Consider the following 89,200-nt stretch of genomic DNA (forward strand, 5'->3'; position numbering starts at 1 on the left):
GGCCGGCGCTCAGCACGGTCGGTCCCCTGCTGGCGACCATCCGGGATTGCACCGGCCTCGGCGCGGGCGGGGCCGCGATCCTCACGACCCTGCCGGTCCTGTGTCTCGGCATTGCCTGCGCGCTGGCGGCACCGCTTATCCGACGGATCGGGGCCGATCTCGCGGTGCTCGCGGGCACTGCGATCCTGGCGGCTGGGTTGACCTTGCGCGGCCTCGGCGGCCTCGTCCCGCTCTTTGCCGGGACGGCGCTCGCCGCGATCGGCATCGGCCTCGACAACGTGCTGCTGCCCGCCCTGGTCAAGCGCGATTTCGCCGGCAACAGCGGCCTCATGACCGGGCTCTACACCATGACGCTCTGCCTCGGCGCGGCGGCGGGGGCGGGTGCGTCGGTGCCGGTCGAGCACGCGCTCGGGGGTGGCTGGCCGTCCGCCCTGGCGATCTGGTCGCTGCCGGCCCTCGCCGCTGGCCTGCTCTGGATCCCCTTCGCCCGGCGGCCGAGCGCGCGGTCAGCCCCCTCGGCCGGACGGCTGCTCCGCAATCCCCTGGCGTGGTGGGTGACGGGCTTCATGGGCCTGCAATCCTCGCTGGCCTACATCCTGTTCGGCTGGCTGCCGCTGCTGCTGCAGGGGCGTGGGCTGTCACTGTTGGATGCCGGCCTGTTCGCCTCGCTGACGACGCTGGTCCAGGCGCCCGGAGCCCTGATCACCGCCACGCTGGCAGCCCGCGCCCGCGATCAGCGCGCCTGGATCGTCGTGATTCCGGGCCTGACCGCGATCGCCTTCCTTGTGCTCGCCTTCGGGGCGGACGCGTTGCGCATTCCGGCTGCCTGCGCGCTGGGGTTCGGGATCGGCGGCTGCTTCGGCCTCGGGCTGGCCCTGATCGTGCTCCGGGCGGCGGATGCGGCGAGCGCCGCGGGCCTGTCGGCCATGGCGCAGGGCATCGGCTATGCGGGCGCGTGCCTTGGGCCCCTGGCGTTCGGGCTCGCCCACGAGGCGACCGGGGGATGGGGTATTCCCGGAACCCTGTTCGTCGGGATCACCGCCGCCGCAATTCTGATCGGCCTCGCGGCTGGCCGCGACCGGAAGGTCAGCGCGGCGGACCCGGATCCCCGTGGCCCGGTCGCTCAGCCGCCGCGCGTGCTCCAGCCCTCGAACCCGGCCAGCGGCTCCTGATCGTAGCGCAGCATCAGGTCTTCCATCGCTTCGGCATCCGAGAGGCGTTCGGCAGCGGCAAGATCCGCTAAGCTCTCGAAGAACCCTTCGCGGGCGAGCGCCGGCGTGAAGCTGAGGATGAACCGGACCGGCTGGTCGCTGCGGTTGGCGAAGGCGTGGGGCGTACCGGGCCGGACCAGCGCGAAATCACCGGGCCCGAGATCGAATTCCGCCCCGTCGAGGTGCAGGGCGAGGGTGCCGGCCTCCACCGCGAAGGTCTCGGTCAACCGGGCGTGCCGGTGCAGCCCCGCGCCCGGCGTACCGGGGTCCAACGTGAGCCGGTAGATCCCGAGGGCGTCCGTCGTCGCATCGCTGCGCGCGAGGTAGGTGACGCGTACGCCGCCGAACGCCACGTCGGGTTTCGCGTCGTGACGGATAAGCGCTGCCATGGCGTCCTCCAACCTGTTCGAGACTCAAGCCAGCCGAGACCGGCATCATGCGAGAAGGGGCTGACTGCCGCAATGTTTCGAGGCATTCTGGCGCCGGAAGGCCATGTCGTCCTCCTCGGTGAGACAATAAATCACCACGGGTGTTTCCAGATCCGATACTGCTATCGAATGACGGTACAATAGAATTGAAGATTTTCGAAAAATTATCTCTTCGGCGGCCGACATTCTGCAGCTGCATGGCCGCTGATGTCTTAAGCGTGCGGCGCCCTTGACTGAACACGAGACGCGCGCACGTTTATGCAGAGACTCATGGCAAGGGCCGGCCGGTGGGCGGCATCCGCGTCGGGTGATCAACATGGTACGCATCGATCGGGCAAGACGTCACCGCGTGTGCACCGCGCTGATCTTGCTGTCCCTGACCATGGCGGGGGCAGAGGCGCACGGGTTCGGTGGTTTCCATGGGGGGGCAGTCGGGCCGCGGGTTGGAGCCTGGGGGCGGCCGCTCGGACCGGTACGGCCCGGCATCGCGCCCGGCGGTTTTGTCCGACCCGGCTTCGTCGGGCGTCCTCCCTACACCGATCATCATCACCATTGGCACCGGGGCTACTGGGGCTATGGCTCCGGCTTGGGCGGTTTCGGGCTGGGCCTGGGCCTCGGCGGATTGCTCGGGACCTATGGCGATCCCTGGTATGACGACGGTTACGTCGATACGCCGCCGGTCGACATGGCGCCGGTGGAGGTTCCCGTCGAGGTAGAGGCGGAGACGAACGATCCGGTGGCCATCGCGGTCTGCGCGCGGCGCTTCAGGACCTACGATCCGCGGACACAGACCTATATCGGCAGGGGCTACGTGCGGCGCCCCTGTCCTTGGAGGCCCAGAGCGGCGCGTAGAAGTCGCTCGCCACGATCTCCGGACCGGCGCCACGCGTGACAGGTGTCGAGAGAACACTCATCCTACCCGTGGCCTCATCCGAAGGTGCCGAAGCGCAGCGATGGTCTCGAAGGAGGGCTCCAAATGGCCCTGCGATTCCTGAAGCTCCCCTTCGAAGCCCCTAGGCGGTCACCTCAAGGATGCGGTGACCGGGCTGGATTCCATCGCCCCGGCCGGTCCAACCCTCCGGGCCAGCAAAAAGGCCCCGCGAGCCAGCGCTCACGGGGCCTTCTGTCAGTCCGGTGCCGAGAAACTTACTCGGCGGCGACCCGGTGGGCCTGCGAGCCGTCCGTGTAGGTCTCGGTCTGCAGGCGCTTGCCCGGGGCGGCGCGGCCCGGAAGCGGCGGCAGGGCCTTGGCCTTCTCCAGATCGATGCCGGCTCCCTCGGCGACGCGGCGGCCGTAATCCTCGTCCGCATGCCAGAAGTGCCAGACCATCCGCAGCTGGATCGGCTCCGGGCACTGCTTCATGTCGCCGACCAAGTTAGCGATCAGGTCGTCGCGCTCCCAATCCGCGAACGAGCGGTAGCGGACGCCCGCCTGGGTGTAGTCGTCCTCGGTCCGCGAAGTCTGGTAGCGGCCGAGGTTGCCCTGCACCGGCTGGTGGTAATCCTTCGCCGGCTTCGGCGCCTCGCGCAGGCCCTCGGCCAGCGTCGACGGCTCGTAGTTGATGTGCTTGTTCGGACCGGTGCCGTCGACACCGTAGGTCATCTGGCCATCCCGCTGGTTCGAGTAGACCTTCACGCCGGGCTGCGGCGCGTTGATCGGCAGCTGGAGGTAGTTGGCGCCGACACGGTAACGCTGCGTGTCCGAGTAGGACAGCGTCCGGCCCTGCAGCATCTTGTCGTCCGAGAAGTCGATCCCGTCGACCAGCACGCCGGTGCCGAAGGCCGACTGCTCGACCTCAGCGAAGAAGTTGTCCGGCACCCGGTCGAGCACCATCCGGCCGCAGGGCAGCAGCGGGAACTGATCGACCGGCCACAGCTTCGTGTCGTCCAGCGGGTCGAACGAGAGATGGTCGTTCGGGCCGTCCGGCATGATCTGCACGGCGAATTCCCACTCGGGGAAGTTGCCGGCCTTGATGTTGTCGTACAGGTCGCGGGTCGCGTGGCCGACATCCTTGGCCTGGATCTCGGAGGCCTGGCTCGAGGTCAGATTCCGGACGCCCTGCTTCGGGATCCAGTGGAACTTGCAGAGCACCGCCTCGCCCTGGTCGTTGACCAGCTTGTAGGTGTTGACGCCCGAGCCCTCCATCTCACGGTAATTGGCCGGGATGCCCCAGGGCGACTTGAGGTGCGTCACCATGTGGATGGCTTCGGGGTGCTGGGCCACGAAGTCGAAGAAGCGCCACGCCTCCTGGCGGTTCGTCACCGGATCCGGCTTGAACGCGTGGATCATGTCGGGGAACTTGATCGCGTCGCGGATGAAGAAGACCTTGAGGTTGTTGCCCACGAGGTCCCAGTTGCCGTCGACGGTCTTGAACTTCACCGCGAAGCCGCGCGGGTCGCGCTCGGTCTCGGGGCTCTCCTTGGCACCGGCCACGGTGGAGAAGCGCACGAACATCGGCGTCTTCACGCCGGTCTCGTTCAGCACGCGGGCGCGGGTGTACTTGGAAGCCGGCTCGTTGCCGATCTTGCCATAAGCCTCAAAGTAGCCATGGGCGCCGGCGCCGCGGGCGTGGACGACACGCTCCGGGATCCGCTCGCGATCGAAATGCGTGATCTTCTCGATGAACTGGTAGTTCTCGAGCGTCGCGGGGCCGCGCTCACCGACCGTACGCATGCTCTGGTTGTCGCGGACCGGATGGCCCTGGCGGGTGGTCAGGATCGGGCGTTGATCGGTCATGCGTACCGTCTCTCCGTTTGCGAAGGCTTCCCCGGTGGGCAACGAGGCCAGCCTGGAACCGTTCTGGGAAAAGGTTATGACCCCAGCACGAGTTCGAGGCAAATGCATCGTCACAAACACTGTGATAGATGCAATCTATGAATCTGGCCGGTCTGTCCCTGCGGGATCTCGAATACGTCATCGCCATCGCCGACGAGGGGCATTTCGGCCGGGCGGCGGAGCGCTGCAACATCAGCCAGCCGACGCTGAGCGTGCAGGTCCGCAAGCTGGAAACAGCCCTCGGGGTGGTTTTGTTCGAACGGTCGAAGCGCCGCGTCCTCCTGACCGAGATCGGTCAGGTGATCGTGCGGCAGGCGCGCGTGGTTCTGGCGGAGGCGCAGCGCCTCCTGGCGCTGGCCAGTGAGGGGCGCGGCTCGCCGCTCACCGGACGCCTGATCCTCGCGGCGATCCAGACGCTCGGCCCCTACTTTTTCCCGCTGGTGCTGCGGCCGCTGCGCGAGGAGTACCCGCTGCTCTCGCTGTCCTTGCAGGAATCCCGGACCGCCGGGATCGTCGAAGGCCTGCGGGACGGGCGGATCGACGCCGCTCTGGTCTCCCTGCCGGTACCGCAGCACGGGCTGACGGTCGCGCCGCTCTTCGTCGAGCCCTTCTGGCTCGCCTGCCCGGCCGAACACGCCCTGGCCCGCGGCGGCGCCCTTTCGGCCACCGAGATCACCGGGCCGGACCTTTTGCTTTTGGACGAGGGCAACTGCCTGCGCGATCAGGCGATCGCGGCCTGCGGAGCCGGTTCCTCGGTCGGCCGTCATGCCACGAGCCTGGAGACCCTGCGTTCCATGGTGGCGGCCGGCGCCGGCTACACCCTGCTCCCCGCCCTCGCGGTGCCGGCCGGGCCCGATCCGAGTGGCCTGACCGTGACCCGGGCCTTCGATGTCGACGGCCCGGGCCGCACCATCGCGCTGGCGTGGCGGTCGAGCGATCCCCGTGTCCCAGGCCTGTCGCGCTTGGCGGCCTTCTTCCGGGCGCATGCGCCGCCCGGCACCGCAGCCTGTCGCGATGGGACGGCACAATCCTTCGAGCCCTGATATCGGCGCGAGGCTGCCGCGCCGAATCTTTGCCGTGACAGGGCCAATATTCCGGTGTAGCGCGCGGCCTAAGCCCGATCTCCCATGCGGGCACCGCCTCCCGCGATCGCCTTGCCGTCCTTGCGCACCCTCGGCCTCTGGGCCGCCCTCGCCGTCGTCTCGGCGGCCATCTCGTACGGCCTGATGCGCGCGCATTTTCCGGCGGCGCTGCTGCTCGGGCCGATGATCGGAGCGATCGCGTTCGGCGTCGGCGGGTCGCGGCTCCACGTCGCGCGACCTGCCTTCAACGCCGCCCAGGCGATGATCGGCTGCCTCGTAGCCCATGCGGTCACCGGGCAGATCGCCCAGACCCTGCTGGAGGACGGTCCGCTCATCGTCGCCGTCGTGCTCGTGACCGTGGCGGTCAGCGGCGTCGTGGGCTGGGTCCTCACCCGTCTGCGGGTGCTGCCCGGCACCACCGCCGCCTGGGGCTCCTCGCCGGGCGGCGCCTCCGCCATGGTGGCGATGGCCGAGGATTTCGGTGCGGATCCCCGGCTCGTCGCCTTCATGCAGTACGTGCGCGTCGCCGCGGTGGTGTTCTCGGCCTCCCTGGCCGCGCGGTTCCTGATGGAGAACCCGGCCGCCATGGGCCCTGCCGGCGGCGCCGAGACCATCGAGCCTCTCTCCCTCCTGGCGACCCTCGCGGTGGCCGTGGTCGGCGCCGGCGCGGCCCTCGCCCTGCGGGTGCCGGCGGGCGCCCAGGTCGGCCCGATGGTGCTGGGCAGCCTCCTCCACGCCACTGGGCTCGTCCGGATGGCCCTGCCGGTTCCGATCCTCGAACTCGCCTATGCCTGCATCGGCATCTATGTCGGGCTGCGCTTCACCCGCGAGACCCTACGGCTGACCGTCACGGCGCTCCCCGGCATCCTGGTGGCGACCTTCTCGGTGATCGCCCTCTGTGCCGCCTGGGGCTGGGGGCTGACCCTGCTGCTGCCGATCGACCTGCTCACCGCGGTGCTCGCCACGAGCCCGGGCGGGCTCGATTCGGTGGCGATCATCGCGGTCGGCTCCAAGGCGGACGTCTCCTTCGTGCTCGCGGTCCAGACCCTGCGCCTGTTCGTGGTTCTGCTCACAGGCCCGCTCCTGGCGAAGTGGATCAGCCGGTCCGTCCCCGAGGGGGCGGCGTGATGAACGCCCTCGTCCTCGCCTTCCTCAATTCCTGGCGCGGCCTGCGCCACGGGGCGCGCACCGAGCGGGCGGTGCGTCAGGAGCTGGTTCTGCTGGCGGTGGGCGTGCCGGTCGCGCTGCTGCTCGGCGCGACCCTGTGGGTGCGCGTGGCGCTGATGGTGAGCCTGTTGCTGATGCTGGCCGCCGAGTTCCTCAACACGGCCGTCGAGAAGCTCTGCGACCATGTACACCCGAGCCACCACCCGATGATCGGCCGGGTGAAGGATCTCGCCTCGGCCGGGACCTTCATGGCCCAGGTGGCGGCGCTGCTGGTGTGGGTGGCGGCGCTGGTCGAGCGGCTGGGCTGATCTGCCCTGCCCCCCGGGCGCTCGCTTCCGCGGCCGCGAGGGGCTATCTGCCGGGCGTAGCAAGTGCACCGCCTGAGATCACGCCCCGTGACGGACTACATCCGCAAGATCCTCACCGCCCGCGTCTACGACGTGGCGATCGAAAGCCCGCTCGATCCGATGCCGCGCCTCACGCAGCGCCTCGGCCGGCCGGTGCTGCTGAAGCGCGAGGATCTGCAGCCGGTCTTCTCGTTCAAGCTGCGCGGCGCCTACAACAAGATGTCGGGCTTGAGCCCGGACCAGATCGCCCGCGGCGTTGTCTGCGCCTCGGCGGGCAATCATGCCCAGGGCGTCGCGCTCGCCGCCGCCAAGCTCGGGGCGCGGGCCGTGATCGTGATGCCGCGCACCACCCCGTCGATCAAGGTCGATGCCTGCCGGGCCCGCGGCGCCGAAGTGCTGCTGCACGGTGACGCCTTCGACGAGGCGCTGGCCCAGGCGAAGATCCTGGAAGCCGAGCAGGGCCTGACCTTCCTGCACCCGTTCGACGATCCCGACGTCATCGCCGGCCAGGGTACGATCGGCAAGGAAATCCTGGAGCAGCATACCGGCCCGATCGAGGCGATCTTCGTCCCGGTGGGCGGGGGCGGCTTGGCGGCCGGCATCGCCACCTTCGTGAAGTACCTGCGGCCGGGCACCAAGGTGATCGGCGTCGAGCCGGAGGATGCCGCCTGTATGGCCGCGGCGCTCGCCGCCGACACCCGGGTCAGCCTGCCCTCGGTCGGCCTGTTCGCCGACGGCGTCGCGGTGCGGCAGGCCGGTGAGGAGACCTTCCGGCTCTGCCGCGAGCACCTCGACGGGGTCATCACGGTCGACACCGACGCCATGTGCGCGGCCGTCAAGGACATCTTCGACGATACCCGCGCGGTCTCCGAGCCCTCCGGCGCGCTGAGCCTCGCCGGCGCCAAGGTCTATGCCGAGCGCGAGGGCGGCGCCGGCACACTGATCGCGATCTCGTCGGGGGCCAATCTCAACTTCGATCGCCTGCGCCACATCGCCGAGCGGGCCGAGATCGGCGAGCAGCGTGAAGTCCTGATCGGCGTGACCATCCCGGAGCGGCCCGGTGCCTATCGCGCCTTCATCAACGCCCTGGGCCCGCGCGCCATCACCGAGTTCAATTACCGCCATGCCCCGGGCAGCGAGGCGCAGATCTTCGTCGGCATCAATCTCACCGGGGGCAAGCGCGAGAAGCAGGCGCTGATCGGCGCCCTGCGCGAGGCCGGCTACCGCGTCCTCGACATGAGCGATAACGAGATGGCCAAGGTCCATGTCCGCTACATGGTCGGCGGCCGGGCCGTGGGTGTCGCGCACGAGCGCCTGTTCCGATTCCAGTTCCCGGAGAGGCCCGGCGCGCTGATGAAGTTCCTCGACGCGCTGGGGCCAGGCTTCGACATCACGCTGTTCCACTACCGCAACCACGGCGCCGATTACGGCCGCGTGCTCGCAGGCATCGCGGTCCCGCCGGCCGAGCGCGCCCGGTTCGATGCGGTCATCGAGGCGCTGGGCTACCCGGCCACCGACGAGACCGAGAACCCGGCCTATCGCCTGTTCCTCGATGGCGAGATGGCCGGGGCTGCATAACCCCGGATCCCACCTACTCCGTCCCCTCCTCCACCGCCGTCACGTCCGGCATGGCCCGCAGCTTCTCGGCGATCGCCGCGACGCTCGTATGCGACAGACGCACGAAGGTAACGGTGACGTCATCGAAATCCGGGTTCGCGCTGGGGCGGACCGTGAAGCTCCGAACCCGGGAGGCGCGCTCGCCCGTCGCCGTGTGGAGCGTGTCGATCGACAGCGTCCCCGTGCGCGCGGTGAGCCGCAATGTCCGCACGCGCATCCGATCGCGCCAGCGTTCCTCGAACGGCTTCACCCCGGCCAGGATGCCCACGATGAGCGCCGTCGCGGCGATGGCCGGCACGTAGAGGCCGCTGCCGATCGCGAGACCGATCGCCGCCACACCCCAGAGGCTCGCCGCCGTGGTGAGGCCCTTCACCACCTCCCCGCGCAGCAGGATCGTGCCCGCACCGAGGAAGCCGATGCCCGAGACGACCTGGGCGGCGATACGGGACGGATCGAGCACGACGTGCTCCGTGCCCAGCACGTCGGCGAAGCCATAGGCCGAGACCAGCATGATCAGGCACGAGCCGACGCAGACCAGCATGTGGGTCCGCAGGCCCGCCGCCCAGAGCAGGCGCTCGCGTTCCAGACCGATCACGCTGCCGAACAGGGCCGCCAGCGCCAAACGCGCCACCATCTCGCCGTTGCCGATCACGCCCATCTCCGTTCGTCCGCGCATGGCGGACCCGGCCGATCCTGGACGATCATGAGCCGACTTATCAACTCAGGCCGAGGGCGGCCTTCTCGACCTCGTAGGCGGCCCGCACGGCGGCCATTCCGTAGGCCCGCTCCAGGCGCCGGACCGTGAAGTGGGCCCGCGCCGTCGTCTGGAAATGGTTCATGAAGGCAGTGTTGACAGCCGCACCGCCGAACGCCCCAAGGATCGGCACCGCCTGCGCGGCGACCTTCTGCGATACGACCAAACCGAATCGGGCCGCGATCTGCGCGGTGAAGCGGATCAGGGCCGGGGCCGACTGGTCGAGGAGGGTCTTGCTGCCGGCGTAGCGGGCGGCCTCGGCCAGGGTCTTGGCGAGAGCCGCACGGACCGCGAAATAGCCGCTCTCGGTGAGCGCTGCGCCGGCTTCGGTGGTCGCCGGTGCCCGGCCACCCAGGGCGAAGACCTGCACGCAGGCGAGCGCGCCCTCCGGCGTCTCGAGATCCTCGCCCTCCTCGCGCGCGATCTCGGCGATCGAGCGAAGCATCAGCGTGGTCGAGACCGGCAGTTCGACCGCCAGGGTCGAGAGGCCGAACGCCCCGCCGAGCGCGCCGGAGAGCGCCGCGAATGCCTTGTGCTTGGCGTCGCCCGAGCCGAGGAGCCGTGTGAGACGGCTCTCCGCCTTGGCGGTCGCGGGACCGAGGGCCTCGCCTGCCGTCACGGGCGCGAGGTCCGCGCGCGGCAGCGTCGCCAGGGCGACCCGCAGCGCACCGCGCATGGCCGCCTCGGTGCTCCGGCTCACCACCTCCGTCACCGGAGCAGGCAACGAGCGCCCGATGATGTCCAGGGGCGCCCCCGCGGCCGCGGAGAGGCGGGCGGCGAGGCTCGGACGCTCCAGCGCCTGAACGGCCCGGCGCAGGGCCGCGAGGTCCGCCTCAGTCAACGTTGCGTCGCGGGTCACCGCCGGCAGCGTTCCATCGGTGCGGGTGATGTCGGTCGTGGTCATCCCAGGATCCCTGGATTTGTGCCGGTCACGCGGCGCCTGGGGCGCGCGCCGTGGAAGGAAGTTCTGCGCCCACAGCGTGGTTCCCCGCCGTGTTCGGCACCCGCGCCGGGGCGGCCTCGGCGGCTGGCCTGCTGCCGCGACGGCCTACGGCGAGGCACAGCACGAGCACGGGAATGCCGACCAGCGATGTCAGCACGAAGAAGGCCGGGTAGCCGATCGCCGCCACGATGAAGCCCGAGGCGCCCGCGATGAGCTTGCCCGGCAGCGCGTAGAGCGACGAGAACAGGGCGTACTGCGTCGCCGCGTAGGCCGGGCTGGTGAGGCTCGACATGTAGGCGATCAGCACGATCCCCGCGAAGGAGCCGCAGAAATTCTCGATCGAGATGGCGACTGTCAGGCGCCAGATCTCGGGGGCGCCCGCCGACAGCCACGCGAAGGCGAGGTGCGAGGCGGCGGCCAGGAAGGCGCCCAGCAGCAGCGTCGGGAACAGCCCGAGCCGGGCCAGCGCCCATCCTCCGGCGAAGCCCCCCGCGATGCCGACCCAGATGCCGTAGAGCTTGGTAACGGTGGCGATCTCCTTGAGATCGAAGCCGAGCGCCCGGTAGAGTGGGCTCGCCATCACGCCGGACAGGAAGTCAGGCAGCCGAAACAGGGCGACGAGCAGCAGGATACCCCACAGGGCGGTCCCGAACCGCCCGTGCAGCTCGGTCAGCGGCTCCAGCACGGCGCGCCGCATCGACCAGAGCCGCGAGCGGCCCGGCGTCTCGGGGGCGGCCGCCCGGGGGGTGTCAAAGGCCGGCGCCAGCAGGGCGGCCACCATGCCGACAAGCATGAGTGCGGCCATGATCAGGTAGGCCAGCGTCCAGCCCCCGGAGGCGGCGATGAACAGCGCGCCGGCGCCCGCCGTGATGAGGCCGAGACGGTATCCGAGGTTCGAGGTCGCCGCCAGGATGCCCTGGAAATCGCTGCCCGCGGCGTCGATGCGCCAGCCGTCGACGACCACGTCCTGGCTCGCCGCGCAGAACGCCACCAGGAACGCACCGAGCCCGAGGAGCGCGAGGTTGGTCTTCGGGTCGGAGACCGCCATCAGCACGAGGCACAGAGCGACGGCCGCCTGCGTCGTGACCATCCAGGCGCGGCGCCGCCCGAGGCGTGCGCTGAGCAGCGGCACGTTGAGCCGGTCGATCGCCGGGGCCCAGAGGAACTTCAGCGAGTAGGGCAGCGCCACGTAGCTGAACAGCCCGATGGCGCGCACATCGATATCCGAGAAGGCGAGCCGCAGCGTGAAGGTCCCGAGCACCAGCAGGAGCGGCAGCCCGGAGGAGAATCCGAGCGCGAGCATGAGGGCGATGCGCCGGTCCTCCACGATGTCGCGGAGCCGGAAGCGGCGCAAAGCCTGTGGCTGGTTGCCCATGGCATGGAACTCCTGAGCCTTCTTGGCCTTGATCCCGCGAAATCGTGGCAACTGTGCGCCGGGAGCGTCTCGCCGGATTGTGATGCGGATGGCTCTGATTTGACCCAAGCTTGCTTAACGCACTGTCCACGCGCTGCGGAACGCAGCCAGACGGGAGCGTCGGATGAATGCGTCGCATCGCTGAGTGTGGAATGATGCGTTGAGTGCCCGATCCGTGCCCGCGCCGCCCCCGGCGACGCTGATCGATGCCTTCGCGCGCAGCCCGTCGCCGATGGTGATCACCGACGCGCGTGCGCCGGACAATCCGGTCGCCTGGGCCAACGCCGCCTTCCTGCGGGCCACGGGCTACGAAGCCGAGGAGATCGTCGGGCGCAACTGCCGCATGCTGCAAGGGCCGGATACGGACCAAGCGACCGTCGCGCGGATCCGGGCCGCCATCGCGGTGGCCGAGCCGATCTCCGTCGAGTTGCTGAATTACCGGAAGGATGGTTCGACCTTCTGGAACGCGATGACCATCACGCCGGTGAGCGACGCGGACGGGCTGGCTTTCTATTACGCCGCGCAGGCCGACATGACGCATGTCCACCAACTCGAAGTGACGATGCGCGGCACCAACGACGAGCTGGAGCGCCTGGTCGATGCCCGCACACACGCGCTGACCGCCGCGCTGGAGCAGAAGACCGCGCTGCTGCACGAGGTCGATCACCGGGTAAAGAACAACCTCCAGGTGATCTCATCGCTGATGCTGCTGAAGGCTCGCCGCACCCCGGAGGGCGAGGCGCGCGACGCGCTTCAGGGCATGGCGGAGCGGATCGGCGCACTCTCGACCGCGCACCGGCTGCTCTATTCCGAGGGCGACTGCGCGCATTTCAACCTCGGCGATTTTGCCTCCGAGTTCCTGGCCGACATGAATGCCGGCCTCGACCCGGAGCGGCATCGGATCGAGGCCGATGTCGAACCGATCGCGGTGGCGGCCGCGATGGCGGCGCCGCTGGCGCTGCTGATCCATGAGCTGACCGCCAATGCCTTGCGCCATGCCTTCCCGGACGCGCGCGAAGGCCGCGTTTTGATCTCAGCCCGGCGCACCGAGAGCGGGATGCACCTGACGATCCGGGACGACGGCATCGGCCTGTCGGCGGCCCCGCCCAATCCGGCGGGCTTTGGACGCAACCTCGTCGAGATGGTGGTGCGGCAGATGCGCGGGACCATCGCCTGGACGGAGGCCGGGCCGGGCACGACCGTCGAGATCGATATCCCGCTTCAGTTCGCATCTTGAGAATTCGCCGCGAACGCTTCACGCTCGCGGCCGCGTGAGCATCCATCACGCCGGGCTACGGAGATCGCATGGGGACCGGGACCGCGGACGCCACCTTGCGCATCCTTGTGGTCGAGGACGAGGCGCTGATCGCCCTGGAGCTCGAGTGCCTTCTGGACGATCTGGGCCACGTCACGGTCGGCATCGCCGGCACCTCGGCCGAGGCGATCGCGCTGGGCCGCGCGACGGCGCCTGACGTCGCTTTCGTGGACATCCACCTTGTGGACGGCCCGACCGGTATCGAGGTCGCCCGCGCGCTCTCGGAGGACCGGCGCATCACCGTGGTGTTCATGACCGCCAACGCGAAGCGCATCCCGCCGGATTTCGCGGGCGCCATCGGGGTGATCGCCAAGCCCTATTCCGAGCGGGTGGTGGCCAGCACCCTCCATTACGTGGCCGACCGGCGCGCCGGCGGCGGAGCAGCGGCCTGCCCGGACGGGTTTCTGGCTGCGCCGGGGTGAGGTTCCGGAGCCCGCAGCCTTCCCGTTCCCCTCTGCGGGGACGGGAGATGCGCGGGGCAGCCGGAGCTCCCTCGGGAACCGAACCTAACCCCGTCCCGCCCGCTCGCGCTTCAATCGATAGAGCGCGTCCAGCGCCTCCCGGGGCGTCAGCGCGTCAGGATCGATGGCGTCGAGCAGGGCGCCAAGCGGATCCTCGGGCGGCGGCTCCGGCGGTGACGGTGGCGCCAGGGCGGCAAAGAGCGGCAGATCATCGATCCGGGCGCGGGCCGGGCGGCCGCGCTCCGCCTTCTCCAGGCTCTTGAGGATCGCCCCGGCCCGCGTGACGACGCTGCCGGGCAGCCCGGCGAGCCGCGCCACCTGCAGCCCGTAGCTGCGCTCGGCGACCCCAGACACCACCTCGTGCAGGAACACGACGCCGTCCCGGTGCTCGGCCACCTTCAGGGTCGCGTTCTCCAACCGGGCGAGCCGGTCGCCCAAAGCGGTCAGCTCGTGGAAATGGGTGGCGAACAGAGCCCGGCAGGCATTCACCTCATGGAGATGTTCCAGAGAGGCCCAGGCGATGGAAAGGCCGTCGAAGGTCGCGGTGCCGCGGCCGATCTCGTCGAGGATCACCAGCGAGCGGCGGGTCGCCTGATTGAGGATCGCGGCGGTCTCGACCATCTCGACCATGAAGGTCGACTGCCCCCGGGCGAGGTCGTCGGCGGCGCCGACGCGGGAGAAGAGCCGGTCGACCCGCCCGATCCGCGCCTCTGCGGCCGGTACGAAGGCGCCCATCTGAGCGAGCACCGCAATCAGCGCGTTCTGGCGCAGGAAGGTCGACTTGCCGCCCATGTTGGGGCCGGTGATCAGCCGGATCCGCCCGCGCGTGTCGCCCGACAGATCGCAATCGTTGGCGATGAACGGCTCGCCGGCCCGGCGCAGAGCGGCCTCGACCACCGGATGGCGCCCCCCGACCACGACGAAGCTCAGGGAATCGTCCACCACCGGACGGCGCCAATCGAGTTCCACCGCGAGTTCGGCATGGCTCGCCGCCACGTCGAGACCGGCCAGCGCTTCCGCGACTTCGGCGATGCTGTCGGCCTGCGCGAGCACGCGGGCGGCAAGGTCGTCGAAAACCGCCGCTTCCAGGGCGAGCGCCCGGTCGGCGGCCCCCGAGATCTTGGACTCGAGCCCGCCCAGCTCGACGCTGGTGAAGCGCATGGCGTCCACCATGGTCTGGCGGTGGACGAACTCGCTCTGCAGGCCCTTGAGACAGGCTTCGCCGATGGATTGCGGCACCTCGATGAAATAGCCCAGCAGGTTGTTGTGCTTGATGCGCAGGGTCCGGCAGCCGGTCTGCTCCGCGTAGCGGGCCTGGAGGGCGGCGATGACCTTGCGGGAATCCTGACCGAGCGTTCGCGCCTCGTCGATTTCGGGATGATAGCCCGCTCGAACGAAGCCGCCGTCGCGCCGGCTCAGGGGGAGCTCGTCGGCGAGCGCCGCCCCCAGGGTCGCGATGAGCGCGGTATCGGCCGCCGCGAGATGGTCGGCGAGGCGGGTCAGGTCTTCCGGCAGGTCCGGCACAGCGGACAAGCGCGCACCGAGATCCGCCGCCACCGCGAGACCTTCCCGGATGGCAGCGAGGTCCCGCGGCCCGGCCCGGCCGAGGCCAGTGCGCGACAGGGCACGGGCGAGGTCGGGGGCTCGGGCGAGCGCATCGCGCAGGCCGGCCCGGAGCGGACCGTTCTCCGCGACGTGCGCCACCGCGGCGTGCCGTCGGGCGATGGCGTCGAGGTTGGTCAGCGGGCCCGCGAGGTGCTCGGCGAGGAGGCGCGCGCCGTTGGCCGTCACGGTGCGGTCGATCGTGGCGAGCAGGCTGCCCGTCCGCTCCCCCGACAGGGTGCGGGTGAGTTCCAGGTTGGCCCGGGTGGCCGCGTCGATGGCCAGCGTCGCCCCCGCATCCTCCCGCGTCGGGACCGCGAGCGTCGGCCGGGCCGCGAGTTGGGTGCGGGCGATGTAGAGAAGCGCTGCCCCGGCCGCCGCGATCTCGGCCCGGGTGAATTGTCCGAATCCCTCCAGGGTCGAGACGCCGTACTGCTCGCGGATGCGCCGCTCCGCCGCGGCGGGTTCCAATTCCGCCTGCGCCAGCGGGACAATCGCCGCCCGGCTTTCCTGCCAGATCCGCGCAAGCGCCGGATCGGCATGGATCGCCTCGGACAGGACGATCTCCCGCGGGGCGTGCCGGGCGATGGCGCCGGCAAGGTCGCCACCCGCGACTTCGCTGAGCGCGAAGCGGCCAGTCGAGATGTCGACCGCGGCGAGCCCGTAGGCGACCGCCCCCTCCCCGGTCTTGCGGCGGCCGATCGCCAGGAGGAGGTTGGCCTGGGCCGGATCGAGGAGCCGGTCCTCCGTAATTGTACCCGGCGTGACCAGCCGCACGACTTCCCGCCGCACCACCGATTTCGGCCCGCGCTTCTTGGCCTCGGCAGGGTCCTCGGTCTGCTCGCACACGGCGACCCGGTGGCCGAGGGCGATCAGGCGGTTGAGGTAGTCGTCAGAGCGCTCGACCGGCACGCCGCACATCGGGATCTCGGTCCCGGCGTGCCTGCCGCGTTTGGTCAGGACGATGCCCAGCGCCCTCGAGGCGATCTCGGCGTCCTCGAAGAACAGCTCGTAGAAATCGCCCATCCGGTAGAACAGCAGGCAATCCGGATTGGCGGCTTTGATCTCGATGTACTGCGCCATCATGGGCGTGGCGCCGACGGGATCGAGGCCCGGGGCGGGCGGCGGGTCGGCGGGGCGGACGGCGGTTCGGGCCATGAGGCGTCTTAGCAGAGCGCGGCCGTCGAATCAGGGCCGCGCGCCGCCGTGGCTGGGGAGAAGCCGCGGCGGCGGTGGATGGCACTCACTCTTTATTGGGACGCGCACTCGCGCCGAACCGCCGTCCGATCCTGCGGAGGGTGCTCAGTACCGGGGACCGCCCGTGGTGGTGCCGAGCTGCTGCTGATAGCCGGGCCGCGACGGGTTACGCGCGTTCGGGTTGCCGTGGCGCATCGTATTGAGGCGGCGCATCCGGCGCTGCTGGCGCGTGGTGTGGTGCCGATGCATCCGGTGATGGTGGTGATGCATCACGACGGTCTCGATCAGGCCGCTCCCGGCCAGGGTGGGCTGCGGCATCACGGGAGCAGCCTGGGCAACCGTCGAGCCGGCCACGAGGCCGCTGGCGAGCAAGCCAACGGTCAGCAGGGTACGAAAAGACATTATCAAGTATCTCCGATCATCTGAAGTGAGTTACCTCCCAAGCGGACGATGATCGGAAAGTTCCAGCGCGCAAACGAAATAAAAGTACAAATGGTCGTCGGGCGCGAGGATTAAAAGGCTATACGTTGCGTATGGGGGAAGGGCGTCCCGTCGACTTTCGATAACTTTAAAGCGAAGGTAATGGATCTATTCAATCGTGAGGAGATGGTGCCGCCGGCCGGCTCAGGTGAGAAAACTGATCAGATCCGCGTTAACCGCGTCCGGTTCTTCCTGCGCAAGCCAATGGCTGGCCCGGTCGTACCAGCGGATCCGACCATCGTTACAGACGGCGAGACTCGCTTCCGCCAAGCCCGCCTGCAGAGCGGTGTCCCGCCGACCCCAGAGGATCAGGGTTGGAACCTGGACGCGGGGCGGCTTCGCTCGGGGGAGCCGCACAAGCGCCCGGTACCAATTCAGCATACCGGTCATCGCGCCGGGCTGAAGCCAGGCCTCGACGTAGCGGTCGAGATCGGCGGCCGCGAAAGCGCCCGGCCGGCTGGTGCTGGTGAGGGCCCGCCGCAGGGCTCGGCACCGATCCGCGGTGAGGAGCCGTTCGGGCAGGCCCGGCAGCTGGAACAGGCCGACATAGGTGCTCCGCAGCATCTGACCCGGATGCGCGCGCATGTAGGCGCCGACGATGCCGGGATGCGGGGCGTTCAGAATGGCCAGCCGCTCGATCCGCTCCGGATAATGGCTCGCCACCCACCACGCGACAAGGCCGCCCCAATCATGCCCGACAAGCCGCACCTTGGCGAAGCCGTAAGCGTCGGCAAGCGCGATCACGTCGCCGGCCAAGCGGTCCAGGTGATAGGCGTCGAGGCCGTCGGGCTTGTCGCTGAGGCCGTAGCCACGTTGATCCGGCGCGATCACCCGCAGGCCTGAAGCGGCGAGCGGACCGATCTGGTGGCGCCAGCCGTACCAGAATTCCGGAAAGCCGTGCAGCAGAAGAGTCGGGCTGCCCGTATCGGGACCGGCCTCGGCGACGTGCAGGCCGAGATCCGGCAACGGAACACGCCGGAAGGACACACCCGCAACAGCCATCCGATCCTCCGTCCGGACACGTCTGCCCGTCAGAAGCCCAAGGTGGCGCAGGTGCCCGCTTCTGGCGAGAGCTGATCGCGCAGGCGGTCCGGGGTGGTGCGCGTCCACAGGCAGAGCAGGACGAAGGCTGCCCCCTGCACGAGCCCCCAGGTCGAGTCGGTGGCGGGCGAAGCCGGATGGGATACCAGAGGCGCGGAATGGTTCACGGTGATGAACTCCAGGGGCGATGCTACCGTGGAGATCGTTGCCGGATCGCAGGGGTTACAGGGGAACGCGCTGTCGTTGTGCGCTGCCGCACGCGGACATCTCAGCGCACCGGGTCCAGCCAGCGCGCCAGGGCGCCGGCCTCCAGGCTCGTGCAGGTCTCCCGGTAGCCGAGTTCGGCCGATTCGCGGAATCGCGACCACGCCCGCAGATCGATCCCGGAGAGCTGAGGCTTGAGCACCGCCGTGGCGTGGGTCGCCGCCATCAGGCTCTGGGCGTCGCTCGAGACCGTGGCGGCGCGCAGCAGCAGCGGCGCGAGGCCCGGCATCGCCAGCGGCGAGCCGATCAGCTTGCGCACGAGGCGGCCGGTCCAGCCGCGCGCGGGCATGTCCTGAAAGGCGCGGTCGCTGCCGACATCGACGGCGAGCACCGGCCCGCGCTCCAGATCGGCGGCAACATCGGCGGGGAGGTTGTTCATCATGCCGCCATCGACCAGCACACCCTCGTCGCAGAGCACCGGCGGCAGCAGGCCGGGAATCGCGATGCTGGCACGCAGGGCCTGGGTCAGATCGCCCGAGCGGTGGACCATCGTGTTCCCGGTGGTGAGGTTCGAGGAAACGCAGAAGAAGGGCAGCCACAGATCCTCGATGCGCGCGCCACCGTAGCGCGCGGCGAGGCCATCATCGACCTTCGCACCCCGGGTCAGGGCGTGGAGCGGCAGCGTGTAGTCGTTGATCGGGTTGCTGGTGGCGAAGAACGCCTCGATCTGCCCCTGGATCTCGGCGAGGCTCCAGCCCATGGCGAGGCTCGCCGCGATGATCGCCCCCATGCTGGTGCCGCCAACGAAATCGGGGGCGCATGACACCTCGTCGAGGGCCTTCAGGACGCCGAGATGGGCGAGGCCCCGCGCCCCGCCGCCGCCCAGCACGAGCCCCCGGGCCGCACCGCTTGCCAGCCGGGCCAGGCGATGCAGGTCCGCTTGCCCCCCGTCGCGGAGCTGGATCCGGAGGGAAGCGGGCAACGCGGCGATCGCCGGATGCACCGGCTTCGGACGCCGCGCGCCGGGATCCTGACGCACGACGAGGTCCATCCGGATCCAGTCGGAACGCACCCGCTCCAGGTATTCCGCCGCCCCCGGCCGCGGCGGGGCGCCGGGCTCGGCGAGCAGCAGCACGTGGTCGCCCCGGCGCTGGCTCTGCCGGCACCAGGGGCAATCGATCTGCCGGGCCGCGAAGATCGTGCGTGCGTGCCGCGCCTCGAACGCCTGGAACCACGCCTCATCGGCCCCGTCAGGCCAGTCCGTCAGGCAGCCGGTCTCGCCGGGCAGCAGCGCATCGAAGACGGTCGCGAGCCGGTGGGCCAGATGTGCCGGATCGGGCCCGTCCGTGACCGCCAGGATGGTGAAGATCCGCGGGGCATGATGCACCAAGTAGCCGTCGTAGATGTGGCGCAGGCGGTCGGCCAGCATGCGGGCGAAGTACAGGAGCGTCTGAGGATGCTCGGCGATCACCGCCTCGAAGGCCGCGCGGGTGAGCTGCAGCAGGTGTGCATCCCGCAGGGCGATCACGGTCGCCGCCCGGGGGGCATCGGACAGCAGCGCCATCTCCCCAAAGATTTCCGGCGGGCGCAGGCGTGCGATCCGAGTCGGCATGCCCATGTGGTCGCGGGCCGAGACGCCGACGACGCCGGACACGAGCGTGTAGAGCGCGTCCCCCGTGGCGCCCTGCTCGAACACGATTTTCCCCGCCGGCACCGCCACCGGCTGCATGCGGGCGCGTACCGCCTCGGCGGCCGCCGGATCGAGCCCGGCCAGGAACGGGATCTCGGGCGCGCTCAACCCTCCCCCGCGCGTTCGACTGCCCCAGGCCATCCTCGCATGTTCCCGCTCTCTCCCTCAATCGCCTTGGGTGTTCCGGTATCCGCTTTCCGGCGGGGGCGGCCGCCGCCGTTCGGGCTGGCAGCAGCGCGGCTCGAAACACGGAGCTTCGGCTGTGGTTCCGATGCGCAGCGCGCGTCGCCGCGGGGGGATCTGCTCCGTCATCACGTGACCGCGCGCCGCTTCTGACATGGTAAGTCTCTTCGCGCCGGCATCGCCATCCGGTACAGCCCGGGAAGACGAAAAGCGGGAGGCGTGCATGGCGGCGGATCGGATCGCGATCGTGACCGGGGCTGGGACGGGGGTCGGCCGGGCCGCCGCCCTGGCGCTCGCCGGGGCCGGGTGGCGCGTCGTGCTGTCGGGCCGGCGGCCGGGGCCGCTCGAAGACGTGGCGGCCGAGATCGGCGGCGACCGGTCGCTCGCGGTGCCCACCGACGTCACCGATCCCGATTCGATCGCCAACCTGTTCGCCCGGACCCGGGCGCAGTTCGGCCGCCTCGACCTGCTGTTCAACAACGCCGGGATCGGCGCACCACCGGTTCCTCTGGAGGATCTGCCGCTCGAGACCTGGCGTCAGGTGGTCGACACCAACCTCACCGCCCTGTTCCTGTGCACGCAGCACGCCTTCCGGATCATGCGTGACCAGGATCCCCGCGGCGGCCGGATCGTCAACAACGGCTCGATCTCAGCCCACGCCCCCCGACCGAACTCGATCGCCTACACGGCGACCAAGCATGCGGTGACCGGCCTGACCAAGGCGACCTCGCTGGATGGCCGCGCCTACGATATCGCCTGCGGGCAGATCGATATCGGCAATGCCGACACACCCATGGGCGGCAAGATGAAGGCCGGCGTGCCCCAGGCGGACGGCTCGCTGCGCGCCGAGGCGGTGATGGATCCCGCCCATGTCGGCCAGGCGGTGCTCACCATGGCCAGCCTGCCGCTCGACGCCAACGTGCAGTTCATGACGATCATGGCCACCAAGATGCCGTTCGTCGGCCGCGGCTGAGCGCGAGGCTGGTCCGCCCCGGCCGCATCGCCCCTCATTCATCGCTGTGCCTGCGTCGGATCGGTGCGGCCAGTCCGCGCACGCGCGATTGACGTCCCGGTCTATAACTCATACAAATTCTTCAACGACGAGCGGATTGGGCTGAACCTGATCCCACGCCGGGGGACGAGATTTCGTCGTCCTGGCACTGACTTCGCGGTCATTCCACCAGAGAATTCCGCGCATAATTCATAATGTTCAGTGCATTTTCGGTTGTATCGCGCCCATGCCTTAGTTTTGGGGCGAGTTTCTTCAAGCAACTGTCGTCCGTATCCTCGATATGCGGATGGTCACGTTGCGAATGATCTTCCGACGATGACGGAACGCGGTGGCGGTGGGCGTGAAGTCCTTTTGCTGCTGTACGATAAGATTAATGGGGGAATCATGTTCGCCAAGCAGATGTTAAGCAAGCTGATCCTCGGCGCCGCGCTGTGGGGTGGGGCCCTCTCGTCGGCGCAAGCTGCGAGTGGTGATCCGATCGGCGTGGCGATGCCGACGAAGTCGTCGCAGCGCTGGATCGACGATGGCAACAACATCGTGAAATTGCTCCAGGCCAAGGGCTACAAGCCGGACCTGCAATACGCCGATGACGACATCCCGACCCAGCTTGCCCAGATCGAGAACATGCTCACGAAGGGCGTGAAGCTTCTGGTGGTCGCCTCGATCGACGGCACGACCCTCGGGGATGTCCTGTCGAAGGCGGCAGCGAGTGGCGTGAAGGTCATTGCCTATGATCGCCTGATCAAGGGAACACCGAACGTCGATTATTACGCGACGTTCGACAACTTCAAGGTCGGCGTGCAGCAGGCGACCTCAATCGTCGATGCCCTGGGTCTCAAAGACGGCAAGGGCCCGTTCAGCATCGAGTTGTTCGGCGGCTCGCCCGACGACAATAACGCATACTTTTTCTACGACGGCGCGATGTCGGTGCTGAAGCCGTATATCGACGCGAAGAAGCTCGTGGTGCGCTCCGGCCAGTTCGGCATGGACAAGGTCTCGACCCTGCGCTGGGACCCGGCCACGGCCCAGGCCCGGATGGATAACCTGCTCTCGGCCTATTACGGCAACGCGCGGCTCGACGCGGTGCTCTCGCCCTACGACGGCATCTCCACCGCCATCATCTCGTCGGTGAAGAGCGTCGGCTACGGCTCCGGCAATCAGAAGCTGCCCGTGGTCAGCGGCCAGGATGCCGAGCTGCAATCGGTCAAGTCGATCATCGCGGGCGAGCAGACCGCGACGATCTTCAAGGACACCCGCGAACTCGCGAAGGTCACGGTGGCGATGATCGATGCCATCGAGTCCGGCAAGCAGCCGGAAGTCAACGACACCAAGACCTACAACAACGGCAAGAAGGTCGTCCCGTCCTACCTGCTGACGCCGATCATCGTCACCAAGGACAACTGGAAGCCGGTCCTCGTGGACTCGGGCTACTACACCCTCGATCAGCTGAAGTGAGCGTCGCGGGGCCGGCTGCCGGCCCCGCCGATCCCGCGTCGGCTCTTCGTCGGCGCGGGTCCCGTGAAGCAGACCGAGCCGGAAGGGGTCGCATGCAGCCCGTCCTCGAAATGCGGGGGATTTCCAAGTCGTTCCCCGGCGTCAAGGCCCTCAACGACGTCAACCTCACCGTCGCCCCCGCCGAGATCCACGCCCTGGTCGGCGAGAACGGCGCCGGCAAGTCGACGCTCATGAAGGTGCTGAGCGGCGTCTATCCGCACGGCTCCTACGAGGGTGAGATCGTCTACGAGGGCCGTCCTGGCCATTTCCGGGACATCTCCGACAGTGAGCGCCTCGGCATCGTGATCATCCACCAGGAGCTGGCTCTGGTGCCGTTCCTGTCGATCGCCGAGAACATCTTCCTCGGCAACGAGCCGGCCCGGTTCGGGATCATCGATCAGGACCGGGTCTACACCCGCGCGCGTGAGCTGCTGGCCACCGTGGGGCTCGACGAAAGCCCCGACACGCTGGTGACCCATCTGGGCGTCGGCAAGCAGCAGCTCGTCGAGATCGCTAAGGCGCTGTCCAAGAAGGTCAAGCTGCTCATCCTCGACGAGCCGACCGCGTCCTTGAGCGAGACCGACAGCGAGGCGCTGCTGCAGCTGCTGCTACGCTTCAAGGATCAGGGCATCGCGTCGATCCTGATCTCGCACAAGCTGAACGAGATCTCGAAGGTCGCCGACCGGATCACCGTCCTGCGTGACGGCACCACCGTCGAGACGCTCGATTGCCGGCGCGAGGCCGTGGACGAGGATCGCATCATCCGCGGCATGGTCGGGCGCACGCTGGCGAACCGCTATCCCACGCGTGAGCCGAAGATCGGCGACGTGCTGATGGAGGTGCGCGACTGGACGGTCCACCACCCGATCCATCCGGACCGGACGGTGGTGCGCGGGGTCAACCTCACCGTGCGCCGGGGCGAGATCGTCGGGATCGCCGGCCTGATGGGCTCGGGCCGGACCGAGCTGGCCATGAGCATCTTCGGGCGCTCCTACGGTCAGGGCATCGGCGGCACCGTGCGGATCGGCGGCGCCGAGGTCGATGTCTCGACGATCGACAAGGCGATCGCCGCGGGAATCGCCTACGTCACCGAGGACCGCAAGCAGCTCGGCCTCGTCCTGGGCGAGGACATCGCCAAGAACACGACGCTGGCCAACCTGCCGGGCGTCTCCACCGCGACGGTGATCGACCAGGACGCCGAGCACCGGGTCGCGAGCGGCGACCGGAGCAAGATGCGGATCCGCTCCTTCGGGGTGGCGCAGCAGACGGTGAACCTCTCGGGCGGCAATCAGCAGAAGGTCGTGCTCAGCAAGTGGCTGTTCACGGGCCCCAAGGTGCTGATCCTGGACGAGCCGACACGCGGCATCGATGTCGGCGCCAAGTACGAGATCTACAGCATCATCAACGAGTTGGCGGATGAGGGCCGGGGCGTGCTGGTGATCTCGTCCGAGATGCCCGAGCTGCTCGGCCTCTGCGACCGGATCTACGTGATGAACGAGGGGCGCTTCGTGGGCGAGTTCCAGCGCGAAGAGGCCAGCCAGGAAGCGATCATGCGCGCGATCATGCGCTCCAAGGACCTGAACGGATGAGTGATTTCCCCGCGAGCAAGCCCATGATCCCCGCGACCGAAGGACTGTCGAGTTCCATGTCTGCCCCTGCGCCGCGCGCCCGGCGCGGCTTCCTGCCGATGACGCATCTGCGCGACTACGGGCTGGTCGTCGCGCTGGCGGTCATCACCCTGTTCTTCGAATACACGACCGGCGGCGTGCTGTTCCAGCCGCTGAACCTCACCAACCTCATCCTGCAGAACAGCTACGTCGTGGTGATGGCGCTGGGGATGCTGCTCATCATCGTGGCGGGCCATATCGACCTGTCGATCGGCTCGGTGGTCGGCTTCGTCGGGGCGCTCGCGGCCCTGCTGATGGTGCGGTTCGGCATCGATCCGTTCACCGCCACGATCATCTGCCTCACGGTGGGCGCCGCGATCGGCGGGTTGCAGGGCTATTTCGTGGCCTATCTCGGCATCCCGAGCTTCATCGTCACCCTGGCCGGCATGCTGGTGTTCCGCGGCATGACGCTGGCCCTCCTCCAGGGCGCCTCGATCGGCCCGTTCCCGGAGGTGTTCCAGCTCCTCGCCAAGGGCTTCCTCATCAATTTCGCCGGCCCCTGGACCGCGCTGCTGATGGCGCTCGGCCTCGCCGCGACCTTCGTCGGCCTGAACTGCCGCCGCCGCGCCGCGCGGGTCCGCAACGGCGGCGCGGTGGAATCCTGGGCGTCATTCATTTTCCGCAACGGCGTGGCCACGATCGTGATCCTCGCCTTCGCCTACCAGATGAGCCATTACCGCGGCCTGCCGAACGTGCTGCTCGTGATGTTCGTGCTGGTGATGCTCTACAGCTTCGTCACGACCCGGACGACGATCGGTCGGCGGATCTACGCGCTCGGCGGCAACATCAAGGCGGCGCGACTCTCCGGCATCAAGACCGAGCGGCTGACCTTCCTGACCTTTGCCAACATGGGCGCGCTGGCCGGCCTCGCCGGCATGATCTTCGCCGCCCGGCTCAACACCGCGACCCCGAAGGCGGGCGTGGGCTTCGAACTTGACGTGATCGCGGCCTGCTTCATCGGGGGCGCCTCGGCCTCCGGCGGTATCGGCAAGGTCTCGGGCGTGGTGATCGGCGCCTTCATCATCGGGGTGATGAACAACGGCATGTCGATCATGGGCATCGGCGTCGATTACCAGCAGGTGATCAAGGGCGTGGTCCTGCTCGCCGCCGTCTGCCTCGACGTCTACAACAAGAACAAGGCTTGAGCCGGCGGGCGCCGTTCTCGTGACGAGTTCGGGTTTCCAAAGGGCTCAGCCCTTTGGCGGGTGCCCAGGGCAGAGCCCTGAGGTGGTCTCCAGGGCTCTGCCCTGGACCCGCGAAAGGTCTCGACCTTTCGAAGCCATATTCAGGTCTTGCGCGCCACCGTGAACCGGGCGGCGTCCCGCAGGATGCGGGCACCCTCCCCCCAAGCGCCGACCGCATCCTCGCAGACGCCAACGAGGCGGTCGCATTCGGTCCGCGCCCCATCGATGCCGAGGCGGTCGACCAGCGTGGCCTTGCCGGCATCCTTGTCCTTGCCGGTGGCCTTGCCCATGGCTTCGGGGGAGGCCTCCCGGTCGAGGATGTCGTCGGCGATCTGGAAGGCCTGGCCCAGGGCGAGGCCGTAGCGCAGCAGGGCCGCCCGCTGACCTTCGTCGGCGCCGCCGACGATCGCGCCGGCCTCCACCGAGAAGGCCAGGATCGCGCCGGTCTTCATCGCCTGCATTCGCAGGGTGTCGTCCACGTCCATGTTGGCCGCGCCGAACCGGCCCTCGGCGGTGAGGTCGAGGAGCTGGCCGCCCACCATGCCGCCGAGGCCCGAGGCCCGGGCGAGGCCGAGAACGAGGTCGGCGCGGATCCGCGCATCGGGCTGCCAGGTCGGATCGGCGACGATCTCGAAGGCCAGCGTCTGCAGGGCGTCGCCGACCAGGATCGCGGTGGCCTCGTCGTAGGCCTTGTGCACCGTCGGCTTGCCGCGGCGCATGTCGTCGTCGTCCATGGCGGGCAGGTCGTCGTGGACGAGGCTGTAGCAATGCACCAGCTCGACCCCGGCACCGGCGGCCAGCGCCGCCGCCTCGGAGCCCCCGAGCATCCGGGCGGTCTCGATGGCGAGGAACGGCCGCAGACGCTTGCCGCCGCCCAGCACCGCGTGCCGCATCGCCTCCATCAGGCGGGGCGGCCGGGCGATCTCGCCGGGGCCAACCTTAGGGCCGAGGCGCTCGACCAGGAAGGTCTCGACCGTCCCGGCGACCTCGGTCAACCTGTGGGTAAACTCCACGGCCGGCGTGCCAGCCTTGACCGAACCGGTCGGTGCCTGCGTTGAGGAGGTCGTGGTCATCGGGCGCTACGTCCGGTCCTGGCCTTGCGAAAACCAATCGCGTGTCAGTTGTACGGGAACGAAATCACCGTGAGCGGGGTGGGAAGCATGGGGGCGGCGGCGGAACGCAATCTCCCGCGCGCCCGCCCGCGGCGCCCCCGCCCGGTCCGGCGGATCGTGGGGACGCTGCTGCTGCTCCCCGCCCTCGGTTTCGTCCTCGTGCTGGGTCTGGCGCTCGTCTATAGCGCGGTGATGCCGCCGTCGACCCTGATGCTCGGCCGGTGGTTGACGCTTCAACCGGTGAGCCGCGATCCGGTGCCGCTCTCCGGCATCGCGCCGGCCCTGCCGCTGGCGGTGATCGCCTCGGAGGACCAGCGCTTCTGTCTCGATCACGGGGTTGATTTCGGCGCCATTCGCGAGGTGGTGGAGGATGAGGATTCGCCGAGCCGCGGCGCCTCGACCCTGGCGATGCAGACGGTGAAGAACGTCTTCCTGTGGCCCGGCCGCTCGTACATCCGCAAGGCGGTGGAGATCCCGCTGGCGCTCGCCCTCGATACGCTCTGGGGCAAGCGGCGCATGATGGAGATTTATCTGAACGTCGCCGAATGGGGCGATGGTATCTACGGCGCACAGGCCGCGAGCCGGCACTGGTTCGGCAAGGATGCGAGCCGGCTGACCCGCGGCGAAGCGGCTTTGCTCGCCGCCGTCCTGCCGAATCCGATCCTGCGCAGCGCAGGCCGCCCCTCCCCCGGCGTGCGCCGCCGTGCGGCGCGGATCCAGGCCATGATGGGGCAGGTCGAGGGGCTCACGGCTTGCCTGCGGCGGTAGGTGCGGCGTCGGGGCAGATCCGCGCTCGTCCTTTGCTATCCCGTGCGATCGACGCGAGCATGCGTCGGCGCGCGAGGCCGCTGACCGGTCGGATCAGCAGCCAGTAGGGCGTGAACCTGAGGCGCACGGACCGGTTGGGACACCACACCCGCGTCTCGGTCACCAGAAGAGTCCCGCCTTGTTCCGGCTGCGTCCGGAAGCCGAGGACCAGCTTGGCGGCGTCATCCGCGTCGAACGCCCGGAAGGCTGTACCATCGGCGATTGGTCTGAGGCCGTAGTCGGCGGTCCAGAACCGCCCGACGAGCCCGTAGACAATCTCGCTTTCGGTCTCTTCCAGCTTCGTGAAGGTGTGGATCCCGAAGGCCTGCCGCGGGGCGTCCCGGCGATCGCGCAGACGCGCGGGCCATTCGCGCACGGCATTCGCGATCCGGAAGAACGGGTCGCTGTCCGCCCGGTAGGCCGCCACGTTACTCAGGATCGACGCGGGCGCGGCGGTCACGCGTCGCGCATGGATCTCGCGGAACTGATAGGCCGCCATGTACCGGTCGATCAGGCGCATGGGTCGTCAGTCGTTGCGTCCCGCTGGCGCCGGAAGCCAATTCTCCACCCGTACACCCGGCATGCGGCTGAATTCCCGCATGTTGTTGGTGACCACGATCAGCCCCTCGCTGCGGGCGTGGCCGCCGATCTGCATATCGTGAATACCGCACGGGGTCCCGACCCGTTCGAGCTCGGCTCGGACCTGCCCGTAATGGGCCGCCGCCTTGTCGGTGAAGGGCAACACCTCCAAGCGCGCTACAAAACGCGTGACCGTCGTCAGATTCTCGGCGCGGCGGACCGATTTCTCCGCCCCGTAATACAATTCACCCAACGTGATGCTCGAAATGCAAAGCTGCTCCGCCAGTGCATTGAATTTTTCGCGAATAATGGGCGGATGTCTCTTGATAACGTAGATGCAGATGATTGTATCAAGCATGTACGTGAACATCAGAAGATCTCACGTGTCTCCGCTGCCGGCTGCACACGTTCGTTCATGAAATCTTCGCTCGCGCACGGTTCATTGAGAAAGAAATCGTCCCACCTCTGACCCTTCGGAACGATCACACGGCTGCGACCGATCTTCAAGACATCGACCTCATGCACGTCGGCAGGGAAAGCAACCGCCTTGGGCAGTCGCACGGCTTGGCTACGATTGCTGAGAAACACCGTAGAGCTGGCCATACGCGACCTTCTGAGACTGCTGTGAGACCGCGGCGGGATATTCAATTGGGATATACATACGGCCGACAGCGTGGAAGCACAAGGGCGTCTTGGGTGGTAGCAGCTCTCGAATCGGCTCTGTAAGAGAAGCGGTAGCGCCGATGGACCCGGGACTGAACACACGATGAGCGAAGCCGTCTACGACCTGACCCTGGAGCGCATCGCCCTGATCCGCCGGATGGTCGTGGCCTGGGGCGGCGCCGAGCCGGGTGCGCCGACCGTCCATCCGGACGCCCCCTACGGCAGCCTCGACCGGGACGGCGATATCGCCAACGTCACCGGCGACGACGAGGGGGCCGAGGAGGAGCACCGGTCCCTGGAGCAAGGACTGGCGATCTTCGCACAGAACGCGCAGCTGAAGCCGGGCCGCTACCAATATCACAACGGCTTGGCCAAGCTGGACCACGGCACGGTCGGCGACGTCTTCCGGGACGCGCAGACTGGTGAGACGCCCGAGCACATCACCTTCGCGGTGACGGCTGAGCACCTCGCGCTGATCCCGCATCTCGCCTACGGCTGGGATCCGGCCGCAAACGTCCCGCGGGTGGACCCGGTGCAGCCCTATGGCGGCACAGGCTCCTACACCGCCAATATGGGCCGCCTTCTCGCCGCCGTTCCCGAGGCGGCTGCCAACGACGACGAGGATGGTGAGACCCACCGGGTCCGGCTCCACCGCGAGATGCAGCCGGCCCTTCAGATTTTTTTACGGTATGCCGACCTCGGGCCGGGCGACTTCCAGCGCTCGGGCTCGTCCGGCGCCTGGGAGCCGGCCTGACGGCTCAGCCCCCGCGCTTCTTGCGCTGCGCCAGGGTCCGCAGTCGGAGTGCGTTGAGCTTGATGAAGCCCGCCGCGTCGCGGTGATCGTAGGCGACCGCGCCCTCCTCGAAGGTCACGAGATCCTGGTCGTAGAGGGAGTGCGGGCTCTCGCGGCCGATCACGTGGACGCCGCCCTTGTAGAGCTTCAGCCGCACCGTGCCGGTGACCTTCTCCTGGCTCTTGTCGATCAGCGCCTGGATCATCTCGCGCTCCGGCGAGAACCAGAAGCCGTTGTAGATCAGCTCCGCGTATTGCGGCATGAGCTGGTCCTTCAGGTGGGCGGCGCCCCGATCCAGGGTGATCGACTCGATGGCCCGGTGGGCCGGCAGCAGGATTGTGCCGCCGGGCGTCTCGTACATGCCGCGGCTCTTCATGCCGACGAAGCGGTTCTCCACCAGATCGAGCCGGCCGATGCCGTTGGCGTGGCCGAGTTCGTTGAGCTTGGCCAGAAGGCTCGCGGGCGAGAGCGTTTCGCCGTCGATCGAGACGGCGTCGCCCCGCTCGAAGCCGATCGTGATGACGGTCGGCTGGTCGGGTGCCTCCTCGGGGGAGAGCGTGCGTGAATAGACGTAGTCCGGCACCTCGACCGCCGGATCCTCCAGCACCTTGCCTTCGGATGAGGCATGCAGGAGGTTGGCATCCACCGAGAACGGGCTCTCGCCGCGCTTGTCCTTGGCGATCGGGATCTGGTGCTGCTCGGCGAAGGCGATGAGCTGCTCGCGGGAGCGCAGGTCCCATTCCCGCCAGGGGGCGATCACCGTCACGTCCGGCTTCAGGGCGTAGTAGCCGAGCTCGAACCGGACCTGATCGTTGCCCTTGCCGGTGGCGCCGTGGCAGACCGCATCGGCCCCGACGCGTTCGGCGATCTCGATCTGCTTCTTGGCGATCAGCGGCCGGGCGATCGAGGTGCCGAGGAGGTAGACGCCCTCGTAGACGGCGTTCGCCCGGAACATCGGGAAGACGTAGTCGCGGACGAACTCCTCGCGCAGATCCTCGATGTAGATGTTCTCGGGCTTGATGCCGAGCAGTTCCGCCTTGCGGCGCGCCGGCTCCAGCTCCTCGCCCTGGCCGAGATCGGCCGTGAAGGTCACGACCTCGCAGCCGTAGGTGGTCTGCAGCCACTTCAGGATGATCGATGTGTCGAGCCCGCCGGAATAGGCCAGCACGACCTTCTTCACGGGGCTTTTCGCGGGGACGGACATGCGGCTTCCGGAACTGGGAGAGGGCCTGAGCCGCTTATCGCGGGTGGGATTGGCCTGCAACCGGCGTGCCGCTTGGCGCGTAGCCTTTGCCGAAGGTTCGGCCGCCTTTCGCCTCACGGCGGCCTTGCGGACGTGCAAGAACCGGCGCGGGCATTGCCTGTGATCAGGCCCGAAAACGTGCATCGGAGAAGCGAAGTCTATGGCGCGCCAGCCGATTCTGGAGTTCTGGTACGAATTCGCTTCGACCTATTCGTATCTCGCGGCGATGCGCGTCGAGGTGGCGGCCGCGCAGGCCGATGTGGCGGTGCGGTGGCGCCCGTTCCTGGTCGGGCCCCTCTTCGCCTCCCAGGGCTGGACCACCTCGCCGTTCAACCTCTACGCGGCCAAGGGCAAGAACATGTGGCGCGACGTGGAGCGCGAGGCCGCGCATCTAGGCCTGCCGCCGCTGACCAAGCCTGCGCAATTCCCGCAGAACAGCCTCAGCGCCGTGCGGGTCGCCATCCTCGGTCAGGACCAGGACTGGCTGGTGCCGTTCTCCAAGGCGGTGTTCACCGCGAGCTTCGCCGAGGGCCGCTCGATCGCGGAGCCGGCGGCGGTCGCCGAGATCCTCGATTCGCTCGGCCTCGACGGGACGCAGACGGTGCGCGCCGCCGCCGCGGAGCCCAACAAGACCAAGCTGCGGGTCAGCGTCGAGGAGGCGCGCTCGCGCGGCATCTACGGCGCGCCGACCTTCCTGGCCGATGACGGCGAGCTGTTCTGGGGCAACGACCGGCTGGAGCAGGCCCTCGCCTGGGCGACCGGCGACCGGCCGAAGGGTCTGCGGTAGGGGTGCGTTCACGCCGATCGACCATCAATCCGACCTGTGCCCCTGGTTGCGCTCGGCCTCCGCTTCGGCGAGGCCTCGGCGGATCCGCGATGACCCGGACAGATCCCATGCCCGTTTCCCGCCGTCTTGTTCTCGCAGCCGCCGGCGTCGCGCTGGGTTCCGGTCTCGGCCGCGCGACCGCGCAATCCTACGGGCAGCGCGTCGCCGTCACCGGCGATGACGGGCGGGCGGTGGCCAATTCGATCCTGCCCGGCGAGATCACGGGTCAGATTCCGGCCCTGCGCGGCGTCACCTCTGTCGGGCCGCGGGACGCCGGCACCACCCTCTACGAATTCTTCGACTTTAACTGCCCCTTCTGCCGAAAGGCCGCCGCCGACGTGGTGGCTTTGCATGACAGCGATGGCGAATTGCGGATTGGCCTTGTCCACAACCCGATCCTGTCGCCGCAATCGGCGCAGGCCGCCAAGGTGATGCTGGCGGTCCAGCGCCGCCTGGGCTCGCAGGCCGCCTGGGGCTTCTATCAGACGCTGCTCGGCAAGCCCGGCCGGATCGATGGGCCCGGCGCTCTGACGGCCGCGTCCAGCTTCGGAATTCCCCAGGCGGAGATCGAGGAGATCGCCGACAGCGAGGAGGTGCGCCTGGCGCTCAAGAGCCAGATGCGCATGGCCGCCGATCTCGGGCTCTACGCCACACCGTCCTACGTACTCGGCAACAGCGGCATCCTCGGGCATCCGGGGGCCCGAGCCCTGGCCAGGATGATCGCCAGCGTCCGTCGTTGCGACCGGCTGGCCTGCTGAGGTCCGCGCTGCGTCACACTTCTGCCGTCCTATCGCGCAGCGGCGGTCCCGTCCGTGTTGCGTGCGGCCATGCTGACATGCTAGGCGGTCGCCGCGCCGATCGGACGGTTCTCGACCCTGTCCCACGTCGGTGCGATCCCACGTCCCGAACGGTCTCGCACCGCGCTCCTGCCGGAGCGTGCGGAACGGGCGGGCAACCAGAGAAGAGAGCGACGGGTGGCGCAGAACGGTTCCGAGGCTGGTCCCCTGGTCGCAGGCGTGGCGGGCCGGTACGCTTCCGCCCTGTTCGATCTCGCGCGCGACGAGCGCCAGGTCGACGCGGTCGCTGATTCCCTCAACCAATTCGATACGCTGCTGAAGGAGAGCGCGGATCTCCGCCGCCTCGTCCGCAGCCCGGTCTTCAGCGCCGAGGAGCAGGCGGCCGCCATCGGCGCCTTGCTCGACAAGGTGGGGATCGGTGGCCTTGCCGGTAACTTCATCCGCCTCGCGGCCTCGAACCGCCGGCTCTTCGCGCTGCCCGACATGATCGCCGCGTTCCGCGCCCTGGTGCAGGATTCGAAGGGCATCGTGCGCGCCGAGGTGCGGGTGGCCGAGAAGCCGTCCGACACCGTGATCGAGGAGATCAAGGCGTCGCTCCGTGACATCGCCAAGGCCGAGGTCGACGTCGACCTCGTGGTCGATCCGAGCCTGATCGGCGGCCTCATCGTGAAGATGGGCTCGCGCATGGTCGACGCCTCCCTCAGGACCAAGCTCAACGGTATCCGCCTCGCGATGCGGGCCGCGCCGTAAGCGCCCCCATCCGACCCGAAAACACATAAACGCATCAGCGACAGAGGCCCGAGTATGGACATCCGCGCCGCCGAGATCTCCGCGATCCTGAAAGAGCAGATCAAGAACTTCGGCGAAGAGGCCGAGGTCTCCGAGGTCGGGCAGGTCCTGTCCGTCGGTGACGGCATCGCCCGCGCCTACGGCCTCGACAACGTCCAGGCCGGCGAGATGGTCGAGTTCGAGTCGGGCGTGCGCGGCATGGCCCTGAACCTCGAGCAGGACAACGTCGGCATCGTGATCTTCGGCTCCGACCGCGAGATCAAGGAAGGCCAGACCGTCAAGCGGACGGGCGCCATCGTGGACGTGCCGGTCGGCAAGGGCCTGCTCGGCCGCGTGGTCGACGGCCTCGGCAACCCGATCGACGGCAAGGGCTCGATCGTTTCGACGGAGCGCCGCCGGGTCGACGTGAAGGCGCCGGGCATCATCCCGCGCAAGTCGGTGCACGAGCCGATGGCCACGGGCCTGAAGGCGATCGACGCCCTGATTCCGGTGGGCCGCGGCCAGCGCGAGCTGATCATCGGCGACCGTCAGACCGGCAAGACCGCCATCGCCCTCGACACGATCCTGAACCAGAAGCCCGGCCACACCGCTGGCGGTGACGAGAAGGCCAAGCTCTACTGCATCTACGTCGCCATCGGCCAGAAGCGCTCGACGGTTGCCCAGTTCGTGAAGGTGCTGGAGGACCAGGGCGCCCTGGAATACTCCATCGTCATCGCCGCCACGGCGTCTGATGCGGCCCCGATGCAGTTCATCGCGCCCTTCGCCGGGTGCGCCATGGGCGAGTATTTCCGCGACAACGGCATGCACGCCGTGATCGTGTATGACGATCTGTCCAAGCAGGCCGTGGCCTACCGCCAGATGTCGCTGCTGCTGCGCCGCCCGCCGGGCCGCGAGGCTTACCCGGGCGACGTGTTCTACCTCCACAGCCGCCTGCTGGAGCGCGCCGCCAAGATGGGCGACGCCGCCGGCAACGGCTCGCTGACCGCGCTTCCGGTCATCGAGACCCAGGCCAACGACGTCTCGGCCTATATCCCGACCAACGTGATCTCGATCACCGACGGCCAGATCTTCCTTGAGACCGACCTGTTCTACCAGGGTATCCGCCCGGCGGTGAACGTCGGCCTCTCGGTGTCGCGGGTGGGCTCCTCGGCCCAGACCAAGGCGATGAAGAAGGTCGCCGGCAAGATCAAGGGCGAGCTGGCGCAGTACCGCGAGATGGCGGCCTTCGCGCAGTTCGGCTCGGATCTCGACGCCTCGACCCAGCAGCTCCTGAACCGCGGCTCGCGGCTGACCGAGCTCCTGAAGCAGCCGCAATTCTCGCCGCTGAAGATGGAAGAGCAGGTCGCCGTGATCTACGCCGGCGTGAACGGCTACCTGGACAAGCTTCCGGTCGCCAAGATCCGCCCCTTCGAGGACAGCCTGCTCAGCACGCTGCGCACGAAGCACAAGGACCTGCTCGACGCCATCGCGACCTCCAAGGACCTGTCGGACGAGAACGCCGGCAAGCTGAAGAGCGTGGTCGAGGGCGTGGTCAAGTCGATCGCCTGATGTGAGGCCCCTCCCCCCTGGGGAGGGTTCTTGGGTGGTGCCCGGGAGGCTTCGGCCGCCCGCACCCCCCGAACTTCCGGCTCCTTCCCGCCGAGGGAAGGAGAGGCCCATAGAACGGACCTGGACCTCACCCGATGGCGAGTTTGAAGGACCTGCGCAACCGCATCACCTCGGTGAAGGCGACGCAGAAGATCACCAAGGCCATGCAGATGGTCGCCGCCGCCAAGCTGCGCCGGGCGCAGATGGCCGCAGAGGCCGGCCGTCCCTACGCTGAGAAGATGTCGGCGGTGCTCGGCAACTTGGCCGGCAACCTCGTGGGCGGTGTCGGGGCGCCGAAGCTGCTGTCGGGAACGGGCTCCGAGCAGACGCACTTGCTGGTGGTCTGTACGGGTGACCGCGGTCTGGCCGGCGCCTTCAACTCGTCGATCGTCCGCCTCGCGGTGCGGGAATATGCCCAGAAGCTCATCGCCGAGGGCAAGACCGTCAAGATCATGACGGTCGGCAAGAAGGGTCTCGACGCGCTGCGCCGGCAGTATCGCGATCAGATCGTCGAAAGCATGGACATCCGCGGCAACCGCCCGGTGGATTACCCCTTCGCGGCCGAGATCGCCGACAAGATCCTGGCCCGCTTCGAGGCCGGTGAGTTCGACGTCGCGACCTTGTTCTATTCCGAGTTCCGCTCGGTGATCTCCCAGATCCCGACCGCGCAGCGGCTGATCCCGGCCGAATTGCCCGCTGCCGACACGACCGCGAAGGCGACAGCCGGCAACGCCGCCCTGGAATTCGAGCCCTCCGAGGAGGCGATCCTGGAGACGCTGCTGCCGAAGAACCTGACGGTGCAGATCTACCGGGCGCTCCTGGAAAACGCCGCCTCCGAGCAGGGCGCGCGCATGAGCGCCATGGATTCGGCCACCCGCAACGCGGGCGAGATGATCAAGAAGCAGACGCTGATCTACAACCGCACGCGTCAGGCCATGATCACCAAGGAACTCATCGAGATCATCTCGGGTGCGGAAGCCCTCTAGGGCACCGCTTCCCGACCGCACAGCTTGAAGGGTAGGTACACGATGGCGAACACCGCACTCCCCGGCGCCGGCTCCAACAAGTCCGGCAAGATCACCCAGGTCATCGGCCCCGTGGTCGACGTGCAGTTCGAGGGCCACCTGCCCGAGATCCTGAACGCCCTGGAGACCAAGAACAACGGCGCCCGCCTCGTCCTCGAGGTCGCCCAGCAGCTCGGTGAGAGTACCGTCCGCTGCATCGCCATGGACACGTCCGAGGGCCTGACCCGCGGCCAGGAGTGCTTCGACACCGGCGAGCCGATCAAGGTTCCGGTCGGCATGAACACGCTCGGCCGCATCATGAACGTCATCGGCGAGCCGATCGACGAGGCCGGCCCGGTCCAGGCCACCACCTACCGCGCCATCCACCAGCCGGCCCCGTCCTACGCCGACCAGTCGACCGAGGCGCAGATCCTCGTCACCGGCATCAAGGTGGTGGACCTGCTCGCCCCCTACGCCAAGGGCGGCAAGATCGGCCTGTTCGGTGGCGCCGGCGTCGGCAAGACCGTGCTGATCATGGAGCTGATCAACAACATCGCCAAGGTGCACTCGGGCTACTCGGTCTTCGCCGGCGTGGGTGAGCGCACCCGCGAGGGCAACGATCTCTACCACGAGATGATCGAGTCCAAGGTCAACATGGACCCGAAGGAGAATGGCGGCTCGGCCGAGGGCTCCAAATGCGCCCTGGTCTACGGCCAGATGAACGAGTCGCCCGGCGCCCGCTCGCGGGTGGCGCTGACCGGCCTGACCATCGCCGAGCAGTTCCGTGACGACGGCCAGGACGTTCTGTTCTTCGTCGACAACATCTTCCGCTTCACCCAGGCGGGCTCCGAGGTGTCGGCGCTTCTCGGCCGCATCCCCTCGGCGGTGGGCTATCAGCCGACGCTCGCCACCGACATGGGCGCCCTGCAGGAGCGCATCACCACCACCAACAAGGGCTCGATCACCTCGGTGCAGGCCATCTACGTGCCGGCCGACGATCTGACCGACCCGGCGCCCGCCGCCTCCTTCGCCCACCTGGACGCCACGACCGTGCTGTCGCGCTCGATCGCCGAGAAGGGCATCTATCCGGCGGTGGATCCGCTGGACTCGACCTCGCGCATGCTGTCACCGGCGATCCTCGGTGAAGAGCATTACGACGTCGCCCGCCGTGTCCAGCAGACCCTGCAGCGCTACAAGGCGCTCCAGGACATCATCGCGATCCTGGGCATGGATGAGCTGTCCGAGGAGGACAAGCTGACCGTGGCCCGCGCCCGCAAGATCGAGCGCTTCTTCTCGCAGCCCTTCTCGGTCGCCGAGGTGTTCACCGGTTCGCCGGGCGTGCAGGTGCCGCTGGAGGACACCATCAAGGGCTTCAAGGGCTTGGTGAACGGCGATTACGACGACCTGCCCGAGGCCGCCTTCTACATGGTCGGCACGATCGAGCAGGCCCAGGAAAAGGCCAAGAAGCTCAAGGCGGCCTAAGGCTGCTCCCTCCCCTCCCCCTTGTGGGGAGGGGTCTGGGGTGGGGGAGTTTCAGGATCGCGCGCCGCGGTGCCCCCTGAACCGCTCCCACCTCCACCGCCTCCCCGCAAGGGGGAGGAGAGCCTGTTGCGGATCCGGGATCGTCCTGAGATGGCCACCTTCCACTTCGATTTCGTCGGCCCCGAGCGGACGCTGTATTCCGGCGAGGTGACCGCCGTTCAACTGCCCGGCACCGAGGGCGAGATGACCGTGATGCCGGGCCACGCGCCCGTGCTGACCTCGCTGCGGGTCGGCGTCATCGTGGTCACCGAGAGCCAGGGCAGCGGCAAGCGGATCTACGTCCGCGGCGGCTTCGCCGATATCGGCCCGACCGCCGTGACCGTGCTGGCCGAGCGCGCCGCGCCGATCGAGGAACTGACCCAGGAGTCCCTTGATCGGGACATCGAAGTAGTCGAGATTCAGCGCGATGCGACCGAGGATCTGCAGAAGCGCGAAGAGTTGAACGGCCAGATCGTTCAGCTCCGGGAAACCAAGGCGCTTCTGAAGCTCTGAACGCGTGTCTGACGGGGGCGTACGAGCTTCCGAGCCGCGTTGACGGATCAGGTTGAGGTTCACAAGGTCCTGGCTCAGCCCTTTCGACAAGTGGGGTTGAGGCCGGAGGCATAGGGTCGAGCCGACCTGCACGGACGCAATCCCCGGGCGCATGCAGCGACAGCGGAATGCGACCCGGGATCCAGCGCAGGACGTCGTGAAGCGTCGATCCGGATCGACTTGAACACCTTGCGCGGCACTTCCCGTGCTGGATCCCGGATCAGGGCTGCTGCGCTCCACCTGTCGGGGGACAGGGCGCGCGCATCATGGCCCGGAGGCGCCGATTGCGCCCCACAAGCTCGGCCCAACACCGTGAAAGGGCTGAAGCGTAACCTTTCGCGGGTCAGGGCAGAGCCTCGGAAAACATCCCGGTGCTTTGCCTCAGATCAGGCCAACGGGCTGAGCCCTCTGGAAACCCGGGATCGGCTGGTCACTCGAGTCCGTGAGCTCGATCCAGCGCATGTTTCAACAGCGTCGCTCGCTCCGCTTCGCCGGAGGGACAGCCGCGCTCGAGCCATAGGCGACGCGCCGCCGCCAGGGAACGACCTATCGCAGGCCCCGGGGGGATCCCTGCGGCGACCAGATCGGCTCCGGCGAGCGGGAAAGACGGCGGCCCGCCCTCCCCTGCCAAATCCAGCAACACCCGGTCTGTCCCATCCGTAAGGCGAGGCCGCGGCTCACCCGCTAGGATCGCCAGCGTCTCCATCAGCGGTGTCAAGCCGTGCTCGGCCGCCAGGGACCGGGCTGCAGACGGATCGATCTCCGCCCGACCGTGCAGGGCCGCTAGCGCGTTGGCATAGGCGGTGAGCCGGCCATGCTCTTGATTCGACAACCGAAGTCGGTCGCGCAGGCGATCCGCATCGGGCCGCGCACCAACCGCCAGGGCCGCGAGCCGCATCACGGAGGGCAGGTCCGCCCTGGCGGCCCGCTCCAGCCGTCCGAGTTCACCGACGCCTCCGGTGATCCGCTGGAGCAGGCCTGTCGCGCTCAAGGTAACGACCAGAGCGGGTCCGCCGCGAGCCATCAGAAGTTTCAGGAATTCGTCGCGAATCCGCTCCTGGGAGAGGCGGCGCAGGCTGTCCCGGGCGGCCACGCAGGCAGCCAGCGCTTCCGGGTCGGGTGCGTCACTGCCGAAGCGCGCATGGAAGCGGAAGAAGCGGAGAATCCGCAGCGCATCTTCCCGGATCCGGGTCGCGGGATCGCCGATGAAGCGGACCCGCCCGTTCTCCAAGTCCGTCAGACCGCCGACGGTGTCATGGAGGTGCCCGGCGTGATCGAGCGACAGGGCGTTGACCGTGAAGTCGCGGCGCTCCGCATCCCGGGTGAAATCGCTGCCGAACCGGACGACCGCGTGGCGGCCATCGGTCTCGACATCCTCGCGGAGCGTGGTGACCTCGATTGGTCCGTCCCCGGTGATCAGGGTGATCGTACCGTGCTCGACCCCGGTCGGCACAGCCTTGAGACCCGCCGCGCGGGCCCGCGCCAGGACGGTCTCCGGCAACAGCGTGGTGGCGAGGTCGATATCGGCGGCGGCGATCCCGAGCAGGGCATCGCGGACGCAGCCGCCGATCAGCCGCGTCTCCGCGCCCGGCTCGTCCAGGGCCGCGAACGCCAGGCGGACACCCGGGCGGTCGAGCAGCGCCGCGGGGCCGTCCTGATCCAGGTCCCGCCTCACCGGAAGCCGCCCGGGACGAGGTGACCGTTCTCCATGTGGGTCGGCACGTAGCCGCCGGGGCGGCGCTCGGAGAACAGGCCTTCATAGACGAGCGTGGCGATCACGATGGTCAGCCCAGCGAGCACGAGGCGGAAGAGATGCGCGTCCCAATGGATCCGGCGCAGCGGGTTCCGTCCCGCCAGCACGAGGTAGACGACAAACAGCGCGAAGGGGATGAGGAAGAGGCCGAACTCTTCGAGGACGCGACGCAGCATGGCGATTCGCCCTCATCCGGCCGAGCAGCGGATCCGGTCCGGATCGGAATCCGGATAGAGCCGTTCGCGGAGATTGTTCAGGATTCCGGCGGTGACGCCCCAGATCAGCCGTTCGCCGAAGGTCAGAGCGTAGAAGTAGCGGGTCCGTCCCTGCCAGGCCCGTGAGCGCAGGCGGTAGCGCTCCCGGTCCATCAGCACCGGCATCGGGACCTCGAACAGGTCGGCGACCTCGGCGGGGTTCGGCTGAAACGTCGCCTCCGGCGCCACGAGGCCGATGACCGGCGTGACCAGGAAGCCGGTCCCCGACAGGTAGGGATCGAGATAGCCGATGAGGCGCACCGAAGCCGGGTCGAGGCCGATCTCCTCCTCGGCCTCGCGCAGGGCCGCGGCGGCGGGACTCGGATCGGACGGGTCGATCTTGCCTCCGGGCAGTGCGATCTGGCCGGAATGGTCGCGCAGGTTCGCGGCCCGCTGCGTCAGGATCAGGCTCAGCCCTTCCGGGCGGAACACCACCGGCACCAGCACGGCAGCCCGCCGGTGCGGCGGCGGCGGGATCACCGCCGAACCGTCCGGATCGAGGCTGTGGTCGCCGCGCGGATTCGAGGTCGGATCGTCCGGCCCGGGCGGGCGCTCCGACAGGCCGGACGCGGCGCGGGCGAGGAAATCGTCGATGGCGTCGCTCACGCGGCGACGGCCGGCGCGATCGGATGGAACAGGCCGCCCGCCCAGAGACCCAGCCAGCGCTCGCCGTCGAGGGTGCCCTCCTCGGCCAGATCCACGAGGTCGTAGGTGAGCGCCCGGGTGACGAGCGCCCAGAGACCGCGCCGGACATGGAGATAGGGCTTCAGGGCGCCATCCGCCGCCTCCTCGAAGCGCAGGGTATGCTCGGCATCGACCGGGACGAGGTCGTCGACATTGGTCCGGAAGCTGATGCGCCTCTCCTGCCCGGACCCGTCGACCGCCATCTCGACCGCCACGAAGGGCGCGTCCTCCACGGTGATGCCGACGCATTCCACCGGTGTCACCAGCACGGTGCGCCCGTCCGGCTCGCGCCGCAGGATGCTGGAGAACAGCCGAACGAGCTTCGGCCGGCGGATCGGCGTGCCGTTGTGATGCCACGTCCCGTCTGCGGCGATGCGCATGTCGATCGCGCCGCAATAGGGCGGGTCCCAGCGCTCCACCGGCGGCGGCCCCCGGGTCGGCAGGTCCCCGAGGGCGGCGCTGAGGCGGTTCAGGGTCGGGTCGGCGGAATCCTCGCTCATGCCCGCTACAGATAGCGTCCCCGCGGCCCGACAGCCATGGCGAGCATTCGACCAACCCGCTGTGAATGTGCCGGCGGCCGTCGGAGCCTCAGGCGGGCCCGGCCCCCTGGGTGTTCACGGTCACGGCGTAGAGCGACTGGCTGGCGGCCATGAACAGACGGTTCCGCTTCGGGCCGCCGAAGGTGAGGTTGCCGCAGACCTCCGGCAGGCGGATCCGCCCGATCAGCTTGCCCGCGGGATTCCAGACCGTAACGCCGTTGTAGCCGACCGCCCGGCCCGCATTGCTCGACGCCCAGACGTTGCCGTCGACATCGGCCCGCAGGCCGTCCGGCCCGCACTTGATGCCGTCGATCACGCAATCGGCGAACAGGCGCCGATTCGAGAGCCCGCCGCCCTCCGCGACATCGAAGGCGTAGATCTCGCCCTTGCCGCCGGGGCCGGTATCGCCGGGGCCCTTGCCGGTCGAGCAGATGTAGAGGATCCGGTGATCGGGGGAGAAGCACAGGCCGTTCGGATCCGGCACCTGTTCGTCGGTGAGGATCCGGTCGATCCGGCCCGAGGGATCGATCCGGTAGACCGCGTTCGGCAGCGCCCGCCGCGCCGTCACGGTTCCGGCCGGCTGTCCGAGGCGCGGGTTGAGATGGCCCTTCGGGTTGGAGGGGCCGCCCGCCTCATCCGGCAGGCCTTCGTAGAGCTGGCCACCGTAGGGCGGATCGGTGAACCAGTACGAGCCGTCCGGATGCTGCACGACGTCGTTCGGCGAGTTGAACGGCTTGCCCTCGAACCGGTCGGCCAGCACCGTCGCCGAGCCGTCGAGCTCGTAGCGGACCACGCGCCGCGTGGCGTGCTCGCAGGAGAGCTGGCGCCCCTGCCAGTCGAAGCTGTTGCCGTTCGAATTGTTGCTGGGCGCACGGAAGGTGGAGACATGCCCGTCCTCCTCCAGCCAGCGCAGCTGGCGATTGTTGGGGATGTCGCTCCAGATCAGGAACCGGCCGATTGCGTTCCAGGCCGGGCCCTCGGCCCAGAGCGCCCCGGTCCAGAGGCGGCGGATCGCGCTGTTGGGCACGATATAGGCCTCGAAGGCCGGATCGACCGCGATCACGTCGGGATCGGTGAAATAGGTGGTGGGGGCCGCTCCTGGGCGGAAGTCGCGCGGCGGATTGGTGATCGTGCTGGGCGGCGCGGGCTCGGCGGCGGCCAGACCGGCCGAGCCGAGCATGATGCCCAACCCGGCGACGAATGAGCGGCGCGACGGCTTGGCGAATGCGCCCTGCCGATCCGTGGCCGCGTGAGATTTGATCCTTTCCTGCATGCGATCCCCCCGGTTCGCGCTCGCGCAGTCGGTGCTGCGCGATGTCCGATTTTGAGACCGTAGTCCTGTTCGCGTCAACTGGGTCGGCGCCGCAGGATCTTCCAGACCCCGTCCGCCGAGGCCAGCAGGCGGCCCCCCGCCCGCACATCGCCGCGCATGAACACGAGCGAGCCGGTCCGCTTGACCACAAGCGGGCCGATGCCGATCCAGTCGCCCAGACGGCCGACATCGATGAACTTCATCTCGAGCTGGATCGTCACGCAATTGGCGCCGTCGGCCGCCCGCATGGCGGTCTCGCCGAGGGCGCGGTCGGCGAAGCTCATCAGCATGCCGCCATGGACCACGCCGATCAGGTTGGCGTGCTTTTGCTCCGCCCGGAACGCGTAGGCCCCGTCGGAGGCACGCCGGTGCACCGGGCCGATATGGGCGATGAAGCCCGCATCTTCGATGGGCGCCCAGCCCGCGTCGTTCGGGTCGAAGGGATCGGTCTCGCAGGTCATCGTAGGGTCCGTCTCCATCGCGGCTCGGGAAACCGGCAGGGGCCGTCAGGTTCCCCGCGGCTTGGCCCGGCGCGTCGGCGCCTCGGCCAGGGGATCCTCCGGCCACGGGTGGCGGGGATAGCGCCCGCGCATCTCGGCGCGCACCGCCGCCCAGGAGCCACGCCAGAAGCCCGGAAGGTCGCGGGTGATCTGGATCGGCCGCTGGGCCGGCGAGAGCAGGTGCAGGACGAGCGGCCGGCCACCGGCCCGGGGATGCCGGTCGAGGCCGAACAGCTCCTGCACCCGCACCGAGAGGGCGGGTTCGTCGGCGCCGTAATCCACCGCGATGCGCGAACCGGTGGGCACCTCAACGTGGGTCGGCGCCTCGGCTTCGAGCCGGGTACGCAACTCCCAGGGCAGTAGCCCATGCAGGGCGCCGGCGAGATCGTCGGCGGTGACCGAAGCGAGGGACGTGCGCCCGACGAGGGAGGGGGCGAGCCACGTCGCCACGGTCTCAGCCAACGCCGCATCCGAGAGATCGGGCCAGGTTTCACCCTCCGCCGCGTGCAGGAAGCCCACGCGGGCGCGCCATTGTGACAAAGCGGGTGTCCAGGGCAGTCGGTCGAGCCCCAGGCCCGCGATGCCCCGGGCCAGGATCGTCGCGCTCTCCAGGTTGGCCGGGACCGGCAGGGGGCGCTCTCCCAGATTGACGGCGCCGAGCCGCCGGACCGCCCGCGCCCGGAGCGCGGCGGCCTGGGGATCGAAAGCGATCTCGGTGCGGGATTCGATCCTGTCGGGAAACAGCGCCTCGACGGCCGCGCCGTCGATCGCCGCCGCGGCCAGGATGCGGGCGTTGCCGGCCGAACCCACGAGCTCGGCGACGACCAGGAGGGGCTCCCGGGCGAGCGGGCTCGCCGGGTCGAGCCGGCCCGCCCGGCCGCTCGCCATCACGAACTCGCCGTCGCGGCCCCGCGCCCGCGCCACGCGGTCCGGATAGGCGAGCGCCAGGAGCCGGCCGGCCGGAACCGGTCCGGAACCCGGGCCGCCGCCCGCGATCCGCGCCCAGCCCTCGGCGAGCCGGCGCATATCCGCGGACCGTCCGCCCCGGTCACGGCGGAACCGCTCGACGCGCGTATCGAGATCGACATCGTCGCCCCCGAGACCGCGCTCGACCAGCACGGCCGCGAGGTCGGCGGCGGCCCGGGCCTCACCCGATTGGGCCGCGACCGTCACCATCCGGGCGAGCCGCGGCGGCAGCGGCAGGGCGCGCAGGCGGGCGCCCGTCTCCGTCAGCCGGCCATCCGGATCGAGGGCGCCCAGCTCGTTGAGCAGGGCACGGGCCTCCGCCAGAGCCGCGGCCGGCGGCGGATCCAGGAAGGCGAGGCTGCTCGGATCGGCGACGCCCCAGGCGGCGCAATCGAGGAGCAGGCCCGCCAGATCCGCCGACAGGATCTCGGGCCGCGAGAACGGTTCGAGGGCGTTGGTGGCGGCCTCGGACCAGAGCCGCCAGGACACGCCCGGCTCGGTTCGGCCGGCGCGGCCCCGCCGCTGATCCACCGAGGCCCGGGAGGCGCGCGCGGTCACGAGCCGCGTCAGGCCGAGGCCGGGCTCGTAGACCGGCACCCGGGCGAACCCGGAATCGACCACGATCCGGACGCCCTCGATGGTCAGCGAGGTCTCGGCGATGCTGGTGGCCAGCACCACCTTGCGGGTCCCGGGCGGCGCCGGGGCGACGGCCCGGTCCTGCTCCGCCGGCGGGAGGGCGCCGTAGAGGGGGGCGAGCACAACGCCAGGATCGTGGCGCTCCGCCAGCAGGTCCGCGGTCCGGCGGATCTCCGCCTGCCCGGGCAGGAACACCAGCACCGAGCCCGGATCCGCCCGCAGGGCGCGCAGCGTCACCTCGGCCACAGCCTCCTCGATCCGCCGGTTCGGATCGCGCTCGACGTGGCGGGTCTCCACCGGGAAGGCGCGGCCCTCTGACGCGATCACGGGCGCGTCGTTCATCAGCCGCGCGACCCGGGCGCCGTCGAGCGTCGCCGACATGACGAGGAGGCGCAGATCCTCGCGCAGGCCCCCCTGCGCGTCGAGCGCGAGGGCGAGGCCGAGATCGGCATCGAGGGAGCGTTCATGGAACTCGTCGAACAGCACCGCGCCGATGCCGGCGAGTTCCGGATCGTCGAGGATCATCCGCGTGAACACGCCCTCGGTCACCACCTCGATTCGGGTCCGGGCCGTGATCTTCGAGCCGAGCCGCACGCGCAGGCCGACCGTGCCGCCGACCGGCTCTCCCAGAATCTGCGCCATCCGGGCGGCGGCGGCCCGGGCCGCGAGCCGGCGCGGCTCCAGCAGGATGATTTTTCGGCCCTCGCGCCAGGGCGCATCGAGCAAGTCGAGCGGCACGCGGGTGGTCTTGCCCGCTCCCGGCGGCGCCACCAGCACGGCGGCGTTGCGCGCAGCGAGCGCGTCGCGCAGGGCGGGCAGTGCCGCCTCGATCGGCAATGCGGTCTGGGGATCGGGCATCGGCGCCGCTGATGGCGTGGAGCGGCGCCGCGCGCAACAGCCCCGGCCGTCCAGGCCGCTCACGGTGTTCGCCGACAGGTCCGATGCCATCGCGTCGCACCGGTCGTGGCACGGCCCCTTTCCCGGGCGCATGCAGCGCCAGCGGAATGCGACCCGGGAGCCGGAACACGACGGCGCGAAGCGTCCATCTGTTTCAAACTGTGCCGCTTCGCGGCGCTTCCTGTGCTGGGTCCCGGATCAGGTTCCGCTTTGCTGCACCGGCTCGGGAAAGGGTGCGCGTCGCGAGGCGGCAGGCGCCGATCCCCGGCTGACCCCTGGTTGAAGACCGTCAGAGGGTTGTCCTGCGGTGCCGTGACGGCGAGGGGTATTCGACACCAATCCAACCGCCAAGCGCTAGCCTCCGGATCCGTCAAACGCGAAGCTCAAGCGGATCAAAAATAATCGGGAGTGAAACGATGCGCTTTCGCCGGACCATCCTGGCCCTGGTCGCCCTGCCCCTCGCCACCCTGCCCCTCGCGCTCGGCGCCGCCCGGGCGCAGGACAGGCTGCCGACGATCCCGCCGCAGGATTACACGCCCGAGCAGAAGCAGGCGGCCGAATCCTTCGCGCAGGCCCGGGGCAAGCCGCCCTTCGGGCCGTTCGAGCCGCTGATGTACTCGCCCGAGGTCATGACGCTCGCGCGCTCCATGGGCGACTACCTGCGCTTCAAGCCCAAGATCGGCACGACCCTGTCGGAACTGGTGATCCTGATGACCGCAAGGCGCTGGACCCAGGATTACGAATGGTACGTCCACGCCCCGATCGCCGAGAAGGCGGGGATCTCAGCGGACATCATCGCAGCGATCCGCGACGGGCGTCGGCCGGCCCGGATGAGCGATGACGAGACCATCGTGTACGATTTCACGTCCGAACTGCAGGACACCAAGCGCGTCTCGGACACGACCTTCGCCCGCGCCGAAGCCCGGTTCGGCAAGCCGGCGATCGTCGATCTGGCGGCGATCTCCGGCTACTACACGCTCCTCGCCATGGAGTTGAATGCGGCGCGCTATCCGATTCCCAAGGACGGCCAGACGTTGCCCCGCTTGCCGGAATGAGCCGGCTTATCCACAGCCTCCGGGGAGGCAAAATCTCGTTGTCCACAGGCTTTGGCGGCCCTGGATGAGTCCGCCGCGGGCGCGCTGACGAAGCGTTAACCTTTATGGCTTGTTCTCTTTCCGTTCCCAGCGCGAGGAGGAGAACACGATGCGGGTTGCAGCCGAAGCCCTGCGCGACGATCACGCCTGTCCGGTCGAGGCGATCAGCAGCGCCTATCTCGGCTTCGCGGGCGGCGATGCCGGGATCGCGCTGCGCTGTGCGATCGCCGACGCGTTGTCCGACCTGATGGAAGCCGAGCGACGCACCCGGGAGCGCAGCCGCCTGATCTCCCGGGGTTATGTCCGTGAAGCGCCGCAGTCCGGGCACGGTCCGGCAAGCTGAACGGTTGCTGCAAACGCAGTTCAGGCTCGATGCAGCGCAACGGTGACAGGATCTGCTCCATGATCCGGGACGGTTCGAACCGCCCGCTTCATTCGGAGACAGGTCATGAAACGCTTCGCTTTGCTTTCGGCCGCCGCGCTGATCGGCGCGGGCACCCTGGCCTCTTCGGCCGCGGAGGCGCGCGGTGGTGGCGCCCTCGCGGCCGGGATCATCGGCGGACTGGCGGCCGGCGCCCTGATCGGCGCCGCCACCCAGGCCCACGCGGCGCCCGCCTACGGGTATGAGGGGGGCTATGGCGGATATGGCTACGCGCCCGCGCCCGTCGTGGTGCGGCCGGCACCGGCTTATCGCGTCTACGAGGAGGACGCCCCGGTCTACGCCACCCGCCGGACCGTGACCTACGAGCGCGTGCCGGTCGGATATGATAGCCGCCCCGTCCGCCACTGGCACCGCGGCTGGGACGACGGCTACGGCTGGTGATCGGCTTTTGATCCGGCTTCGGCGTCGAGTCGGGCGGCAGGCATGAACGACGTGTTCATGCCTGTACCGCTACGATCGCGAAGGTGTTTCGGGATCGTGCGCAGATGTCTTTGTCGTCCGGCCGTGCAGATGTAGACCCGTCCGGCGATGTTCGTCTGTCGGACATCCTCGCGGCGCTGAGCCACGCCCTGGATCTGACAGAGGGCCAACCGCCGGGCCATTGCGTGCGCGCCACGTTCATCGGCATGCATGTCGGTCGCGCGTTGGGGTTGGAAGCCCGCGCGCTCTGGGAGCTCTACTACACGATCATGCTGAAGGATCTGGGTTGCTCCAGCAACGCCGCCCGGATCTGCGCGCTCTACATGTCGGACGACATCGGCTTCAAGCGCGATTTCAAGACGGTGAGCGACAGCCTGCCGAAGGTCCTGGGCTTCGTCTTCTCCCATACCGGATTGAATGCCGGTCTCGCGGAGCGGTTCAGGGCCGTGCTGAATATCCTGCAGAATGGCGGCGCGATCGTCGACGACCTGATCCAGACCCGGTGCCAGCGCGGGGCCGAGATCGCCGCGCGCCTGCGCTTTCCCCCGGGCGTCTGCACGGCCATCCACGCGCTGGATGAGCACTGGAACGGCAAGGGGCGGCCGGATCACCTCGCCGGCCCGGCGATTCCCCTCTACGCCCGCATCGCCCTTCTGGCGCAGGTCGCGGACGTGTTCCACACCGCGGCAGGCCCCGCGGCCGCCCTGGCGGAGATCCGCAGCCGCACCGGCACATGGTTCGATCCCGAGATCGCCGCGTCCTTCGAGCGCGCCGCCGCCGCGCCCGGCTTCTGGGAGGTCGTGGGTTCCGATGCGGTCGAGGCGGCGGTCCTGGCGCTCGAACCGGCACAGAGCGCCATCGTGGTCGATGAATCCTATCTCGACGACATCGCCCGGGCCTTCGCCCAGGTGATCGACGCCAAGAGCCCGTTCACCTCCGGCCATTCCGAGCGGGTGGCGGTCTACGCCGACATGGTCGCGGCCGAGCTCGGCCTGGATGCCCGACGCCGCCGCTGGCTGAGGCGGGCGGCGCTGCTGCACGACGTCGGCAAGCTCGGCGTCTCGAACGCGATCCTCGACAAGAACGGCAAGCTCGACGACGACGAGTGGCGCGCCATGCGTGGCCATGCCCTCCTGTCCGAGACGATCCTGGCGCGCGTCCCGGCCTTCCACGACATGGCCCGGATCGGCGGGGGTCACCACGAGCGCCTGGACGGCCGCGGCTATCCCCGCGGCCTCAAGGCCGACGAGATCGCCCTGGAGACCCGGATCGTGTCGGTCGCCGACGTGTTCGACGCCCTCACGGCGGACCGGCCGTATCGGAAGGCCATGCCGATCGAGAAGGCGCTGGGCATCATGCGCGCCGATCTCGGCGCGGCCTTCGATCCGATCTGCTACGCCGCGCTGGAGCGCGCCCTGGCGGCGATCGAGGGTGACCTGGCCCGGGCGGCCTGATCCCGGCCGGAGCCCCTCTGCCGAATCGAGACCCCCATGCTGATCCACGAAGGCGTCGCGCGCACCCCTGAAGCCGACCGGAAGCTCGGCCTGTCCCTGGCGGCGGTGGCCGGTGCGCTGAACACCGCGGGGTTTTACGCGGTCGGCCTCTACGCCTCGAACATGACCGGGAACGTCTCGGCGATCTCCGACCGGACCGGCACGGGCGATTTCGCCCTGGCCGGGGAGGCGCTGCTGCTCGTCCTGCTGTTCGTGCTGGGGTCTGCGAGTTCGACGCTGCTGATCCGTTACCGCCGGCGCAGGTCCGTCCGGGGTTCCCACGCCTACAGCGTCTGCGCGGAGGCGATCTGTCTCGTCGTCCTCGGCCTCGTGGTACTGCCCCTCGACGAGGCGACCCGGGGCCACGCCCTCGTGCTCGGCCTGAGCTTCACGATGGGCCTGCAGAATGCCGCGGTGACCAAGATCTCCGAGGCGCGGGTGCGCACCACCCACGTCACCGGGATGATCACCGATATCGGCATCGAACTCGCGCGCTGGCTCGATCGCGGGGCGCCCGACCGGGTGCCGCTGAAGCCCCACGATCCGGTGCGGCTCCAGCTCCACCTGCTGACCGTCGGCTCCTTCCTCGCGGGTGGGCTGGTGGGCGTCGTCGCCTATCGCGCCGTGGGGGTCGCGCTGCTGTTCGCGGCGGCCGCGATCCTCGCCGCGCTGGCGCTGCCGGCGCTCAGGCGTTGATGTCGAGGAGCTGGCCGGTCATCCGGTCGGCCGTTCGCGCCACGGCGGCGTTCAGGGCGAAGGCGGATTTGGCGCCGAGGAGCTCGACTGCGGCACCGGACAGATCCACCTGCGCGGCGGGTTCCAGGGACGTGCCGGAGACGGGTGCTCCCGCGGACGCGATGGTCTGTGCGGCGGCGCCGAGGCGGTCGGTGGCGCGGGCCATGCCGGTGAAGGCGGTCTGAAGGGCGTCGATCATGCGGAACCTCCGAGCGCTGATCCTACAGGGATCATGCTGCGGACAGGTTGAGGCGATCGCTCAAATGCCACGGATCGCCGGCCTGCCGAGGGCCGCTGGTGCGGACGGCGGGACTCGAACCCGCACAGCCTTGCGGCCGCAAGATTTTAAGTCTCGTGCGTCTACCGGTTCCGCCACGTCCGCATCGGACCCTCGGTAGCGGGCGCCGCCCCCGCGATCAAGCCGGGGGCGTCCAGCCGTACAGCCAGGCGTAGCGGTCGCGCATGCCGTCCGGGCCGAGCCGGCCCATCACGGCGTTGCGGGCGAGCGCCACGAAGCCGCGCGCGTGATAGGTCCGGCCATTGGCGCGAGCCGCCTTCTGGACGCGCCGGACCCGGGCCGACCGCTCCCCCGCGTAGGCGGCGAGCGCCGCCGGCACGCTCGGCTGGGCGGCGAGCGCGTGCGTCAGCACCGCGGCATCCTCGATGGCGAGCGCCGACCCCTGCGCGAGATAGGGCAGGACCGGATGCGCCGCGTCGCCGAGCAGCGCGACCCGCCCGCGGGCGAGCGGTCGGGCCACCGCCCGGTCGGCGAGGGACCAGACCAGCCAGGAATCCGGCACGCTGAGAAGTTCGCGCAGCGGCTCGGCGCAGCTCCGGAAGAACTTCCGCAGCGCTGCGGGCTCCCCGAGTCGGCCCCAGCCCTCGTCGCCCACCGCCTCGGGCACCACCGCCACGACGTTGAGGAACTGGCCGTCCCGCACCGGGTAATGCACCACGTGCCGGTTCCGGCCGAGCCACAGGCCGGTCGCCGGCCCGCGCAAGGTCTCCGGCGTGGCATCGATCGGGATCAGGGCCCGCCACGCCGCCGCATGGCCCGATCGGAGCGGCGCCGGATCGAGAGGGCCGCGCAGGCGCGAGCGCAGCCCGTCGGCCCCGATCAGCAGATCGAAGCTCAACGCCTGCGTGCCGCTCGCTCCTTCGGCCGCGAGCTGGACCGTTGAGTCCGTCTCGGTGAAACCCGTGACGGTGCGGCCCATCATCAGGCGGATCGCCGGCCGGCCGCGCAGGGCGTCGAGCAGCAGGGTTTGCAGATCGGCCCGGTGGATCACGTAGTAGGGCGCGCCGAACCGTGCCTGCGCGTCGGCCCCAAGGGCGACGCCGCCGAGCCGGCGACCGCTGTCGAGGGCGCGCACCTCGACCCCCGGCGGTTCGCTCGCGGCCCGGCGCAGGGCCGCCGCGAGGCCGAGGGCGGCCAGCACGCGGCTGGCATTGGGCGAGATCTGGATCCCCGCCCCAACCTCGCTGAAGCCGGTGCGGCGCTCGATCACCGTGACGGCATGTCCGGAATCGGACAGGGCCAGAGCCGCCGTGAGGCCGCCGATCCCGGCCCCGACGATTCCGATTCGTAAAGATCGAGAGTCGGACGACACGGCCGGCGCCGCCTACTCCGCCGCGAGCTTGGCGTCGTCCTGCCAGACGCAGGCCTGCGGATCGGCCTGATCCGGCTTCAGGCCGGCGCGGTAGCGATAGAGCGTCGAGCAGTATTGGCAGATGATCTCGGTGTCGGCGCCCATGTCGAGGAAGACGTGCGGATGGTCGAACGGCGGCAGCGCGCCGATGCACATGAACTCCTTCACCCCCACGCCGACCACCGGGACGCCCGGCTCGTTGTGGAAGTGGGGTACCGCCTTGCCTGCCATCCGGCCCTCGCCTGACCCGCAACCGACCGCGCGGCGAATCTGCCCGCGCGCCCCCGGGCGCCTCGCGGCCGCTTATGCCGCCAGCCCCGCGGCCGGCGCAAGCCTCGCCCCGCAACGCGTGGGACGCCGCTTGGCCTGCCGCGCCGCGCACCGTACATAGACCGCACGCCCGATTGATGACGCCCGCGAAAAGTCACGCCATGCAGCAGGAACAGGCCACCGCGCAGGGAACGCGCCGCGCCCCCGAGCCCCCGATCCACGGCCCGGAGGGCTTCGAAGGCATGCGCCGCGCGGGGCGCCTCACCGCCGAGGCCCTCGATCTGCTCATGGAGGCGACGCAGCCCGGCGTCACCACCGAGGCGCTCGACAAGCTCGCCTACGAGTTCGCCATGGATCACGGCGCCTACCCGGCCTCGTTGCTCTATCGCGGTTATCCGAAGTCGATCTGCACCTCGATCAATCACGTGGTCTGCCACGGCATTCCGAACGACAAGCCGCTGCGCGAGGGTGACATCGTCAACCTCGACATCTGCCTGATCCTGGACGGCTGGCACGGCGATTCGAGCCGGATGGCCTATGTCGGCGAGGTGCCGCGCAAGGCGCAGCGCCTGTGCGAGATCACCTACGAGGCGCTGATGCGCGGCGTCGCGGCGGTGAAGCCCGGCGGCTCCACCAACGATATCGGCCGGGCGATCCAGGCTTACGCGGAGAGCGAGCGCTGCTCGGTGGTGCGGGATTTCTGCGGCCACGGCCTCGGGCGCACCTATCACGACGCGCCCACCATCCTGCACTATGTCGAGGCGAGCTACGACGTACCGTTCAAGCCGGGCCAGTTCTTCACGGTCGAGCCGATGATCAATCTCGGCCGTCCGGCCGTGAAGGTGCTGGGCGATGGCTGGACCGCAGTGACCCGCGATCGGTCCCTCTCGGCGCAGTTCGAGCACACGGTGGCGGTCACCGAGACGGGCGTGGAGATCTTCACGATCTCGCCGAAGGGGCTGCACCAGCCCGTCAACACCGCCGCCTGATCGCCCATGACGCGGCTGCCGGAGGACGCCGCGGCGGGGCTGTTCGCCGACAGCGCCGAGGCGGCCTCGCTCGGCAAGGACGCGCCGCACTATCACGGTCATCGCGACCGGCTGCGCGACAAGTTCGCGGCGGCGGGGGGCGATGCGCTGCCGGATTACGAATTGCTGGAACTGGTCCTGTTCCGGGCGATCCCCCGCCGGGACGTGAAGCCGCTCGCCAAGGCGCTGGTCGCCCGGTTCGGCAGCTTCGCCGAGGTCTTGAGTGCCGAGCCGGCCCGGCTGATGGAGGTGCCGGGCGTCAGCGCCGGCGTGGCCTCCGATCTCAAGTTGATCGAGGCGGCCGGGCGGCGCCTCGCCCGGGGGGCGATCCGCGAGCGGGAGCTCCTCAGTTCATGGGGGGCGCTGCATGAATACCTGCGTGCCACCATGGCCTTCGCGCCGCGGGAGGAGTTCCGCATCCTGTTCCTCGACAAGCGCAATCAGCTCATCGCCGACGAGGTACAGGGCCGCGGCACGATCGATCACACGCCGGTCTACCCCCGCGAGGTCGCCCGGCGGGCGCTGGAACTCTCGGCCACCGCCATCATCCTGGCCCACAATCATCCGTCCGGCGATCCAAGCCCCTCCTCGGCCGACGTGGCGATGACCCGGGAGGTCATCGCCGTCCTGACGCCGCTGAAGATCGTCGTGCACGATCATGTCATCCTGGGGCGAAACGGACATGCCAGCCTGAAAGGCCTGAAGCTGATCTGATCCTTCGGCCGCCTTGAGCGTTATCGCGCACGCCTATAGCCATGGCGGCATGGCGCGCCTCTTGCCTCAGAAGCGGGAGCGTAAGGGAGGAGTGGGATGGCGACGGCCTTCGACGAGATGAACGGGCTCGGCACCAGCGCCGATCCCGCCGCGATCCGCGACGCCTACGGCCAGCTCAAGGCGTGGCTCGACGCGACGCCGCCCGAGCATTTCAACACCCGCCGCAGCCAGGCCGAATTGCTGTTCCGCCGGATCGGCATCACCTTCGCGGTCTACGGCGACAACGAATCGACCGAGCGCCTGATCCCGTTCGACATCATTCCCCGGGTGATCACCAAGCCGGAATGGTCGTTCCTGGAGCGCGGGCTGAAGCAGCGTGTCACCGCCATCAATCTGTTCCTGAAGGACATCTACGGCGCGCAGGAATGCATCAAGGCCGGCATCATCCCGGCCGACCTCGTTTACCGGAACGCCCATTACCGCATGGAGATGCGCTCGTTCCGGGTGCCGCACGACCTCTACGTCCACATTGCCGGCATCGATATCGTGCGCACCGGCGAGAACGATTTCTTCGTGCTGGAGGACAATGCCCGGATCCCCTCCGGCGTCTCCTACATGCTGGAGAATCGGGAGGTGATGCTGCGCCTGTTCCCCGACTTGTTCTCCAAGCACCGGGTCGCCCCGGTGGAGAACTATCCCGACGCGCTGCTGGCGACCCTGCGCAGCCTCGCGCCGGGCTCGGCCACGCGGGATCCCACGGTCGTGCTGCTGACCCCCGGCCGCTACAACTCGGCCTTCTACGAGCACTCGTTCCTGGCCGACAAGCTCGGCGTCGAGCTGGTGGAGGCGTCCGACCTCTTCACCCGCGACGACGTGGTCTACATGCGCACCACCGAGGGCCCCCGGAAGGTCGACGTGATCTACCGCCGCCTCGACGACGATTTCCTGGATCCCCTGGTCTTCCGGCCGGACTCCGTCCTCGGCGTGCCGGGCCTGATGAACGCCTACGAGCGCGGCTCCGTCACCTTGGCCAACGCGGTCGGGACCGGCATCTCGGACGACAAGGCGGTCTACAGCTACATGCCGGAGATCGTGAAGTTCTTCACCGGCGAGGAGCCGATCCTGCACAACGTGCCCACCTACCGCTGCCGCGAGAAGGACGCCTTCGCGTACGTGATGGACAACCTCTCCCAGCTGGTCGTGAAGGAGGTCAACGGCTCGGGCGGCTACGGCATGCTGGTCGGGCCGCACGCCAGCAAGCGCGAGATCGACGACTTCGCCCGGAAGCTGAAGCACGCGCCCGACGGCTTCATCGCCCAGCCGACGCTCTCGCTCTCGACCTGCCCGACCTTCGTGGCCTCCGGGGTCGCGCCCCGGCACGTGGATCTGCGGCCCTTCGTGCTGTGCGGCGCCGATCAGATCCGCATCGTCCCGGGCGGCCTGACCCGGGTGGCGCTGAAGGAAGGCTCCCTGGTGGTCAATTCCAGCCAGGGCGGTGGTACGAAGGACACCTGGGTGCTCGACGCCTGAGCCCCACGCCATCCGGACGTTCCGAGGCGCGGACATCGTGGTCCGCACGACTTCGCTGAAACTTGGCTGAAGACAGATGCTCTCCAGGACCGCCGACAATCTCTTCTGGCTCTCGCGCTACGTCGAGCGGGCCGATTTCGTCGCCCGCATCCTCGACGCGGCGCACCGCTTCGCGTCGCTGCCGACGAGTTACGGCGGCGGCGAGGGCAATGAGTGGGACTCCGCCCTCGCCTCGGCCGGCGACCCGGAGGCCTTCAAGACGCATTACAGCGTGATCAATGCCGACACGGTCTGCGACTTCCTGGCCTTCAGCCCGCACAACCCGTCCTCGATCCGCTCCTGCATCGAGGCGGCCCGCGAGAATGCCCGCTCGGTGCGCACGGCGCTCACCAGCGAGATGTGGGACGCGATCAACGGCGCGTGGCTGGAACTGCGCAACTACGCCGGCAAGGATCTCAACCGCGACGAATTCGGCCGCTTCCTCGACTGGGTGAAGACCGTCTCGCTGACCTTCGACGGCTCGGCCTTCCGGACGATGCTGCGCAACGACGCGTTCTGGTTCACGCGGCTCGGCACCGCGATCGAGCGCGCCGACAACACCGCCCGCATCCTCGACGTGAAGTACCAGATCCTTCTGCCGCACGATGAAAAGGTTGGCGGCAGCCTCGACTACTTCCAGTGGACCACGATCCTGCGCGAGGTCTCGGCCTTCAACGCCTATCACTGGGTCTATCGCGAGAGCATCAAGCCGCTGCTGGTGGCCGACCTGCTGATGCTCAACAAGCAGATGCCGCGCTCCTTCGCCAATTGCTACGGCGTGATCGTCGAGTATCTCGACCTGATCGCCGACGCCTATGGCCGCCGGGGCCCGAGCCAGCGGCTCGCGGGCAACATGTTGGCCAAGCTCGAGGGCGAGGACATCAACCGGATCTTCGCCTCGGGCCTGCACGAATTCGTCGAGGCCTTCATCGCCGAGAACAACGGGGTGGGCGAGGCCATCGTCAAGCAGTATCTGGTCGGCTGAACGAGACGGACAGGACGGCGCATGCGCATCCGCGTGGTCCACGAGACCATCTACACCTACGAGCAGCCCGCCCGCGGGCTCGTGCAGGTCCTGCGCATGACGCCGCGGGACCATGACGGGCAGTATGTCCGGAACTGGCGGATCGACACCACGGTCGATGGCCGGCTGACCGCCCGGGAGGACGGGTTCGGCAACATCGTCCACTGGTTCACCCCGGACGAGCCGGCCGATGCCCTGATCATCAGGGTCACCGGCGCCGTCGATACGGAGGACACGCAGGGGGTCGTGCGTGGCACCATCGAGCGTCTGCCGGATGCGTTCTACCTGCGCGACACGGATCTCTGCGCGGCGAACCCGGACCTGCAGATCTTCGCCGAGCGCATCGCCACGGAGGGTGACGGCGCGCCGCTGGCGCTGCTTCATCGCCTCATGGAGACGATTCCGGAAGTGGTGGCCTTCGAGCCGGGGCCGGCCGCGAATGCCGTTCCGGCCGGCAAGGCCTTCACGGTGGGCCGCGGCATCTGCCAGGACCTGACCCATGTCTTCATCGCGGCGGCGCGGCATATCGGCATCCCGGCGCGCTACGTCGCGGGCTACCGCGCGCGCGACGACGGCGAGGCCACGGTCGAGGCGCCGCACGGCTGGGCCGAGGCGCTGGTGCCGGATCTCGGCTGGGTGGCGTTCGATCCGTGCTTCGGGATGAGCCCGTCCGACAGCTACATCCGCGTGGCCACGGGGCTCGACTATCTCGGCGCCGCGCCGATCCGCGGCAGCCGCACCGGCGGCGGTACCGAGACACTGGACGTGAAGCTCCGCGTCGAGCAAGGCAGAGCCGCCGTCCAGTCGTGACCCCCGCGACGCCGCCGTAACCGCATGAAAGCCCGAAGACGATGACCTACTGCGTCGGTGTCCTGGTCGAGGAGGGGCTCGTGATGGTCGCCGACACCCGCACCAATGCGGGGCTCGACGACATCTCGACCTATCGGAAGCTGCACCACTTCAACGTGCCGGGCGAGCGGGTGATGATGCTGGCCTCGGCCGGCAACCTGTCGATCACCCAATCGGTGCTGAGCCTGCTGCAGGAGGGCGTCCCCGGCGAGGGCGATGAGCCCACGCAGAAGCTCGTCGAGGCGCCGACCATGTTCCAGGCGGCGCAGCTCATCGGCCGCGCGATCCGCCGGGTCCGGACGATCGAGAAGGACGGGTTCGAGGCGGCCAACATCCGGTTCTCGATCTCGCTGCTGTTCGGCGGCCAGATCGGCACCGGCGATATGCGGCTGTACCTGATCTACTCGGCGGGCAATTTCATCGAGTGCAGCATGGACGCGCCGTTCCTCCAGATCGGCGAGCACAAATACGGCAAGCCGATCCTCGATCGGGCCGTGACGTACCGGACCGATCTCTACGACGCCCTGAAGGTGAGTCTGGTCTCGATGGATTCGACCATGCGGTCGAACCTGGGCGTGGGCCTGCCGATCGATATCGCGGTGGCCCGCCGGAACGCGCTCAACCCGGAGGTGAACCACCGGATCGAAGCCGGCGAGGGTTATTTCCACGATCTGCGCGAGCGCTGGTCGGCGGCTCTGCGGGCCGCGCATCGCGCGATCCCGCGGCCGCCCTATGGGCCCTCGGAGAAGTAGGCCCTGGCGTCGCCTCCGTCATCGCGCGCGCAGCGAAGCGACCCAGGGTACCGCGACAGTCTGGAGAACGTGGCGCTTTCCGGGATTGCTTCGCTGTGCCCGCAGAGACGACGGCATCGAGGCTGTTACCCGGAGACGACTTGCGCCGTAGGCCAAGCCTTCAGTAAGGCCTCCGTCGCTGTGGCCGGATCACTGGCCCGCATCAACGTGCCCATGATGGCGACGGCCGCCGCCCCAGCCATCCGGCACTGCGCGATCGAGTCAGGTCCGACTCCGCCGAGCGCCACCACCGGCAGGCCCGCCCTCCGCGCGGCGACGATGCCCTCGGGACCGAGGGCCGGCCCGTAACCCGGCTTGCTGGCAGTCGGAAAGATCGGGCTGAGCGTCGCGTAATCGGCGCCGGCCGCCGCCGCCTGGGCGACTTCCTGCGGTGTGTGGGCCGAAACGCCGATCAGCGCCCCCGGCCCCAGCGCGGCCCGCGCCGCCGCGATCGCCTGCGGCCCCGATCCGCCGCCGAGATGCACCCCATCGGCGCCGAGCATCCGGGCCAGGGCGACGTCACCCCCGACCGTAAGGAACCCACCCGCCCCTCGCACGCGATCTGCCACGACCTCGCCGAGGCGCCGCCGCGCCTCCGGTTCCAAGTCGCGGTCGCGGAACCAGATCCAGCGTCCGCCGCCGTCGAGAATAGCCTGCACGGTCTCGGCGAGTGGCCGCGTATGGCCGTGCCGGTCCGTCACCGCCAGGAGCGGCGACGGCAACGCCCTCATGAGCCCACGAGGCCGAGCTGCGGGCTCGACGGCTCAGCCCGGCCGCGGCGCGGGATGCGACCGGCGCGATAAGCATCGCGGCCGGCTTCCACGGCCCGACCCATGGCGCGGCCCATGCGCACCGGATCGTCGGCCTTGGCGATCGCCGTGTTGATCAGGCAGGCCGAGGCGCCGAGCTCCATGGCGATCACCGCGTCCGAGGCGGTGCCGATCCCGGCATCGACCACCACGGGCACCGTGGCCCGGCGGCAGATCAGCTCGAGGTTGGCCGGGTTCGCCACGCCCATCCCGGAGCCGATCAGCGAGCCCATCGGCATCACGGCCGCACAGCCGAGATCCTCCAGGCGCTGGCAGACGATCGGGTCGTCGTTGCAATAGGGCAGGACCACGAAGCCGTCGTCCACGAGGTGGCGGCAGGCTTCGATCAGCTCGGCGACGTCCGGGTAGAGGGTCTCCCGGTCCCCGATTACCTCGACCTTGATCCAGTTGGTGTCCAGAGCCTCGCGGGCGAGTTCCGCGGTCATGATCGCGTCGCGGGCCGTCTCACAGCCCGCCGTGTTCGGCAGGAACCGCTTGCCCTTCAGCAGCGTCACCGTGTCGGAGCCGTGGCCCTGGAGCGAGACCCGGCGGATCGAGGCGGTCACCACCTCGGCCCCGCTCGCCGCGACGGCGTCACGCATGATCGCCTGCGTCGGATAGCCGGCGGTGCCGATGAACAAGCGGGAGGACAGCGTCACTCCGGCGATGGTGAAGCTGTCGGCCCCCGTCTCGGGGCGCAGCGGCGTGATGGTAGGGTCCATGCTCAACCTCCCTGCATGGCGCGGACGATCTCGACCCGGTCGCCCTCCGCGACCGGGGTCGCGCCCCAGTCCCGGCGGCGCAGCACCCGACCGTTCAGCGCGATGGCGACCCCCTGCGGGCTCTCGATGCCCCTCTCCTCCGCCTCCTGGCGGAACAGGGCATCCACCGTCTCGGCGTCGCGCTCGCGTGGCTCACCGTTGATGAAGAGCTTCATGCCGAGGCCCTCCGGTGTTCTTCGGGCCGTGTGAACCGCGCCCGGGTGAAGGGCCGGGCCGCCTCCGGCAGCGCGCCGTCGGTCACGAGTTCGGCGACCGCATCGGCGGTGACGGGGGCGAGCAGGTAGCCGTTGCGGTGATGGCCCGTGGCGACCACGAGCCCGGGGGCCAGCGTGTCGATGATCGGCGCGTCGTCGTCGGAGGTCGGCCGGTAGCCGCTCCAGACGGAGGCGACCTCCATCTCCTCGATCCCGGGCAGCACCCGGCGCGCGCCTTCGAGCAGCGCGTAGAGGCCGCCCGCGGTGACGCCGGGGCGGAAGCCGCAATCCTCCACGGTGGCGCCGACGATGAGCTGGCCGTCGCTCTTCGGCGCCATGTGGACCTGCTCGGTCCAGACCATCCGGTTGAGCGTGCCGGTCCGGGCGGTGGTGCGCAGGGCGAGCGACTGGCCCTTCAGGGGGCGGACCGGCAGCGATAGGGTTTCCGGCAGCAGGCCGCCCTCCCCGCTCCAGGCGCCGGAGGCCAGGATCACGGTCTGTGCCCTGATGCTGTGCTCGCCGACGCGCAGGCCCGCGACGCGGCCCCCCGACCAGTCCAGGGCCGTCACCGGGGCGCGTTCGATCAAAGTGACGCCGGCGCGCCGGCAGGCCTCCGCCAGGGCGGCCATGACGCGGCACGGATCGACCTGATGATCCAGCGGGCAATGGATCCCGGCGGTGACGGAGGGGCGCAGGCCCGGCTCCAGGCGCCGGACCTCGCTGCCCGGCAGCCACGTCGCGTCGAGTCCGGAGCGGCGCTGGAGATCGTAGCGGAAGCGCAGGCGCTCGACCTCGTCGCGGCCGATCGCCAGGACCAGCGTGCCGTCCGGCCGGTAATCGATCGACAGGCCGGACTCGGACTCCAATGCATCGCGGAATGCCGGCCAGCGCCGGAGCGAGTCCAGGGCAAGTGGCAACAGCGGATCGGAGCCCGGCTCGTGCTCTGCGGCCGGCGCCAGCATGCCGGTGGCCGCGAGGCTCGCCCCCGCGCCGATCGTCTCGCGTTCCAGCACGGTGACGGAGCGGCCGGCACGGGCCACCCGCCACGCGATCGACAGGCCGATCAGCCCGCCGCCGACGATCGCGACGTCGGAGCATTCCGGAAGGTGCGCCTGCGCGATCGTCACCGCGGGACCGCGGCGTTGTCCGATCGGTGATAGGGGGCGGTCCAGGGACACGCGTCTCTCCACAGGGTTCCAACGGGGAGATCGGTCCAGGGGCTTCGGTGAGAAGCTGTGGCCTGCCCTACGGGCGACCGAGGTCCAATCCCTACGCCGGTATGAGCCGGATCAGGTTCGAAGGATTTCCGCGCCGCAGGTCCTGACGGACGTGCCAGCGGTTTCTCAGCCCCTTGCCGGGGATCTCCCTGGAACACAGACAGATTTGGTCGCCCGCGGGGCGCCGGTCAACCCCGGTTCGGGGCCATGACCGGCGTTCGCGGGAAAAGTGGCCGGTCTCAGTCACGGTCCGGACACCAAGCCCAGCGGAATGGGCGGGTTCAGGATGGTGTCATCGATCGCTACGCACGGTCCCTTCATGGGTCCCCGGTCTCATCAGCGCATCGGCGGCACCCCATTCGGGAACGGACCTGCGTGCGCACAATCCTGATCGTCTGCACGCTTGGATTCCTGGGTGCGACGGCCGTCCAGAAGATGCGTGAAGGCCTGCGACCGGCACCGGTCGCCCTGCTCATCGCGCCACAGGCGGAGCCGGCTTTCGCGGCCGGCGCGACCGCGGGCGTGGCGCTTCAGGCGGGCCGCAACGGCCACTTCTTCGTCAGTGCCCTGCTGGACGGCCGCTCGTTGTCGATGATGGTCGATACCGGGGCGAGCGCCTGCGCGTTTTCCGAGGAGGACGCCGCACGGATCGGGATCCGGGTCGGTCCGGCGGACTTCACGCGGGTCTGGAACACGGCCAACGGCCGGGTTCGGGTCGCACCGATCCGAATCGCGGTCGTGCAGATCGGCTCGATCACGGTGCGGGATGTCGAGGCCGTGGTGATCCCGCGGGGGCTCCTCGCGACCAGCCTGCTGGGCATGTCGTTCCTCGGGCGCCTGCGCGAGTTCAGCGTGGCCGGCAGCACGATGACGCTCCGCGGCTGAGCACCCGCGAAGGCCGCCCGCGCCGCCTCATCCACCTGACATCGGCGTGAGGGTTGCCCGAAGGCATCGACAACAGGCTCGACGTGAAAGTCCAGCGCGTCGAGATTCTGTCGTTACATCCGTATTGATTGCCTTCGGTGTGCGCAAGTCGTGATATCGAACTGAAGTACTAAAATATTGTCGACTGCTTTGCGCAATCGCAAAGCTGTGTTATGCGCCCTCGAACGAACAGGTAGAAATTGGATTTGCTGTTCAGGACAGTGCGATGGCGAAGAAATCTTGTTCGACGATCTGCTTATCCATGATCGTCAAGAATGAAGCCCATGTCATTCGTCGATGCCTGGACTCGGTCCGCCCGATTATCAGTCATTGGATCATCGTGGATACCGGATCCACGGACGGGACGCAGGACGTCGTCCGCGAGGCGCTGGCCGATATGCCGGGCGCCCTCGTGGAGCGGCCCTGGGTCGATTTCGCCACGAACCGGAACGAGGCCCTGAAGCTGGCGCGGCGCCACGGGGATTACGTGCTGATCATCGATGCCGATGACGAGCTGATCATTCCGGAGGGCTTCACGATGCCCAAGCTGCGGGAGCCGGGATACCGGTTCGAGATTGTCGACCAGCATACGCGATACTGGCGCAACCAGCTGGTCAGCAGCAGGAAGAACTGGCGCTACCGCGGCATCCTGCACGAGTTCCTCAGCTGCCCCGACGTTGACGAGACACCAATCCTGCCCCTTGCGATGCGTCGGGGCGACGACGGCGCGCGTCATCGCGATCCGAATGAGCATGCCCGCGATATCGCCGTTCTGAAGGATGCCTTATCCGTCGAGACGGATCCCTTCATGATCGCGCGGTACACGATGTACCTCGGAACCACCTACGATGCGGCCGGTGAATACCGGAAGGCCCTCGACTGCTTTCTGAAGCGGATCGAACTGGGCGGCTGGGACGAGGAGGTCTACTTCAGCCTGCTCATGGCTGCCGTCAACGCCGAGCGCTTGGGTGAGCCAGCGGACACGCTGCTGGCGCTCTACGAGCGAGCGATCCAAGTCATTCTGGCGCGGGCAGAAGCGCGCTACGGGGCCAGCCGTTGTTGCAGGCAAAACAAGCGGTTTGCGGAGGGCTTTCGCTATGCCGAGGCGGGTTTGGGGCTGAAGCTCCCGAGCGAAGGCATCTCGCTGAATCCGTGGGTCTACGATTACGGGTTGCTCGATGAGTTCGCGGTCAACGCCTACCACATCGGCCAATATGGCGCATGCGGCTCCGCCTGCCTGAAGATCCTCGGGCAAAGCAATGTCCCGAGAGACGTCTTCGCGCGCGCCAGTACTTTGGCGCGCGAGGTGATGGCGAAGATGGTCGATCCGGTCTGGGGCTTGCAGCAAGCCCCCTACGGTTCGGCGTTCGCACCGGAATGGGAGCGCTTGCGGGCGTAGAGTCACGTTCGCCGGACACACGGTCAGGCGGGCTTACGCGGCCGCAGGAATTTCGGCCTGTACACCGCCATGGGCTCCCGGAAACCGTCGAGCTGATGCTCGCCGAGGGGGATCGGATCGCCCCAGAGGAAATCCACGAACGGCTTCGACATCAGCAGCGGCTCGCCGAGGATGCGGTTGAGCTGCGCCAGACGGCTCGCGAGGTTCACGTCCCGGCCGATCACCGTGAAGTCGAGACGGGAGCCGGAGCCGACATTGCCGTAGGCCGCCTCGCCGTGATGAAGGGCGATGCCGGCCGTCACCGGCACGGGGAACTGGTGCAGGGCATTGGCCTCGTCGAGGGCGGCCAGCGCGTGCTGGGCCGCCGTGAGCGCGCCCTTTGCGGCGCCGCCGAGGTCGTCACCGGTCTCGCGAAAGATCGCCAGCAGGCCATCGCCGAGATACTTCAGCACCTCGCCGCCCTCCCGCTCGATCGGCGGCACGAGGCAATCGAAGAATACGTTGAGCAGGCCCACCACCTCCTCGGGCGTCATGTCGGCCGAGGTCCGGGTGTAGTCGCGCATGTCGGCGAACAGGATCGCCGAGCGGATCCGCGTCACCTGCCCGCGGCGGATATCGCCCGCCAGGATTGCCCGGTGGGGCTCGTCACCGACATAGAGCCGCAGCACATGATCGAGCTGCTTGTTGAGGACGCGCATCTCCATCACGGCGGCCAGCGCCGGCATGACGAAGCGCAGGATCGCGATGTCGTCGTCTCCGAAGCCCTCGGGCGCCCGGGTGGCGAAGGTGATGCCGTTCTTGGTGCCGTTGGTGAAGAACAGGGGCGCCACGACGTAGGCCGTGTAGCCGCCGGCCTTCAGGTCCGGGATGATCGCGTAGGCGTCGTCCGGGGTCCCGGCGAGGTCGAGGATCAGCCATTCCCCGGTCTCATGGACCGTGTGGAACGGGCTGTTGAGATAGGCGGCGGTCGAGCGGGCGCCGTGCGGGAAGAGCCGCACCGTAGTGCCGCCGTCCCGGGTCCAGATCCGTCCGACGCCGGCATATTCCGAGTGCAGGGTGTCGATCGCCGTCGAGGCGCGGTCCACCGGCACGCCGATGGCGATCAGCCGCTCGGCGAGGCCTTCCAGCATCGCCTCGGCCTTTTCCAGCCGCGCGCCCTCGCCGAGCAGCCAGTCGCGGATGCCCACCGAGGGCTGGAGCGCGCCGAAGGGCACGTCGTCGGCCTCCGAACCGTCCGCGAAGGCCGTTGGCAGACCGGGCGTTGGCGGGCGGCGTTCGAGCATGGCGCCAGTGTAACCCCGCGCGGCAGCGCGGTCGAAGGGCAGGCGCCGCGGCTCGGGCCGCGGCGGGGGCTCAGTTGTCCAGGAAGCTCCTCAGCTTCCGGCTGCGCGACGGGTGCTTCAGCTTGCGCAGGGCCTTCGCCTCGATCTGGCGGATGCGCTCGCGGGTCACCGAGAATTGCTGGCCGACCTCCTCCAGGGTGTGGTCGGTGTTCATGCCGATACCGAAGCGCATGCGCAGCACGCGCTCCTCGCGCGGCGTGAGCGAAGCCAGCACCCGTGTCGTTGTCTCGCGCAGGTTCGACTGGATCGCCGCGTCGATCGGCAGGACGACGTTCTTGTCCTCGATGAAGTCGCCGAGATGGCTGTCCTCCTCGTCGCCGATCGGCGTCTCGAGGGAGATCGGCTCCTTGGCGATCTTCAGGACCTTCCGGACCTTCTCCAGCGGCATGGCCAGCTTCTCGGCCAGCTCCTCCGGGGTCGGCTCGCGGCCGATCTCGTGCAGCATCTGGCGCGAGGTCCGGACGATCTTGTTGATCGTCTCGATCATGTGCACCGGGATGCGGATCGTGCGGGCCTGATCGGCGATCGAGCGCGTGATCGCCTGCCGGATCCACCACGTGGCGTAGGTCGAGAACTTGTAGCCGCGGCGGTACTCGAACTTGTCCACGGCCTTCATCAGGCCGATGTTGCCTTCCTGGATCAGGTCCAGGAACTGCAGGCCGCGGTTCGTGTACTTCTTGGCGATCGAGATCACGAGGCGCAGGTTCGCCTCGATCATCTCCTTCTTGGCCTGCCGGGCCTCGCGCTCACCCTTCTGAACCATGTTGACGATGCGGCGGTACTCGCCGATCTCCAGGCCCGTCTCGGAGGCGAGGTCGAGGATCTGCGCGCGCAGCTCCGTCACCTGCCTCGAGCCCTTCTCGACCAGGTTCTTCCAGCCCTTGCCGCCCAGCGTGCCGACGCGCTCCATCCAGTTCGGATCGAGCTCGTAGCCCTGGTAGTGGCGCAGGAACTCGTCGCGGGCGACGCCGTGGCTCTCGGCGAAGCGCATCAGCCGGCCCTCGTGGCCGATCAGCTGCTTGTTGATCGAGTAGAGCTGGCCGACCAGCGCCTCGATGCGGTTGTTGTTGAGCGAGAGGGACTTCACGTCGGCGACGACGATGTCCTTCAGCTCGGCCTGCTTCTGGTCCTGAGCCGGGGTGTTCTGCGTGCCGGCGGCCTTTCGCTCCGTCCCCTCGGTCTGTGACTTGCGCAGCTTGCGGTAGTTGGCGGCGATCGCATCGAAGGTCTCGAGGACCCGCGGCTTGATCTCGGCTTCCATCGCGGCGAGCGACACGTTGTTCTCGAGGTCGTCCTCGTCGTCGCCACCCTCGGGGGGCGCCGGCGCCTCGGCATCCTCGGCCTCCTCGCCCTCGGTCAGCTGAGGCGCGTTCTTGCCGTCGGGGCCCGCGTAGGTCGCCTCCAGATCGATGATGTCGCGCAGGAGGACCTTGCCCTCTACGAGCTCGTCCCGCCAGATGATGATCGCCTGGAAAGTCAGCGGGCTCTCGCACAGGCCCGCGATCATCGCCTCGCGGCCGGCCTCGATGCGCTTGGCGATCGCGATCTCGCCCTCGCGCGACAGGAGCTCCACCGAGCCCATCTCGCGCAGGTACATGCGCACCGGATCGTCGGTGCGGTCGGTCGGCTCCTTGGTCGTGGTGGCGACCGTGACGGCGCGCGCCGGTGCGACCTCGGCGACTTCGCCGCCCTCGGCCTCCTCCTCCTCGCCCTCGGCCGCCTTCTCGCCAGCCGCGGCCTCGTCGGTCTCCTCGGCCTCGACGACGTTGATGCCCATCTCGGAGAGCTGCGACAGCACATCCTCAAGCTGGTCCGGATCGGACTGGCCCTCGGGCAGAACCTCGTTGACCTCCTCGTAGGTCACATAGCCGCGCTTCTTGGCGAGCTTCACCATCCGCTTGACCGAAGCATCCGTCAGGTCGAGGAGCGGCCCGTCGGTCTGCTGCTCGGGGGCAGCGTCCGTCTCGTCCCGTTCCGTTGCCTTCGTCGCCATGATCAGCCTATTGTTTCGTGGGCGGCGCGCTGCGGAGGCCCTTGAGAGGCCGGTCCACGCCAGCGACACCGCGGTACGGGATCGGCGCCGGATCGCTCCGTCGCCTTGAGTCGTCGGTATCCGTATGCAAGCCTGAGGCTTGACCGATTGTTAACTAAGGCGGGCCGCTCCTCATCGCCACCGCCAGCCCATACCGCCATGACACAGCCGTCAGGCGGCCGTCGAGTCGCTCGACACCGGCTGTTCGGCCTCAGCCTCGGCGGCGATGACGGTCTCCAGCCTCGCCTTCACTTCGCAGAGCCATGCCCACCCGGCATCGGTCGGATCGTTCTCAAACGCCTGCCGTGCTTCGCGAAGTTCGCTATGTAGCGCTCCTGCCTGCCGGTGCAAGATCATCGCCTGTCGGAGCGCATCTGCGCGCTGCGCGGGATCGGCATGCGGAGCGACGGTATTGCGGTCCCGCGAGCGCGCCAGAGCGAGGATGCGCTCTGCCGCGGGCTTCAAGCCGGCGCGGATGATGCGGTTTTGCAACACCTCCGGATCCGTGCGCTCATCCTCGGCCGCGCAGGCCAGGAGGACCGACAGGACCGCCTTGGCATCCGGATCCTCGAAGTCGAGTTCGGCGATCTCCTCGGCGAACTCGGCGAGCATCTCGGGATGCGCGAGCAGGGTGCCGACGATCACCGCCTCGCGCACCGGCGCCGCGCCGGTGAAGCCCGCGGATGCCGTCACCGACGCGCTCGGGCTGCCGGTGATGCGGGGCGAGACCGGTTCCCCGGGGCGCACGAAGCGGGTCCGTCCCCCACGGGGCGACGGCCCGGCCGCACGCGCGTTGCGGGGCGACAGGCTGCGCAGCCGCTCCTCGATGTCGTCGCGGTAGTAGCGCCGCACAGTCTCGTCGCGGATCGTCGCGACGGTGGTGCGCAGGGTCTGAGTCAGGCCGGCGCGCCGCTCCGGCGTATCGATCGATCCAGCCTCGACGGCGCGGCGCCAGAGCAGTTCGGACAGCGGTAGGGCCGCGTTGAGCACCTGATCGATCGCCCCCGGCCCGCCGGAGCGCAGCAGATCGTCGGGGTCCTGCCCGCCGGGCAGCAGCGCGATCCGCAGAGACCGTCCGGGTTCGAGGAGTGGCAGCGCGATGTCGAGCGCCCGGAAGGCGGCCCGCTGGCCGGCCTTGTCGCCGTCGAAGCACAGGATCGGCTCGTCGGCATGGCGCCAGAGCAGGCCGAGCTGGTCCTCGGTGAGGGCGGTGCCCAGCGGCGCCACGGTCTCGGGATGACCCGCGAGCGTCATGGCGATGACGTCGACATAGCCCTCGACCGCGATGATCGAGCCGCGATCATGCGCAGCCTTTCGGGCGCCGTGCAGGTTGTACAACGTCCGGCCCTTGTGGAAGAGCGGCGTCTCCGGCGAGTTCAGGTACTTGGCGCGGACGTCCTTCGAGAGCGCCCGCCCGCCGAACGCCACCACCCGGCCACGGGTGTCGGTGATCGGAAACATCACACGGTCGCGAAAATAATCGTACGGGACCGAGACGCCCTCCCCGGCCGCCAGAAGCCCCATCTCGACCATGAGATCCTTCTCGACGCCCTGGCCGGCCAGATGATCGCGCAGGGCGTAGCGGTCGTTCGGGGCGTAACCCAGCCGAAACGCCTGCTGGGTCTCGCGTTGAAGAGCCCGGCGCTCGAGGTAGGCCCGGGCCTCACTGCCCTGGTTCGAGAGCAGACGCTCCTCGAACCAGCGGGCGGCCATCTCCATCACCTCGATGGCGCCGGCGCGCTTCCGTTCGCTGGCCCGGTTGTCCTCGGTCGGCGCGGGGAGGCTGACGCCCGCCTCCCCAGCCAGCCGCTCGACCGCCTCGGGGAAGCTCAGGCCCTCCGTCTCCATCAGGAAGGTGAAGATGTCGCCGTGCTTGGAGGAGGAGAAGCAGTGATAGAACTGCTTCTGGTCGTTCACGTAGAAGGACGGGGTCTTCTCGGCATTGAACGGCGACAGGCCCCGCCATTCCCGGCCGGCCTTCTTCAGCTGCACGCGCCGCCCGACCACGGAGGAGGCCGGTAGCCGGGCACGGATCTCTTCCAGGATGTGGGGCGGATAGCGCACGGGGCCTGGGAAGGTTTACGGGACCGCTGAGTATAGCGTGCCGGGCGTGCCGGAGTCCCACCGCCTCTACCGGATTCGGAAGGGCCGGGGATTATGGGGATAGCCTCACCCCTTTGCGGCAAGCGCCGCCTTCACCAGCCCGCTCGCCTTGCCGAAATCCATCCGGCCGGCATAGGCGCCCTTCAGGGCGGCGATCACCTTGCCCATGTCCTTCGGGCCGGCGGCGCCGGTCTCGGCGATCGCCGCGTCGATCGCCGCCTGCGTCTCGGCCTCGTCCATCTGCTTCGGCAGGAAGCTCTCGATGATGGCGATCTCGGCGCGTTCGTTGGCGGCGAGTTCCGGGCGGCCGCCCTGCTCGTAGACGCTGGCCGATTCGGTGCGCTGCTTGATCATCTTCTGGAGCAGCGACAGGATCTCGTCCTCGGAAATCGGGTCCTTGCCGTTGCCGCGGGCCTCGATGTCCCGGTCCTTGAGGGCCGCCTGGATCATCCGGACGGTCGCGAGCCGCTCCTTGTCGCCGGCCTTCATGGCCTCCTTCATTTCGGTGGTGAGGCGCGCGCGCAGCATGGGGATGAACCTTCTTTCGGTCGAAACGGTCGGGCTGGCCTGCGATTTGCGGATCTGCCCTGTGATAAGCAGACGTTGAGCCCTGCGGAGGGCGGAGCCACATTGACCCCATCGCGGGCCGCTCGCTAAGAGCGCCGCACACGATCATGCCGCAAGCCGAGAGCGCCGCAACCCGGCGCCCGCCTTCGGCCGGACATAAGCGAGACTGGCCCCATGCTGCAAGACGCCGCCGCCCCCGACGCCACGGCGCCCGAGCCGTGGGCCGAGCCCGTCGCCACGGCTCTTCTGGTCCTGGCCGACGGCACGATCCTGGAGGGCTTCGGCATCGGCCAGACCGGGATCGCCGACGGTGAGGTCTGCTTCAACACGGCCATGACCGGCTATCAGGAGATCCTGACCGACCCGTCCTATGCCGGGCAGATCGTCACCTTCACCTTCCCGCATATCGGCAATGTCGGGACCAATGACGAGGATCTGGAGAGCCTGGAGGCGGCCCCGGCCTCCGGCGTGCGCGGCACCGTGATCGCCTCGGCGGTGACGAAGCCCTCGAACTGGCGCTCCTCATCCCATCTCGACGGCTGGCTCAAGGCCCGCGGAATCGTCGGCATCACCGGCGTCGACACCCGGGCGCTCACCGCCCGCATCCGCGACCAGGGCATGCCGAACGCCGTGATCGCCAACGACCCCGAGGGCCGGTTCGACCGGGAGACGCTGAAGGCCCGGGCCGCCGCGCTCGCGCCGATGGAGGGGCTCGATCTCGTGCCGCCGGTGACGAGCCGCGCGCCGTCCGAATGGTCTGAGACGGTCTGGGCCCTGGGCAACGGCTACGGCAAGCGCGCTGCCGGCGAGGGCCTGAAGGTCGTGGCGATCGATTACGGCGTGAAGCGCAACATCCTGCGGCTGCTCGCCCAGGCCGGCTGCGACGTCACCGTGGTGCCGGCCACCACGACGGCTGACGAAATTTTGGCACTGAAGCCTGACGGCGTGTTCCTGTCGAACGGCCCGGGCGACCCGGCTGCAACCGGCGCCTACGCGGTGCCGGTGATCCGCAAGCTGCTCGACGCGAAGGTGCCGACCTTCGGTATCTGCCTCGGTCACCAGCTGATGGGCCTCGCGCTCGGCGGTCGGACCGTGAAGATGGGCCAGGGCCACCACGGCGCGAACCATCCGGTGAAGGATAAGACCACCGGCAAGGTTGAGATCGTCTCGATGAACCACGGATTCGCAGTGGATCCGGCGAGCCTGCCGGAGACCGCAGTCGAGACCCACGTCTCGCTGTTCGACGGCTCGAATTGCGGCCTGACGCTGATCGACCGCCCGGCCTTCTCGGTGCAGCACCACCCGGAGGCCTCGCCCGGCCCGCGCGACAGTCACTACCTGTTCGAGCGGTTCGTCACGCTGATGCGCTCGGGCGAGCCGGAGACCGCGGCGAAAGCCTGATCGGTCCCCGGTGCGATCCCAATCGGGCCCCGCCGGGGCCATAAAATCCGCGAAATCCGCCGGCTTAAGAGACCCACGACGGCCATGAGCGGCGGCGCATCCGCGCCCGCCGGCACCGGTTCCGTCGCAGGGGAATGCCGGATGACCATCGACGAAGCGCGCGACGATTTCTCCCGCCTGCACCGCAGCTTCACATTCCATCTCGGCGTCGCCGTGGGCCTCTCTTGGCTGACCGCTCTCACCGCGGCGTTCTATGCCCCGTGGGTGCGCAACATCCGCGCGCTGATCGACCCGGCTGGCGGTCTGGATCGGGTCGAGAGCACGGTGTCGTACCTCTTCGCCCTGCCGGCTGTCCTCGCCCTGGCCTGGGTGTCCCTGTATTTCGGCCGCGAAGCGCTGCGCCGTGCGCAGACACTCTCCAACGTGGCCGTCGAGTTCGCCGCCGCAGCGTTGGTGGCTTTCGGGGTGTTCTATCTCTCGATCGACCGGGCCGTGGCCGCACTCTACGCGACCTTCTGAGGGGGGATCTGCCACCCCGATTCTGTCACCGCGCTATCTGGAAAAGCAGCTCGAACCGCTTGGCGGCGAGCGTGCCATGCTGGCTTGCCTGGGCGACCTCCAGGTTCTCCGGCCTGTCGCCGCACTGGATCGGGCCGACCATGCCCATGAGGGTGTGCGGCGCCTATCTGAAGCCGTAGAGGCCGGCCTTTCCGAAGGTCACGGTCTGCTCCGTGCCTGCCACGGTCTCAAAGCGCGGCGCGCCTTCGGGTGCCATGCCCTGAATCGGCTCGGCGTTGTGCCCTGTGCCGGTCGGCACGAACCGGATTGTGGCGCATGGCTGAATATTAACACAGGCGGGATCGCAGGCCGTCATTTTGGTGGAATCGTTGTTCGGCGTCTTCGCGACGGATTCCGAGGCGTTCGATCCCAGGATTGAGCCGATGGGCGACGCTTCGGCTCCGTTGCTTCCAATGATCATTGTCAAACGCGAGGCGACTTCTTATCGATTGACGGGAAGAACGATCGCGGAGGCCTTACGGGCTAGGGTAAAGCCCGGGAGGCGGTCGATTAACTGAGCGATCATTTCTGAAGTTGTCGAACCTATGCGTTGGCGATGGTGGGATGCGCCTTGTGCGCGCTTGCGTTGCGCATTCGCCCTGGCCTTCCAAAGCGTGGACGGCCCGTGTAAACGCGGGGCTCAGCGATAATCCCGCCACGCGCGTCCGGGTGCAGGGTTCAGGCCCTGCCCGATCGGGCGCGCTTGGCCTGAAAAGGCCCCCGATGCCCAAACGCGCCGACATCTCCTCGATCCTGATCATCGGTGCGGGTCCGATCATCATCGGACAGGCCTGCGAGTTCGATTATTCCGGAACCCAGGCCTGCAAGGCGCTCCGCGAGGAGGGCTACCGCATCGTCCTGGTCAATTCGAACCCCGCCACGATCATGACCGATCCGGACATGGCGGACGCGACCTATGTCGAGCCGATCACGCCGGAGATCGTCGCCAAGATCATCGAGAAGGAGCGCCCCGACGCGATCCTACCGACCATGGGCGGCCAGACGGCGCTGAACTGCGCGCTCTCGCTCCAGAAGATGGGCGTGCTCGCCAAGTACGGTGTGCAGATGATCGGCGCCACCGCCGAGGCGATCGACAAGGCCGAGGACCGGAGCCTGTTCCGCGACGCCATGACCAAGATCGGGCTCGACACCCCGAAATCGGCTCTGGCCAACGCGTCCGCGGCCAAGAAGGCGGACCGCGAAAAGTACCTCGCCGAGGTGGCGCGCATCGAAGCCGGTAATACGGAGCCGGAGGCGCGCCAAGCCGCGTTGAAGGCCTTCGAGAAGATCTGGATGGCCGGCGAGTCCGACCGGCGCAAGCGCTACGGCGAGCACGCCATCGGGCAGGCGCTGATCGCGCTGGCCGAGGTCGGCCTGCCGGCGATCATCCGCCCGTCCTTCACCATGGGCGGCACCGGCGGCGGTATCGCGTACAACCGCGAGGAATTCCTCGATATCGTCGAGCGCGGCATTGACGCCTCGCCGACGAACGAGGTGCTGATCGAGGAGAGCGTGCTCGGTTGGAAGGAGTACGAGATGGAGGTCGTTCGCGACAAGAACGACAACTGCATCATCGTCTGCTCCATCGAGAACATCGACCCGATGGGCGTGCATACCGGCGACTCGATCACCGTCGCCCCGGCGCTGACGCTCACCGACAAGGAATACCAAGTGATGCGCGACGCATCACTGGCGGTGCTCCGTGAGATCGGCGTCGAGACCGGTGGCTCGAACGTGCAGTTCGCGATCAACCCCGAGAACGGGCGGATGATCGTGATCGAGATGAACCCGCGCGTCTCGCGCTCCTCGGCGCTCGCCTCAAAGGCCACCGGCTTCCCGATCGCGAAGGTCGCGGCCAAGCTGGCGGTCGGCTACACGCTGGACGAGATCGCCAACGACATCACCGGCGGCGCGACCCCGGCCTCGTTCGAGCCGACGATCGACTACGTGGTCACCAAGATCCCGCGCTTCGCCTTCGAGAAATTCCCGGGCGCCGAGCCGACGCTGACCACCGCCATGAAGTCGGTGGGCGAGGCCATGGCGATCGGCCGGTGCTTCGCGGAATCGCTTCAGAAGGCGCTCCGCTCGCTGGAGACCGGCCTGACCGGCCTCGACGACATCGAGATCGAGGGGCTCGGCAAGGGCGACGACCACAACGCCATCAAGGCGGCGATCGGCACCCCGACCCCGGACCGGCTGCTCAAGGTCGCGCAGGCCCTGCGGCTCGGCGTCAGCCACGAGCAGGTCTACGCCTCCTGCAAGATCGATCCGTGGTTCCTGGAGCAGCTTCAGGCGATCATCGATCTGGAGAATCGGGTAAAGGCCCACGGTCTGCCGGGAACGGCGGGCGCCTTCCGTCAGCTCAAGGCGGCGGGCTTTTCCGACGCGCGCCTTGCGGTGCTGGCCGGTCTTGAGGAAGCCGAGGTGCGGGCCAAGCGCCGGGCGCTGGCGGTGCGGCCGGTCTTCAAGCGGATCGACACCTGCGCGGCCGAGTTCAAGTCGCCCACCGCCTACATGTACTCGACCTACGTGGCGCCCTTCGCCGGCACGGTGGCCGATGAGGCGTTTCCCTCCGACCGCAAGAAGGTCATCATCCTCGGCGGCGGCCCGAACCGGATCGGCCAGGGCATCGAGTTCGATTATTGCTGCTGCCACGCCTGCTTCGCCCTGTCGGATGCCGGCTACGAGACCATCATGGTCAATTGCAACCCGGAGACGGTCTCGACCGACTACGACACGTCCGACCGGCTCTATTTCGAGCCGCTGACCGCCGAGGACGTGCTGGAGATCATCGAGACCGAGCGGCAGGCCGGCACCCTGCACGGCGTCATCGTGCAGTTCGGCGGCCAGACCCCACTGAAGCTCGCCCGGGCGCTCGAGGCCTCGGGCGTCCCGATCCTCGGCACCTCACCAGACGCCATCGACCTCGCCGAGGACCGCGACCAGTTCAAGCGCCTCCTCGACAAGCTCGGCATGAAGCAGCCGAAGAACGGCATTGCCTACTCGGTGGAGCAGAGCCGGCTGGTGGCGGCCGATCTCGGCCTGCCCTTCGTGGTGCGCCCGAGCTACGTGCTCGGCGGCCGCGCCATGGCGATCATCCGCGACGAGACGCAGTTCGCCGACTACCTCCTCGATACGCTGCCGAGTCTGATCCCCTCCGAGGTGAAGGCCCGCTACCCGAACGACAAGACCGGCCAGATCAACACGGTGCTGGGCAAGAACCCGCTCCTGTTCGACCGCTACCTGTCGGACGCTGTCGAGGTCGATGTCGATGCCGTCTGCGACGGCAAGGACGTGTTCATCGCCGGCATCATGGAGCACATCGAGGAGGCGGGCATCCATTCCGGCGACTCGGCCTGCTCGCTGCCGCCGCGCTCGCTCTCGCCCGAGATCATGGCTGAGTTGGAGCGGCAGACGAAGGCCATGGCGCTGGCGCTCAATGTCGTCGGCCTGATGAACGTCCAGTACGCGATCAAGGAGGGACTTATCTACGTGCTGGAGGTGAACCCCCGCGCGTCGCGCACGGTGCCGTTCGTCGCCAAGGTGATCGGCGAGCCGATCGCCAAGATCGCCGCGCGGGTCATGGCCGGCGAGCCGCTTGCAACCTTCGGGCTCAAGCCCAAGACCCTGCCGCATATTGCGGTCAAGGAAGCGGTCTTCCCCTTCGCGCGCTTCCCCGGCGTGGACGTGCTGCTCGGCCCGGAGATGCGTTCCACCGGTGAGGTGATCGGGTTGGATGCGAGCTTCGGTGTCGCCTTCGCGAAGAGCCAGCTCGGCTCGGGCACACAGGTGCCGAAGGCAGGGAGTGTGTTCGTCTCGGTGCGGGATGCCGACAAGGCCCGCATCCTGCCGACCATGAAGCTCCTGTCGGATCTCGGCTTCACCATCGTGGCCACGGGCGGCACCCAGCGCTATCTGGTCGAGAACGGCGTTCCGGCGGAGCGGATCAACAAGGTGCTCGAAGGGCGGCCGCACGTCGTCGATGCGATCAAGAACGGCGGGATCCACCTCGTCCTCAACACCACCGAGGGCGCGGGTGCGCTTTCGGATTCACGTTCGCTCCGGCGCGCGGCCCTCTTGCATAAGGTGCCGTATTACACCACTCTAGCCGGCGCAGTGGCCGCGGCCGAGGGGATCAAGGCCTATCTAGAAGGCGATCTCAAGGTCCGCGCGTTGCAGGAATACTTCGCGGCCTGAGCCTCAGGGTCCCGCTGACTTTATCTCGTGGCCCGGAGAGAGTGCTGCACTCTCGGCCGGGCCTCTTCATTGTGGCGCGAGACGATGGCGATAGACAAGGTTCCGATCACGGTGCGCGGCTTCGCAGCCCTCGAAGAGGAGCTGAAACACCGCCAGCAGGTGGAGCGGCAGCGCATCATCCAGGCGATCGCCGAGGCGCGTGCCCTGGGCGATCTGTCCGAGAACGCCGAGTACCATGCCGCCAAGGAGGCGCAGTCCCACAACGAGGGCCGCGTCATGGAATTGGAGAGCATGATCGCGCGGGCCGAGATCATCGACGTCACGAAGCTCTCGGGCAGCAAGATCAAGTTCGGCGCCACCGTGAAGCTCGTCGATGAGGATACGGAGGAGGAGAAGACCTATCAGATCGTGGGCGAGCCGGAGGCCGACGTGCGCTCCGGCCGGGTCTCGATCACCTCGCCGATCGCCCGGGCGCTGATCGGCAAGGGCGTCGGCGACACCGTCGAGGTGACGACGCCCGGTGGCGGCAAGTCCTACGAGGTCGTCGCCGTCCAGTACGGCGCTTGAGGGCATGCCCTTGCGCTTCTGGGGCCGGCTCGCCGGGCTGATCCTCCTCGCCGCTGCGGGCTCCGCGGCGGCGGACGATTTCCCGGCGACCGCGCGGTTCTCCGATATCCGCGTCGACGTGCGTCCGCTTCGCGACAAGGGCGGAGGTCTTCAGGCGGAGGCGCTGGCGGCCGACCTGACCGAAGCCCTGCGCAAGAGTTTCGCGGACCGGATCGGCGGACGCGGGCCGCGCCTCGTCGTGGTGGTGAGCGGCCTGTCGCTGCGGCCCTATGCCGGCAGCGGCGCGCGGCCGGGCCTGGGCGGCAACTTCCAGACCGATTACCTGGAGGGCGAGGCGCTGCTGGTCGGGCCGAAGGGCCAGATCCTCGGCCGGCACCCGCAGATGACCGCGACGCCGTCGAGCTACGGTGGCGCGTGGTACGCCCGGGACTACGAGGGGCGCCGACTGGCGGCGATCGCCGACATCTACGCCCAGTGGCTCGCGCGGGATCTCCCGCGGGATTGACGGGCCTTTCGCTGCATCCGGTCCGTGGAGCCGGTAGCGCTGCCGTCCCATCCGCTATCCGAAGTCAGCCCGCGGCGTTGCGTTTCCGGTGAGGAGCATGGCAAGCATCGACGTGACAGAGGCGAAATCCGCCGCGCGCAACCGCCCCGACGCGCGATCTGAACCCCTGCCCGAACTGGCCCGCGCCCGCGCCTGGATCATCACGGACGGCAAGGCCGGTGACGAGAATCAGTGCGTCGGCATCGCCGAGACGCTGGGCATCGCATTCGAGATCCGGCAGGTGCCGGCGTCCGGGCCGTTCGGCTGGATGGCGCCCTGGGGGCCGATCGACCCGCGCGAGGGCCCGCGGCGCCGCGCCGGTGCCCTGTCGGGTCCCTATCCCGACATCCTGATCGCTTCGGGACGCCGGTCCGTGCCGTATCTGAGGGCCGTGCGGCGCGCCACGGGCGGGCGCACCTTCACGGCCTTCCTCAAGGATCCGCGCACCGGCGCGGACAGCGCCGACTTCATCTGGGTGCCGGATTACGACGATCTGCGGGGGCCCAACGTCTTCACGACCCTGACGGCGCCGCACCTCGTGACCGCGGAGCGCCTAGCTGCCGCCCGCGCCCGGCCGGATCCGCGCCTCGCGCGTCTCGACGGGCAGCGGATAGCCGTGCTCGTCGGGGGCGACAGCCGGCACCTGAGCTATCGCAAGACCGACATGATCCGCCTCGTCGAGGACCTGCGCTCCCTGGTGGATCAGGGCTGCCGGCTCATGGTGACGATCTCGCGCCGGACCCCCGATCCGCTGCGGAACGCCGTGAAGGCCCTGGCCGCCGAAACCGGTGGCTTCCTCTGGGATGGCAGCGGCGAGAATCCCTACGTGGCCATGCTGGCTTTGGCCGAGGCGATCGTGGTCACCTCCGACTCGGCCAACATGGTGAGCGAGGCCGTGGCTACCGGTGCACCGGTCCTGCTGTTCGACCTTCCACGTACCTATATCCGGCATCGGCGGATGTTCGCCGGGCTGGCGATCGCCGGAGCTCTCCGGCCCTTTACCGGTCAGTTGGTGGATCTGTCGTACAAGCCGATCGATGCGACGCCGGTGATCGCGCAGGCGCTCGCGACAGCTTACGCTGCGCACCGCACGGCCGACCGCGCCTGAGGAGACCGAGAGATGGCCCATACCCACGCCAAGCTGGTGATCGTCGGCTCGGGGCCGGCCGGCTACACGGCGGCGATCTACGCGGCCCGTGCCATGGTGGAGCCGCTGCTGATCTCGGGCTTCCAGCCGGGCGGCCAGCTCATGATCACCACGGATGTCGAGAACTATCCGGGCTTCGCCGAGGCGATCCAGGGTCCGTGGCTGATGGAGCAGATGCGGCTTCAGGCCGAGCATGTCGGTACCCGCATCGTCTCCGAGTACATCACGAAGGTCGATCTCAAGCAGCGGCCGTTCCGGCTGGAGGCCGATTCGGGCGAAACCTATTCCTGCGACGCGCTGATCATCGCCACCGGCGCCCAGGCCAAGTGGCTTGGAATTCCGTCCGAGGCGACCTTCCAGGGCGGCGGCGTCTCCGCCTGCGCGACCTGCGACGGCTTCTTTTTCCGCGGCAAGGAGGTCGTGGTGGTCGGCGGCGGCAACACCGCGGTCGAGGAGGCGCTCTACCTCGCCAACATCGCCAGCAAGGTGACGGTGGTCCACCGCCGCGATTCGTTCCGGGCCGAGCGGATCCTTCAGGAGCGTCTGTTCAAGCACCCGAACGTCGAGGTGCTCTGGCACCGGGAGATCGCCGAGATCTGCGGCGTGCAGAAGCCCGCGCCGGGCGTCACCCATCTTCGGCTGAGGGATCCGCGCTCCGGCGAGATCAGCGAGGTGAAGGCTGACGGCGTGTTCGTGGCGATCGGCCATCAGCCGGCGACCGCGATCTTCGAGGGGCAGCTGCCGATGCGCCACGGCGGCTATCTCAGTGTCAAGCCCGGCACCACGGAGACAGACATCCCCGGCGTGTTCGCGGCGGGCGATGTCACCGACGACGTCTACCGCCAAGCGATCACGGCGGCTGGGATGGGCTGCATGGCTGCGTTGGAAGCGGAGAAATTCCTGGCCAACCTCGAGATCGGCGAGAGCCCGGTTCAGGCCGCGGCCGCCGAGTAGGGCGTTCGGCGCCGATCCTGCCACGTGCGGTTGTGGTGGCCGTGTCGACAGAGGATCATGCACCGAATTCCTGATCGGCACGCTTGCGCTCGATCATGCGCCGAGTGCATAGGAGTGTCGACTGCGCCGGGATGCATCGCACGCATACCCGCGCGGAGCCGGTCGTGGAGCTCCACCCTCGGCGCCGCGCAACTCGCCCGGTGATCCGTCCGCTGCGCCACCCGTTCGCCTTGTCCCGGCGCCGCGTCTGGGCTCGCACTGGTAGGGGTTCTTGCCTTGGACTGGGATAAGATCCGGATCTTCCTGAACGTCGCCGAGGCGGGCAGCTTCACCAAGGCGGGCGACGATATCGGCCTGAGCCAGTCTGCAGTGAGCCGCCAGATCAGCGCCCTGGAGCGGGAGCTGAAGGCGCCGCTGTTTCACCGCCACGCACGAGGCCTGCTCCTTACCGAGCAGGGCGATCTGCTGTTCCGCGCTGCCCGGGACATGAAGCTGCGCCTGGAGAATACCCGCGCGCGCCTCGTCGAGACCGCGGAGCGGCCGACCGGCGATCTCAAGGTCACGACGACCGTCGGGCTTGGCACGTCCTGGTTGTCCCAGCGGGTCGGTGAGTTTCTCGACCTCTATCCGGACGTGCGCATCGAGCTGATCCTCACCAACGAGGAGCTGGATCTCGCAATGCGCGAGGCGGACGTGGCGATCCGCATGCGCCGCCCGGCCCAGCCCGACCTGATCCAGCGGCGGCTGTTCACCGTCCACTACCATGCCTTCGCGAGCCAGGATTACGTCAAGCGCTTCGGCGAGCCCAAATCGGTGGACGACCTCGACGACCACCGCCTCGTCTCGTTCGGCGGCAATGAGCCGTCCTACCTGCTCGCCGCCCATTGGCTGGCCGATGCCGGCCGTGAGGGGCGGGACCGGCGTCAGGTTCACCTGACGGTCAACAATATCGGCGCCTTGCAACGCGCCATGGAAGCCGGCGCCGGCATCGGGATCCTGCCCGACTACGCGGTGGACGGTGACCAGCAGCTCGTGCAGGTCCTGCGTGAGACCGAGATGCCGAGCCTGGAGAGCTACCTCGTCTACGCGGAGGAGATGCGCTCGGTCGCGCGGGTCCAGGCGTTCCGCGACTTCCTCGTGACGAAGGCGCAGCGCTGGACCTACTGACGGGCGCTGGGGCGGCTCAGACGAAGAGCCGCTCGCCCTCCAGGCCCTTGTAGAGTCCCGCGACCTGTTCGCCGTAGCCGTTGTAGATCAGAGTCGGCACGCGTTCGTCGGTGCCGAGCACCCGCTCGGTCGCCTGGCTCCAGCGTGGATGTGGCACCGCCGGGTTCACGTTCGCCCAGAAGCCGTACTCGGAGGCCTGCAGTCCCTCCCAGAAGGTCTTGGGCCGGTCGGCCGTGAACGAGATCTTCACGAGCGACTTCGCCGACTTGAAGCCGTATTTCCACGGCACCGCGATGCGGATCGGCGCGCCGAACTGGTTGGGCAGCGGCTTGCCGTAGACGCCCGTCACCACGAAGGCGAGGTCATTGCCGGCCTCGGCCAGCGTCAGGCCTTCGGTATAGGGCCAGGGATAGTAGAAGGCGCGCTGGCCCGGCGCCATCGCCTTGTCCATGAAGGTCTCGAAGCGGATGTACTTTGCCCCCGAACTCGGCTTGGCGAGGGCCACGAGCTTCGCGAGCGGGAAGCCCGTCCAGGGAACCGCCATGGACCACGCCTCGACGCAGCGGTGGCGGTACAGCCGCTCCTCCAGGCCGACCTTCCGGATCAGGTCGTCCACACCGATCTCGAACAGCTTCTCGACCAACCCGTCGATCTTCAGGGTCCAGGGCTGGGTCTTGAGCGCATTCGCGGCGGGCAGCACGGTCTTGGACGTGCCGAACTCGTAAAAGTTGTTGTAGTCGCCGCTGAACCGTTCAGGCGTCACCGGCCGATCGAGGGTGTAGGCGGGGTTCCGCGGGGCTGGGTAAAGGGATGGATCACCCGCGGCCGCCAGGGCGGCCCGGCCGCCGATGAGCGAGCCGGCCGCGAGCCCGGCCGCGCCGCCGATCAACGCACGGCGATTCAGGAACAAAGCCTCCGGGGTAGCCAGGTGCTCCGGGAGCTCCCATCCGTGCTTGCGCTTGATCAACATGGCCGCCTCTTCGGGTTTCCCGCGCCTACACCCCACAGATCGGCCCAGGCCGACAGGGCTGCAAGCGCCGCAGCCTCACCTTTCGGCGAGGGCGGCGGAGCGGTTACGCGTCCAGGCGTCGCGGGGCCGGATCACGTTTCCGGCGTCTCGTCCCGCAGCATCCGCCGCAGCACCTTGCCGACATTGGTCTTGGGCAGGGTCTCGTGGAGCACGATCTGCCGGGGGACCTTGTAGCCGGTGAGCTGCGTGCGCGCGTGGGCCCGGATCGCCTCGGGTGCGAGCGACGGGTCCTTCAGCACCACATGGGCCACCACCATCTCGCCGGTCTCCGGGTGCGGGGCGCCCACCACCGCGCATTCGAGCACGCCGGGATGGGCCGCGAGCACCTCCTCGACCTCGTTCGGATAGACGTTGAAGCCGGAGACGAGGATCATGTCCTTCATCCGGTCGACGATCTTGATCTGGCCATCCGGCAGCATGATCGCGACGTCGCCGGTGCGGAAGAACCCGTCCGCCGTCATGGCTCGGGCGGTCTCCTCCGGCCGGTTCCAGTACCCGCGCATCACCTGGGGCCCGCGCACGCAGATCTCCCCCGGCTGGCCGGGTGAGACCGCCTGGCCGGTCACGTCGCGGATCGCGACCTCGGTCGATGGCAGCGGGAAACCGATCGTGCCGGAGAACGCGCGCATCCCCCGCGGGTTGGCGGAGACGACGGGTGAGGTCTCCGAAAGGCCGTAGCCCTCGATGATCGTGTTGCCGGTGAGCGCCTTCCAGCGCTCGGCGACCGCGCGCTGGACGGCCGTGCCGCCGCCGACCACGAAGTCGAGCTTCGAGAAGTCGACCGTCCCGATCTTCGGGTGGTTGATCAGCACGTTGAACAGTGTGTTCACCCCCATGAGACAGGTGAAGCGCGTGCGGCTGAGCGTCTTGACCATGCCGTCGCAGTCGCGCGGATTGGGGATCAACAGGCACGATCCGCCGCTGCGCATGAATTGGAAGAAGCACGCGGTCAGCGCGAAGATGTGGTAGAGCGGCAAGGCCGTCACGGCGCAGCGCTCGACGCTCGGATCCTTTGAGTCGAACCAGAGCTGCGACTGCTCAACATTCGCCATGATGTTGCGGTGGCTTAGCATTGCAGCCTTCGCGACGCCGGTGGTGCCGCCCGTATATTGCAGGAAGGCGAGATCCTCTGGGCCGACCTTGGTCGTGGCCCGGGGCAGCGTGCGACCTTGGCGCAGGACGGCGGCGAACGGCAGAGCCAGACCCTCCGGCAGCCGGAACGGCGGCACCGCCTTGCGCACGTGCCGGCTGGCGAGATTGATCACGCGGCCCTTCAAGCCGAGACCGTCGCCGGGACCGACCAGGACGACGCGGTCCAGGGCGAGATCCGGCAGGGCGGACGCGACCGTGGCGCCGAAATTCTCCAGTACGATCAGGGTCCGCGCCCCGGAATCGTTGAGCTGCTGCGTGAGCTCCCGGGGCGTATAGAGCGGGTTGGTGTTCACGATGGTCCCGCCCGCCAGCAGGACGCCAAAGATCGCCACCGCGTAGGCCGGCACGTTCGGCAGCATGATGGCGACCCGGTCGCCCTTGGTGATCCCCTTCGCCTGGAGCCAGGCTGCGAGGTCGCGCGCCTGCCGGCTCAAGGTGGCGTAGGTCATGGCTGAGCCGAAGCACAGCATCGCCGGCCGGTCGGCGAAGGCGGTCGCGCTGGTCTCGAACAGGTCGACCAGGGTGCCGAGGCGCGCCACGTCGATCTCGGCGGGTACGTTCGGCGGATACGATGCCAACCAGGGCCGAGCCACTTCGCCGCCGATAGACGGGTCCGGCATCCGTTGCGACGGCACCGCCTGCGCGCCGTGGTCGATCACGTTCGCCTCATGCATCGGGAAGCCTCCCCCGGGCCCGGCTCTCCTTGGCCGAGTCCCTCAACGCAGAACGACCCGACTGTGCGGGAACGGCGGGCGCCTCGCAAGGCGGTCGGCTCAGGAGGCCGGACGAAGCCGGCGCAGTGTCGTCATCGCGGCATGCGGCAAAGCGGCAACGATGAGCAGGAGCGCGGCGAGGCCGGCCTCCTCGGCGCGCAACGCCCGGTGGGGCCAGGGGCCGAGACCGAGGGAGCCAAACAGACCGATCACGGCCGCGCCGAACCAGAGGGTCAGGAAGGCGAGCGCCCCCGTGCCGAACCGCCGGAGCCGCGGCCGCAACGGCCGGTTCGCCGCGATCGCGAAAAGGCCGAGGATGCCGCCGAATAGGGCCGCCGCCGCGCCGGCGCCGAGCCCGTAGGCCAGCCAGAGGGGCTGATGGGTCAGGAACGCCATCCCGCCTGTGGCGAAGCCGGCGCGCAGGATCACGCCGCCGAAGGTTGGATAGAGCCCGGCCAGAAGCAGGATGGCCGCGCCCACGAGGCCGAAGGCGATGCGGCGTAGGAACGAGGCCGGTCCCGGCCCCGCGGCCACGCGGGCGAGATGCGCCAGTCCGTAGACGAGGGCGAAGACGAAGAGCGGGTAGCGGCCGGCGAAATAGCCGTACACCCAGGGCTCGACGGCCTCCGGAAGGGCCGAGCGCTGGCTGAGGCCGGTGGCGGTGACGACGCCCAAGGCGAGCAGCATGGCCAGGATCGGCCCGGACGCCGCCAGAAACGACGCGCCGGAATGCGGCTCGGAAGCCCGAGTCATGCCGGCCGGATCAAGCGCTTTCGGCGGCGCAGGCCTCATGCTGTGCTCCGAGCCGCCGCGTGCGCGTGGACGCGCCCAACTCTACTTCGCCTCGTAATGATCCCGGACCAGCCGGTCGAGCAGGCGCACGCCCCAGCCGGCGCCCCAGCTGCGATTGATCTCGCTGGCATTCGACGACATCGCCACGCCCGCGATGTCGAGATGCGCCCACGGCACCTCCTCGACGTAGCGCTTGATGAACGAGGCCGCCGTCGCCGCGCCGCCGTGGCGGCCGCCGGTGTTCTTCATGTCGGCGAACTTCGAGTCGATCGCCTTGTCGTAGGCGGGGATCAACGGCATCCGCCAGACCTTCTCGCCGGTGGCCTCGCCGGCGGCGTGGATGTGGCCCGCCAGCGTGTCGTCGTTCGAGAACATCCCGGCAATGTCCTGGCCGAGGGCCACGATGATCGCCCCGGTGAGCGTGGCGAGGTCTACCATCGCCTTGGGCTTGAAGCTGCGAACCACGTGGGTGATCACGTCGGCCAGCACGAGCCGGCCCTCGGCGTCGGTGTTGATCACCTCGATGGTCTGGCCCGACATCGACGTGACGATGTCGGAGGGGCGGTAGGCGCCGCCGTCGGGCATGTTCTCGACGATGCCGATGGCGCCGACCACGTTGCAGCGCGCCTTGCGGGATGCCAGCGCATGCAGCGCCCCGACGACGGCGGCCGCGCCGCCCATGTCGCCCTTCATGTCCTCCATGCCGCCGCCCGGCTTGATCGAGATGCCGCCGGAGTCGAAGATCACGCCCTTGCCGATCAGCGCGACCGGTGCCTCGCCGGCCTGGCCGCCGTTCCAGCGCATGATCACGACGCGCGGCTCACGGACGGACCCCTGCGCCACGGCCAGCAGCGCGCCCATCCCGAGCTCGCGCATCCGGGCGGGCTCCAGCACCTCGATCTCGACGCCGAGCTTGTCGAGCTCCGAGGCGCGCTTGGCGAACTCCTCCGGGAAGAGCACGTTCGGCGGCTCGTTCACGAGGTTGCGGGCCAGGATCACGCTGTCGGCGAGCGTCCGGGCACCCTCCCCCTCACTTGTAGCGGCGGCGTGGTCGGGCAGAAGCAGGGTCAGCGACGTCCCGGCCTTGTCCTCGGCATCCGGCTTCTTCTTGGTCTTGTACTGGTCGAAGGTATAGCTGCGCAGGCGCGCGCCGAGGGCGAATTCGCCGGCCTCCCGGGCGGATACGACCGCCCCCGGCCAGTCGAGCACCACCCGGGCCTTGCGGCCCGAGACCTTGCCGGCCGTGAAGCCGCCGAGCGCCGGCCAATCGGTCTTCGCGCGGTCCTTGTCGGAGCCGAGGCCCACCACGACGAGGCGGTCCGCCGCGATGCCGGCGGGCGCCGGCAGGCTCAGGGCGCTGAGGGAGCGGCCCTTGAATTTCTCCGATGCGGCCGCACGGGCGACCAGCTCCGCCCCCGCTCCCCCGAGGATCTCCCGGGCCGCCGACCCGAGGGCGAGATCGTCGCCCAGGAAGACCACGAGATCGCCGGATCCACCCGGGCCCGGCCCACTCTTTTCCAGGGGGCCGAAACCGATCTCGATACCGTCCGCCATACCGGTTGCCCTGCCCACTTGTCCGGAGCCGCACATCGAGGCCGCGCGCTGCCGCGCCCCCATCCGCCCTGTGTAGCCGCTGAGGCGGAGAACGCAACGCGACGCGACAGCCCTGGAATCGCCCCTTTTATCGGGTCCCTGCCGCGCCGGGGCGCGATGGAACGGGCAGGACTGCCGGGCCGATGAGGCAGATCGAGCGCTACATCTTCCGGATCGCCCTGGGCGCCACCCTGGCCTGCCTGATCGGGCTGACCGGCACCATCTGGCTGACGCAGGCCCTGCGCGAGCTCGACCTCGTGACCGCCAAGGGCCAGACGCTGCTCGTCTTCCTGTTCATCACGGGATTGTCGCTGCCGACCCTGATCGTGGTGATCGCACCGGTCGCCCTGTTCATCGGCACGATCTACGCCCTCAACAAACTCAACGGCGATTCCGAGCTGATCGTGATGTCGGCGGCCGGTATGCCGCCGCGGGCGCTCCTGCGCCCGTTTCGCCGGCTTGCGGTGATTGTCAGCGTCCTGGTGGGGTTCCTGGTGGTGGTCGTCATGCCGGCGAGCTTCCAGGAGCTGCGCGACGTCATCACCCGGGTGCGCGGCGACTTCATCGCGAACGTCGTCAAGGAGGGGCAGTTCACCCAGCTCGACAACGGCATCACGTTCCATTTCCGCGAGCGCGGGCCGGGTGGCACCCTGAAGGGCCTGTTCATTCAGGACCGCCGGGAGGCCGGCAAGACCAAGGTCTACCTCGCCGACCGCGGCAACGCCGTCGACATCGATGGGCAGAGCTACCTGATCCTGGAAAATGGCAGCGTCCACCAGCAGCAGAAGGACTCACGGGATTCCTCGATCCTGACCTTCGAGCGCTACACCATCGACCTCGCGGCCTTCGCACCTCCGGATTCCGATACGATCTACAAGCCGCGCGAGCGCTCGACGACGCAGCTCCTGTTCCCCGATCAGAGCGAGGGCTACTACAAGCTCCAGAAGGGTCGCTTCAGGGCCGAGCTGCACGACCGGCTGTCCGCCTGCCTGTACCCGCTGGCGCTCGCCTTCATCGCGTTCGCGGCTCTGGGGGATCCGCGCACCACCCGCCAGGGGCGCGGACTCGCAATCGCCGGGGCGATCCTCGCGGTCGTGGCTTTGCGGATCGCGGGCTTTGCGGCGGTCAGCGCTGCGACGCGCAGCCAAGCCGCGGTGGCGGCGGTCTACGGCGTGCCGCTGCTCGCCATCCTCCTGTCCTGCGTCCTGATTTTCTGGGGGCCGAAAGTGCGGGCCTTCAACGGCGCGGTGGCGCGGTGGCTGCGGAGCCTGCTGCCCGGCCGCCGCCTCGCCCCGGCGACCTGACCCAGCCATGTTCATCGGTCCGACCCTGGGGCGGTACTTCGCCGCCCAGTTTGCCCGCACGGTGCTGGGCGTCTTCGTCACCGTCTTCGCGCTGGTCTACACCCTGGACTTCGTCGAGCTGCTGCGCCGCGCCGGCGAGACCCAGGGGGCTTCCACCGGTCTGATGGCGCAGCTGTCCCTCTACCGCACCCCCGCGGTGGCGGAGGGCGTGCTGCCCTTCGCGGTCCTGTTCGGCTCGATGGCGGCCCTGCTCCAGCTCTCGCGCAAGCTGGAGCTGGTGGTGGCCCGGGCGGCCGGCATTTCGGCGTGGCAGTTTTTGCAACCGGGGATCTTCGTGGCGCTCGCCCTCGGGGCGGCGGCGGTCGGGATCTACAATCCGGTCTCGGCGCTGCTGAAGCAACGCTCCACCGAGATCGAGGCCAAAATCTTCGCCAAGGCCACGAAGGCCAGTTCCGGCAAGGACCTCTGGATCCGCCAGAAGGGCGTCGACGGCGAGGCGATCCTGCGCGCCGAGACCGCTATCGAGGGCACCACGACCCTGTCGGGTGTCTCGGTCTTCGCCTTCGACGCGGCCGGCAAGTTCGTCGACCAGCTCGTGGCCGCCCAGGCCACGCTCCACGACGGCTACTGGGAACTCTCCGATGTGCGCGTTCTCACACCGGACGCGCCGCCTGAGTCGTTCGACACCTACCTGATCGCCTCGAATCTCGACCCTGGGCAGGTCCGACAGCGCTTCACCCCCCCGGAATCTGTGCCTTTCTGGCAACTTCCCACAACGATCGCACGGACCGAGCGGGCCGGTTTGGACGCCACCCAATACCGCCTTCAGTACGACGTCCTCTGGGCGCGACCGATCCTCTTCGTTGCGATGGTGCTTGTCGCTGCAACCGTTTCCTTACGGTTCTTCCGCTTTGGTGGGGTCGGCAAACTCGTCCTCGGTGGGGTCGCGGCCGGCTTCGCCCTCTACGTGGTCCGACAGGTCATGGAGGGGCTCGGCGCGTCCGGACTCGTGGCCGCACCGGTGGCGGCCTGGTTCCCCGCCGTGGTAGGCAGTCTTCTCGGTACGCTCACGCTTCTGTACCAGGAAGACGGCTGAGACCCGCGATCCCTCGCGGGCAGGGAGACCGGTTGTGGGATTGGTGGCGGTTATCGTCACAGGGGTTGGGACACGCGTTGCGTAAGGTCGCCGACATCCTGCGGAAGGCGGGCCTCCTGGCCATGCTGGCGCTCGCCGCGCCGCTGGCGGGTGGCCTGTCGGCGCATGCCCAGGGCCTGCCCGAGCTTCGGACCGGCAAGCCCGGCGACAAGCTCCTCGTCGAGGCCGATGAGCTGATCTACGACAACGACCACAGCACGGTGACCGCCCGCGGCAATGCCGAGCTGCATTATGGACCCCGGACGCTGCAGGCCGACCGGGTGCGCTACGACCGGAACACCGGCCGCGTCTTCGCCGAGGGCAATGTCCGCCTCACCGAGGCCGATGGCGGCGTGGTGACCGGCGCACGCATGGAACTGACCGACGATTTCAAGACCGGCTTCGTCGACGCCTTCCGCGGCCAGCAGACGGTGCAGCGCAAGTTCGAGACCGTGCGCACCCGCTTCTCCGCCCCCCGGGCCGAGCGCCTGAACGGCGAGCAGACGAGCTTCGAGTCGGGCAGCTATACCGCCTGCGAGCCCTGTAAGGACAATCCCGAGACGCCGCCGCTCTGGCAGATCAAAGCCAAGAAAATCATTCACGACAACGAGACCCACACGGTCTACTTCGACGATTCGACCCTCGAACTCGCCGGCATCCCGGTCGCCTACCTGCCGTATTTCGAGGCGCCCGACCCGACCGTGAAGCGGAAGACCGGCTTCCTGACGCCGCGCTTCGTGAGCACCACGGCGCTCGGCACCGGCGTGTCGCTCCCCTATTTCGTGGACCTCGCGCCGAACTACGATCTGACCCTGACGCCGACCGTGCTCAGCCGCCAGGGCCTGCTGGCGCAGGGCGAGTTCCGACAGCGGGTCGATAACGGCTTCTACAACCTGCGCCTGTCCGGCATCTCGCAGACGACGCCCTCGGCCTTCCTGCCGAGTCCGCTCGGCGCCGGCGAACGCGACTTCCGCGGTTCGGTCGAATCCGAGGGCCGCTTCTACATCAACCCGCGCTGGCGCGCCGGCTGGGACCTCGTCGGCGTCACCGACAAGTGGTTCCTCGACAATTACCGGATCCGCAACCAGAACATCACAACGGATTACTTCCGCGAGGCGACCTCGACCGCCTTCCTGATCGGCCAGGGCGACCGCTCGTGGTTCGAGGCGCGGGGCTACTACTTCAAGGGACTGTCGAGCTTCGACTGGCAGAAGCAGCAGCCGATCGTGGCGCCGGTGATCGATTACGACAAGCGCATCAACGGCCCCGCCGAAATCGGCGGCGAGGTGCGTTTCCAAGCGAACATCACCAGCTTGAACCGCGAGACCACGCAGTTCCAGGGCCTGCCGCGCACGGCGAGCTACCTGTTCTCGCCGAGCGTCAACGGCGTCAGCTTCCCGCTCTACCAGACCTGCACGGTGTTCCAGCGCGGCACCTGCGCGATCCAGGGGCTGGCCGGCAACAACACCCGCGCCTCTGCGGAGCTCTCCTGGCGGCGCAGCTTCATCGACGATATCGGCCAGAAGTTCACGCCCTTCGCCTATCTGCGCACCGACGCGTTCTTCGACAGCACGAATTTCTCCGGCTACCAGAACAACCTCGTCCCGCAGATCGCGCATGTCGACCAGGGCTTCGCCGGCCGGGTGATGCCGGCGATCGGCCTCGACTACCGCTACCCGTTCGTTGCCAATTTCGGCGCGCTCGGCGTCCACACCCTGGAGCCGATCGGCCAGGTCATCGCGCGCCCCTCCGAGACGCGGATCGGCCGCCTGCCCAACGAGGACGCGCAGAGCCTCGTCTTCGACGACACGTCGCTGTTCGAGTGGGACAAGTTCTCGGGGTACGACCGGGTCGAGGGCGGCGTGCGCACCAATCTTGGCGGCCAGTATTCGGTGGTGACGCCGTCGGGCTGGTACGCGAACGTGCTGTTCGGCGAGTCGATTCAACTCGCGGGCGTGAATTCGTTCCGTCGCGGCGACATCGCCGATGTCGGCCTCGATTCCGGCCTGGAGACGCGGCGGTCGGACTTCGTGAGCCGGTTCCAGGTCTCGCCGAACCAGAACATCACGTTCATCACCCGGGCTCGGTTCAACCAGTCCGATTTCCACGTCGCGCGCCTGGAGACCGGCGCGACGGCCCGGTTCGCGCCCTTCCTGCCGCTGACGCTCTCGGCCTTCTACTCGTACTACGAGGCGCAGCCGCTGCTGGGCTACAGCCACTACCGCGAGGGCGTCACCGCCACTGCGACCTACAACATCACGCCGAACTGGTTCGTGACCGGCTCGCTGCTGGTCGATCTCACGCACTACCTCGACGTGCGCAACACCTATCAGGACGCGCTGACCAGCTACCTCGCGAACCCGGTCGGCACGGTGCCGGTCTATCAGAACCCGGGCCGGTTCTACCTTTCGGGGGC

General features: G+C 68.7%; 84 protein-coding genes, 1 tRNA gene and 1 riboswitch (1 of these 86 only partly in view). Of the genes, 45 read left to right on the forward strand and 40 right to left on the reverse strand.

The genetic code is table 11. The annotated features are described in order from the left end of the window. A protein-coding gene (locus tag MKK88_RS20060; protein ID WP_244002788.1) for an MFS transporter crosses the window boundary here: on the forward strand, positions 1-1,172 show its 3' portion. 73 nt of this gene lie to the left of the window's left edge; 1,172 of the gene's 1,245 nt are visible here — the last part of the coding sequence; the start codon falls outside the window, past its left edge; its stop codon occupies positions 1,170-1,172. Here the strand turns inward: MKK88_RS20060 and MKK88_RS20065 are convergent. Further along, positions 1,124-1,600 (reverse strand): cupin domain-containing protein, encoded by a 477-nt coding sequence (locus MKK88_RS20065; protein ID WP_244002789.1) that lies wholly within the window; start codon positions 1,598-1,600, stop codon positions 1,124-1,126. The two genes, MKK88_RS20060 and MKK88_RS20065, sit on opposite strands and share 49 nt — an antisense overlap. Positions 1,601-1,955: 355 nt before the next feature. On the opposite strand from MKK88_RS20065, the gene MKK88_RS20070 reads away from it, so the two are divergent. Continuing rightward, positions 1,956-2,531: a BA14K family protein gene (locus MKK88_RS20070; protein WP_244002791.1), complete on the forward strand. Its 576-nt coding sequence runs from the start codon at positions 1,956-1,958 to the stop codon at positions 2,529-2,531. Between the two features lie 254 nt (positions 2,532-2,785). Here the strand turns inward: MKK88_RS20070 and MKK88_RS20075 are convergent, their stop codons facing one another. Beyond that, complete coding sequence (locus MKK88_RS20075) at positions 2,786-4,375, reverse strand: catalase (RefSeq protein ID WP_244002794.1); 1,590 nt, start codon at positions 4,373-4,375, stop codon at positions 2,786-2,788. Positions 4,376-4,512: 137 nt separating this feature from the next. Here MKK88_RS20075 and MKK88_RS20080 point away from each other — a divergent pair, with 137 nt between their 5' ends. The 4 genes from MKK88_RS20080 to ilvA all read left to right on the forward strand — a co-directional run bounded on the left by MKK88_RS20080 (position 4,513) and on the right by ilvA (position 8,588). Then, the gene (locus tag MKK88_RS20080) at positions 4,513-5,457 is read left to right on the forward strand and encodes a LysR substrate-binding domain-containing protein (protein WP_244002796.1); all 945 of its coding nucleotides are present in this window, start codon (positions 4,513-4,515) and stop codon (positions 5,455-5,457) included. A 111-nt stretch (positions 5,458-5,568) separates the two neighbouring features. Beyond that, complete coding sequence (locus tag MKK88_RS20085; RefSeq protein WP_409566685.1) at positions 5,569-6,624, forward strand: AbrB family transcriptional regulator; 1,056 nt, start codon at positions 5,569-5,571, stop codon at positions 6,622-6,624. Beyond that, on the forward strand, positions 6,624-6,971 hold the full coding sequence (locus MKK88_RS20090) for a diacylglycerol kinase (protein WP_243916940.1): 348 nt from the start codon (positions 6,624-6,626) through the stop codon (positions 6,969-6,971). The genes MKK88_RS20085 and MKK88_RS20090 overlap by 1 nt, the downstream gene beginning before the upstream one ends. Before the next feature lie 87 nt (positions 6,972-7,058). Continuing rightward, positions 7,059-8,588: a threonine ammonia-lyase, biosynthetic gene (ilvA, locus tag MKK88_RS20095; RefSeq protein WP_244002799.1), complete on the forward strand. Its 1,530-nt coding sequence runs from the start codon at positions 7,059-7,061 to the stop codon at positions 8,586-8,588. A 13-nt stretch (positions 8,589-8,601) separates the two neighbouring features. Here ilvA and MKK88_RS20100 read toward each other — a convergent pair whose 3' ends face one another. The 3 genes from MKK88_RS20100 to MKK88_RS20110 all read right to left on the reverse strand — a co-directional run bounded on the left by MKK88_RS20100 (position 8,602) and on the right by MKK88_RS20110 (position 11,699). Continuing rightward, positions 8,602-9,261 carry an MgtC/SapB family protein gene (locus tag MKK88_RS20100; protein ID WP_244002942.1) on the reverse strand — a complete coding sequence of 220 codons (660 nt, stop codon included), beginning with the start codon at positions 9,259-9,261 and terminating at the stop codon, positions 8,602-8,604. Between the two features lie 82 nt (positions 9,262-9,343). Further along, positions 9,344-10,285 carry an EcsC family protein gene (locus tag MKK88_RS20105; protein ID WP_244002801.1) on the reverse strand — a complete coding sequence of 314 codons (942 nt, stop codon included), beginning with the start codon at positions 10,283-10,285 and terminating at the stop codon, positions 9,344-9,346. 25 nt (positions 10,286-10,310) lie between these two features. Further along, positions 10,311-11,699, reverse strand: coding sequence for an AmpG family muropeptide MFS transporter (locus MKK88_RS20110; RefSeq protein ID WP_244002803.1), 1,389 nt, complete (start codon positions 11,697-11,699; stop codon positions 10,311-10,313). 199 nt (positions 11,700-11,898) lie between these two features. Here MKK88_RS20110 and MKK88_RS20115 point away from each other — a divergent pair, with 199 nt between their 5' ends. Beyond that, the gene (locus MKK88_RS20115) at positions 11,899-12,975 is read left to right on the forward strand and encodes a histidine kinase dimerization/phosphoacceptor domain -containing protein (protein ID WP_279602424.1); all 1,077 of its coding nucleotides are present in this window, start codon (positions 11,899-11,901) and stop codon (positions 12,973-12,975) included. Positions 12,976-13,043: 68 nt separating this feature from the next. Next, positions 13,044-13,475, forward strand: a complete 432-nt coding sequence (locus tag MKK88_RS20120) for a response regulator (RefSeq protein ID WP_244002805.1) — start codon at positions 13,044-13,046, stop codon at positions 13,473-13,475. 84 nt (positions 13,476-13,559) lie between these two features. Here MKK88_RS20120 and mutS read toward each other — a convergent pair whose 3' ends face one another. The 5 genes from mutS to MKK88_RS20145 form a co-directional block, all read right to left on the reverse strand. After that, complete coding sequence (gene mutS, locus MKK88_RS20125) at positions 13,560-16,274, reverse strand: DNA mismatch repair protein MutS (protein ID WP_244002807.1); 2,715 nt, start codon at positions 16,272-16,274, stop codon at positions 13,560-13,562. A gap of 144 nt (positions 16,275-16,418) precedes the next feature. Continuing rightward, positions 16,419-16,715: a hypothetical protein gene (locus MKK88_RS20130; RefSeq protein WP_409566682.1), complete on the reverse strand. Its 297-nt coding sequence runs from the start codon at positions 16,713-16,715 to the stop codon at positions 16,419-16,421. Between the two features lie 222 nt (positions 16,716-16,937). Continuing rightward, on the reverse strand, positions 16,938-17,795 hold the full coding sequence (locus tag MKK88_RS20135; RefSeq protein ID WP_244002809.1) for an alpha/beta fold hydrolase: 858 nt from the start codon (positions 17,793-17,795) through the stop codon (positions 16,938-16,940). A 29-nt stretch (positions 17,796-17,824) separates the two neighbouring features. Continuing rightward, a complete protein-coding gene (locus tag MKK88_RS20140) occupies positions 17,825-18,001 on the reverse strand; it encodes a hypothetical protein (protein WP_244002811.1) in 177 nt (58 codons plus the stop codon). A 101-nt stretch (positions 18,002-18,102) separates the two neighbouring features. Beyond that, positions 18,103-19,836, reverse strand: coding sequence for a patatin-like phospholipase family protein (locus MKK88_RS20145; protein ID WP_244002813.1), 1,734 nt, complete (start codon positions 19,834-19,836; stop codon positions 18,103-18,105). A gap of 298 nt (positions 19,837-20,134) precedes the next feature. Here MKK88_RS20145 and MKK88_RS20150 point away from each other — a divergent pair, with 298 nt between their 5' ends. From MKK88_RS20150 to mmsB, 4 genes are all read left to right on the forward strand, one after another. Beyond that, positions 20,135-20,884: an SDR family oxidoreductase gene (locus MKK88_RS20150; RefSeq protein WP_244002815.1), complete on the forward strand. Its 750-nt coding sequence runs from the start codon at positions 20,135-20,137 to the stop codon at positions 20,882-20,884. Positions 20,885-21,322: 438 nt separating this feature from the next. Beyond that, the gene (gene chvE / locus MKK88_RS20155) at positions 21,323-22,378 is read left to right on the forward strand and encodes a multiple monosaccharide ABC transporter substrate-binding protein (protein WP_409566686.1); all 1,056 of its coding nucleotides are present in this window, start codon (positions 21,323-21,325) and stop codon (positions 22,376-22,378) included. Positions 22,379-22,470: 92 nt separating this feature from the next. Continuing rightward, positions 22,471-24,006 carry a multiple monosaccharide ABC transporter ATP-binding protein gene (gene mmsA / locus MKK88_RS20160; RefSeq protein ID WP_244002819.1) on the forward strand — a complete coding sequence of 512 codons (1,536 nt, stop codon included), beginning with the start codon at positions 22,471-22,473 and terminating at the stop codon, positions 24,004-24,006. A gap of 56 nt (positions 24,007-24,062) precedes the next feature. After that, complete coding sequence (gene mmsB / locus MKK88_RS20165; protein ID WP_244002945.1) at positions 24,063-25,229, forward strand: multiple monosaccharide ABC transporter permease; 1,167 nt, start codon at positions 24,063-24,065, stop codon at positions 25,227-25,229. 140 nt (positions 25,230-25,369) lie between these two features. On the opposite strand, the gene MKK88_RS20170 is transcribed toward mmsB, so the two are convergent. Then, positions 25,370-26,341 carry a polyprenyl synthetase family protein gene (locus tag MKK88_RS20170; protein WP_244002821.1) on the reverse strand — a complete coding sequence of 324 codons (972 nt, stop codon included), beginning with the start codon at positions 26,339-26,341 and terminating at the stop codon, positions 25,370-25,372. A gap of 156 nt (positions 26,342-26,497) precedes the next feature. Here MKK88_RS20170 and mtgA point away from each other — a divergent pair, with 156 nt between their 5' ends. Beyond that, a complete protein-coding gene (gene mtgA / locus MKK88_RS20175) occupies positions 26,498-27,148 on the forward strand; it encodes a monofunctional biosynthetic peptidoglycan transglycosylase (RefSeq protein ID WP_244002946.1) in 651 nt (216 codons plus the stop codon). Here mtgA and MKK88_RS20180 read toward each other — a convergent pair. Genes MKK88_RS20180 through vapB form a run of 3 tightly spaced genes read right to left on the reverse strand, consistent with a single transcriptional unit; the run spans position 27,126 to position 28,369 of the window. Further along, the gene (locus tag MKK88_RS20180) at positions 27,126-27,707 is read right to left on the reverse strand and encodes a hypothetical protein (protein ID WP_244002823.1); all 582 of its coding nucleotides are present in this window, start codon (positions 27,705-27,707) and stop codon (positions 27,126-27,128) included. The genes mtgA and MKK88_RS20180 overlap by 23 nt on opposite strands. A gap of 6 nt (positions 27,708-27,713) precedes the next feature. Beyond that, a complete protein-coding gene (locus MKK88_RS20185) occupies positions 27,714-28,136 on the reverse strand; it encodes a type II toxin-antitoxin system tRNA(fMet)-specific endonuclease VapC (RefSeq protein WP_244002825.1) in 423 nt (140 codons plus the stop codon). Beyond that, the gene (vapB, locus tag MKK88_RS20190; protein WP_244002827.1) at positions 28,136-28,369 is read right to left on the reverse strand and encodes a type II toxin-antitoxin system VapB family antitoxin; all 234 of its coding nucleotides are present in this window, start codon (positions 28,367-28,369) and stop codon (positions 28,136-28,138) included. The genes MKK88_RS20185 and vapB overlap by 1 nt, the downstream gene beginning before the upstream one ends. 163 nt (positions 28,370-28,532) lie before the next feature. Here vapB and MKK88_RS20195 point away from each other — a divergent pair, with 163 nt between their 5' ends. After that, on the forward strand, positions 28,533-29,183 hold the full coding sequence (locus tag MKK88_RS20195) for a hypothetical protein (protein WP_244002829.1): 651 nt from the start codon (positions 28,533-28,535) through the stop codon (positions 29,181-29,183). 4 nt (positions 29,184-29,187) lie between these two features. Here the strand turns inward: MKK88_RS20195 and MKK88_RS20200 are convergent, their stop codons facing one another. After that, the gene (locus tag MKK88_RS20200; RefSeq protein WP_244002831.1) at positions 29,188-30,426 is read right to left on the reverse strand and encodes an argininosuccinate synthase; all 1,239 of its coding nucleotides are present in this window, start codon (positions 30,424-30,426) and stop codon (positions 29,188-29,190) included. A 199-nt stretch (positions 30,427-30,625) separates the two neighbouring features. On the opposite strand from MKK88_RS20200, the gene MKK88_RS20205 reads away from it, so the two are divergent. The 7 genes from MKK88_RS20205 (at position 30,626) to MKK88_RS20235 (ending at position 37,502) form a co-directional block, all read left to right on the forward strand. Beyond that, positions 30,626-31,252, forward strand: coding sequence for a 2-hydroxychromene-2-carboxylate isomerase (locus tag MKK88_RS20205; protein ID WP_244002833.1), 627 nt, complete (start codon positions 30,626-30,628; stop codon positions 31,250-31,252). Positions 31,253-31,359: 107 nt separating this feature from the next. After that, on the forward strand, positions 31,360-32,049 hold the full coding sequence (locus tag MKK88_RS20210; protein WP_244002835.1) for a DsbA family protein: 690 nt from the start codon (positions 31,360-31,362) through the stop codon (positions 32,047-32,049). Positions 32,050-32,265: 216 nt separating this feature from the next. Then, entirely contained in the window at positions 32,266-32,838 is a 573-nt protein-coding gene (locus MKK88_RS20215) for a F0F1 ATP synthase subunit delta (protein ID WP_244002844.1), read from the forward strand. A 54-nt stretch (positions 32,839-32,892) separates the two neighbouring features. After that, positions 32,893-34,425, forward strand: coding sequence for a F0F1 ATP synthase subunit alpha (atpA, locus tag MKK88_RS20220; protein WP_244002846.1), 1,533 nt, complete (start codon positions 32,893-32,895; stop codon positions 34,423-34,425). A gap of 134 nt (positions 34,426-34,559) precedes the next feature. Beyond that, the gene (locus MKK88_RS20225) at positions 34,560-35,450 is read left to right on the forward strand and encodes a F0F1 ATP synthase subunit gamma (RefSeq protein ID WP_244002848.1); all 891 of its coding nucleotides are present in this window, start codon (positions 34,560-34,562) and stop codon (positions 35,448-35,450) included. 42 nt (positions 35,451-35,492) lie between these two features. Further along, positions 35,493-36,950, forward strand: a complete 1,458-nt coding sequence (gene atpD / locus MKK88_RS20230; protein ID WP_244002850.1) for a F0F1 ATP synthase subunit beta — start codon at positions 35,493-35,495, stop codon at positions 36,948-36,950. 150 nt (positions 36,951-37,100) lie between these two features. Further along, positions 37,101-37,502 (forward strand): F0F1 ATP synthase subunit epsilon, encoded by a 402-nt coding sequence (locus MKK88_RS20235; protein ID WP_244002852.1) that lies wholly within the window; start codon positions 37,101-37,103, stop codon positions 37,500-37,502. A 469-nt stretch (positions 37,503-37,971) separates the two neighbouring features. Here the strand turns inward: MKK88_RS20235 and MKK88_RS20240 are convergent, their stop codons facing one another. The 7 genes from MKK88_RS20240 to hrpB all read right to left on the reverse strand — a co-directional run bounded on the left by MKK88_RS20240 (position 37,972) and on the right by hrpB (position 45,043). Beyond that, the gene (locus MKK88_RS20240) at positions 37,972-39,216 is read right to left on the reverse strand and encodes a CCA tRNA nucleotidyltransferase (protein ID WP_244002854.1); all 1,245 of its coding nucleotides are present in this window, start codon (positions 39,214-39,216) and stop codon (positions 37,972-37,974) included. Continuing rightward, a complete protein-coding gene (locus tag MKK88_RS20245) occupies positions 39,213-39,470 on the reverse strand; it encodes a DUF6111 family protein (RefSeq protein WP_244002856.1) in 258 nt (85 codons plus the stop codon). Before MKK88_RS20245 ends, MKK88_RS20240 begins: the two co-directional genes overlap by 4 nt. 12 nt (positions 39,471-39,482) lie before the next feature. Further along, positions 39,483-40,154, reverse strand: coding sequence for a CoA pyrophosphatase (locus MKK88_RS20250; protein ID WP_244002858.1), 672 nt, complete (start codon positions 40,152-40,154; stop codon positions 39,483-39,485). After that, complete coding sequence (locus MKK88_RS20255; RefSeq protein WP_244002860.1) at positions 40,151-40,732, reverse strand: DUF1285 domain-containing protein; 582 nt, start codon at positions 40,730-40,732, stop codon at positions 40,151-40,153. The genes MKK88_RS20250 and MKK88_RS20255 overlap by 4 nt, the downstream gene beginning before the upstream one ends. Before the next feature lie 88 nt (positions 40,733-40,820). Further along, positions 40,821-42,044, reverse strand: a complete 1,224-nt coding sequence (locus tag MKK88_RS20260) for an SMP-30/gluconolactonase/LRE family protein (protein ID WP_409566683.1) — start codon at positions 42,042-42,044, stop codon at positions 40,821-40,823. 74 nt (positions 42,045-42,118) lie between these two features. After that, positions 42,119-42,562, reverse strand: a complete 444-nt coding sequence (locus MKK88_RS20265; RefSeq protein ID WP_409566684.1) for a PaaI family thioesterase — start codon at positions 42,560-42,562, stop codon at positions 42,119-42,121. A gap of 27 nt (positions 42,563-42,589) precedes the next feature. Beyond that, positions 42,590-45,043: an ATP-dependent helicase HrpB gene (hrpB, locus tag MKK88_RS20270; protein ID WP_244002861.1), complete on the reverse strand. Its 2,454-nt coding sequence runs from the start codon at positions 45,041-45,043 to the stop codon at positions 42,590-42,592. 455 nt (positions 45,044-45,498) lie between these two features. Between hrpB and MKK88_RS20275 the strand changes: the two genes are divergently transcribed. From MKK88_RS20275 to MKK88_RS20295, 5 genes are all read left to right on the forward strand, one after another. Continuing rightward, positions 45,499-46,137: a carboxymuconolactone decarboxylase family protein gene (locus MKK88_RS20275; RefSeq protein WP_244002863.1), complete on the forward strand. Its 639-nt coding sequence runs from the start codon at positions 45,499-45,501 to the stop codon at positions 46,135-46,137. A gap of 148 nt (positions 46,138-46,285) precedes the next feature. Next, positions 46,286-46,519 (forward strand): hypothetical protein, encoded by a 234-nt coding sequence (locus MKK88_RS20280; protein ID WP_244002865.1) that lies wholly within the window; start codon positions 46,286-46,288, stop codon positions 46,517-46,519. A gap of 105 nt (positions 46,520-46,624) precedes the next feature. Then, entirely contained in the window at positions 46,625-46,999 is a 375-nt protein-coding gene (locus MKK88_RS20285) for a hypothetical protein (RefSeq protein WP_244002867.1), read from the forward strand. A 104-nt stretch (positions 47,000-47,103) separates the two neighbouring features. Continuing rightward, positions 47,104-48,492, forward strand: a complete 1,389-nt coding sequence (locus MKK88_RS20290; RefSeq protein WP_244002868.1) for an HD-GYP domain-containing protein — start codon at positions 47,104-47,106, stop codon at positions 48,490-48,492. A gap of 36 nt (positions 48,493-48,528) precedes the next feature. Continuing rightward, the gene (locus MKK88_RS20295) at positions 48,529-49,227 is read left to right on the forward strand and encodes a YoaK family protein (protein WP_244002870.1); all 699 of its coding nucleotides are present in this window, start codon (positions 48,529-48,531) and stop codon (positions 49,225-49,227) included. Here the strand turns inward: MKK88_RS20295 and MKK88_RS20300 are convergent. From MKK88_RS20300 to MKK88_RS20315, 4 genes are all read right to left on the reverse strand, one after another. Then, positions 49,217-49,465: a flagellar basal body rod C-terminal domain-containing protein gene (locus tag MKK88_RS20300; RefSeq protein ID WP_244002872.1), complete on the reverse strand. Its 249-nt coding sequence runs from the start codon at positions 49,463-49,465 to the stop codon at positions 49,217-49,219. The genes MKK88_RS20295 and MKK88_RS20300 overlap by 11 nt on opposite strands. Before the next feature lie 96 nt (positions 49,466-49,561). Beyond that, positions 49,562-49,648 (reverse strand) — tRNA-Leu (locus tag MKK88_RS20305). Between the two features lie 34 nt (positions 49,649-49,682). Continuing rightward, the gene (locus MKK88_RS20310; RefSeq protein ID WP_244002874.1) at positions 49,683-50,876 is read right to left on the reverse strand and encodes an FAD-dependent monooxygenase; all 1,194 of its coding nucleotides are present in this window, start codon (positions 50,874-50,876) and stop codon (positions 49,683-49,685) included. A gap of 12 nt (positions 50,877-50,888) precedes the next feature. Beyond that, positions 50,889-51,146, reverse strand: coding sequence for a zinc-finger domain-containing protein (locus MKK88_RS20315; protein WP_244002876.1), 258 nt, complete (start codon positions 51,144-51,146; stop codon positions 50,889-50,891). Between the two features lie 200 nt (positions 51,147-51,346). On the opposite strand from MKK88_RS20315, the gene map reads away from it, so the two are divergent. The 6 genes from map to MKK88_RS20345 all read left to right on the forward strand — a co-directional run bounded on the left by map (position 51,347) and on the right by MKK88_RS20345 (position 57,121). Then, positions 51,347-52,174 carry a type I methionyl aminopeptidase gene (gene map, locus MKK88_RS20320; protein WP_244002878.1) on the forward strand — a complete coding sequence of 276 codons (828 nt, stop codon included), beginning with the start codon at positions 51,347-51,349 and terminating at the stop codon, positions 52,172-52,174. A 6-nt stretch (positions 52,175-52,180) separates the two neighbouring features. Then, complete coding sequence (radC, locus tag MKK88_RS20325) at positions 52,181-52,927, forward strand: RadC family protein (protein ID WP_244002880.1); 747 nt, start codon at positions 52,181-52,183, stop codon at positions 52,925-52,927. Positions 52,928-53,023: 96 nt separating this feature from the next. Next, positions 53,024-54,457: a circularly permuted type 2 ATP-grasp protein gene (locus MKK88_RS20330; RefSeq protein ID WP_244002882.1), complete on the forward strand. Its 1,434-nt coding sequence runs from the start codon at positions 53,024-53,026 to the stop codon at positions 54,455-54,457. A gap of 76 nt (positions 54,458-54,533) precedes the next feature. Continuing rightward, positions 54,534-55,481: an alpha-E domain-containing protein gene (locus MKK88_RS20335; protein ID WP_244002884.1), complete on the forward strand. Its 948-nt coding sequence runs from the start codon at positions 54,534-54,536 to the stop codon at positions 55,479-55,481. 21 nt (positions 55,482-55,502) lie between these two features. After that, the gene (locus MKK88_RS20340) at positions 55,503-56,330 is read left to right on the forward strand and encodes a transglutaminase family protein (protein ID WP_244002886.1); all 828 of its coding nucleotides are present in this window, start codon (positions 55,503-55,505) and stop codon (positions 56,328-56,330) included. Positions 56,331-56,371: 41 nt separating this feature from the next. Next, positions 56,372-57,121 (forward strand): peptidase, encoded by a 750-nt coding sequence (locus MKK88_RS20345; protein ID WP_244002888.1) that lies wholly within the window; start codon positions 56,372-56,374, stop codon positions 57,119-57,121. A gap of 125 nt (positions 57,122-57,246) precedes the next feature. Here MKK88_RS20345 and MKK88_RS20350 read toward each other — a convergent pair whose 3' ends face one another. The 4 genes from MKK88_RS20350 to thiO are packed head-to-tail and all read right to left on the reverse strand — an operon-like array spanning position 57,247 to position 60,123. Further along, positions 57,247-57,891 carry a thiamine phosphate synthase gene (locus tag MKK88_RS20350; RefSeq protein ID WP_244002890.1) on the reverse strand — a complete coding sequence of 215 codons (645 nt, stop codon included), beginning with the start codon at positions 57,889-57,891 and terminating at the stop codon, positions 57,247-57,249. Beyond that, a complete protein-coding gene (locus tag MKK88_RS20355; protein ID WP_244002892.1) occupies positions 57,888-58,691 on the reverse strand; it encodes a thiazole synthase in 804 nt (267 codons plus the stop codon). The genes MKK88_RS20350 and MKK88_RS20355 overlap by 4 nt, the downstream gene beginning before the upstream one ends. Positions 58,692-58,693: 2 nt before the next feature. Continuing rightward, entirely contained in the window at positions 58,694-58,906 is a 213-nt protein-coding gene (gene thiS, locus MKK88_RS20360) for a sulfur carrier protein ThiS (protein WP_244002894.1), read from the reverse strand. Then, positions 58,903-60,123 carry a glycine oxidase ThiO gene (gene thiO, locus MKK88_RS20365; RefSeq protein ID WP_244002896.1) on the reverse strand — a complete coding sequence of 407 codons (1,221 nt, stop codon included), beginning with the start codon at positions 60,121-60,123 and terminating at the stop codon, positions 58,903-58,905. Before thiO ends, thiS begins: the two co-directional genes overlap by 4 nt. 70 nt (positions 60,124-60,193) lie before the next feature. Next, positions 60,194-60,322: riboswitch (TPP riboswitch) on the reverse strand. Between the two features lie 215 nt (positions 60,323-60,537). On the opposite strand from thiO, the gene MKK88_RS20370 reads away from it, so the two are divergent. Next, the gene (locus tag MKK88_RS20370) at positions 60,538-61,047 is read left to right on the forward strand and encodes a TIGR02281 family clan AA aspartic protease (RefSeq protein WP_244002898.1); all 510 of its coding nucleotides are present in this window, start codon (positions 60,538-60,540) and stop codon (positions 61,045-61,047) included. Positions 61,048-61,312: 265 nt separating this feature from the next. Continuing rightward, positions 61,313-62,485 (forward strand): glycosyltransferase, encoded by a 1,173-nt coding sequence (locus tag MKK88_RS20375; protein WP_244002900.1) that lies wholly within the window; start codon positions 61,313-61,315, stop codon positions 62,483-62,485. A gap of 23 nt (positions 62,486-62,508) precedes the next feature. Here MKK88_RS20375 and MKK88_RS20380 read toward each other — a convergent pair whose 3' ends face one another. From MKK88_RS20380 to MKK88_RS20395, 4 genes are all read right to left on the reverse strand, one after another. Then, the gene (locus MKK88_RS20380; protein WP_244002902.1) at positions 62,509-63,768 is read right to left on the reverse strand and encodes an adenylate/guanylate cyclase domain-containing protein; all 1,260 of its coding nucleotides are present in this window, start codon (positions 63,766-63,768) and stop codon (positions 62,509-62,511) included. 70 nt (positions 63,769-63,838) lie between these two features. Then, entirely contained in the window at positions 63,839-65,821 is a 1,983-nt protein-coding gene (gene rpoD, locus MKK88_RS20385; RefSeq protein WP_244002904.1) for an RNA polymerase sigma factor RpoD, read from the reverse strand. Between the two features lie 210 nt (positions 65,822-66,031). Beyond that, entirely contained in the window at positions 66,032-67,924 is a 1,893-nt protein-coding gene (gene dnaG / locus MKK88_RS20390) for a DNA primase (RefSeq protein ID WP_244002905.1), read from the reverse strand. Between the two features lie 105 nt (positions 67,925-68,029). Further along, positions 68,030-68,491: a GatB/YqeY domain-containing protein gene (locus MKK88_RS20395; protein WP_244002907.1), complete on the reverse strand. Its 462-nt coding sequence runs from the start codon at positions 68,489-68,491 to the stop codon at positions 68,030-68,032. Positions 68,492-68,704: 213 nt separating this feature from the next. Between MKK88_RS20395 and carA the strand changes: the two genes are divergently transcribed. Further along, a complete protein-coding gene (gene carA / locus MKK88_RS20400; protein WP_244002909.1) occupies positions 68,705-69,931 on the forward strand; it encodes a glutamine-hydrolyzing carbamoyl-phosphate synthase small subunit in 1,227 nt (408 codons plus the stop codon). 141 nt (positions 69,932-70,072) lie between these two features. Continuing rightward, complete coding sequence (locus tag MKK88_RS20405; protein ID WP_244002911.1) at positions 70,073-70,450, forward strand: hypothetical protein; 378 nt, start codon at positions 70,073-70,075, stop codon at positions 70,448-70,450. A gap of 25 nt (positions 70,451-70,475) precedes the next feature. Here the strand turns inward: MKK88_RS20405 and MKK88_RS33905 are convergent, their stop codons facing one another. Together MKK88_RS33905 and MKK88_RS20410 are read right to left on the reverse strand one after the other, a co-directional pair. Beyond that, positions 70,476-70,598, reverse strand: coding sequence for a hypothetical protein (locus MKK88_RS33905; protein ID WP_279602425.1), 123 nt, complete (start codon positions 70,596-70,598; stop codon positions 70,476-70,478). Positions 70,599-70,613: 15 nt separating this feature from the next. Continuing rightward, positions 70,614-70,916 (reverse strand): hypothetical protein, encoded by a 303-nt coding sequence (locus MKK88_RS20410; protein WP_244002913.1) that lies wholly within the window; start codon positions 70,914-70,916, stop codon positions 70,614-70,616. A gap of 296 nt (positions 70,917-71,212) precedes the next feature. On the opposite strand from MKK88_RS20410, the gene carB reads away from it, so the two are divergent. The 6 genes from carB to MKK88_RS20440 all read left to right on the forward strand — a co-directional run bounded on the left by carB (position 71,213) and on the right by MKK88_RS20440 (position 79,065). After that, entirely contained in the window at positions 71,213-74,686 is a 3,474-nt protein-coding gene (carB, locus tag MKK88_RS20415; protein WP_244002915.1) for a carbamoyl-phosphate synthase large subunit, read from the forward strand. Positions 74,687-74,776: 90 nt separating this feature from the next. Then, positions 74,777-75,253: a transcription elongation factor GreA gene (gene greA, locus MKK88_RS20420; RefSeq protein ID WP_244002949.1), complete on the forward strand. Its 477-nt coding sequence runs from the start codon at positions 74,777-74,779 to the stop codon at positions 75,251-75,253. Positions 75,254-75,257: 4 nt separating this feature from the next. Beyond that, positions 75,258-75,758, forward strand: a complete 501-nt coding sequence (locus MKK88_RS20425; protein ID WP_244002917.1) for a hypothetical protein — start codon at positions 75,258-75,260, stop codon at positions 75,756-75,758. Between the two features lie 97 nt (positions 75,759-75,855). Next, the gene (locus MKK88_RS20430; RefSeq protein ID WP_244002919.1) at positions 75,856-76,905 is read left to right on the forward strand and encodes a mitochondrial fission ELM1 family protein; all 1,050 of its coding nucleotides are present in this window, start codon (positions 75,856-75,858) and stop codon (positions 76,903-76,905) included. Positions 76,906-76,917: 12 nt separating this feature from the next. Continuing rightward, on the forward strand, positions 76,918-77,898 hold the full coding sequence (gene trxB / locus MKK88_RS20435) for a thioredoxin-disulfide reductase (protein ID WP_244002921.1): 981 nt from the start codon (positions 76,918-76,920) through the stop codon (positions 77,896-77,898). A 276-nt stretch (positions 77,899-78,174) separates the two neighbouring features. After that, a complete protein-coding gene (locus MKK88_RS20440) occupies positions 78,175-79,065 on the forward strand; it encodes a LysR family transcriptional regulator (RefSeq protein WP_244002923.1) in 891 nt (296 codons plus the stop codon). A gap of 16 nt (positions 79,066-79,081) precedes the next feature. On the opposite strand, the gene msrP is transcribed toward MKK88_RS20440, so the two are convergent. From msrP to MKK88_RS20460, 4 genes are all read right to left on the reverse strand, one after another. Next, on the reverse strand, positions 79,082-80,035 hold the full coding sequence (gene msrP, locus MKK88_RS20445; RefSeq protein WP_244002924.1) for a protein-methionine-sulfoxide reductase catalytic subunit MsrP: 954 nt from the start codon (positions 80,033-80,035) through the stop codon (positions 79,082-79,084). 131 nt (positions 80,036-80,166) lie between these two features. Continuing rightward, positions 80,167-81,921: an AMP-binding protein gene (locus MKK88_RS20450; RefSeq protein WP_244002927.1), complete on the reverse strand. Its 1,755-nt coding sequence runs from the start codon at positions 81,919-81,921 to the stop codon at positions 80,167-80,169. Between the two features lie 99 nt (positions 81,922-82,020). Next, a complete protein-coding gene (locus MKK88_RS20455) occupies positions 82,021-82,752 on the reverse strand; it encodes a hypothetical protein (protein ID WP_244002929.1) in 732 nt (243 codons plus the stop codon). Positions 82,753-82,794: 42 nt separating this feature from the next. Further along, positions 82,795-84,306, reverse strand: a complete 1,512-nt coding sequence (locus MKK88_RS20460) for a leucyl aminopeptidase (protein WP_244002930.1) — start codon at positions 84,304-84,306, stop codon at positions 82,795-82,797. 182 nt (positions 84,307-84,488) lie between these two features. Between MKK88_RS20460 and lptF the strand changes: the two genes are divergently transcribed. From lptF to MKK88_RS20475, 3 genes are all read left to right on the forward strand, one after another. Then, positions 84,489-85,649, forward strand: coding sequence for an LPS export ABC transporter permease LptF (gene lptF / locus MKK88_RS20465; RefSeq protein ID WP_244002931.1), 1,161 nt, complete (start codon positions 84,489-84,491; stop codon positions 85,647-85,649). Between the two features lie 7 nt (positions 85,650-85,656). Next, entirely contained in the window at positions 85,657-86,745 is a 1,089-nt protein-coding gene (gene lptG, locus MKK88_RS20470) for an LPS export ABC transporter permease LptG (RefSeq protein WP_244002932.1), read from the forward strand. 77 nt (positions 86,746-86,822) lie between these two features. Then, positions 86,823-89,200: LPS-assembly protein LptD (locus MKK88_RS20475; protein ID WP_244002933.1), on the forward strand; the 2,378-nt coding region annotated here is incomplete at its 3' end.

This window comes from Methylobacterium sp. E-005, assembly GCF_022829725.1.
GTDB lineage: Bacteria > Pseudomonadota > Alphaproteobacteria > Rhizobiales > Beijerinckiaceae > Methylobacterium.

Coding starts and splice junctions, on each gene's coding strand:
- MKK88_RS20295 (WP_244002870.1), top strand. CDS start 48,529: ATGCTGATCCACGAAGGCGTCGCGCGCACCCCTGAAGCCGACCGGAAG.
- MKK88_RS20100 (WP_244002942.1), bottom strand. CDS start 9,261: ATGGTGGCGCGTTTGGCGCTGGCGGCCCTGTTCGGCAGCGTGATCGGT.
- MKK88_RS20425 (WP_244002917.1), top strand. CDS start 75,258: ATGCCCTTGCGCTTCTGGGGCCGGCTCGCCGGGCTGATCCTCCTCGCC.
- MKK88_RS20105 (WP_244002801.1), bottom strand. CDS start 10,285: ATGACCACGACCGACATCACCCGCACCGATGGAACGCTGCCGGCGGTG.
- MKK88_RS20450 (WP_244002927.1), bottom strand. CDS start 81,921: ATGCATGAGGCGAACGTGATCGACCACGGCGCGCAGGCGGTGCCGTCG.
- carA (WP_244002909.1), top strand. CDS start 68,705: ATGCTGCAAGACGCCGCCGCCCCCGACGCCACGGCGCCCGAGCCGTGG.
- MKK88_RS20350 (WP_244002890.1), bottom strand. CDS start 57,891: ATGAGGGCGTTGCCGTCGCCGCTCCTGGCGGTGACGGACCGGCACGGC.
- mutS (WP_244002807.1), bottom strand. CDS start 16,274: ATGGCCCGAACCGCCGTCCGCCCCGCCGACCCGCCGCCCGCCCCGGGC.
- MKK88_RS20345 (WP_244002888.1), top strand. CDS start 56,372: ATGACCTACTGCGTCGGTGTCCTGGTCGAGGAGGGGCTCGTGATGGTC.
- lptG (WP_244002932.1), top strand. CDS start 85,657: ATGTTCATCGGTCCGACCCTGGGGCGGTACTTCGCCGCCCAGTTTGCC.
- carB (WP_244002915.1), top strand. CDS start 71,213: ATGCCCAAACGCGCCGACATCTCCTCGATCCTGATCATCGGTGCGGGT.
- MKK88_RS20225 (WP_244002848.1), top strand. CDS start 34,560: ATGGCGAGTTTGAAGGACCTGCGCAACCGCATCACCTCGGTGAAGGCG.
- vapB (WP_244002827.1), bottom strand. CDS start 28,369: ATGGCCAGCTCTACGGTGTTTCTCAGCAATCGTAGCCAAGCCGTGCGA.
- map (WP_244002878.1), top strand. CDS start 51,347: ATGCAGCAGGAACAGGCCACCGCGCAGGGAACGCGCCGCGCCCCCGAG.
- chvE (WP_409566686.1), top strand. CDS start 21,323: ATGTTAAGCAAGCTGATCCTCGGCGCCGCGCTGTGGGGTGGGGCCCTC.
- MKK88_RS20180 (WP_244002823.1), bottom strand. CDS start 27,707: ATGCGCCTGATCGACCGGTACATGGCGGCCTATCAGTTCCGCGAGATC.
- radC (WP_244002880.1), top strand. CDS start 52,181: ATGACGCGGCTGCCGGAGGACGCCGCGGCGGGGCTGTTCGCCGACAGC.
- MKK88_RS33905 (WP_279602425.1), bottom strand. CDS start 70,598: ATGGGCATGGTCGGCCCGATCCAGTGCGGCGACAGGCCGGAGAACCTG.
- MKK88_RS20150 (WP_244002815.1), top strand. CDS start 20,135: ATGGCGGCGGATCGGATCGCGATCGTGACCGGGGCTGGGACGGGGGTC.
- MKK88_RS20110 (WP_244002803.1), bottom strand. CDS start 11,699: ATGGGCAACCAGCCACAGGCTTTGCGCCGCTTCCGGCTCCGCGACATC.
- MKK88_RS20200 (WP_244002831.1), bottom strand. CDS start 30,426: ATGTCCGTCCCCGCGAAAAGCCCCGTGAAGAAGGTCGTGCTGGCCTAT.
- MKK88_RS20205 (WP_244002833.1), top strand. CDS start 30,626: ATGGCGCGCCAGCCGATTCTGGAGTTCTGGTACGAATTCGCTTCGACC.
- MKK88_RS20195 (WP_244002829.1), top strand. CDS start 28,533: ATGAGCGAAGCCGTCTACGACCTGACCCTGGAGCGCATCGCCCTGATC.
- MKK88_RS20455 (WP_244002929.1), bottom strand. CDS start 82,752: ATGAGGCCTGCGCCGCCGAAAGCGCTTGATCCGGCCGGCATGACTCGG.
- MKK88_RS20355 (WP_244002892.1), bottom strand. CDS start 58,691: ATGGACCCTACCATCACGCCGCTGCGCCCCGAGACGGGGGCCGACAGC.
- msrP (WP_244002924.1), bottom strand. CDS start 80,035: ATGTTGATCAAGCGCAAGCACGGATGGGAGCTCCCGGAGCACCTGGCT.
- lptF (WP_244002931.1), top strand. CDS start 84,489: ATGAGGCAGATCGAGCGCTACATCTTCCGGATCGCCCTGGGCGCCACC.
- MKK88_RS20275 (WP_244002863.1), top strand. CDS start 45,499: ATGCGCTTTCGCCGGACCATCCTGGCCCTGGTCGCCCTGCCCCTCGCC.
- MKK88_RS20080 (WP_244002796.1), top strand. CDS start 4,513: ATGAATCTGGCCGGTCTGTCCCTGCGGGATCTCGAATACGTCATCGCC.
- MKK88_RS20065 (WP_244002789.1), bottom strand. CDS start 1,600: ATGGCAGCGCTTATCCGTCACGACGCGAAACCCGACGTGGCGTTCGGC.
- MKK88_RS20070 (WP_244002791.1), top strand. CDS start 1,956: ATGGTACGCATCGATCGGGCAAGACGTCACCGCGTGTGCACCGCGCTG.
- MKK88_RS20335 (WP_244002884.1), top strand. CDS start 54,534: ATGCTCTCCAGGACCGCCGACAATCTCTTCTGGCTCTCGCGCTACGTC.
- atpA (WP_244002846.1), top strand. CDS start 32,893: ATGGACATCCGCGCCGCCGAGATCTCCGCGATCCTGAAAGAGCAGATC.
- MKK88_RS20265 (WP_409566684.1), bottom strand. CDS start 42,562: ATGGAGACGGACCCTACGATGACCTGCGAGACCGATCCCTTCGACCCG.
- trxB (WP_244002921.1), top strand. CDS start 76,918: ATGGCCCATACCCACGCCAAGCTGGTGATCGTCGGCTCGGGGCCGGCC.
- MKK88_RS20130 (WP_409566682.1), bottom strand. CDS start 16,715: ATGTCTTTTCGTACCCTGCTGACCGTTGGCTTGCTCGCCAGCGGCCTC.
- MKK88_RS20090 (WP_243916940.1), top strand. CDS start 6,624: ATGAACGCCCTCGTCCTCGCCTTCCTCAATTCCTGGCGCGGCCTGCGC.
- MKK88_RS20135 (WP_244002809.1), bottom strand. CDS start 17,795: ATGGCTGTTGCGGGTGTGTCCTTCCGGCGTGTTCCGTTGCCGGATCTC.
- MKK88_RS20170 (WP_244002821.1), bottom strand. CDS start 26,341: ATGACCACGACCTCCTCAACGCAGGCACCGACCGGTTCGGTCAAGGCT.
- atpD (WP_244002850.1), top strand. CDS start 35,493: ATGGCGAACACCGCACTCCCCGGCGCCGGCTCCAACAAGTCCGGCAAG.
- MKK88_RS20280 (WP_244002865.1), top strand. CDS start 46,286: ATGCGGGTTGCAGCCGAAGCCCTGCGCGACGATCACGCCTGTCCGGTC.
- hrpB (WP_244002861.1), bottom strand. CDS start 45,043: ATGCCCGATCCCCAGACCGCATTGCCGATCGAGGCGGCACTGCCCGCC.
- MKK88_RS20260 (WP_409566683.1), bottom strand. CDS start 42,044: ATGCAGGAAAGGATCAAATCTCACGCGGCCACGGATCGGCAGGGCGCA.
- MKK88_RS20405 (WP_244002911.1), top strand. CDS start 70,073: ATGACCATCGACGAAGCGCGCGACGATTTCTCCCGCCTGCACCGCAGC.
- MKK88_RS20380 (WP_244002902.1), bottom strand. CDS start 63,768: ATGCTCGAACGCCGCCCGCCAACGCCCGGTCTGCCAACGGCCTTCGCG.
- MKK88_RS20300 (WP_244002872.1), bottom strand. CDS start 49,465: ATGATCGACGCCCTTCAGACCGCCTTCACCGGCATGGCCCGCGCCACC.
- MKK88_RS20075 (WP_244002794.1), bottom strand. CDS start 4,375: ATGACCGATCAACGCCCGATCCTGACCACCCGCCAGGGCCATCCGGTC.
- MKK88_RS20395 (WP_244002907.1), bottom strand. CDS start 68,491: ATGCTGCGCGCGCGCCTCACCACCGAAATGAAGGAGGCCATGAAGGCC.
- MKK88_RS20120 (WP_244002805.1), top strand. CDS start 13,044: ATGGGGACCGGGACCGCGGACGCCACCTTGCGCATCCTTGTGGTCGAG.
- MKK88_RS20340 (WP_244002886.1), top strand. CDS start 55,503: ATGCGCATCCGCGTGGTCCACGAGACCATCTACACCTACGAGCAGCCC.
- MKK88_RS20185 (WP_244002825.1), bottom strand. CDS start 28,136: ATGTTCACGTACATGCTTGATACAATCATCTGCATCTACGTTATCAAG.
- rpoD (WP_244002904.1), bottom strand. CDS start 65,821: ATGGCGACGAAGGCAACGGAACGGGACGAGACGGACGCTGCCCCCGAG.
- mmsA (WP_244002819.1), top strand. CDS start 22,471: ATGCAGCCCGTCCTCGAAATGCGGGGGATTTCCAAGTCGTTCCCCGGC.
- MKK88_RS20375 (WP_244002900.1), top strand. CDS start 61,313: ATGGCGAAGAAATCTTGTTCGACGATCTGCTTATCCATGATCGTCAAG.
- mmsB (WP_244002945.1), top strand. CDS start 24,063: ATGTCTGCCCCTGCGCCGCGCGCCCGGCGCGGCTTCCTGCCGATGACG.
- MKK88_RS20285 (WP_244002867.1), top strand. CDS start 46,625: ATGAAACGCTTCGCTTTGCTTTCGGCCGCCGCGCTGATCGGCGCGGGC.
- MKK88_RS20255 (WP_244002860.1), bottom strand. CDS start 40,732: ATGAGCGAGGATTCCGCCGACCCGACCCTGAACCGCCTCAGCGCCGCC.
- MKK88_RS20210 (WP_244002835.1), top strand. CDS start 31,360: ATGCCCGTTTCCCGCCGTCTTGTTCTCGCAGCCGCCGGCGTCGCGCTG.
- MKK88_RS20290 (WP_244002868.1), top strand. CDS start 47,104: ATGTCTTTGTCGTCCGGCCGTGCAGATGTAGACCCGTCCGGCGATGTT.
- MKK88_RS20235 (WP_244002852.1), top strand. CDS start 37,101: ATGGCCACCTTCCACTTCGATTTCGTCGGCCCCGAGCGGACGCTGTAT.
- MKK88_RS20315 (WP_244002876.1), bottom strand. CDS start 51,146: ATGGCAGGCAAGGCGGTACCCCACTTCCACAACGAGCCGGGCGTCCCG.
- MKK88_RS20460 (WP_244002930.1), bottom strand. CDS start 84,306: ATGGCGGACGGTATCGAGATCGGTTTCGGCCCCCTGGAAAAGAGTGGG.
- MKK88_RS20245 (WP_244002856.1), bottom strand. CDS start 39,470: ATGCTGCGTCGCGTCCTCGAAGAGTTCGGCCTCTTCCTCATCCCCTTC.
- MKK88_RS20330 (WP_244002882.1), top strand. CDS start 53,024: ATGGCGACGGCCTTCGACGAGATGAACGGGCTCGGCACCAGCGCCGAT.
- thiS (WP_244002894.1), bottom strand. CDS start 58,906: ATGAAGCTCTTCATCAACGGTGAGCCACGCGAGCGCGACGCCGAGACG.
- MKK88_RS20430 (WP_244002919.1), top strand. CDS start 75,856: ATGGCAAGCATCGACGTGACAGAGGCGAAATCCGCCGCGCGCAACCGC.